The sequence below is a fragment of the Actinokineospora alba genome, assembly GCF_004362515.1.
In the GTDB taxonomy this organism is placed as follows: domain Bacteria; phylum Actinomycetota; class Actinomycetes; order Mycobacteriales; family Pseudonocardiaceae; genus Actinokineospora; species Actinokineospora alba.
In genome coordinates, this window is sequence record NZ_SNXU01000001.1 from 2,736,342 (window position 1) to 2,851,684 (window position 115,343).

Genomic DNA, 115,343 nt, shown 5'->3' on the forward strand with positions numbered 1-115,343 from the left:
CGGGACCGGGCGCGCGATACGGTTCCCTCTCCAGGGGGAATCTTTGCGAGGAGGGCCCGTGTCGTCGGCGCGCGCTATCGGACTGCTGTTAGGCGTCGCCGCCGACGTCGTCCTGGGGGACCCGCGACGCTGGCACCCGGTCGCCGGATTCGGCACCGTCGCCCAGCGCGTCGAGCGGACGCTCTACCGCGACCACCACGTTCCCGGCGTCGCCTACACGGCCGCGCTGGCGGGGTCAGCCGTCGCTTTGGGTGTGGCTGTCGAGCGGGCGGGCATGCGCCGCCCCTGGGTCCGGGTCCTCGGCACGGCGACAGCCACCTGGGTCGTCCTGGGTGGGCGCTCCCTGGCCGCGGAGGGGGCGATGATCGGCCGCCACCTCGACGCCGGTGCGGTCGAAGCGGCCCGGGAACGCATCCCCCACCTGTGCGGCCGCGACCCCAGCACCCTCGACTCGCCCGCGATGGCCCGCGCCACGGTCGAGTCCGTCGCCGAAAACACCTCCGACGCCGTCGTGGCCCCTCTGTTCTGGGGTGCGGTCGCGGGCGTGCCCGGCCTCCTCGGCTACCGCGCGATCAACACGATGGACGCGATGGTCGGCCACAGGTCCCCCCGCTACCGCCGCTTCGGCTGGGCCTCGGCCCGCCTCGACGACTTGGCGAACCTCCTGCCCGCCCGATTGGCGGCGGCGTTGACGGTGGTCGGCGCCCCCGTGGTCGGCGGCGACCGCAAGGGCGCCTGGACTGCCTGGCAACGAGACGCCGCGGCCCACCCGAGTCCGAACGCGGGCCGGGTGGAGGCCGCCTTCGCGGGGGCTTTGGAGGTCCGGCTCGGCGGCCGCACGGTGTACCCGTACGGGGTCGAAGACCGGCCAGTCCTCGGAACCGGTCGCATGCCGGACGCGGGACACGTGACCAGGGCAGTCGAACTCTCCCGCGTCGTGGGCGCCCTGACCGCCGTCGTCGCCGCGACTGTCGCCCTCTTCACCGGTAGGAACAAGCGCTGAAACCCGCGTGAGGGTTGAACTCACTCGCCGGAAGGGGCGACTCGCGGGTGGGTGGCTTGGGCGTCGTCGTCGGCGAGGATTTCGGCCACTGAACGGCGTTTGGGGGCGTCGGTGCGCAGCATGCCGCCGGGTTTGATCTCTCGCCAGGTGAAGTAGACCAACCCGAGCAGGGCCATCGCGCCGAAGGCGATCCACTGCAGGGCATAGGACAGGTACGGGCCCGCGTCCAGCTGCGGCAGAGGTAGGGCGCCCAGGACGCCGGGTGAACCTTCCTCCAACTGCGCGTACCCAGGCCGCATCGACAGCCCAGCCGCCTCGCCGACCGTGCGGGAGTCCACCGCGTAGACGTGCTTGCGCCCTTCCTCGGTGAAGGCCTGCCTGCCCTGTGGATCGCGTTCATCCGCCCGGACGCGCGCGACCAAGTCGACAGGGCCGGTGGGGGCCGGGGCGAAGTCGGGGACGCGGACACCCTCGACCGGGCGGACGAAGCCACGGTCGACCAGGACCACCTCGCCCGTCGCCAGCCGGAACGGGGTCAGGACCTCGAACGCCGCCGCGCCCTGCACCGTCCTGAGGCGGGCCACCGCCTCCGCTTCCGGCAGGTACGCGCCGGACAACGTCACCCGGCGCCACTGGGTGGCGGGGTCGGCGGACTGGATGGGGATGGGCGCGGCCTCGAAGGACGACGTGATGGCGTCGTTGGTGGACGCGCGCTCCTCGTGGCGGGTGAACTGCCAGGGGGCGAGCAGGGTGAAGCACGCCGTGGCGAAGACGACCACGACGAAAGCCAGCATCAGCCACCCAGGGCGCAGCAGCGACCGCACCCCACAACGGTAGGCCGGCGGCCGCTGTGACCTGGCTCCCGGTCCCCGAGGAGCCCTATCGGCGCCCGATGAATGGCAAATGGGAATGGCAACTGGCAATTACTCCGGGGAACTCCCTCCAGTCGTCGGTTCTCCTGAAACCACGCCTTGGCTAATGTTCGATTTTGGGATCAATGTCCTTAACGATGATTCCGCACGGAGTCCACCCTGCGCCCGGACTCGGAACCTCATCGGTCACGAGTCTGGGTAACTCCAGAAGGAGCACTACCTTGAGGTTTCGACGAATTAGCGGCTTGCTGCTGCTGATGGCAGGCGTGCTGGCGGTGTCGACCGCTCCCGCCGGAGCGCACGACCCGGAGACGCCCGAGGGCCAGGCCGCCGCGCGCGCGTTCATGGCCGACTATGAGCCCGCCGACCGGCGCGCCGCGATCACCGGGACCGCCGCGGGCGTGCCGTGTGTGAACGGCAAGGCCGACATCTACCCCTGCAAGAACGTCGACCTGGTCAGCGTCCTGCCGCTGTCCAGCATCGGTGGCGGCAACGGCAACGACATCTGGGGGTGGACCGACCCGACCAACCAGAAGGAATACGCGATCGTCGGCCGGACCAACGGCACCGCGTTCGTCGACATCAGCACGCCGACCTCGCCGAAGTACCTGGGCAACCTGCCCTCCAACGGTGGCAGCAGCACCTGGCGTGACATGAAGGTCTACAAGGACCACGCGTTCATCGTCGCCGACATGATCAACGGCCACGGCATGCAGGTCTTCGACCTGACCCGCCTGCGCACCGTGACCTCCGCGCAGACGTTCACCGCCGACAAGCTCTACACCGGCTTCGGACCCGCGCACAACATCGCGATCAACGAAGAGACCGGCTACGCCTACGCGATCGGCTCGAACACCTGCAGCGGCGGCCCGCACATGGTCGACATCCGCACGCCGAAGAACCCGGTCAACGCGGGCTGTGTGTCCCAGGACGGCTACACGCACGACAACCAGTGCGTGGTCTACCGCGGCCCGGACACCCGCTACACCGGCCGCGAGATCTGCTTCAACTCCAACGAGGACACGCTGACCATCGTCGACGTGACCACGAAGAGCAACCCGGTGCAGCTCTCCCGCACCGGCTACTCGGGCGCCCAGTACTCCCACCAGGGCTGGCTCACCGAGAACCAGCGGTACTTCCTGATGGACGACGAGCTCGACGAGCAGCGTTCGTCCACGGACAAGAAGACCAAGACCTACATCTGGGACCTGAACAGCCTGACCGCGCCGCGGCACACCGGCACCTACAGCTCCCCGGTCGACTCCATCGACCACAACATGTACGTCAAGGGTGACTACGTCTACCAGGCGAACTACCGCGCCGGTCTGCGCATCCTGGACATCAAGAACGTGGCGTCGGCTTCGCTGACCGAGGCGGGCTACTTCGACATCTACCCGTCGGCCGACGGCGCGCAGTTCAACGGCGCGTGGAGCACGTACCCGTACTTCCCGTCCGGCAACGTGGTCGTCAACGGCATCGAGCAGGGCCTCGTCGTCGTCAAGCCCAACCTGGGTGGCGTCGTCGACCCGCCGACCGGCGGCAAGTTCGAGAACACCAACAACGTCAACATCCCGGACGCGGGCGCGGCCGTCACCAGTGACATCGCCGTCACCGGCGTCTCCGGCAACGCCCCGGCCACCCTGCAGGTCGCGGTGGACATCAAGCACACCTGGCGCGGCGACCTGGTCATCGACCTGGTGGCGCCAGACGGCACCGCGTACCGCCTGAAGAACTCCTCGGGCAACGACTCGGCCGACAACGTGATCACCACGTACACGGTGAACGCGTCGACGGAGGTCGCCAACGGCACGTGGAAGCTCAAGGTCCAGGACGTGGCCCGGTACGACACCGGCTACATCGACGCCTGGAGCGTTCAGTTCTAGGCCGCTGAGGGATCCCGCCCGAACGGCGGGATCCCTTAGTCCATTCGCAATCCCAGAAGTTGTCCGGCGACTATTGGGAAGAATTGCCGGGTTCCCGGCCGAATAGGCGATGACTACCGTTTTTCATACGGAGTCATCGCCTATTCGGTGTTTCCGGAATCTGGACCCCCTGCATCCAGAAGGAGCCCTACCGTGCGGTATCGAAGAAATGCCATCGCGGCCCTGGCCATCGCCGGGTCCGTATTAGCCATGACGAATGCGACAGCGGGTGCCCACGACCCGAACACCCCGGAAGGCCAGGCCGCGATCCAGGAGTTCATGGCCGACTACCAGCAGCCCGACCGCAGCGCCCCGATCACGGGCACCGCGGCGGGGGTGCCGTGTGTCAACGGCAAGGCCGACCAGTACCCCTGCAAGAACGTCGACCTGATGAGCTACCTGCCGATGTCGACCATCGGCGGCGGCAACGGCAACGACATCTGGGGCTGGACCGACCCGACCAACAACAAGGAGTACGCGCTGGTCGGGCGCAGCAACGGCACGTCGTTCGTGGACGTGACCAACCCGACCGCGCCGGTCTACCTCGGCAACCTGCCCACCAACGGCGGCACGAGCAGCTGGCGGGACATCGACGTCTACGCCAACCACGCGTTCATCGTCGCCGACTTCGTCACCGGCCACGGCATGCAGGTCTTCGACCTGACCCGCCTGCGCACGGTGACCTCGCCGCAGACGTTCACCGCCGACAAGGTCTACACCGGCTTCGGCCCCGCGCACACGATCACGGTCAACCCGGCGACCGGCTTCGTCTACGCGAACGGCTCCAACACCTGCAGCGGCGGCTCGCACATGGTCGACGTCCGCACGCCGAAGAACCCGGTCAACGCGGGCTGCGTGTCCCAGGACGGCTACGTCCACGACAACCACTGCGTGACCTACGACGGCCCGGACGCGGCGTACCGCGGCCGCGAGATCTGCGTGAACTCCAACGAGGACACGATCACCACCGTCGACGTGACCGACAAGGCCAACCCGAGGCAGCTCTCGCGCATCGCCTACACCGGCGCGAAGTACGTGCACCAGGGCTGGTTCACCGAGGGCAAGCGGTACTTCCTCCTCGACGACGAACTCGACCACGAGGGCGCGGCCGACAAGCGGGCCAAGACCTACGTCTTCGACATGCTCAGCCTCGCCGCGCCGAAGCACATCGGGACCTACACCTCGTCGGTCGAGGCGACCGACCACCAGATGTTCGTCGTCGGCAAGTACGCCTACCAGTCGAACTACCGTTCCGGCCTGCGCATCCTCGACGTCACCAACGTGGCGAGCGGGTCGCTCAGCGAGTCGGGCTTCTTCGACATCTACCCGAGCAGCGACGGCGTCGGCTTCAACGGCACGTGGGCGAACTACCCGTTCTTCAAGAGCGGGAACATCATCGTCAACGGCATCGAGCAGGGCCTGTTCGTGGTGAAGCCGAACCTCGGGGGCGACCTGCCGCCGCGGGTGTACGAGAACCCGAACAACGTCAACGTGCCGGACGCGGGCGCCGCGGTCACCAGCGACATCTCGGTGACGGGTCTCGACGGCACCGCGCCCGCGACGACGAAGGTCGACGTGGACATCAAGCACACCTGGCGCGGTGACCTGGTCATCGACCTGGTGGCGCCGGACGGCACGGCGTACCGCTTGAAGAACTCCTCGGGCAACGACTCGGCGGACAACGTGATCGCGACTTACACGGTCGATGTGTCCTCCGAGTTGCTCAAGGGCACCTGGAAGCTCAAGGTCCAGGACGTCGCCCGCTACGACACCGGGTACATCGACAACTTCAAGATCACGTTCTGACCGCTGATGGGCCCCGACCGGGGCCCATCAGTGCGCCCGGACCCACTCCAGCAGACCCGGGCAGGCGGCCTCGACCATGGCCATGACCTCGGCGAATCCCTTGTCGTCGCCGTAATACGGGTCTGGCACGTCGAGGTCGCCGCCCGCGTCGGGGTCGAACTCGCGCAGCAACCGGACCGTCGTCGGGTCGGGAACCCGGGCCCGCAGCGCGCGGGCGTGTCCGGCGTCCAGCGCGATGAGGAGGTCGGCGTCAAGATGGTCGTCGTCGACCTGCGCGGCACTGTGGTCGGTCGGGTACCCGTTGTCGGACAGGACCCGCACGGTCCGGGGGTCGGCGGGGTCACCGACATGCCAGCCGCCGGTGCCCGCGCTGGTCACCCGGACCTGCTCGGCCAGCCCGGCGCGGCGCAGGTGCTCGCCGAACACCAGGGCGGCCATGGGGGAGCGGCAGATGTTGCCGGTACAGACGAAACAGATGTGCACAGGGAGAGAGTAGGGATGGACGAAGAGCCGTGGTGGTCACCGGAGCGGATCCGGCGGCTGCCCGCCCCGGAGCGGGCCAAGGCCATGAGCAGGCTCACCGAGGCCGTCGACCACCACCTGACGGTGCGGACCACCACCGACGACCTCGCCCGCCTGCGCTCGAAGCGCTGGCTACGCGCCCACGGCCTCACGGCCCTGGTGGAGTAGTGCTTCTTCGACCCTGTCGAGCCATTCGTGGACCAGGGCGTCGAACAGGGCGGGCTGTTCGAAGTGCGCGTTGTGCCCCGCGCGATCCAGGACCGCGAACGTCGCGCGCGGGTACGACTCCAGGATCCGGTACGGGTCGCGGTAGCCGGTCACGTTGTCCTGCCTGCCGGTGATCAGCACCGACGGGCAGGCGTACGGCCGGGGTTCCAGCGCCATCGTGCCCGCGTAGTCCGATCGGATCCGGTCCAGCGCCGCCGGGTCGGCCAGCGCCATGCCGGGATCGATCTCCTCGGCCTGCCGCCGCCGGGTCTCCTCGGTCAGCACGACCGCGATCTCGCTGAAGTCCTCGACCTCGCTCACCAGCACCACCCGCTCGTCGACGTCGCGCTCCATCCCGATCACCGGGCAGACCAGGGCCATGCCCGTGACTCGGTCGGGCTCGGCCGCCACCAGGCCGCGCGCCAGGTAACCCCCGTAGGACTCACCCGCGACGGCGTACCGGCCGGGCACGAGGGCGTCGATCGTGGCGCGCACGACGGCGAAGACGGCGTCCGTGCCGACCAGGTCCGCGGGCGCCTTGGTCAGGCCCATGCCGGGAAGATCAAGGTAGACCCGCCGCCAGCCGTCGCGCTTGGCGAAGACCGGCTCGAAGCAGCCGGTCATCAACCGGTGGTCCGGGGAGAAGCCGTGGAGCAGGACGGCGGTGTGGTCACCGTGGCCATGCTCGACGTAGTGGACATCGACACCGGCGGCATGGACGAAGGGCATGGTCGCGCAACCTAGCGGCGGCCGCGAGGCGGTCCAACCGAATTCACTAGAATCCTGGCGATGACCAGCACCGGATCCGACGAGCACGCCCTGTTGCGGCACCACGGCGATGTCGACGCCGCGCCGGGCCTGCTCGACTTCGCGGTGAACGTGCGCGGCGAGCGTCCCCCGGCCTGGCTGCGCGACCGGCTCGTCGCCGCGGTCGACCGGCTGGGCACCTACCCGTCCGCCGCCGACGACCTCGCCGCCCGCACCGCCGTGGCCGACCGGCACGGCCGCGACGCCGACCAGGTGCTCATCCTCAACGGCTCCGCCGAGGGTTTCGCGCTCCTGCCCCGGCTGCGGCCCGCGCTGGCCGCGCTGGTGCACCCGTCGTTCACCGAGCCCGAGGTCGCGCTGCGGCAGGCGGGCGTGCCCGTGCACCACGTGCTGCTCAGCGCGGACGACGGCTACGCCCTGCGCCCCGAACTCGTTCCCGCCGAGGCCGACCTGGTGGTCGTGGGCAACCCGACCAACCCGACCTCGACCCTGCACCCCGCCGACCTGATTCGCGCGCTCGCGCGACCCGGGCGGGTCGTGCTCGTCGACGAGGCGTTCATGGACGCGGTGCCCGGCGAGATCGAATCCCTGGCCCACGACCAGGAAACCCCCGGCCTGCTCGTCTTCCGCAGCCTCACCAAGACCTGGGCGGTGCCCGGCCTGCGCGCCGGATACGCGCTCGGCTCCCCGGACCTGCTCGCCCGACTCGCCGCCGACCGTCCACAGTGGCCAGTCGGAACCCTGGTGCTCGAAGCCGTCATCGCGTGCAGTGAGCCGCCCGCCGTGGCCGAGACCGAGGTGGCGGCCGTCGAAGCCCTGTCCCACCGCGAAGACCTTGTCGAAGCGCTGGAAGAACTTGGCGTCACCGTGACCGGACCGGCGTCGGCGCCCTTCCTCCTGCTGCGCGTCCCCGATGGCGAGCGCGTGCGGCAAGGCCTGCGGGCAAGGGGGATCGCGGTCCGCCGCGCCGACACGTTCCCCGGCCTGGGCCCGGACCACCTGCGGGTCGCCGTCCGCTCGCCCGAACAGTGCGCGCCGCTCGTGGCCGCGCTGAAAGCCGAACTCGCCGTGGAGGTCACCCTGTGACGACCGTCGCCGACGCGGTGGCCGCGCTCGACGCCGCCTACCCGCCCGCGCTCGCCGAGAGCTGGGACGCGGTCGGCCTGGTGTGCGGCGACCCCGCCGAGGAGGTCACGGGGATCCTCGTCTGCGTCGACCCGACCGAGTCCACAGTGGACGAGGCGATCGAACTCGGCGCGCAGCTGATCGTCGCGCACCACCCGCTGCTGCTGCGCGGGGTGCACGGCGTCCCCGCCGACACCCCCAAGGGCTCGCTCGTGCACCGCATGGTCCGCGCGGGTGTCGCCCTGTTCTGCGCGCACACCAATGCCGACGCCGCCGACCCGGGCGTGTCCGACGCGCTCGCCGAGGCGATCGGCCTGACCGTCACGGGCCCGCTCAACCCGAACGTCGACGGGACGACTGGCATCGGCCGGATCGGCACCCTCGACAAGCCCGAGCCGTTCGCCGTCTTCGTCGAGCGGGTGGCCCGCGCGCTGCCCGCCACCGAGGGCGGTGTGCGCGCCGCGGGCGACACCAACCGGCGCGTCCAGACCGTCGCGGTGTCCGGCGGCGCGGGTGACTCCTACCTCAGTGCGGCGGCCGCCGCCGGTGTCGACGCCTATGTCACCGCCGACCTGCGGCACCACCCGGCCAGCGAACATCTCGCAGCGGGCGGGCCCGCCTTGGTCGACGTCGCGCACTGGGCCAGTGAGTGGCCGTGGTGCGAGCAGGCGGCGGGCATCCTGCGCGCGGGCCTCGGCGGTACCGTCAGCGTCACCGTCTCCACCATCCGCACCGATCCTTGGACCGCCCAGTCCGCCGGGGCGCCAACCCGAACCGGGAGGTTCACCGGGTGAAAGCCGATCCCGCTGTCCAACGTCGTCTCCTCGACCTCGCAGGCGTCGACGCCGAACTGGCGCGCGTGCAGCACCAGCGGCGCACCATGCCGGAGCTGGCCGAGGTCGCCGACGGCGAGAAGGCCGCGCAGGCCAAGCGGGACGCGCAGGTCGCCGTGCAGATGCAGCTCGACGACCTCGACCGCGAGGTGGCACGGCAGGAGAAGGAGATCGACGCCGTGCGGGCCCGCGAGGACCGCGACCGCAAACTGCTCGCCGGTGGCACCGTCGGCGCCAAGCAGCTGACCGACCTCGAACACGAACTGGCCACCCTGGAGCGCAGGCAGGCCATCCTCGAGGACGACCTGCTCGAGCTGATGGAGCGCCGCGAAGCCGTCGAGATGGACGGCAAGCACGCCTCTGTCGAGCTGGCCAAGGCCGAGGACGCCCTGGCCGAGGCCAACCGCAGGCGCGACGAGAACCTCGCCGACCTCGACACCAACGAGTCCCGCCGCGACGCCGAGCGGGCCAAGATCCTGCCCGACATCCCGGCGGACCTGCTGGCCCTCTACGAGCGCAAGCGCAAGCAGAAGGGCATCGGCGCGGCCCTGCTGCGCGCCCGCCGCTGCGGCGCCTGCCGCATCGAACTCGACCGGCGCGAGATCTCCCGCATCAAGGACACCGCGGGCGACGAGGTCCTCGAATGCGAGGAATGCGGGGCGATTCTGATTCGGACCCCGGAGTCCGGCCTGTGAAGGTGATCGTCGAAGCCGACGGCGGTTCCCGGGGCAACCCGGGCCCCGCGGGCTACGGCGCCGTCGTCTTCGACGCCGCCACCGGCGCGGTCCTCGCCGAACGCGGCGAGGGCATCGGCCGCGCGACCAACAACGTCGCCGAGTACCGGGGCCTGATCGCGGGCCTGGAAGCCGCCGCGGAACTCGGCGCGGACACCGTCTCGGTCCGGATGGACTCGAAGCTGGTCGTCGAGCAGATGTGCGGCCGCTGGCAGGTCAAGCACCCGTCGATGCAGCCCCTGGCCGCGCGCGCCCGCGAACTGGTCCGCGCCTTCCAGCGGGTCGAGTTCGACTGGATCGCCCGCGCGAAGAACACCCACGCCGACCGTCTCGCCAATGAGGCGATGGACCGCCAGGCGGGCATCGAGCCGAAGGTATCCAGCGCTGCCACACCGGCCAAGGCCCCGTCGTGGACCGGCGTCCAGGGCGAGCCGACCCGGTTGCTGCTGCTGCGCCACGGCCAGACCGCGATGTCGGCGGAGCGCCGCTACTCCGGCCGGGTCGACGTCGCCCTGACCGACCTCGGCGAAGCCCAGGCCGAGGCCGCCGCCAAGCGGATCGCGAAACTCGACCACGTCGACGCCGGAACTCCCATCGTCGCCTCCCCGCTCTCCCGCACCATGTCCACCGCCCGCGCCGTCGCGGCGGCGACGGGCGGCGAGGTCACCATCCACGAGGGCCTGGTCGAAACCGACTTCGGCGACTGGGACGGTCTGACCTTCGCCGAGGCATCCGCCCGCGACCCGCAGCTGCACACCCAGTGGCTCTCGGACACGTCGGTGGCGGCCCCCAACGGCGAAAGCATGGACACCGTCCACCGCCGAGTCCGCAAAACCCGCGACGACTTGATCACCAAGTACGGCGGCAAGACATTGGTCGTGGTCAGCCACGTAACCCCGATCAAGTCACTGCTCCGCATGGGCCTGGATGTCGGACCATCGCTGCTCTTCAGACTGCATCTGGACCTTGCGTCGCTGTCGATCGTCGAGTTCTACCCCGATGGCAACGCCTCGGTCCGCTTGGTCAACGACACCTCTCACCTGGCCTGAAGAGGCACCTGAAGCCCGAGCTCAGCCCGTGAGAGCGACGGGCGCGCGAACGGTCGCCATGAGCCGAGCGAACTCGGACAGCGTCTCGTTCAGAGCCGCGGCGGCGAGCGGCCGAACGAAGCCACCCTCCTCAGGCGCCGCGATCATCCGGTCGAGCACGAAATGCCCGGGCAGCACATCGGTGGCTCCCAGCGCCCGCAGCAGCGGCAACAAGGCGAAGTCGATCGCCACCACATGCCCCTGCGTCCCCCCATTGGCCAGCGGCAACACCGCGATATCGGCCAAAACGCCTGAAGGCAGCAGGTCCAGCAGCGACTTCACCAGCCCGCTGTACGCGGCGCGGTAGACCGGGCTGGCCACGACCAGGCCATCGGCGGAAGACATGAGGTCGAGCGCCGCCCGGATCTCCGGATCGTCGACGTCCTCGGACAGAAGGGCGACGGTCGGTAAGTCGCGGACCGCGATCGTGTGCACCCGATGTCCGGCTCGGCGCAGCTCGACCTCGGCGTGGGCCACCAAGATGCCCGCCCGAGTGCTCGCCGACGGACTCCCGGAGATGATCACCACCGATGCCATCGCACACCTCCTCATCCCTCTCACCTGAGTAGAGCAGCCGCCCGCGACCTGCTCAAAGGGCGTCCACACCATGGGAGTGCCAAGGGAGGAGACGCGCTCCGTATCCTTGGTGTGCGGGCGAGTCGGCAGGGCGACCGCGGCGGTGTGACCCACCGACGAGGAAAGTCCGGACTCCGCAGGGCAGGGTGGTTGTTAACGGCAACCCGGGGTGACCCGCGGGACAGTGCCACAGAAAACAGACCGCCTGGTGAGAGCCAGGTAAGGGTGAAACGGTGGTGTAAGAGACCACCAGCACCTCGGGTGACCGAGGTGGCTAGGTAAACCCCACCCGGAGCAAGGCCAAGAGGGAGCCTCCGGGCTCCTGCGCAGACGTTCGAGGGCTGCCCGCCCGAGTCTGCGGGTAGGCCGCACGAGCCTGCCGGCGACGGCAGGTCTAGATGGATGGTCGCCGATCGGGATTTCGGTCCCGTGGACAGGATCCGGCTTACGGTCGGCTCGCCCGCCCTGTCCGCTCGAAATTTGAACGCTCGACATACACCGATCGGAGTAACTTCGCGCGAGACGCGCCAGAAGTTCACCTGTGAAATGTCACACCCCGCGTGCACGATGTGGTGCAGGTGGGTGAACTCCGCCGGTGACTGGGAAATTCGGGTGGTCATCGGCTCTGACCAGCCCCGTTCGACCGATGATGGGTGTAACAAAACTCATCCGACGGGAGGACACGGGCCTGGTGGATCTACGGAGCGCATCACATCAGCTACCGATCGTAATGACAATCATGTGCTCCTCATGAGACCCTCCTTGGGGCACAGCACAGACCTGCCGCGCCGGGTGGCACCGTCCGGCGCACTTGGGAGATCGAAATGACCACCCCGACCCTGATGACACTCGTGGACCTCGCCCAGCAGCAGCCGACCAACGTCGGCACCACTGGCGTCCGCGACTGGATCCTCAACAACATCATCCCCCTGCTTCTCCTCGTGGTCGCGCTGCTCGTGCTCTGGCTCGGTGGAGGTAAGGGCGACAACGCCGGCGTGATGCGCAGGCTCGGCGGGGTGATCGTCGCCCTGGGCATCGTCGGCCTCGCGGTGACCACCGACGCCGGCCAAGGCATCGGTCGCTGGATCGCCGGCCTGTTCACCGGAGGATGACCTGACGTGCGGATCCGCACCGACGACGAGGTGTACCGGGTCGACGCCGTGTGGCTCGGCCCGCCCAAGGCGACCTTCCCCTGGCGGGCCCGCTACGTGGCCTGGGGCATCGGCTCGGTCGTCTTCCTCTTCATTCTCACGATCCTGCGCAACGTGGGGATCGGTCTGTTCTGGTCGTTCTCCTGGGGGATGGTCGCGACCGTAGCCATCACCATGTTCATCTGCTCGCGGATCAGCCACGAACGACCCCTTGGTGCGGTTCTTGCCATGTGGGTGCGCGAAGTGACAGCCCCTCGCGAGATCATCGAGGGAACCGGCGGCGCGGCCAGCGCCGCCCAGGTCCGTGTGCGTTCCGAACTGCCCCGGCGACGCCCGCGGGGACGGAAGCGGAACAACGGTTACAGGGAGGTCAGCGGTGTTCGGACGAGGTAAGCGCGAGCCGGATGTGCTCGCGACGTACCCGGCGGGACATTCGCAAGGCCGATCCCAGGGGCAGGGCAAGCACGCGCGCTACGAGCAGGCCCGCTACGACAAAGAGGCGCGCAAGCGCGGCAAGCGGCTGCCCGGCGAGCAGAGCCTGCCCAGCTACACCCCGGAGATCTCCGCGCGCACGATCGACGGCCACCTGCTGCGCACCGGCACCGACGTCTACGCGTGGTACCGGCTCGCCCCGCAGCGCTGGTCGTTCCGGTCGGACTCGCAGCGCCAGGACCTGATCGCGGCGATCGCGGGCCAGTACGCCGAGCTCTCGGGCCGCTGGATGCACCTGCGGGTCACCACCCGGCCGTACCCGATCCGCATGTGGGCCGAGGCGCACGTGCACAACGCGGTCAACCGCCTGCCCGACGTGCCCGGCGCGCTGTCCTTCGACGACTACCTCGTCGGCGAGCAGCAGCAGCTCATGGGCCGCTCGATGGCCGAGAAAGAGGTCTACCTGGGCGTCCAGGTGCAGACCCGCAACGTCATGGACCGCGCCGTCGAGCGGGCCGCGCCGCTGCTGCGCAAGGTCTTCCCCGAGGCCGTCGACGCCGAGCTGCTGGCGATCGAGAGCGAGGTCGAGCACCTCGACCAGGTCATCGGCTCGGCCGGGCTCGAAGGCCGACCGGTCACCGCCGAGGAGATCTCCTGGCTGATGCACCGGTCGTGCTCACTGGGCCTTCCCGCTCCCCGCAACATGCCCGCCGTCCCCGGCGCGGCCTGGGAGCCCGAGGACCTGGCCAGCTTCACCGACGCCGCCGACTTCCACCAGGACCCGTACTCGCCCACGGTCACCGTGCGCGGCCGCACCGGCTCCAACGCCGGGGTCAAGCGGCACGTCGCGGTGCTGACCGTCGGCATGATGCACGGCCTGCAGATCCCCGAGATCGACGACCCGTGGGTCCAGCGCGCCGACCGGCTGCCCGCCGCCGTGGAGTGGTCCGCGCGCATCTACGTGCGCAGGCCCGAAGAGGTCCAGGGCGAGCTGGCGCGGCAGATGAACAAGGTCCGCTCCCAGGTCAAGCACTACACCGACGAGCACGAGCTGGAGCCGCCGCAGTCGCTGGCCCGGCAGGCCAGCCGGGTGCTGGAGATCGACGACGAGATGACCTCGGGCTTCACCGCCCTGGCCACCCGCGTCCGCTCCTGGTGGCGCCTGGCCGTGTCCGGCCCGACCGACCGCGACGCGCTGCGGCTGGCCCAGGAACTGCTCGACCTCTACAAGCCGAAGATCGCCATCGAGCACCCGGAGGCGCAGTACGCGCTGGCCAGGGAATTCATCCCAGGCGAGCCGCTCGCCTCCGCCGCCTACCTGCGCCGCGGCTCGGTCGTGTGGGCCGCGTCCTCGGTGCCGACGGCCACGGCCGAGGTCGGCGACCGGCGCGGCATCCTGCTCGGCGAGACCTGCACCGCGACCCGGCGCCCGGTGGCGTGGGACCCGTGGATGGCCCAGGAGATCCGCGACTCGTCCGGCCTGACCGCGATGGTCGCCGGGCTCGGTGGCGGCAAGTCCTTCCTCGGCGGCGGCATCGTCTACAAGACGCTGCGCGCCGGGGCGCACTGGACGATCCTCGACCCGTCCGGCCCGCTGGCGAAGCTGTGCGACCTGCCCGAGCTGCGGCCCTACGCGCGGCCGATCAACCTGCTCAACGCCCAGGCGGGCATCCTCAACCCGTACCGGGTGGTGGCCGAGCCTCGACTGGAACACTTCCTCGACGAGGAGGATCCGGAGCGCGCCTGGCGCCGGGAGAAGGCGCTGGCCGCCGCCACCCGCCGACGTCTCGTGCTCGACGTGCTCTCCGGTCTGCTGCCCTATGAGGTCTCGCGGCTGCCGCAGAGCCGCATCGTGCTGCTGCGCGCGGTCCGCACGGTCGGCGGTCGCGCCGACGCCGACCCCAGCCTGGTCTTCGACGCGCTGCGCCGCGACGCCAGCGAGCACCACGAGCACGCCGTCGTCGTCGCCGACTTCCTCGACGAGATGAAGGAGCGCATGTCGCTGCTCATCCCCGAGCGCGGCGCCGACCCGTACGACGAGCAGCGCGACGACCGGCTGACGGTCCTGACCATGGCCGGGCTGACCCTGCCGAAGGACGGTGTCGGCCGCGAGCACTGGACCGACGCGGAGGCCCTCGGCGTCGAGATGCTCAACCTCGCCGCCTGGCTCACCCAGCGGTCGATCTACGAGAAGCCCAAGGACATGCGCAAGGGCGTCTGGATCGACGAGGCGTTTTTCCTCTCCGAGGTCCCGACCGGCCGTGTCCTGATGAACCGCTTCGCGCGTGACTCGCGAAAGTGGAACGTCCGTGTGCTGCTGTCCTCGCAGATCCCGGCCGACTTCCTCAAGATCCAGGGCTTCGTCGCCCTCCTCGACTCGGTCTTCATCGGCCGCCTCGACGACGACCAGGCCCAGTCCGACGCGCTGCGCCTGCTCAAGGTCCCGGTCAACGCGGGCTACGAGCAGGTCATCGCCAGCCTGGGCAGGCGTCCGGCCCAGCGCGGCGTCGAACGCGACACCGCCCCCCGCCAGTTCATCTTCGGCGACGGCGCCGGTGGCGTGGAGCGCATCCGGATCGACCTGTCCGGCTCCCACCTCGAGCACCTGCGCGGGGTCATGGACACCACCCCCGACGCCATGCGCGAGCGCAACGCCCGCGCCGCCCTGCCCGCGGCCCCCGCGGGCCCGACGGCGCCCGCACTACCCGAACCGGAGCCGCTCGACGGCTCCACCATGCCCAGTGACGAGGAGTTCGAACGCGCGGCGGAATTCGAGCTCGGCCTGAGCGAGGACGAGTTCCTCCTCGAGCCGGACCCGGAGCCGTCCGACAAGAAAGACGGCGAGAAGAAACGCGGTCGTGAGGACGCGGCATGAGCGATGATGTGCCGTTGCGGAAGTTGATCAAGCTAGTGCCCGGTAGCCCGAGCTCGAGGTTGGTGGACGTCACATGATCACGTTCCTGATGGTGGTGGTCGCCGCCACGCTGCTGTACGCGGCGCGGCGGAGGAAGAGATCACCCCATTCGCGCAAGCGGCTCACGATGCTCGCCGTCATCGGCATCATCGGGCTGCAAGCGGTGATCGGCAGTCCCGCGATGGCGCAGGACAACAGCTGTGTCCCCAACCCGGAGCGCCCCGGCGCCGGCATGGTCGGCGCGCTCGACCCGCCCCAGGGCAACGGCGAGGCAGACAGCCCATACCTGGTCTACGGGTACGCGGGCATGGTCTGGCACGTCTACGACGAGTCGTGCGGCGGCTTGGTGCCCAACGGCGTCAGCGACCCTGGTTCCACGATCGACACGTGGGCGGGCAACGAGCTGTTCAACATCGCCAAGAACATCATCGGCGCCACCAACTCGCTGCACTACACGCTGCTCAACGGCGGCGTTCTCGGCGGATTGAACGAGCAGATCGGCAAGGCGGCCGACTCCGTCTTCAACAACCTCTACACCCAGCTCTTCAGTGTGTTCATGCTCGTGCTCGCCGTCCTGATGTTCCGCCAGATCTGGAAGGGCGACCTGGCCGCGGTCAGCAAGCGCGCCCTGTTCGCGTTCGCGGGCATGTGGCTGGCGGCCTCGTCGATGGTCCTGGTCACCAACTACGACCGGATCGACGACCTGATCGTGCGCACCACCTCCGGCATCCAAGCGGGCTTCGTCGACCCCGAGGAAGACCGGGTCGTGCGCCACATCCTGCCGACCGAGCTGCACAACAAGGTGGTCTACGACAACTGGCTGCGCGGCGAGTTCGGCAGCCCGGACGACCCGAAGGCGACCGAGTTCGGCAGGCGCCTGCTCGCCGCCCAGGCCTGGACGCGCGACGACATCGTCACCGGGCGCGACGCCGACAACAACGCCGAGCAGCAGAAGAAGAACGAGTACAAGCAGATCGCGACCCAGCTCGGCTCGGCGACCGGCTACTTCAAGGGCACCGACGGCAGCCGCACCGGCGCGGGCATCCTGGCGATGTTCCAGTCGATCGTGTACTCGCTGTTCCAGCTCTTCGCGAAGCTCGCGGTGCTGCTGGCGCAGCTGCTCCTGCGGATCCTCGCGCTGACGGCTCCGGTGATCGGCCTGGTGGCCTTGGTCCACCACGACATCCTGCGCAAGGTCGGTCGCGCCGTCGGCGCGGTCGTGCTGAACGTGCTGGTCCTGGCCATCCTCGCGGGCATCCACTTCAAGTTCCTCGAGATGATCTTCTCGCCGGACGCCAAGCTGTCGCTGCTCACGCAGATGCTGCTGGCCGCGATCGTCACCTTCGTGTTCTTCCTGGTGGGCCGCCCGATGCGGCGCATGTGGCAGATGCTGGAGATGTCGGTCGGCGCGGCAGGCGCGTCGATGCCCGCGGCCGGGTCGGGGATCTTCTCCCGGTTCCGCCGTAACAAGCACGAGGGCACGACGCCGCAGGACGAGTTCTGGGAGACCGTCCGCGACGGCGAGGAGGGCGAGTCCACCGGCCTGGCCAAACACAGCCAGGGCAACCGCAGGCCCCGGCCGGAAGCGAGCAACCCGGTCACCGCGACCGCCCAGCGGATGGACACCGCGCGGCCCGCCATCGGCGCACCGCGCCAGGCCCTCGAGTCGTCCATCACCAGGCTGGGCCCTGGCGACCACGACGTCGTCCTGCCCGGAGCCCCGAGGCCCGGCCGTGGCGGTCCGGCGACGATCGTGCGGGCGAGCAGCCGCGTGGTCGACACCGTGCCCGTCGCCGACCGCAACTGGGACCGCGGCGAGGACGCCGTCGTCATCCCGTCGCGGGTGCCGAACGCCGAATACGCCACACCCGAGGCGATCAGCAGTCCGCGGCCCGCGGACGTGGAGATGGTCGCCGGCAGGCCGGTGCACGTCGTCTACCGGCCCTCCCGGGGCCTTGAGGTCGCCGAGTCCCCCCGCCGGATGCCGCTGCACGACGGTCCGCGCGAGACCGACTCGGTGGTGAGGTAACCCGATGCCGATCCGCACCAACCGCGGCCGGGCCGCGGTGTACCGAAAGCTCTGGGGCTGGCCGATGCGCTCGCCCAAGCACCTGGCGATCACGGCGGTGATCGCGGCGGTGCTGATCACCGGGCTGGGCATCGTCATCCCGAAGCTCGCGGGCAAGAACGGGCTGCCCGCGTCCGCGTCCACGTCGGGTCGCCCGGGTTCGGCCACCACCTACCTCGGCCAGCCCCCGCAGCCCGGTGTCACCACGGCGCCGACGTCGCTGCCGACCCGACTGCCGCCACCGACCCAGCAGCCGTCCTCGGCGCCCGCCTCACCCGAGGCGTTGGACACCGCCATCGCGTGGTCGGAGGCGTGGGTGTTCCACCCCGCGGGCACCACGGCCGAGGCCTGGCTCGACCGGCTTCGCCCACACACCACCGAGGAATACCTCCTCGGGAAGCTGTCCACGGTGGAGCCCGCGAACGTGCCCGCGAACGCGGTCACCGGGCGGGCTGAGGTCAAGAACTCGTCCGTGGGCGCCGTCGAGGTCGAGGTGCCCACCGACAACGGAACTTTGCACATCACGGTCATCAAGACCGACAAGGGCTGGCGGGTCTCGGAACACAAGCGGGTGGGCTGATGCGGGCGACAGTGATGATCGGCGCGCTCGCGGCGGGCGGACTTGTCGTCGCCATCACCGCGGGCGTCGTCACCGTCGTACAGAAAGACCAGATGGCCGACGCCATGCGGGTGGCCACGATGTCGTGCAACGCCACCCTGGGCCCGGCGACGACCGGCCCCGCGGGCTCGGGCGCGGGCGACGCGGCGCGGCTCACCGATGAGCAGCGCGGCACGGTCGCGCACATCATCGCGATCGGCAAGCAGCGCAACCTCGCGCCCCGCGCCTGGCAGGTCGCGATCCAGGCCGGGATGACCGAGTCCGGCCTGCGCAGTCTCAACTACGGCGACCGCGACTCCCTGGGCATCTTCCAGATGCGTCCCTCGATGGGCTGGGGGTCGCCCGCCCAGGTCACCGACCCGGTTTACGCGGTCAACAAGTTCTACGACGTCCTGCTCAAGGTCCCGAACTGGGAGAACCAGCGCCCGGGGGAGTCCGCGCAGGACGTCGAGCGGTCCGCGTTCCCCGACCGGTACCACCGGTGGGAGGCGATGGCCGCGCACCTGATCGGCACGCTGGGCGAGGTCGTCAACGCCACCGGCTGCGGTCAGGGCGTCGGCAACCTGCTGCCCGCGCCGACCGCGGCCGCGGGGGCGGCGATCAACTGGGCGCTCGGCCAGCAGGGCAAGCCCTACCAGTGGGGCGCCCTGACCACGCACCAGAACTCGTTCGACTGCTCGAGCCTGATGTTGCAGGCCTACCGGTCCTCCGGGATCACGCTGCCGCGCACCTCCCGCGAGCAGTACCGGGCGGGAGCGATGCTCCCGGTCGAGCAGGCACAGCCCGGCGACCTGCTGTTCTGGGCCTACGACGAGAACGATCCACGCACCATCCACCACGTCGCGATGTACCTCGGCGATGGCAAGATCGTCGAGGCACAGCAAGACGGTGTGCCGGTCCACATCAGGCCGGTGTCGTGGACCGAGGGCGAACTGGTGAACCAGGCCGTTCGGCCGGGCGTCTGAGGGAGAAGTCGACATGAGCGAGCTTGCGAGCGAATCATCGACACAGTGTCTTCGCGAGTGGAGCCACCGAACTTGTGAGGTGGCCGCGTGAGTATGTATGCGCCTGATCCGCTTCCCCGCCACGCGGGCCCACCCGCGTCCAGCACCCCGATCCGCGACTTTCTCGACTCCGCGCCCCGGCCGGGGATCAGCGAGGGTTACGCGGTGCTGCCGCGCGGGCTCGCCGAGGGCATGCCGCTGCCGTGGCAGCAGGCCATGTCGCACCTGCTGCACGAGTTCCACCAGGTGTACGCGCACCTGAACTGGCCGGAGTACCGGGTGGTGCCGTCGCGCCGGGAGCGGCTGGTCGACCTCGACGAGGAGCAGCTGGCCGAGGTCGGCTGCCTGGTGGAGATCGACGTCGACGGCGAACTGGTCTACCGCGAGCGCAACGGCAAGCGGATCGAGGACCCGGAGCGGCACGAGGTCCTGGTTTCCTGCCTGGACCCGATTCCCGGCCAGCACCTCAACGCGAACCAGGACACCCCGCCGCGAGGTTTCCCGGTGCAACCGGCGCCGCACTGGGGTTAGCTGGTCCCATGAGCAACGACCCGAACCCGGACCCAGGCTGGTACTACAACACCCGCACCGGACAGGTCGAGCACGGCGAGGTCGGCCGCGCCATCGACCGTCTCGGCCCTTACCCCGACCGCGCGACCGCCGAGCGCGCCCTCCAGATCGCCCGCGAACGCACCGAGGCAGCCGACAAGGCCGACCGTGCGTGGAACAGCGACGACGACTGACGCACCTTCGTATCGGAGGCAGGCGAGACGCGCCGGGTGGGTAGGGTGCGGGGTGTGAACTCGCGGGTGGTCGGTATGGACGGGGCCGAGGTCGACTTCGGGCGGGTGCGCGCGGATTTCAGTCTGCCGACGCAGTTCCCGGCCGCGGCGCTGGCCGAGGCGGAGCAAGCGGTGTCCGACGGGCCGAAAGGCGACCGGGACGACGCGACCGACCTGCCGTTCGTGACCATCGATCCGCCTGGCGCCAAGGATCTGGACCAGGCGATGTTCGTCGAGCGGGTCGGCGACGGCTTCCGGCTGCACTACGCCATCGCCGACCTTGGCGCGTTCGTCGTGCCCGGCGGCGCCCTCGACACCGAGGTGCGCAGGCGCGGCCAGACCATGTACCTGCCCGACGGCAACGTCCCGCTCCACCCGACCGTGCTGTCGGAGGGCATGGCGAGCCTGCTGCCCGACCAGGTCAGCCCGGCCGCCCTGTGGACGATCGACCTCGGCGCCGACGGCGAGCCGACCGCGGCCACCATCCGGCGCGCTTGGATCAAGTCCGTCGCCCAGTTCGACTACGAGACCGTGCAGGCCGCGATCGACGCGGGCGACCCGTACCCGTCCATCGCGGCGCTCCCTGAGCTGGGCAAGCTGCGCCGCGAGCACGCTGTGAAGCGCGGCGCGGTCGAGCTGCAACTGCCCGAGCAGGAAGTCGAGCCGGACGGCGCGGGCGGGTGGCGCCTCGTGCTGCGCCCGCGCACCCAGGTCGACGCCTGGAACGCGGAGATCTCGCTGCTCACCGGCATGTCGGCGGCGAAGATCATGCTCGACGCGGGCGTGGGTGTCCTGCGCACGCTGCCCGATCCCGACGACAACGCGATCACCTGGCTGCGCCGCTCCGCGAAGAACCTGGGCATCGAGTGGCCGCAGGAGCGTTCCGCCGCCGAACTGCTCGCCGACCTCGACCCGTCGCGGCCGGACGCGCTGGCGCTGTTCATGGACGCCACCCGGTTGCTGCGCGGCGCGGGCTACACCGTCTTCGACGGCCAGACTCCCGAGCTGAGCACCCACGCGGGAATCGCCGCGTCCTACGCCCACGTCACCGCGCCGCTGCGCAGGCTGGTCGACCGCTTCGGCACCGAGATCTGCCTGGCCGTCTGCGCGGGCGAGGAGGTGCCCGCCTGGGTGCGCGAGGCGCTGCCCGCGCTGCCCGCGCTCATGGAGGGTTCCGACAGCCTCGCGAGCAAGGTCGACCGCGCCTGCCTCGACCAGGTCGAGGCGTGGGTGCTCAGCGACCGGGTCGGCCACGAGTTCGACGCCGTGGTGCTGCGCAGCGACGCCAACTCCGCGGAGATCTTCATTCCCGAGCCGCCCGTGCTGGGCCGGTGCCCGGGGGAGGGACTGCCTGAGGGCGAGACCATCCGGGTGCGGCTGACGGAGGCTGTGGTGGCAGAGCGCAGGGTCGAGTTCGAACGGGTGGAGGTCGCGTGACCGAGGTCAGTCAGCTCAAGGTCGGGGTGCTGGGCGGGACCGGGCCGCAGGGCCGGGGTCTGGCGCTGCGCTGGGCCCGCGCGGGCATCAGCGTCGTGCTCGGTTCGCGGTCCGCCGAGCGGGCCGAGGCCGCTGCCGCCGAACTGCGTGAACTCGCGGGCGTCGACACGATCACCGGGCTGGACAACGCCGCGTGCGCCGCGACGGCCGACGTCGTCCTGGTCGCCGTGCCGTGGGACGGGCACCGCGACCTGTTGGAGTCGCTGCGCGTCGAACTCGCCCAGAAGATCGTCATCGACTGCGTCAACCCGCTCGGCTTCGACAAGCAGGGTCCGTTCGCCCTGCCGGTCGAGGAGGGCAGCGCCGCGCAGCAGGCCGCCCTGGTGCTTCCCGAGTCCCGGGTCACGGCGGCGTTCCACCACGTCTCCGCGGTCCTGCTGGCCGACCTGGGCGTGGCCGAGATGGACATCGACGTACTGGTCCTCGGCGACGACCGCGAAGCGACCGACACGGTGCGCGCCCTGGCCGACGCCATCCCCGGCATGCGCGGCATCTACGGCGGCAGGCTGCGCAACGCGCACCAGGTGGAAGCCCTCACCGCCAACCTGATCGCCATCAACAAGCGCTACAAGGCGCACGCGGGAATCCGCGTCACGGACGTCTGAGGTGTTCTTCGACGACCTCGGCGAGCCGGTCCCGCTGACCGGAACCCCCTCGCGGGTGGTCAGCCTCGTCCCGTCGCTGACCGAGGCGGTGGAGACGTCCGCGCCGGGTCTGATCGTGGGCGCGACCGAGTACTGCACTCACCCGCTCACGCTGGACGTGCCCAGGGTGGGCGGTTCGAAGTACCCGACCGTCGACGCGGTGCTCGACCTGCGGCCGGGCCTGGTGATCGCCAACTCGGAGGAGAACCGCCCCGAGGACGTCGAGCGGCTGCGGGCTGACGGCGTCGCGGTGTGGGTGACTCGGGCGGCGGAGACCGTGCCGGTGGGCCTGGCGTCGATCCGCAGGCTGCTCACCCAGGGCCTCGGGTTGTCCGAGCCGGATTGGCTGCCCGCCGCCGAGGACGCCTGGCACGACGTGGTGCCGGTGCGCGCCACCGCGGTGATCCCGGTGTGGCGCAAGCCGTGGATCGTCGTCGGCCGCGACACCTTCGCCGGTGACGTCCTGCTCCGGCTCGGCGTCGCCAACGCGTACGCGAACCATGCCGACCGCTACCCACGGCCGACGTTGGCTGAGCTGAACGCGATGCCCGCGGAGCTGGCCGTGCTGCCGGACGAGCCGTACGAGTTCACCCCGACCGACGGTCCCGAGGCTTTCCCGGACAAGCGATCCGTGCTGGTCAACGGCCGATATCTGACCTGGTGCGGCCCGTCCCTGGTGGCCGCTCGCGAGTCATTGGGCGCGGCAATATCTGAGGTCTGCTGAAAAAGTTGTGTAGACTCAAGAAATTGCGTAGCCTCGGTTCATGACAAACGTGCTGCTAGTGCTGACCTCTGCCGCCTCCCTCGGCGGACGCCCGACCGGTGTCTGGCTGGAGGAGTTCACCGTCCCGCTCCACGCCTTCCACGCCGCGGGCTTCACCGTCGACGTGGCCTCCGTCCTCGGCGGCACTCCGCCGATCGATCCGGCAAGCGGGTCGGGCGGGCCGACGGACACCCTCGCGCTCGCCGAGGTGGACCCCAAGGCTTACGACGCCGTCTTCCTTGTGGGCGGGCATGGCGCGATGGCCGACTTCCCGGACAACCCCGACCTCACCCAGGTGCTGCGCAACACCCCGGTGGTCGCCGCGGTCTGCCATGGATCCGCAGGTCTGCTTAATGTCCCCGAACTGGTCAGCGGCAAGGTGGTGACCGTGTTCAGCGACAGCGAGGAGACGGCGGCGGGCGCCGACGCGATCATCCCGTTCTCCTTGGCGCGCAAGATGGTCGAGCTGGGCGCCAACGTCGAGGCGGGCGACCCGTTCACCAGCTCGGTGCGTCAGGACGGCAAGCTTTTCACCGGCCAGAACCCGCAGTCGTCCGGCGCTCTCGCCGATCTGGTGGTGCGGGAACTGCGATGAGCGACCTGTTATCCGCCCTCCCGTTGCGCGAACGCAAGCGTGCCCGAGTGCGGGTCGGCCTGTGGTCACACCTGGTGGAGCGGATCGAGAAGACGCCGTTCGCCGAGGTGTCGGTCAAGGAATTGGCCGCGGCGGTCGAGGTCTCGGAGCCGACGTTCTTCAGCCACTTCCCGACCAAGGCCGACCTGCTCGGGTATCACATCTGCTTGTGGCGCATCAGGATGGTGCTCGCCTCGGCCGCGGCGGGGGAGGGGCGCGCATTCCTGCTGCGGTTCTTCGACGAGACCGCGAAGTCCATTGTGGACGGACCGAGGATGTGGTTCGAGATCACGGCGGAGATCGCGCGCGGCGGCGGTCTCTGCGCGCCCCAGGAGATCTCGGCCGCCGAGCGGCTGCTGGTCTTCGGCGATCCAGCGGCCTTGGACATCCCGGTGACGCCGCAGGCCGACCTGTTCGCGCACCATCTGCGGGCGGCGGGCGTGGCCGATGTCCCGGCGGCGGTCACCGCGCTGCTGACGGGCTTCTACGGGGTCCCGTTGGCCTTGGGCGAAGGCGGGCTCGACCAGCTCGCCGACGCCTACCGCGATCACGTCACCCGCGTGGTGTGAGCGGTCAGCCGGTCCGGAACTCGTCGGTGGCTTCGCGAAGTGCTTGCAGGACACCGGGATCGCTGACGGCGTGGCCCGCGGTGGGCAACGTCAGCCGCGAGTCCGGCCATGCCTGGCGCAGGTCCCACGCGGTCACCGGCGGGCACACGATGTCGTAGCGGCCCTGGACGATCCGACCCGGGATGCCCGCCAGCTTGCCCGCGTCGCGGATCAGCTGGTCGTCATCGAGCCAGCCGCCGTGGGTGAAGTAGTGCAAGGCGATCCGGGCGAAGGGGACCGCGAACGACGGCGCCGCGTACTGAGCCATCAGGGCCGGGCTCTGGTCCAGGGAGACTGTCGCGCCCTCCCAGTTGCTCCACGCCAGAGCCGCGCGGGTGCGCAGTTCCTCGTCTTCGCCGAATACCAGGTCGCGGTACGCGGTCAGCGGGTCCGCGCCGTCGGGGACCAATGCGGCGAACTCGGCCCACGCCTCGGGGAACAGCGCGCTCGCGCCGCCACCCCGGTAGAGCCAGTCCAACTCGCTGGGCCGCAACAGGAAGACGCCGCGCAGGATGATCTCGCTGACCCGCCCGGGGTGGGTCTCGGCGTACGCCACGGCGAGCGTCGCACCCCAGGAACCGCCGAACAGCTGCCAGCGCTCGATGCCGAGGTGCTCGCGCAGCCGCTCCATGTCGGCGACCAGGTGCCACGTCGTGTTGGCCGACAGGTCGGCGTCCGGCTCACTCACATGCGGCGTGCTGCGCCCGGACCCGCGCTGGTCGAACAGGACGATCCGGTAGGCGCTGGGGTCGAAGTGCCTGCGCTGGACCGGGTTCGTGCCCGCGCCCGGTCCACCGTGGAGGACCACCACCGGCTTGCCGTCGGGGTTGCCGCTGACCTCCCAGTACACGCGGTGCCCGTCGCCGACGTCGAGCATTCCGTGCTCGTGCGGCTCGATACCGGGATACAGGACGTCCATGCGCCCATGCTGCACTACGCCTAGGGTCGTCGATATGGCGATCGCACAATTCGGCAAGGAGACTTCGTCCCGCGGGGAGTTCGTGCGCCAACCCAACCGGTTCACCGACCGGATCACCGCGGACGGGTCGTCGGGCAGGCGGCCGGAGGCCGGTCGGTACCGGCTGATTGTGAGCCTGGCCTGCCCTTGGGCGCATCGGGCGCTCATTGTGCGGGGGTTGTTGGGGTTGACGGAGGTCATCTCGCTGGGGGTCGTGGACCCGATTCGGGATGAGCGGGGATGGCGGTTCACCCTCGATCCGGAGAACCGTGACCCGGTGCTGGGAATCGAGTTTCTGTCCGAGGCTTATCTCGCTTCGGATCCGGAGTACGCGGGTCGGGTGACTGTGCCCGCTCTGATCGACACCGTTTCCGGGACGGTCGTGTCCAACGACTATCCGCAGATCACTCTGGATCTGAGTACTGAGTGGCGCGAGTTCCATGCTCCTGGTTCCCCTGACCTCTATCCCGTGCCGCTGCGCGCCGAGATCGACGCTTTGATCGAGTCGATCTTCCATAACGTCAACAACGGTGTGTACAAGGCGGGGTTCGCTACGGGGCAGGCGGCGTATGAGAAGGCGTACTTGGCGTTGTTCGCCGAACTCGACCGGCTCTCCGCCCGGCTGGAGCGGTCACGGTTTCTGGTGGGGGATCAGATCACTGAGGTGGACATCCGGTTGTTCACCACGTTGGTGCGCTTTGACGCTGTTTACCACGGGCACTTCAAGTGCAACCGGGAGAAGTTGTCTGAGATGCCGGTGTTGTGGGCGTATGCGCGGGATCTCTTTCAAACGCCTGGGTTTGGTTCGACCGTCGATTTTGATCACATCAAGCGGCACTACTACGTGACTCACCCGAAGATCAATCCGACGGGGGTTGTTCCTGTGGGGCCGGATCCGGCTGGTTGGTCGGTGCCGCACGGGCGTTCCTGACGGGGGGCCTGTTGGGGTGGTTTGCCGGCCGGCTTCTGGCTGGGGGCCTGTTTGGGTGGTTCGCCTTGATTTGGGGACCCCGGAAATGGGCCTGCGCGGGTAAAGCGGGCAGGGGTGAAGAAACTGCCCCGCGCCGCGAAAGTTTAGGCCCATTTCACCCCAAATCAAGGCGAACCACCCAAACAGGCCGTTGGGATTGGCCCGTCGCCTTTGGGATGGGAAGGAGGCAAGGGGGATGGGTGGTCCGGAGTGGTGGTCCGGGAGTGGTGGTCTGGGGTGCGGTTGGACCAAGCCCGGCCGCATGGCTTGAGCCACACGGCCGGGCTTGAAATCTATTAGTGGAAGGCGTGTTCCGGTGCGGGGAACTCTCGGCCCCGCACGTCCGCCGCGAACTGTTCGGCCGCGTTCAACAGCACTCCCGCCACATCGGCGTAGCGCTTGACGAACCTCGGGGCCTTCGCCCGTCGCATGCCCGCCATGTCCTGCCAGACCAACACCTGCGCGTCGCAGTCCGGGCCGGCGCCGATGCCGACGGTGGGGATGTGGAGTTCGTGGGTGACCTTCTTGGCCACCTCAGCGGGCACCATCTCCATGACCACGGCGAACGCCCCGGCCTCCTGCAGCGCCAACGCGTCGGCGAGGACTGTTTCGCCCGCGTCGCCGCGGCCCTGGACTCGGTAGCCGCCCAGGTTGTGCTCGCTCTGCGGGGTGAAGCCGATGTGGCCCATGACCGGGATGCCCGCGTTGGTGATGGCCCGCACGTGCGGCGCGAACGCCTTGCCGCCCTCAAGCTTCACCGCGTGGGCGCGGCCTTCCTTCATGAACCGGACGGCCGTGGCCAGTGCCTGCTCAGGGGAGAGCTGGTAGGAGCCGAACGGCAGGTCGGCGACGACGAGCGCCTTCTTCGCCGACCGTGTCACGGCCGACACCAGCGGAATCAGTTCGTCGACCGTCACCGGCAGCGACGTCTCATACCCGTAGACGTTGTTCGCGGCCGAGTCGCCGACGAGGAGCACGGGGATTCCGGCCTCGTCGAACAGTTCGGCGGTGTACATGTCGTAGGCGGTGAGCATCGGCCACGGTTCGCCGCGCTCCTTGAGCTCCTGCAGGTGGTGGATCCGGACCCGCTTGGCAGGCTTCGCGCCTTGCGCTGCGGCGGCACCAGTCCCATAGGGAGCGGCTACTTCGGCGGAGTTCTTCTCAGCGGACATCGCTGTCGACCGTCCTTCCCTCGAAGCCCGCGTCGTCGCAGGTCCCCGGGTAATTGCGGATGGCTTACAGGTAAAGCCTGACACTCGGACGATCGACAAGCGACTCGGTGGGACGAGGGTCACAGGAGACGGAAACGACACCGACCCGGTGCGCCGGTAAACGGCTTGTCGCGTCCGCCGGGCGACTGGATAGTGACCGCGTGCCCGCGTCGACCGACGACCGCGATCCGCCTGCTTCGGGTCGCCTCGTGGTGCCCGACCCCCGGTACCGCGAGTCGTTCCTCGACGCGTTGGCCGAACACCACGGCGAGGGTGTGCACTCCGACCTGTGAGTGCGTGAACTCGCGGATCCCAACCTGCGGCTTAACGACGAACTGACCGACTTCGGCGGCCACATCGGCTACGACATCAGGCCCTCGGCGCGAGGGCGCGGCCACGCGACCGCGCTCCTGGCCGCCGCCTTGGGCGTGGCCCACACCTACGGCATCGACCGCGCCCTGCTGACCTGCGCGCCCGACAATCTCGCGTCCCGTCGGGTGATCGAGCGCAACGGCGGGGAGCTCGACGACATCAGCCCGGCGGGCAGGTTGCGCTACTGGTGCCGGACGTCCTGATCAGGAGCCCTCTCGCCACGCGCTGGTGATGGGGAGGCGGCGGTCGCGGCCGAACGCCTTGAAGCTGATCTTCGTGCCCGGCGGGTACTGGCGCCGCTTGTACTCGGCCCGGTCGACCATCCGCAGGACCCGGTCGATGAGTTCCGGGTCGAAACCGGCCTTGATCAGGTCGTCGTAGCCGCGGTCGCCCTCGATGTAGTCGTCCAGGACGGCGTCGAGGAGTTCGTAGTCCGGGAGGGAGTCGCTGTCCATCTGGCCGGGGCGCAGTTCCGCCGACGGGGGCTTGACGATGGAGTTCTCGGGGATCGGTGGGACTTCGCCGCGCTTCTCGGCTTCGGCGTTGCGCCACTTCGCCAGTTCCCACACCAGCGTCTTCGGCACGTCCTTGATCGGGGCGAATCCGCCCACCGCGTCGCCGTAGATCGTGGAGTAGCCGACCGCCAGCTCCGTCTTGTTGCCGGTCGCCAGGACCAGGTGGCCGTGCTGGTTCGACAGGCCCATCAGCGTGACGCCGCGGCAGCGGGCCTGGACGTTCTCCTCGGCCAGACCCGTCAGGCCCAGCTGCCCGACAAACTGCTCGACCATCCCGGCGATCGGCTGCTCCGAGTAGTGCACGCCGGTGCGCTCCGCCAGATCCGCCGCGTCCGAGCGGGAGTGATCCGAGGAGTACACCGACGGCATCGAGACCCCGTAGACGGCGTCCGCGCCCAAGGCGTCCACCGACAGCGCCGCGCACACCGCCGAGTCGATGCCGCCCGACAGGCCCATGACGACCGACCGGAAGCCGTTCTTCTGCGCGTAGTCCCGCAGGCCCGTGACCAGCGCCGACCACACTTCGGCCTCGTCGGGCAGCGGTTCGGCGACGCCGGGGGAGTGCTGGGGCTCGTAGCCCGGCACTGGGTCCTCCGACACTGTCACGCGGCGGACGGTGAAGGTGTCGACCACCTCGGCGTCGGTCCGGGTCGCGCCGCCGGGGATGTCCATGTCGATGACCATCAGGTGCTCGACGAACTGCGGCGCGCGCGCCAGCAGCGTCCCGTCGACGCCGACGACCATCGAGTCGCCGTCGAAGACGAGGTCGTCTTGTCCGCCGACCTGGTTCACGTAGACGAGCGGCGCCCCGGCTTCGCGGGCCCGTCGGGCCACCAGCGGCAGTCGAATGTCGTCCTTGTCGCGCTCGTACGGGGAGGCGTTCGGGGACACCACGAGGTCCACTCCGGCGCGGCCGAGCCCGGCGATGGGGCCGCCCTCCTGCCAGATGTCCTCGCAGATCGCCATGCCGATCTCCAGCCCACGGACCTTCACGATGTCCAGGTTCTGGCCGGGCACGAAGTAGCGGCGCTCGTCGAACACGCCGAAGTTGGGGAGGTGGTGCTTGTACTGCCGCGCCACCACCGTGCCGCCGTGCAGCACGGCCGCGGCGTTGCGTGGGCCGACGTCGTCGAGGTCGAGGTAGCCCGCCCACACCGGGATGTCCCCGCAGCCCGCCTCGGCCAGCGCCACCGCCAGCGAGTCGAGCGCCGCCCGCGACGCGTGCCCGAACGACGCGCGCATGGCGAGGTCCTCGACCGGATACCCGGTCAGCACCATCTCGGGGAACACCACCAGGTGCGCCCCGGCCTCCACCGCCTTGCGCGTCCATTCGACGACCGTGGCGGCGTTGCCAGCCAGATCGCCCACGGTGGGGTTGACCTGGGCCAATGCGATTCGTAGCTGCGGCATACCGTCATCCTCCACCATGTTTTCGCCCCTGAGGCGAAAATGTGACCCAGTATAAGTCGAGAAGGGATCCAATCCATGCTGGGCCCAGCATCTCCGATCCTGTCGGGCCTTCGTGCTGTAGTGATCTGTGCACGCCAGGTATCGGTATCGGATCGAGCCCACTGCGGCTCAACGCTCTCTGCTGGCGCGCACGTTCGGGTGTGCGCGGGTGGTGTTCAACGATGCCGTCCGCTACAGGGACGCCTGCTACCAGGCTGGTATGCGCGTCAATCCAACCGACGTGCAGCGCAAGGTCATCACTCTGGCCAAGGGGACAGAGGAACGAGCCTGGCTCGCTGACGTGGCCTCTGTTGCTCTGGTGCAGTCGTTGCGCGATGCGCATCGCGCCTACACGAATTTCTTCGACTCGCTCAATGGTCGACGTAACGGCCAACGGATGGGGCGTCCTCGATTGAAGTCGCGCAAAGACAACAGGCAGTCGTTTCGGCTCACTCGCAATGGGTTCACGTTGCGCCCCAACCGCCGGTTATACCTTGCGAAGATCGGCGAGGTGAAAGTCCGCTGGTCCAGGGACCTACCGTCGGAACCGTCCTCGGTGACGATCATCCGGGAGCCGGACGGGCACTACTACGCTTCTTTCGCGGTCGCGCTCGCGCCGACTCCGTTGCCTCCGGTCGAGCGGGAAGCAGGTATCGATCTCGGGATCCGCAGGCTGGCGACAGTCGCCGACACCGCCGGTGGACGCGGAGAGATCGCCAACCCGAAGCATCTCGCGCGAAAGCAGCGGAAGCTTGCCCGCCTTGAACGTGAGAAGGCCCGAAGGGCGAAAGGTGGGCGTAACCGGGCAAAGTCGACACGCAGTGTCGCGATTGTGCACGGCAAGGTCTCCCGTGCGCGGCGCGATTACCACCACAAGCAGGCCCTGGCATTGATTCGCGACAACCAAGCGGTCCATGTCGAGGACTTGAACGTCGCTGGGATGGTTCGCAATCGTCGATTGGCGAAGGCAATCCATGACGCGGGATGGGCGCAGTTCGTCCGCCTGTTGCAGGAGAAGGCCGAACGCCACGGGCGCGCCGTGGTCAAGGTGTCGCGATGGCTGCCCAGTTCGAAGACGTGCTCCGCGTGTGGGCACGTCAGGGATGACCTGCCGTTGAAAATCCGCGAGTGGACGTGTCATGAGTGCGCGGCCGTGCACGACCGTGATCACAACGCCGCACGCAACATTCTCGCCGCCGGGCTGGCGGAGAGGTTAAACGCCTGTGGAGCCCACGTAAGTCCTCCCAGCGAGGAGGCTGTGGGCGCGGAAGCAGGAAGCACCTACGCGGCGCGGCCGCGTGGAGCATGTCAAGGGAGTCAGACTAGCCCTTCCCGGCCTTCACGTTCCTGATGGCCGCCCGGACTCGCTGCAGTGCCTGCTCCGCGTCGGAGTCGAACGGATTGTCGTGCACCAGGTAGGTCCACGTCGACGTCGGCCTGCGCAGTCCGGCGGCGGCCAGGTCGACGCCATCGGCGGTGATCTCGGCCTCCTCGAACGTCTCGACCGCCGACTCGCGGATCTCCTTGAGGATTCCCTTGAACTCGCCGATCGCCGCGCGGTGGAACTCGTCGATCGGGGTCTCCCTGGCCAGCGCGCGCAGGTGGATGGTCTCCCGCACGTCGGACAGGAACGCCAGATGCCGAGACCAGCGCTGGTCGAGGTGGAACAGCAGGATCTGCCGGGCCGCGGTCGTCAGGACCTCCTCCGGGACGTCCTCGGCCAGCTTCTCCCACCGGTCCGGGCACTGTTCTTTGAGCTGCTCGGCGGCGAGGTCGGTGCGCAGGACGTCGTCGCGATAGGCCAGGACCAGGCCGCGCTGGTGCTCGATGAGCCGGGTGTAGCGCCAGGTGTTGCGGTGGATGTCGAGGTGCACGCCCTCGGCGACCCGCTGCGCGTGCTCGAGGTACCGCTTCGAGGTCTGGTCCTCGAGTCTGCCGTCCTCGGCCGGGTCGGCGCCCGCGGTGGCGTCCGGCGCGTACTGGGCGATCAGGTCGTCGCCGAGGCTGGCGAACACCACCGAGCGCCCCGGGTCGCCCTGGCGGCCGGACCGGCCGCGCAGCTGGTTGTCGAGCCTGCTGCTGGAGTAGTGCCCGGAGGCGATGACGAAGAGCCCGCCCAGGTCGGCGACCTTGTCGTGGTCGTCCTCGTCGCCGTCCGCGCCGCCGAGCTTGATGTCGGTGCCGCGCCCGGCCATCTGGGTGGACACCGTGACCGCCGCGTGCGCACCCGCGTCGGCGACGATCGCGGCTTCCTCCGCGTCGTTCTTCGCGTTGAGGACGACCGTGGTCACCCCGGCCTCGGTCAGCTTCTCCGAGATCCGCTCCGACTCGGCCACGTCGAGCGTGCCGACCAGGATCGGACGGCCGCTCTCGTGCTGCTCGACGATCTCGGCGACCAGCGCGGTCTCCTTGGCCTCGACCGTGTCGTAGATCCGGTCGGGCTCGTCGACCCGCACGCACGGCTTGTTCGGCGGGATCACCGACACCTTGAGGTCATAGAACTCGCGCAGCTGCTCGCTGACCGCGGTCGCGGTGCCGGTCATGCCGCAGACCCGCTGGTAGCGGCCCACAAGACCCTGCACGGAGATCGAGTCGAGCACCTCGCCGCTCTCGGTCGGGTCGAGCCGCTCCTTGGCCTCGACCGCGGCCTGCAGCCCGTCGGGCCAGCGCTGCAGCAGCGCGATCCGGCCGCGGGAGGTGTTGATCAGGTGCACCTTGCCGTCGCGCACGATGTAGTCGACGTCGCGCTGCAGCAGCGCGTGCGCGTGCAGGGCGGCGTTGACCGCGGCGAGCCGGTCGCTGTGGTCGCCGGAGTACAGGTCGATGTCGCCGAGGGCCTTCTCCACCACCTTCGCGCCGCGGCTGGTCAGCCAGGCGTTGCGGTTGTCCTCGTCGCGCTCGTAGTCGCGGCCCGGGCGCAGCGTGCGCACGATCGCGGCGACCTCCGGGTCGCCCTGGGAGTCCTCGGTGGACCCGGCCATCACCAGCGGCACCCTGGCCTCGTCGACCAGCACCGAGTCGGCCTCGTCGATCAGCGCCACGTCGGGTTCGCGGTGGACCAGGTCCTCGACGTCGGTGCACAGCCGGTCGCGCAGCACGTCGAAGCCGATCTCGCTGACCGCGCCGTAGGTGACGTCCTTGCCGTAGGCGATGCGCCGCTCGCCGGGGGTCGACTCCTGGTCGACCCAGCCCACGGACACGCCCAGCAGCTCGTACACCGGCGCCATCCACTCGGCGTCGCGGCGGGCCAGGTAGTCGTTGACCGACATGACGTGCACCGCGCGGCCCTGCAGCGCGTACCCGGCGGCGGCCAGCGCGCCCGCGAGCGTCTTGCCCTCACCGGTGCCCATCTCGACCACCCGGCCGTGCAGCAGCTCCATGGCGCCGACCAGCTGCATGTCGTAGGGCCGCTGGTCCAGGCCGCGGCGCGCGGCTTCGCGGCCGAGCGCGCACAGCTCGACCATGCCGTGCGCGTCGAGCCCGCCCAGCGCCTTTTCCCGAAGCTCGCCCGCGGCCTCGGTCAGCTCGGCGTCGGTGAGCTTCGCGACCCGCTCTTCCCGCCACTCGATGGAGGTAAGGACCTCGGTGTACTTCTTGAGGTCGACCGTCGAGGGCCGTTCCATCAAGTGCTGGAACAGGCTCTTGACCCGTGTCAGAAACGCAGCCACGTCTCCGGCCACCTCTCGTTCGTCTCGCAAGTGACGCCATTGTCGACCCTGTCACCTAACGGCGAAGTGTGGCGGATGAGTTCCCGGCTGACACACTGGTCAGGTGCTCCGACGCAGGTTGATGCTCCTGATGGTGGTGGCCGCGCTGAGCTCGTGCAGCGCGCAGGTGTCCGGAAACCCCGTGTCGGGTGATTCCGAGACCCTCGGTCCGAAGGGCCCCGTGCCCGCCGGGCTGGACCGGTTCTACGGGCAGACCCTGACGTGGCGCGCGTGCAGACCGCTGGCGCACGACGACGAGAGCAAGCGCACCTTCAACGACCAGGGCGTCAAGTGTGCCCTGCTCAGCGTGCCTCTGGACTACACGAAACCCGACGCGAAGACGATCACCATCGGCCTGCTGCGCAAGCAGGCGACCGGCGCGAAGGTCGGCTCCCTGGTGATCAACCCGGGCGGCCCCGGCGTGTCCGGGATGACCGCGGCGGCGTCGATCGCGGGCAAGATCGAGGGCACCGAGCTGGCGGAGAAGTTCGACCTCGTCGGCTTCGACCCGCGCGGCATCGGCGTCAGCGAGCCGCGCATCCGGTGCCTGACCGACCCGGAGATGGACTCTGACCGGGTCGAGCCGGACAACACCACGGTCGCCGAAGAGGAGACCGAGAACAAGGACTTCGCCGCCAAGTGCGCCGAGCGCAGCGGCGGCGCGGACGTCCTGGCCAACGTCGGCACCCGCGACGTCGCCCGCGACATGGACGTCCTCCGCTCGGTCCTGGGCGACGAGAAGCTCAACTACGTGGGCTACTCCTATGGAACCCGCATCGGCACCGCCTACGCCGAGGCCTTCCCGGGCAACGTCCGCGCCCTGGTCCTCGACGGTGCCGTCGACCCGTTGGAGGACCCGGTCAGCCAGGCCATCGGCCAGATCACGGGCTTCGACAAGGCCCTCGACGCCTACCTCGCGTGGTGCGCCCCCGAAGAGTCGTGCGCCGTCAAGGACGAGACCCGGCTGCGGCAGTTGCTCGAAGGTCTCAAGAAGCAGCCGCTGGAGGTGGGTGCCCGAAAGCTGTCCGCGAGCGACGCCACCACCGGCGTCGCCGCCGCCCTCTACAGCGACGAGACCTGGTCCTTCCTGTCAGGCGCTTTGACGGCCCTGGCCAAGGGCGACGGCAGTCAACTGCTGTTGCTCGCGGACCTGTACCTGGGCCGAGACACCGACGGCAGCTACACGTCGACCATGGCCGCTTTGGTGGCCGTCCGGTGCGTCGACGAACCCCGGATCACCGATCGGGCAAAGGTCGAGGACGCGACCCGGCGGATCATCGAGGGCACCAAGGACTCGTTCATGTCCGCCACTGACCCGCCGCTGCCCGCCCTCGACTCGTGCGCTTTCTGGGCGGTGCCGAACACGAGCGAACCGCATCAGCCGAAGGTCGACGGTCTGCCCCCGACCCTGGTCATCTCCACCACCGGCGACCCGGCCACGCCGTACACAGCGGGCGTGAACCTGGCCAAAGCCCTAGGCGGGCGGTTGCTGACCTACGAGGCCACCCAACACACCGTCTTCATGCAGGGCGACAAATGCGTGGATGACGCGGGAACCCGCTACCTGGTCGACCTCACCCTCCCGGCCGACGGCTTGCGCTGCAAGGGCTGACACAAGCCACGCCAGCACTACGAATGGCGAACTCACTTGCCTGACCGGGCGACTCACTTGCCTGGAGGGGCGACTCGCGGTGGTGCGGAGGAAAGTTTGGCAACGGCCATTCCCAACGCCTCCGGTCGCGAGAGGCTAATCCCAACCACCCTGGGTCGTGAGAGGCCAATCCCAACGGCCTGTTTGGGTGGTTCGCCTTGATTTGGGGTGAAATGGGCCTAAACTTTCGCGGCGCGGGGCAGTTTCCCTATCCTGCCCGCTTTACCCGCGCAGGCCCATTTCCGGGGTCCCCAAATCAAGGCGAACCACCCAAACAGGCACCCACAGCCCGAGGCCGCAACTCACCGCACAGGCGGCCGGGCCAGGCAAGTCCGAAGATCAGCGAACACACACCAAGCCGGCCGCCGCACCGGCACATAGTCAGCAGGCACCCCACCAGCAGCGATCGTCTCCCGATACGCCGCCACCGCATCCGTAGGGCGCCGAGTCAAAGAAGGATCGGTAAGAACGTCCACCGTGTACAACCCAAACCGAGCCCGATAATCGCCCCACTCGTAGTTGTCAGTGAGACTCCAGTAGTTGTACCCGATCACCCGAACACCTTCAGCCATCGCCCGCTGAACCCAATACAAGTGATCACGCAGATGCGAAGACCGGCTGTACCCATCCGCCCGCGCCCCGTTATCAGTCGGCATCCCGTTCTCCACCACATACAACGGAAGGTGCGGGTACTGCCGCTGATACTCCTTGAGCGCGTAATAGATCCCATCCGGCTGCGGCGCGATCTTCCAGAACTCACCCGACGCCCCATGGATCGCCGTGAGGTTGTCCAGGCTCAGTCCGTAGTAGTAGTCGATTCCCACGAAGTCGAGCTTGTCCCCGACCCGGTTCAGGAAGTCCGCGTCCGCGAACCCCTGCAGCGGCGGCGGCAGGTACGCGATGTTGCTGCTGACCCGGCTCCCCGGGTCGACCTCATGGATCACGTCGAACCCGGCCCGGTGCGCGGCCACGAGGTTGGTCATCATCGTGCCCGCCTCGAACACGCCCACCCCGCCGTTCTGCCGCTCATGGTGCCGGTACTGGGTCGGCTCGTTGAACGTGATCCACAAAGCGCCCAGTCCGCGGTAGCGGGTCGCGATCGCGCGCGCGTAGACCAGCCAGTCGACAACGGTCCGGGGGTTCACCCAGCCGCCTTGGTCGACGACCCAGCCTGGGTGCACGAAGTGCGTCAACGTGATCATCGGCGTCATGTCCGCCGCGCGGACCTTCGCCACGACGTCGTCGTAGTACGCCAGTTCCGTCTCGTCCCACGCGCCCGGCCGGGGTTGCACGCGCGCCCACTCGACGCTGAACCGGAATGTGTTGACCCCGAGCTGTCGCGCCAGCTCGATGTCGGAGGCGTACCGGTGCCGGAAGTCGACGGCGTCCCGATACGGGTGCTTGATCGCGGACGTGCCCTGTTCGACGTAGCGCCGCCAGTTGCTGTCCGGTGCGAAGCCCTCCGATTGGAAGCCCGCCAGCGAGACGCCCCAGTGGAAGCCGGGTGGCATGGGAGTGGCTTGGGCGGGCACGGCGCTCAACCCGAGCAGCAGAACGACGACCGCGAGCAGGGGAACCAAGCGCAACATGGGCGATCCTCCGGCTAGGGGATCACCCATTCAGCCAGAGGTGAAGCAGTTTCGCATCCGCCGGTCAGGGAGTTCGCTGGAAGTGATGAACCTCGACCGCGTCCCGATACCCTATTCGCCGGTACCAGGCGCGCGGCCAGTTCGTGGCCTCCGCGGTGAGGAAGGACAGGTCGCAACCCGCGTCCCGCGCCCGGTGCAGGGCCTCGATCACCATGCCCTTCGCGTAGCCCTTACCGCGGTGCTCCGGCCGGGTGATGATGTTCTCGAACTGCGCCAACCCGTCTGACACGTACAGCTCCCCGTGGGCAACCACCTCCCCGGACGCGTCGCGGACGCCGAGGAAGGTGACGTCCGCGCCCAGGGAGTAGAGCCGCACCCGGTCAGCCAGTTGCGCGTTGGACTCGTCGCTGTCGTCGGGATAGTCCGCTTTCCAGTCCTCCAGCAGCGACGACCGCAACTCGTCGAACGAGAGCGCCTCGACCGGCCCGCGGACCCGTGCGGGCAGGTCGCCGGAGTGGATCATCGTGACGATCCGCTCCGCCTCGTACCCCGCGGCCTCGAACGCCGCTGCCGCCGCCGCGCCTTGGGGGCCGTCGGTGAAGTTGACCAACCGGTGCCTGTGTCCGTTGTCGCCCAACACCTTGTCGGCCGTCGCGATCACCGTCGCGGGTTCGACCGCTCCGGTGACGATCACCCGGTTGTGGTGCCACGACGCCGGATAGTCGTGCTGCAGCAACACATGTCCCCACCCCAGTTCGACGATCTCGGTCGCCTGCACTCGGGCGAACCGGTCCTCGAACGCCGCGATTCGGCGCAGCGCCGCAGTTGTCTCCACGCACCAATCATGGCGCAGGCATCAGCCTCAGGGATGCGAATAAAACATCCTCAGGTCTGATCAAGACCAGACGAAAGTCAGGGGTTCCCGCCCCTTCAGCCGCGACACAGTTGACACGGGATCACAAAACAGAGGGGAACCCGAATGTCGCGTCAGAAGAGAGTGATGGCCGTGGGGGTGGCGGTCGTCTTGGCGTCCGCGGTGGCGCCTCCGCTCGCCGCGGCCGACGCCGCGCACACAGCGGTGCCGAAGATCCAGTGGCAGCAGTGCCCGGACGACAAGCACCTGCGGTGCGCGATGGTGCCGGTGCCGTTGGACTACGCCGACCCGAGGGGCAAGAAGATCAGCCTGCGGCTGGTCAAGCGGCCCGCGGACCAGCCGAACCGCAAGATCGGCACGTTGTTCATCAACAACGGCGGCCCCGGTGGCTCCGCCGCGGACTTCGCCGTCGGTGCGGGCGACCTGCTCGGCGCGAGCACCCGGCAGCGGTTCGACATCGTGGGCATCGACCCGCGCGGCATCGCCGGTCAGCGCAACTGCCTGACGGAGGGCTGCGGCAGCGAGCCCGTCGTCTGCGCCGCGGCACCGGAGGACCCGCCGGGGCCACCGGTCCCGACGATCGCCTTCCCGCGCAGCGAAAGCGAAGTGAACGCCCAACTGGCGTTCGACGACTTCTACCGCGGGCTGTGCGACAAGCGCGGCAACGAGATCCTCGACCACATGTCGACCGCCGACACCGCGCGCGACATGGACCTGATGCGCCAGGCAGTCGGGGACCGGCAGCTGACCTTCTACGGCATCTCCTACGGCAGCGTCCTCGGCGCCACCTACGCCGCGATGTACCCGAACAAGGTCCGCGCGCTCATCGTCGACGGTGTCCTCGACCCGGTCGCCTGGTCCACGGGTCGCGGCGACGACGCCAAATACGTCGCGTCCGCCCGGTTCGGCAGCGAGTACGGCGCGTGGGAGTCGCTGCACAGCTCGTTCGCCGAATGCGACCGCGTCGGCGCCGCCCGGTGCCCGGCCGCGGGCCAGGCGAGCGGCAAGTTCCACAAGGTCGTCGAGCGGCTCAAGCAGGGTGACGTCGACACCCCGAACGGCAAGCTCAACTACCAGGAAGTCATGGGAACCCTGCTCGGCGCGATGTACGGGCCGGGCAACTACCCGCTGATCATGGACTTCATCGAGGCCATGCACCAGCAGATCTTCGGTGCCGCCCGCGTGCCGAGCCGAGCGGGCGACGCCTGGGCGAAACTCCGCGCCGCCGAGCGCCCCGCCGTCCCGACCTTCGGTGAGGAGACCATCGCCCCGACGTTCCACGGCGTCCTGTGCGCCGACAGCGTCAACCCGACCGACCGCGAAGCCCCGATCCGCTCCGCCGCGCACGCCGAGGCCAACGGCCCCGGCTTCGGTGAACTGTGGTCGTGGATCTCCTCGCCGTGCGTCAACTGGCCGGGCTCGTCGAAGTCGGCGTTCCGCGGCCCGTACACCGTCAAGACGTCGACGCCGCTGCTGATCGTCGGCAACACGCACGACCCGGCCACCCCGATCAGCGGCGCCCGCGCCCTCAACGGCCTGATGAAGGGTTCGCGGATGCTGACCCTCGACGGCTGGGGCCACGGCACGCTGCGGATGAGCGAGTGCGTCACCGGGAAGTTCGAGTCCTACCTGATCCACCGGAAGCTCCCGGTCCCCGGCACGGTGTGCCAGACCGACGCTCCACTGTTCCCGGCCGCTAGCTAGCCACTTCGACACGGTCGCGTCCGCCGATGCGGGCGCGACCGTGTCCGCTGGTGATCAGCAGCGCCAGCACCGCTCCCGCGGCGCACACGATCGACGTGATCAGGAAGATGTCGGTGTACTGCGTGACCAGCGCTTCCTTCAGCCGGGTCGTGTACGCCGCCATCTGCCGCGCGAACTCCGCCTCGTCCATCCCGAACGGCAGTGGCGGGTTCAGGTTCGCCGTCAGGCTGTGGAACCGGTGCAGCCCCCACGCCGACAGCGCCGCGACACCCACGAGCATCCCGGTCATCCGCGCGACCACCACGCCCGCCGACGCGACCCCGTGCCGCTCGGCCGGAACCACGCGCAACACCGCCGCCGACAGCGGCGCGATCACCAGGCCCAGCCCGAACCCGGCCACCACGAGATCGGTGTCCAAAGTGGGCAGTCCCAACACCCGCGTCGTCGACTCCACGTCGACGGTCCACCCGGACATGAGCAGGTAGCCGATCCCCGCGATAAGCATCCCGATGACCGTCACGATCCGGTCCCCAAACCGTGCCGCCGCGAAACCGCCCACGAGGGCGCCGATCGGCAGCGCGATCAGGAAGCGCAGCAGGACGAACACCGCGCCGCTGTCGTCGTCGCCGAGCAGCGACTGGGCGAACAGATCGACGTTCACCAGCGTCACCATCAGCGCCGCACCGGCCGCCGCGGACACGCCGAGCGAGGCCAGGAACGGCCGCATGGCCACCCCCGCCGGGTCGATCAGCTTGGTCCGCGCGCGCCGCTCCCACAGCAGGAACGCCACCAGCGCGACCACCGCGCCGACAAGCATCCCCGGACCCCAGGACGGCAGCACCGCATCGCGCGGGGTCGGGTTGTAGAGACCGATCACGGCCAACCCGAGCGTCACCGCGAGCAGCAGCCCGCCGACGACGTCGACCCGCACCGGGTTCTCGGCGCGCTGGTGTGCGGGCACCGTCAGCTGGACCGCCACCATCGCGATCACCGCCAGCGGCACGTTCACCCAGAACACCGCTCGCCACCCGGAGATGTCGGCCCACAGCGGAAGGCTCGCGATCGCCACCCCGTACAGCGGCCCCAGCACGCTCCCGAGTTCCTGCGCCGCGCCGACCGCGCCGAGCACGGTCGAGCGCCGGTTCTCCGCCCACAGGTCGGCGGCCAGCGCCATCGTCACCGGCAGCAGCGCACCGCTCGCGACGCCCTGGATCACCCGCCCGGTGACCAGCACCGTGAGATCACCGGAGAGCGCGGTGACCACGGAGCCCACCAGAAACCCGAGCAGACACAGCTGCAGCAGCAGTTTGCGGCCGAACCGGTCCGACGCCTGACCCAGCAGCGGCATCGCCGCGATGTAGCCCAGCAGGTACCCCGTGACGATCGGGGTGACCTTCTCCAGCCGGTTGATCGGGATCTGCAGGTCCTCGATGATCTGCCGGATCACGCTGACCACGACGTAGGTGTCGAGCGCGCCGAGCAGCACCGCGAGCCCGCCCGCGCCGATCGCGATGGACCGGCCGCGCCCGGTGGTTCCCGTCATCGACAGGGGCCTAGGCCGGCGCGGTGATGGTGACCGGCTTGCCCACATCGGACAGCGTCAAGTCGACCGTGGCCTCGCCGCCGTCGGCCGTCGGCAGCTTCACCTGGGCCTTGACCGGCAGCTTGGTGTCCTCGCGCAGCCAGAAGGTGACGTCCACATCGGAGGTCACCCCGGGCACGATCGCCGAGACCACGTCCTGGGCGCCGCGTCCCTTGACCCGGTAGGTCGACACACCGTCGACGTCTTCCTTGGCCTCGGTCTTCGGGTCCTTGACCTGCGCCAGCACGTTCGCGATCCCCTTGTCGGGGTTCAGGATCGCCGACGGGTCGTACAGGTTCGACGTCAGCGCCGCCGGGTACTTCTGGAAGCCGCCGGTGGGGCCCTTGATGTAGAGGGAGTCGTCGACGAGGACGAACTCGCCCTCGATGAGCTGGCCCATCAGGGTCAGCTTGACCGTGCCCTTCGCCGCGCCCGACGGTCCGCCTTCGCGGGTCAGGTCGCCCTCGGCGTTCTGCACGGGAATGGCCGCGACCGTCCCGTTGACCTTCAGGCTGAAGTGGGCGCTGCGGACGTCGCGCGTCGCCGCGGCCGCGTCCTTCATCAGCGCCGCCCCGTCCGGCAGGCTCGCGCCGCCCGGTGCGTCAGTGTCCGATGTGCACCCAGCGGCGAGGGCCGCGGTGAGCGCGAGGGCCCCAAGGAAGATCCGGCGCGTGACCATGGTGGGCATCGTAGGGCCCGGTGGCTGAGACCGTGTCTCAGCCGGTCCGGAACGTCTTTCGGTACGCGAGTGGTGACACACCGACGGCGGTCCGCATGTGCTGGCGCAACGATGTCGCGCTGCGCAGGCCCGACCGTTCGGCCACTTGGTCTATGGGCAGGTCGGTGGTCTCCAGGAGATGGAGCGCGTGCCGGACGCGCTGCTGGATCAGCCAGGTCCCGGGCGACTCACCGGTCTCCGCGCGGAAGTGCCGGGAGAAGGTCCGCACGCTCATCTTCGCGTGGGCGGCGAGCGCGCTCAGCTCCAGCGGTTCGTGCAGCCGGTCGAGCGCCCACGCCCGGGTCGCCGAGACGCCGCCCGCGCCGACCGGCAGCGGGCGGTCGATGAACTGCGACTGCCCGCCCTCGCGCCACGGCGGCACCACGCAGTACCGCGCCGCCCGGTTCGCCACCTCGCTGCCGTGGTCGGACCGCACGACGTGCAGACACAGATCGATGCCCGCGCTCAGTCCCGCGGAGGTCAGCACGTCGCCGTCGTCGACGAAGAGCACATCCGGGTCAAGGTGGACCGCCGGATATAGAGCACGGAACTGGTCCACGAAGCGCCAGTGGGTCGTCGCGGGACGGCCGTCGAGGATGCCCGCGGCGCCCAGGACGAACGCGCCGGTGCAGATCGACATGACCCGGGTGCCGGGCCGGATCAGGGCGAGCGCGTCGGCCAGCGGGCCGGACAGCGTCCCGTCATGGCGAGGTCCCGGCGACCGTGTGCCGGGTACGATCACGGTGTCCGCCCAGGCCAGGGCTTCGGGGCCGTGGTCGAGCACGGCGGTGAACCCGGCGGTCACCGACACGGGCTTCGCGTCGACACCGCACACCACCACCTCATAGAGCGGTGACCCGGCCGCGTCGACCGAGGCGTTGAAGATCTGCGGCGGGATGCACAGGTCGTAGCCGACCGCCTCTTCGACGGCCAGGACGGCCACGCGATGCGTCATGGCCGGATTCTTTCACATAGTGGCAATCAGGCCACTTGTTCGACGGTCGACGAACCAACAGGCTGAAGCGCGTGACCCAACTGGATCTCCGCCCCCGCCTGCACCGGGCCTGGATCGTCGCGGCCGTCGCGTTCGTGGCCCTGGTCGGAGCCGCGGGTTTCCGGGCCGCGCCGAGCGTGCTCATCGACCCGTTGCACCGCGAGTTCGGCTGGTCGACGGCCACCATCTCGGGCGCGGTCTCGATCAACCTCATCCTGTTCGGGCTCATCTCACCCTTCGCCGCCGCGCTCATGGAGCGCCTCGGCATGCGCAAGGTCGTCGCGGCCGCGCTCCTGCTGGTCTCCGCGGGCAGCGGCCTGACGGTGTTCATGACCGAGACCTGGCAGCTCCTGCTGCTCTGGGGTGTCTGCGTCGGCACCGGCACCGGCGCGATGGCCCTCGCCTTCGTCGCCACCGTCACCTCCCGCTGGTTCGTGGCCAAGCAAGGCCTGGTCAGCGGGGTCCTCACCGCCGGGGGCGCGGCCGGGCAGCTCATTTTCCTGCCGCTGGTCGCCCACCTCGCCGAGGACAGCGGCTGGCGCACCGCGAGCCTGACCGTCTCCATCGCCGCGCTCGCCGTCGTCCCGCTGGTGCTGCTGGCCCTGCGCGACAACCCCGCCGACGTCGGCACCACCGCCTACGGCGCGGGCCCACTCGACCCGCCGCCGGTCTCCGCCACCGCGGACCGGACCGCGATGCGCGCGATCACCGTGTTGCGAGCCGCCGCGCGCACCCGGACGTTCTGGCTCCTCGCGGGCGGCTTCGCGATCTGCGGCGCGTCCACGAACGGGCTGATCGGCACCCACTTCGTCCCCGCCGCCCACGACCACGGCATGCCGCCCACCACCGCCGCGGGCCTGCTCGCCCTGGTCGGCATCTTCGACGTCGCCGGCACGATCCTGTCCGGCTGGCTCACCGACAAGGTCAACCCGCGCGTCCTGCTCGCCGTCTACTACAGCCTGCGCGGCGCGTCCCTGCTCGTGCTCCCGCACCTGTTCGCCGCCACGACCGAGCCGCCGATGTGGGCGTTCATCGTCTTCTACGGCCTGGACTGGGTCGCCACCGTGCCGCCCACGGTCGCCCTGTGCCGCCGGGCCTTCGGCGCCGACGGCCCGATCGTGTTCGGCTGGGTATTCGCCTCCCACCAGGTCGGCGCCGCCGTCGCCGCGCTCGGCGCCGGACTCACCCGCGACCACCACGGCAGCTATGACCTGGCCTGGTACGTCGCGGGCGGCCTCTGCGCGATCGCGGCTGTGATGTCCATGCTCGTCCCGCCACCCCGGAATTCCTAAGTCGGGTCACCTGCGGTTGTTCAGCGGCGGTCAGTGGGTCACCGTGGTCGATCGCCGTCACGGTCCCCTTAGGTCACAGGGCGCGCGACCCTGTCTTGGCCCTCGGCGGAGGCCGGCCCGTCTAGGCTGCGCCTATGGATCGCCAGCAAGAATTCGTGCTGCGCTCGCTTGAGGAGCGCGACATCCGGTTCGTCCGGCTGTGGTTCACCGACGTTCTCGGTTTCCTGAAGTCGGTGGCCGTCGCGCCCGCCGAGCTGGAAGGCGCGTTCGCCGAGGGCATCGGCTTCGACGGCTCGGCGATCGAGGGGTTCTCCCGGGTCTACGAGTCCGACATGATCGCGCGCCCCGACCCGGCCACCTTCCAGGTCCTCCCGTGGGAGACCCCGGAGGGCGAGCCGTACTCGGCGCGCATGTTCTGCGACATCGCCATGCCCGACGGCTCGCCGTCCTGGGCCGACCCGCGCCACGTCCTGCGCCGGACCCTGTCCAAGGCCAGCGAGGCCGGGTTCACCTGCTACGTGCACCCGGAGATCGAGTTCTTCCTGCTCAAGGACATCCCGGTGGACGGCAAGGAGCCGACCCCCGCGGACAACGGCGGCTACTTCGACCAGGCCAGCCACGCCACCGCGACGCACTTCCGCAGGCACGCCATCGAGACCCTCGAGGCGATGGGCATCTCGGTCGAGTTCAGCCACCACGAGGGCGCGCCCGGCCAGCAGGAGATCGACCTGCGCTACGCCGACGCCCTGACCATGGCCGACAACGTGATGACCTTCCGCTACGTGGTCAAGGAGGTCGCGCTCACCCAGGGCGTGTTCGCCTCCTTCATGCCCAAGCCGTTCTCCGACCAGCCCGGCTCCGGCATGCACACCCACGTCAGCCTGTTCGAAGGCGACCGCAACGCCTTCTACGACAGCGAGGACCCGTACCAGCTCTCCGCCACCGGCAAGGCGTTCGTCGCGGGCCTGCTCAAGCACGCCCGGGAGATCTCCGCGATCACCAATCAGTGGGTGAACTCCTACAAGCGGCTCATCGTCGGCGGCGAGGCCCCGACCGCGGTCTGCTGGGGCCACGCCAACCGGTCCGCGCTGGTCCGGGTGCCGATGTACTCGCCGAGCAAGGCGTCGTCGCGCCGGGTGGAGATCCGCTCGCTGGACTCCGCGTGCAATCCGTACCTGGCCTACTCGGTGATCCTCGCCGCCGGCCTCAAGGGTGTCGCCGAGGGCTACGAACTGCCGCCCGCCGCCGAGGACGACGTCTGGTCGCTGTCCGACGCCGAGCGCCGCGCCGCGGGCTACGCCAACCTCCCGCAGAACCTGGGTGAGGCGCTGGCCGAGATGGAGAACTCCGAACTGCTCGCCGAGACCCTGGGCGAACACGTCTTCGACTTCTTCCTCCGCAACAAGCGCACCGAGTGGGACGCCTACCGCCGCAGCGTCACCCCCTACGAACTCCGCTCCCTCCTCCCAGTCTTGTAAACCCGCGAGTCTCCACCTCCCGACGATGAGTTCTCATTTCCCGTGCACAGCGAAATGAGAACTCGCTGTCGGGAAGTGGGGACTCGCGGATCTGACCGTGTTTCCCTCGACCGGGTGGTCCAAGATCGACGCTGAAGCGGTTAGGTTGGCCGGGTGCTTCCCCCCGACGTGTCCCCGGTGATCGGCTCGACAGTGGCCGGGTGCGCGGACCTTCCCGCCGCCCGAATCGCCGCGGAGACCTTCCGCCGCCACCACCCTGGCGCCACCTTCGTCACGCTCCTCGTCGACGGCCCCCGCGCCGACGGCGTGATCGTGCCCGCCGACATCGGCATCGGCGCCGACGAGCTCGCTGTCCTCGCCACCGGCCACACCGCCCGCGAAGCGTGTGTCGCGCTTCGGCCGCGGCTGATGGAGTGGCTGCTCGGCAAGCACGACAGCCCGGTGCTCTACCTCGACCCGTGGGTCCGCGTGTACGCGCCGCTGGTGCCGCACCTCGGCGACGCCGCGCTCGCGCTGGTCCCCAAGGTGCTGCGCCCGCTTCCCGCCGACGGTCTGCGACCCGACGCCGATGCCCTGCGCGCGGCCGGGGTCTACGACGAGGGATTCGTCGTGGTCGCCCACGGCGCCGAACACTTCCTGCACGCCTGGGCCGAGGCCTCCACCGCCGATCCGGACTCGGCGGGCGCGTTCCTCGACGGCGCCCCAGCCCTTGTCGATCACCGTGTCCTGCGCGACCCCGGCCTCGGCCTCTCCCGCTGGAACGCCGCCCAACGCCCGCTTGCACTGGCCGCCGACGGCTCGGTCACCTCGGGCGGGGCGCCGCTGCGGTCGGTCAACTTCGCCGGCTTCGACCCGACCCGTCCCTGGCTGCTCAGCGCCGACATCGCCGACCACCAGCGGGTCCTGCTCTCCGAACACCCGCTGCTCAACCGCGTCTGCGCCGAGTACGCGAGCGAGTTGGGCGAAGCGCCCGAGCCCACCGTCCGCTTCGGCACACTCGCCGACGGCACCGCGTTCCCGCCGTCGCTGCGGTCCGCGTACCGGCGAGCCAGGGCCGGCCGGGACAAACCGCCCGCCGCGGGCACCGACCCGGCGGGCTTCCTGCGCTGGGCCTGCGCGCCCGACCCCGAACTGCCGCGCTGGGCGGTCGCCCTGTGGCGCGACGACGAAGAACCGCGCGAACGCTTCGCCGACCCGTTCGGCGCCGACGCCGTGGCCTTCCGCGACTGGTGCGCCACCGACGCCGTTCTCACCGGCAGGCTCCACCCCCGCGCCGTCCCCGGCCAGTCCGAGGTGGCGCTCGTCGACCAGATCGGCGTCTCCGTGCTCGGCGACGGACCACTGGCCGACCGGGTCCGGCTGGCCGCCGGAGCCTCCGGGCTGCCCACGTCCGACCAACCCGTGTACCCGGTGGTGCTCGCCTGCGAAGGCACCTCCGGCATACCCCGGCAGCGGCACGTCATCGTGGTGCGCGACGAGTTCGGCCCGGTCCCGCCGCGGGCCGACGAGCGCTGGCTGGCCTGGCCCGCCGCCGCCTCGGCCCCGGACGGCGTCGCCACCCACACCGTGCCGCTCCCGGCCGTCGACCCGGGTGCCCGCGACGACGGCGCCAGGGAAGAAGCCCGGGCCAAGCTCGGCCTCGACGCGGCGCCGGTCTTCGTCGCCCTCGCCGACCACGCCGACGACCTCATCGCGGCGTTCGCGGCGGCGTTCCGCGACCGGGACGATGTCCGGCTGCTGCTGTTGGTCCCCGAATCGCGCGCGCGAACCGAGACCATTGAGCGGCTGCGGTCCTCAGCGGCGGGCAACGGCCGCGTCCGGCTGGTCACCGAGGCGTTCGACCGCGCGGTCGACGCCGCGGACTGGGCGATCTCGCTGCACGAACCGGGCTGCGCGGACACCGCGAAGGTCAACGCCTGGCTCACCGAGACCTCGCTGCGGGGTGTCCCGCTCATCACGATCGCCGGGGGAGTGGGGGCCGACCTGCTCGGTGCCGACGGCTGCGTCGCGCTGCCCACCGACGAGTTCGCCGCCGACACGATGATCGCCGGCGCCATCCGCGATCTCGCCGACGACCACGCCACCGCGGACAAGGTCGGCTCGGCCGCCCGGACGTCCGTGCTCGACAACCTCGCGCTCGCCGTCACCGGCGCCGCCGTGCGCAGGCGCATCGAACTGGCCTACCGCAGCTGGCGGGCGGGCCGGGCGGTCGCCGGGGCAGCCGACGACGACCCGCTGCGCGCGCTCCGGGCCGCTCGGCACGCCCTGTTGCGCAGGCCCGACGCCGACGTCGGGCACCGGATCCCGATGGCGCCGCAGCTGCGCCGGGCCGTGCTGCGCGTGCTCAACCACTACGACCAGCACCTGACCTCGGTCCTCAACTCGCTCATCGACGGGGTCGAGCGGACCGCGGCCGAGCTGGTCGAGCGCCAGGAGAAGCTGGCCACCGCGGGCGCGGGCCACGACATCGACCTGCTGCGCGCCGACCTCGACCTGATGGTCGAACGCGGGGCACACCTGTCCAAACAGGTCTCCGCGAACGGCGAGGAGGTCGTGCGGCTGCGCGGTGAGGTCAGCCGGGGGACCAGGGCGGTCAAGGAGCTGTCAACCCAGGTGCGGGAGACCCCACCGCCCACGGCGGACCCCGAGCACCTGCGTGCGCTCACCGAGATGCTGGCGGCCGGGCAGGCCCGGATCGACGCCCTGGAGACCAAGCTCAACGAGCGCCTCGGGGAGCGCGACAGCAAGGTCGCGATGAGCACCTGGTCGTCGGACCAGGCCCTCCGGGCGACCGACGCGCTGCGCAGAGTCGTTGTGCGGCAACACGAACGGGTGATTCCGGCGGAGTTGGCCGACGTGCCGACGTCGCTCGTCCTGTGCGACGCGGGCTTGCTCCGGCTGCCCGCGCACGACGCGGTGATGTCCCCGGTGCTGTCGAGCAACGGGGTCTGGGAACCGGACATCGCGGAGCTCATCGACTCGCTCATCGAGCCGGACAGCGTCTTCCTCGATATCGGCGCGTACGTCGGCTACCACGCGATCCGGGTGCTCGGCAGGCTCGGCACCAGCGGCACCGTCGCTGTCGTCGAACCGGCCGGGGAAGCCGTGAAACTGTTGCGGCACAACGTTTCCGAGAACGTCAGCGGCGCCGTGGCCGAACGCCTCGTGGTGCTGGAGGGAGCGGCATGGGACAGCCAGTCTCCGCTGGTGGGGACCCCTGCGGCGGGTGGTGGGCTGGCCATCGGGCCACAAGATCCACAAAAGGTGATCACCACCACATCGGGTGAATATCCGATCGCGGGCGTTCGGCTGGACCGCGAGCTCGACGGTCTGGAAGCCACTCGCGAGCAGCGTCTGTCGGTCGTGAAAGTGGACGTTCCGGGCCGTGGACACCGCGCTTTGGGGGGTCTCGTGCGCCGCCTGCGCAAGGACCGACCGCATGTCGTCGTAGCCATGGATGGGGCTCTGACCAGGGAATACGGGGACGACCCCGGAGTGGTCCTACGCGAGTTCCGCACGTGGGGCTACGAACTGGTGCGGCTGGGTGAGGAACGGGCGGTGAAGGTCGAGGATGTGGTCGACGAGGTGCTCACCGGGCAGGTGCGCACACTGTGGCTGCGACCCTCCACAAGCCGCTGACCAGCCGATTTGACTTTGCGATCAGCTACCGCGTAACTTTCTCCATGTCGCACGGAGCGCCGAACGGAACAGGACGCAAGAGCCTGGCGGAGTCGGAGTGGAAGAAAGCTTCTGGTAGTGTTCAGGAGCCGGACACCACCGGGTCGAGCGGGTTGACACCGCGAATCGAACCGGGTAAAGTTCTGCGGCGTTGCCTGAACCGGAATCCCTGCAAGGATCACTAGATCCCGCATGGGTCCGATGCAGACATAAAACTTAGTTAGCAATACCAGCCTCTGATGCTGTCGCTCCTTACCGGGGTGGTTAATTCGGATGTGCGTGTGTTGTTTGAGAACTCAACAGTGTGCCGATTTAAGCCAGTAGAGCTTAAATATAGAACCCCTTAGTGGGTTCCTTTGAGATGAATTGATGCCAGTTTTGGTGTCTGTTTGTCAGGTTTATCAAACATTCATTATTGGAGAGTTTGATCCTGGCTCAGGACGAACGCTGGCGGCGTGCTTAACACATGCAAGTCGAGCGGTAAGGCCCTTCGGGGTACACGAGCGGCGAACGGGTGAGTAACACGTGGGTAATCTGCCCTGCACTCTGGGATAAGCCCGGGAAACTGGGTCTAATACCGGATATGACCACTTCACGCATGTGTTGTGGTGGAAAGTTCCGGCGGTGCAGGATGAACCCGCGGCCTATCAGCTTGTTGGTGGGGTAATGGCCTACCAAGGCGACGACGGGTAGCCGGCCTGAGAGGGCGACCGGCCACACTGGGACTGAGACACGGCCCAGACTCCTACGGGAGGCAGCAGTGGGGAATATTGCACAATGGGCGAAAGCCTGATGCAGCGACGCCGCGTGAGGGATGACGGCCTTCGGGTTGTAAACCTCTTTCAGCAGGGACGAAGCGCAAGTGACGGTACCTGCAGAAGAAGCACCGGCTAACTACGTGCCAGCAGCCGCGGTAATACGTAGGGTGCGAGCGTTGTCCGGAATTATTGGGCGTAAAGAGCTCGTAGGCGGTTTGTTGCGTCGGCCGTGAAAACCTGGGGCTTAACCCTGGGCCTGCGGTCGATACGGGCAGACTTGAGTTCGGTAGGGGAGACTGGAATTCCTGGTGTAGCGGTGAAATGCGCAGATATCAGGAGGAACACCGGTGGCGAAGGCGGGTCTCTGGGCCGATACTGACGCTGAGGAGCGAAAGCGTGGGGAGCGAACAGGATTAGATACCCTGGTAGTCCACGCCGTAAACGGTGGGTGCTAGGTGTGGGGAACATTCCACGTTCTCCGTGCCGTAGCTAACGCATTAAGCACCCCGCCTGGGGAGTACGGCCGCAAGGCTAAAACTCAAAGGAATTGACGGGGGCCCGCACAAGCGGCGGAGCATGTGGATTAATTCGATGCAACGCGAAGAACCTTACCTAGGCTTGACATGGACCGGAAACCTGCAGAGATGTAGGCCCCCTTGTGGTCGGTTCACAGGTGGTGCATGGCTGTCGTCAGCTCGTGTCGTGAGATGTTGGGTTAAGTCCCGCAACGAGCGCAACCCTCGTTCTATGTTGCCAGCGCGTAATGGCGGGGACTCATAGGAGACTGCCGGGGTCAACTCGGAGGAAGGTGGGGATGACGTCAAGTCATCATGCCCCTTATGTCTAGGGCTTCACACATGCTACAATGGCCGGTACAGAGGGCTGCGAGACCGTGAGGTGGAGCGAATCCCTTAAAGCCGGTCTCAGTTCGGATCGGGGTCTGCAACTCGACCCCGTGAAGTCGGAGTCGCTAGTAATCGCAGATCAGCAACGCTGCGGTGAATACGTTCCCGGGCCTTGTACACACCGCCCGTCACGTCACGAAAGTCGGTAACACCCGAAGCCCATGGCCCAACTGCTTGCAGAGGGAGTGGTCGAAGGTGGGACTGGCGATTGGGACGAAGTCGTAACAAGGTAGCCGTACCGGAAGGTGCGGCTGGATCACCTCCTTTCTAAGGAGCATCTGACCCGCGGACCACTTCGGTGGTGCGTGTGGGAGGGCCACGCTGCAGCCGAACGCGCTGTGGGTGGTTGCTCATTCGCTGTGGAACTACTGGACGAGCTGAGACTCGCGGCGCCGGTCATCCGGTTAGTACTGCACACCTGCAAGGGTGCGCGTGGAACGCTGAGGACTGGGGTTGTGGAGTGGATGTGTGTCGGCACACTGTTGGGTCCTGAGACAACACCCGTTGTGGGGTTGTCCTCTGGTCAGGACCACCACAAGGAACCAAACCGGTCGGCGGGAACGTCGAGAAGGTGGTGCCAAGGACGTGGTGGGTTTCTGGTTGGTGTTTGAGAACTGCACAGTGGATGCGAGCATCTTTGTAGCAAGATATTAAGGGCATACGGTGGATGTCTAGGCATCAGGAGCCGATGAAGGACGTAGGAGGCTGCGATAAGCCTCGGGGAGCTGTCAACCGAGCTGAGATCCGAGGATGTCCGAATGGGGAAACCCGGCATCAGTCATGTGGTGTCACCCGCACCTGAATCTATAGGGTGTGTGGAGGGAACGCGGGGAAGTGAAACATCTCAGTACCCGTAGGAAGAGAAAACAACCGTGATTCCGTGAGTAGTGGCGAGCGAAAGCGGATGAGGCTAAACCGGATACGTGTGATACCCGGCAGGGGTTGCGTGTTCGGGGTCGTGGGACCTTTCTGATCGTTCTGCCGGACGGTCGAGGAGTTAGAAAACACTTGGGTTAGTGGAACGTTGCTGGAAAGCGCGACCGTAGAGGGTGAGAGTCCCGTACGTGAAAACCCGGTGTCTCCTGAGAGTGTTCCCAAGTAGCAGCGAGCTCGTGAAATTTGCTGTGAATCTGGCGGGACCACCCGCTAAGCCTAAATACTTCCTGATGACCGATAGCGGACTAGTACCGTGAGGGAAAGATGAAAAGTACCCCGGGAGGGGAGTGAAAGAGTACCTGAAACCGTGTGCCTACAAGCCGTCAGAGCCTTTCGGGGTGATGGCGTGCCTTTTGAAGAATGAGCCTGCGAGTTAGTGCTGCGTGGCGAGGTTAACCCGTGTGGGGTAGCCGTAGCGAAAGCGAGTCTGAATAGGGCGCTTGAGTCGCGTGGTCTAGACCCGAAGCGGAGTGATCTACCCATGGCCAGGGTGAAGCGACGGTAAGACGTCGTGGAGGCCCGAACCCACTTAGGTTGAAAACTGAGGGGATGAGCTGTGGGTAGGGGTGAAAGGCCAATCAAACTCCGTGATAGCTGGTTCTCCCCGAAATGCATTTAGGTGCAGCGTCGCATGTTTCACGCCGGGGGTAGAGCACTGGATGGTCTAGGGGGCCTACAAGCTTACCGAAATCAACCAAACTCCGAATACCGGTGTGTTAGAGTGCGGCAGTGAGACTGCGGGCGATAAGGTTCGTAGTCGAGAGGGAAACAGCCCAGAACACCAGCTAAGGCCCCTAAGTGTGTGCTAAGTGGGAAAGGATGTGGGGTCGCCCAGACAACCAGGAGGTTGGCTTAGAAGCAGCCACCCTTGAAAGAGTGCGTAATAGCTCACTGGTCAAGTGGTCCTGCGCCGACAATGTAGCGGGGCTTAAGCACACCGCCGAAGCTGTGTCATTCACACAATACATCCACTCGTTCCTTCGGGTTCGGGTGCAGTGGTGTGGATGGGTAGGGGAGCGTCGTGCAGCCATGGAAGCGGCGGAGTGATCCAGTCGTGGAGGCTGTGCGAGTGAGAATGCAGGCATGAGTAGCGAAAGAAGAGTGAGAAACTCTTCCGCCGGATGACCAAGGGTTCCTGGGCCAGGCTAATCCGCCCAGGGTAAGTCGGGACCTAAGGCGAGGCCGACAGGCGTAGTCGATGGACAACGGGTTGATATTCCCGTACCCGTGTGGACGCGTCCCTGGTGAGCTCGGTGATACTAACCGCCCAAAGCAATCCGGACCTTCGGGTCTGGTGCGTGGAGCGCGGGACCTGATCCGGTAGTAGCCAAACGATGGGGTGACGCAGGAGGGTAGCTCCGCCAGCAGTTGGTGACTGGTGTAAGCGTGTAGGCCGTGACATAGGCAAATCCGTGTCACACATAGGCTGAGACGTGATGCATAGCCGAATGAGGCGAAGTAGAGTGATCCCATGCTGCCGAGAAAAGCCTCTAGTGAGTTTCCACGCGGCCCGTACCCCAAACCGACACAGGTGGTCAGGTAGAGAATACCAAGGCGATCGGGTGAACTATGGTTAAGGAACTCGGCAAAATGCCCCCGTAACTTCGGGAGAAGGGGGGCCACAGCGCTTGAAGCCTCTTGCAGGCTAGGGCGAGGTGGCCGCAGAGACCAGCGAGAAGCGACTGTTTACTAAAAACACAGGTCCGTGCGAAGTCGCAAGACGATGTATACGGACTGACGCCTGCCCGGTGCTGGAACGTTAAGAGGACCGGTTAGCTCTTCGGGGCGAAGCTGAGAATTTAAGCGCCAGTAAACGGCGGTGGTAACTATAACCATCCTAAGGTAGCGAAATTCCTTGTCGGGTAAGTTCCGACCTGCACGAATGGCGTAACGACTTCTCGACTGTCTCAACCATAGGCCCGGCGAAATTGCACTACGAGTAAAGATGCTCGTTACGCGCGGCAGGACGGAAAGACCCCGGGACCTTTACTATAGCTTGGTATTGGTGCTTGGTTCGGTTTGTGTAGGATAGGTGGGAGACTGTGAAGCGGCCACGCCAGTGGTTGTGGAGTCAATCTTGAAATACCACTCTGATCGTACTGAGTGTCTAACTTCGGACCGTGATCCGGTTCAGGGACAGTGCCTGGTGGGTAGTTTAACTGGGGCGGTTGCCTCCCAAAGGGTAACGGAGGCGCCCAAAGGTTCCCTCAGCCTGGTTGGCAATCAGGTGTCGAGTGCAAGTGCACAAGGGAGCTTGACTGTGAGACTGACAGGTCGAGCAGGGACGAAAGTCGGGACTAGTGATCCGGCGCTGGCTGGTGGAAGCGGCGTCGCTCAACGGATAAAAGGTACCCCGGGGATAACAGGCTGATCTTGCCCAAGAGTCCATATCGACGGCATGGTTTGGCACCTCGATGTCGGCTCGTCGCATCCTGGGGCTGGAGTAGGTCCCAAGGGTTGGGCTGTTCGCCCATTAAAGCGGTACGCGAGCTGGGTTTAGAACGTCGTGAGACAGTTCGGTCCCTATCCGCCGCGCGCGCAGGAGACTTGAGGAAGGCTGTCCCTAGTACGAGAGGACCGGGACGGACGAACCTCTGGTGTGCCAGTTGTCCCGCCAGGGGCATGGCTGGTTGGCTACGTTCGGAAGGGATAACCGCTGAAGGCATCTAAGCGGGAAGCCTGTTCCAAGATGAGGTCTCCCACCCCCTTTGAGGGGTTAAGGCCCCCAGCAGACCACTGGGTTGATAGGCCGGAAATGGAAGCCCAGTAATGGGTGGAGTTGACCGGTACTAATAGGCCGAGGGCTTGCTACAAACATGCTACGCATCCACTGTGCGGTGTCTGAGACACCAACCACCCCACACCCCCGACACCACAGGTGTCCTGGGTGTGGGTCGAATGGTTGATAGTTTCATAGAGTTACGGCGGTCATAGCGGCAGGGAAACGCCCGGTCCCATCCCGAACCCGGAAGCTAAGCCTGCCAGCGCCGATGGTACTGCACTCGTGAGGGTGTGGGAGAGTAGGACGCCGCCGGACAAAAGTTGCGAATGCCCCGGTATTCATGAGAAATCATGAATACCGGGGCATTCTGCTATTTCCGGACTCAATATTCGGTCGCACGACCGGCGTCTGGGAGGCACGATGGCGCCATGACGATCCAGCGCCACGAGGATGCCGAGCTGTTCTGGAACACCACCAAGGCCCTGTTCTTGCAGGACCCCGTGCGGCACACCGTGGCCATCACCGTCATCAGCCAGCTCATCGAGGTGCCCGACAGCTACCGCGGTTCCATGATGCTCACCGTGCACGACAACGACGGCGGCCTGCTCGGGGCGTTGTTCCGGACCGCGCCTTGGCCGCTGTCGGTGTCCGCGCTTCCGGTGGAGACACACGCCGAGGTCGTGGACTACCTGCTGGCCGAAGGCATCGAGACCACCGGTGTCGGCGGGCCTCGCGATGTGGCGGATCCGTTTACCGAAGCGTGGATCGCGGCCTCCGGCCAAACCATTGAGCAGACAATCCCGATGCGCTTGTATCACCTGGGCCAACTCGAAATGCCTGCCAACGTCGCCGGGGAGTTTCGGCTGACGGGCGAAGCGGACGTGGCGATGGTCGGGGGTTGGTGGGAGGACTTCTTCGCGGAAGCCACGCACGGCGGTAACCCCGAATCGGGTGAACATGACGTCCGCAAGGCTCTCGAATTCGGTCGGGCGATCGGCTTGTGGGTCGACGAGGGTGAGCCGGGATCGTTCGCCGTTGCGTCTCCGCCGCGGGCTGGGATGAGCCGGATCGGACCGGTCTACACGCCGGCGGACAAGCGTGGCCGCGGATATGGGGCGGCGGTCACCGCGCAGGTCGCGCAGTGGGCAGTGGACCAGGGCGCGGAGCATGTTCTGCTGTTCACGGACCTGGACAACCCGACGTCGAATTCCATCTATCAGCGCATCGGGTTCCGGCCGGTCTTCGATGCCGTGGAGTACGTCTTCGCGGACCGGCATACTCTCGAAGCGTGACGCCCGTAACCATCCTCGTCCTGCAGCTCGCCGACAACGACCCGCCGGGACAGCTCGCCGAATGGCTGACCGACGCCGGTGCCGATGTCCGGATCGCGCACCCGTACCGCGAGAAGTTCGACGGCGACCTCGACGACTACCAAGCCGTGGTCTGCCTCGGCGGCCAGATGGGCGCCAACGACGTCATCGACCACCCGTGGCTCACCGACGTGCGGTCCCTGCTCGCCACCTGCGTGACCAAGCAGACCCCGCTCCTCGCGATCTGCCTGGGCGCGCAGCTGCTCGCCGTGGCCATGGGCGGCCAAGTGGCGACCGGTGACAACGGCCCGGAGATCGGTCCCGGCCTCATCGCCAAGCGCGACCTCGCGTGGACGGACCCGCTGTTCGCCGACCTGCCCCTGATGCCGGATGTCGTGCAGTTCCACCACGACACGGTCACCCGGCTCCCGAACTCCGCGGTGCTGCTCGCCTCGTCGACTCGGTACCCGCACCAGGCGTTCCGCATCGGCCAGGCCTATGGCATCCAGTTCCACATCGAGACCACGCCCGAGATCGTCCAGGCGTGGGCCAAAGCCGACCCGGAGGGCGCCGAGCTGGCCCGCCCGGGTGACCTGGAGCCGGAGCGGCTGATCGAACTGCACGACGACGTCGAGGAGGCCTGGCGACCGTTCGCCGAGCGGTTCGTGAAGCTCGCGCGCGGAGAGCTGACACCGGTCGAGCCCGCCCGCCCGCAGCTCCCCATGATCTGACGACATGGCCGACCGCGCCCGCTCCATCTCGTCCGCCGCCCGCTTCGGTCTGACCGAGAGCCGGGCGGAGGAAGAACTGCGCGCCGCCGGGCTCTGGGGTGACACGGGCCCGATCAGCGAGCACGAAGTGACCCTGACGGCCCTGTCGCGCACCCCCGACCCGGACCTGGCCCTGCGCGGTATCGACCGCGTGCGCACGCATGATCCTGAATCCTGGCCGGAGCTGCGCGCGGCCCTGACCGTCGACCGCAGGCTGCGCGGCAGGCTGCTGTCCGTGCTCGGCTCGTCCACCGCGCTGTCGGACTTCGTCGCAGTGCGGGCGGGGGAATGGCGCAGGCTGCGGGAATCCGGAACGGCTGCCACCGGCTACACCGAGACCCTGCTCGGCGCCGTCGATGCGCCCACGACCGGTGGACCGCAGGGGTCGGTGGCCGCGTTGCGCGGTGCGGAAGCCGTGCGGGCGCTCAAGTTCGCCTATCGCGGACTCATCCTGGAACTCGCCGCGGACGACCTCGGCCATCTCGTCGAGCCTGCACTGGAGGAACCGTCGTACGAGCAGGTCGCGGGCAGGCTCAGCGACCTGGCGGAGGCCGCGCTGCGGGCGGCGCTGGCCGTCGCGTGGGCGGAGAACGGTGGCGCCGAGGCACAGGAACGCGCTCAGCTCGCGGTGATCGCCATGGGCAAGTGCGGCGGCCACGAGCTGAACTACGTCAGCGACGTCGACGTGGTCTTCGTCGGTGAGGGCGACACCACGCTGGCGACCCGGGTGGCCAGCGCGATGATGCGGGTGGCGACGGAGGCGTGCTTCGAGGTCGACGCCGCGCTGCGCCCGGAAGGCAAGGCGGGCGCGCTGGTCCGCACCCTCGACGGCCATGAGGCGTACTACAAGCGCTGGGCGCGGACCTGGGAGTTTCAGGCGCTGCTCAAGGCACGCCCGATCGCGGGCGACGCCGATCTCGGCCGCGCGTATGTCGACGCGGTCAGCCCGATGGTGTGGATCGCCGCCGACCGGGACAACTTCGTCGCCGACGTCCAAGCCATGCGCCGCCGGGTTGAGGACCACGTGCCGTCACAGCTGGTGGAGCGGGAGCTCAAGCTCGGCCGGGGCGGGCTGCGCGACGTCGAGTTCGCGGTGCAGCTGCTGCAGCTCGTGCACGGTCGCACCGACGAGTCACTCCGCCTTGGCTCCACTGTGGACGCCTTGGCCGCGCTCGGCGCGGGCGGGTACGTCGGCCGGTCGGATGCGGTGGAACTCGCTGACTCATACCGGTTCCTCCGCACCTTGGAACACCGGCTACAGCTGCAGCGGCTGCGTCGCACCCACCTGTTCCCGGCCGAAGCCGACACCGCCGACCTGCGCTGGCTGGCCCGCGCGGCGGGCGTCGGCCCGGATCGAGGTCGCTCGGCCGCCCAGGTCCTCGTCGCCGAGTTCCGGGCGCACGGCAACAAGATCCGCAGGCTGCACGAGAAGCTGTTCTATCGTCCGCTGCTCGCCGCGGTGTCGCGCGTGCCGACGGATGCGTTGCGGCTCAACGAGAAGCAGGCGGCCGCGCGGCTCGCGGCCCTCGGCTACACCTCGCCCGACGGAGCGTTGCAGCACATCAAGGCCCTCACCGCCGGGGTGTCGCGCCGGGCGGCCATCCAGACCGCGCTGCTGCCGGTCCTGCTCGACCTGCTCGGCGGGACAGCCGATCCGGACGGCGGATTGTTGGCTTACCGCAAGGTTTCCGAGGCGTTGGCGGCCACCCCGTGGTACCTGCGCGTGCTGCGCGACGAGGGTGCGGTGGTGCAGCGGTTGGCCACGCTGCTGGGCACGTCCAAGCTTGTGCCCGACCTGATCGTGCGCGCCCCCGAGGTGCTTCGGCTGCTGAGCGACCCGAAGGCGCTGACCGACCGCGACCCCGCCGAGGTCGCCACGTCATTGCGCAACGCGGTCAACCGGCACAGCTACCTGGGCAACGCGGTCACCGCCGCGCGATCCCTGCGCAGGCACGAGGTGCTGCGCGTGGCGTGCGCGGACCTGTTGGGGTTCATGGACGTCATGTCGGTCTGTGAGGCCCTGTCGAGTGTGTGGAGCGCGGTCCTGCAGGCCACCCTGGCCGCGGTCGACCGGTCGGAGGCGGCGGCCGCGGGCAGTCACCCGGCGACCATCGCCGTCATCGGTATGGGCAGGCTCGGTGGCGCGGAACTGGGCTACGGCTCGGACGCGGACGTCATGTTCGTCTGTGAGCCCGCCCCCGGAGTGTCCGATTCGGACGCTCTGCGGTACGCGGGCCGGGTCGCACAGAGCGTCCGCAAGCTGCTGGGTTCGCCGAGCCAGGACCCGCCGCTGCAGGTCGACGTCGACCTGCGGCCGGAGGGCAGGCAGGGGGCGATCGTGCGGACACTGGAGTCGTATCGGACGTACTACAAGCAGTGGAGCGAGGTCTGGGAGGCGCAGGCACTGCTCCGGGCCCGCCCGGTCGCGGGGGACGCGGACCTCGGGGCGCGGTTCATCGAGATGATCGACCCGGTGCGCTACCCGCAGGGCGGCCTGGATGCCGCGCAGGTAAGGGAGATCCGGCGCATCAAGGCCAGAGTGGACACTGAACGCCTGCCCCGCGGCGCCGACCCGACGACCCACACCAAACTGGGTCGCGGCGGTCTCGCGGACGTCGAGTGGACCCTGCAGCTGATCCAGCTGCGCCACGCGCACGCCCACCCGGCGCTGCGCACACCGTCCACAATGGAGGGACTCACCGCCGCCGAGGCGGCAGGCCTGATCACCCCGGCGGACACGGCCGCGCTGCGCGAGGCGTGGCTCCTCGCGACCCAGGTCCGCAACGCGGCCACGCTGGTCCGCGGCAAGCAGACCGACCAGGTCCCCACCATGGGCCGCGAACTGGCCGCCGTCGCCGCCGCCCTGGGCCACCCCTCGGACACCGACGCCGGAGCCTTCCTCGACTCCTACCGCCGCACCACCCGCCGCGCCCGCGCAGTGATCGAACACGTCTTCTACGACGACTGACCACCAGCCTGGACGGGGTCACCCCACGGCCACACACCTCGAGACCGCCAGACATGACCACTTCACCGTGAAGCAAACCCCAAAGCAAAACCTCAAGGCGAAAGCGAAACCCCGGCGCCGGCGGCAAAACCCCCGCCCACCTCGGGGGGACGTCCCTTGGCCAGTCTATCGGGGAGGGGTGACGGAAACGGGGTTCGTGGGGTCGGTTGTGGACAACCCGAGTTCCTGTGGATAACCGCTGAGGCGCTGGTCACGACCATGGGCGCGCTGTCCGGGGTGGACTTTAGAGTCGGGGGTATGAGCTGGAAAATCCGCATCCCGGTGCGTTCCTACGAGCTCGACACCCTCGGCCACCTCAACCACGCCGTGTACCACCAGTACGGCGAGGTCGCCCGAGTCGAGGGGTTCGCGGCGGCGGGCTGCCAGTGGGGTGACTTCGTGACGCGCTCCGTGGCACCGGTGTTGCTGTCCTCGACGATCAACTTCCGGCGTGAGGTGCGCGGGGGCGAGCAGGTCGACGTGACCTGTGTGGTCAAGTTCGGCGCGGGCAAGACGTTCAACACCGACTCGGTGATCCTCAAGCTCGACGGCACGGTCGCCGCGGAGATCACCTGTTTGCTCGGCATGATGGACCTCAAGGAACGCAAGCTGGTCCAAGACCCGCTGGGAACACTCAAGGAATTCGGCTTCGACCCGACCGCCCTGGCGGCCTAGGCCACGACCAGTCAGCGACCAGTCGCACCGACCGACCGGCGCCTAAGGGGACCGTGACGGCACTTGACCACGGTCCCCGGCAAACCGGAGCGTGGCGCCTCTCGGAACCAACACTCAAAATTCCGGGGTGGCGGACAAGTGCCGCACGTCCGTCATGCCATGACTTCGCCGACCTCGACCTCCACGACGGCCTCCGCGGCCGCGCGCCGCAGGAGTTCGGTGGCGAGGGCGGGGGACTGCAGGTCGTCGGGGCCGTAGACGGGGACGTCGAGACCGGCCTGCGCCTCGCGCACCGCCAGGGGCGACGCGGTCAGCAGACCGCTCACTGCCAGGACCGGGTGGTTCGCCGCCCGCAGGCGCTGCACCCCGTACAGGGCACCGGAAGAGTCGGCCGCGGCGAACAGCACGCCGTCGGTGATCCGGCGGATCTCCGGCCGGTCGAGCAGTTGCGCGGTCTCCGGCTGCAGCAGCCCGTCGGCGATCTCCAGCACGATCGCGTCGACGCCGCGGGCCATGAGGTGGCCGTGGAGCAGCAGCGAACTCGACACCAGCCGCTCCAGCGGGATGCGGAACGTGGTCGACATCCCGGCGTCGGTGAAGTCGAGGGCCGCGATCGCGCCGGAGTCGCGGAACAGCCACGGGTCGCCGCCCGCCGCGGTGCCGGTGACCTTCGCCGCGCCCACCCGCAGACCCGAGCGGGACAGGCCGTGGACCAGGGACGCGACGGTCGTCGTCTTGCCTGAGTTCATCGAGGTGCCGACGACGATGAACGTCGGCGGCTTGCGCAGGGCCAGCAGCGGCGGCGCGCCGAGGCTCAGGTCGGACACGTTGAGCACGCGGCCGGACTGGTCGCCGACCAGGCCCAGCGGGCGCACGGTCGTCGGCGCGCTGACCGCGGCGTTGCGGCTGCGGACCTTGCCCAGCACCCCGCCCGCCGCGACCAGGTCGCAGGCGCCCAGGTCGTCGGGAAGTTCGGCTTCGAAGTGATCGGGGGCGTACCGCGCGCCGTAGGCGACGAGGATTTCATCGCCCACGTAGAGCTTGGCCTTGCGGCCGTCGGTCAGCTCCAGCAGCGTGTGGTAGCCGAGCTTGGTGACCTCGGCGAGTACGAGATCACCGTGTTTTGGCTGATCATCGCCTTGATGGACGAGGGTCAGCGGCGCGTCGCGATCGAGATTTCGCACCGAGTAGGCCGCCTTGAGGCGATCGACGCGTGCGGGATCAAGGGATGCGAACATGGCGGTTCCTCGTCGATAGCGTGGAGGCGCCCGATCGAGAGCCGATCGGACGTTATTGCGCGGCAGCGTAAGGCCTGCTTGCCGCGCAAGGGAATCCCACACGAGATCTCGATTCGGGAAACACTCCTGTAACCGGGACTACCTCCCAGGTCGCCATCAAACTTCCACCCTTTCGGGTGGTGCCCCCAGACGTGAAACGGGGCGGCGGTCGGGGTTTCCCCACGACCGCCGCCCCGAGTCAGGACGGGATCAGCCGATCACACGTCGTAGTTGTGTTCAGGCTGCGCGATGACCTGCGTCTTTGCGACCGCACCACGCTAGACCTGGTGGTTTGTGGTTGTTGCCGGTCCTTGTCGGTGGTCGTTCTTCGACGTCTGACGGCCTGTAGACGGCCTGGATTGGTGCCGGGTGCTGGATACTGACCGTGACACCCCTGCCATCCCGACCGAACGCGGCCCGCTGGTGCCCGCGCTGTTCGACGTGCCTCGCGTCGAACATGTCCTATTGGCTGCTCGCCATCGGCCGCAGCAGGTGGTCCTGCGCACGACCAAGCCAGCGCTGCCCTCAAGGCCCGCGAAGCCTCCGACCTGCTCACCACCGCCGGGGAGACCGAACACGCGGCGTTCTGGCGCTACGTCCAGGCGCACGCCCTGTTCAACCGGGGCCGCACCGAGGACCTTGCGGCGGCCCGCGCCGCGCTGGAAGACGTGATCAACAACGGGCCCCGCACGGCATGGTTTCGACGCCTGAGCCGCACCGTCGAAGACCTCCAAGGCCACGAGCCGAAAGCCGACGACACCGACCGCTTCTTCCTGGCCTGGGACGAATGGTGCCGCGAAGTCGGCGGCAAACTCGACCGTGCCCTCTCCATTGGCCGCACCATGCTCACCGGCAGCCACGACGAGCAGTGCGAGGGCCTGCGGGTACTCGCCCGGCTGGTCGGCGCCTCCGGCGAACGACCCATTCGGGCCGAGCAGAGCGCGACCGATTGCCGCTGGACGTGGTCCACGGTCAAGAGAGGCGAGCGCCGGGTCTGGGAAGTCAAGACCGGCGAGCCCAACCCCGTTGACCGCGATGACGTCGACCAATTGCTAGGGCAGATCGAGGTCGAGACCAAGCGCGCGCTGAAGACACGGACCTACGCCGACCGGTCCCTCTACCTCGGGCTGGACCCCAACTTCGCCTCGATCCTGGCCGACCCCGCCGTTCGTGCGTCGATCCCCGAGGGCACCGGACCAACTGTCCGCGCGGCGTTGGAACTGTACGACCAGGGATGGTCCGCCACCATCGACGCCTGCCGCACCTTCTGGCAAACACCGGCGCCAAGCTCCGGTGCCGCCGAGTCCGCGAGTCTGGCGGCACCTGGCCGTAAGTCGCGCCCCGGACGCAGCGCGGGCGGTAGCGGCGACGTGGCCAGCGCCGACGCCGAGGTGTCCGCAGCCACCGACCTGTGGATGGGCGTCGGTGCGGTTGGCGCGGCCCAGCGCCTGGGTCATCCGCTGGCCAACGCGATGACGCATGAGGCCGGCGTCGCCGAGGTAGGCGACCACGAACCGCTCGAACTCACTGCTGGCCTGTGGGACCGTGGTGATGATGACGAGCTTGCAGATCTCGCCCGCGAGGTCCAGGCCGTCGTAACGGCCAGCGGTGGCGCGGACAACCACCGGTTTATGTCTACCCAGCGAACGACCGGATCAGGTTTGGCTGAGAGTCGGCGCCGTTGAACAGTTTCGACCACTGCTCGACGTACTCGATGTCGCCGCCGAGCCAGTTGGCGATGGAATCCGCCTGCCCGCCGACGACCAGGATCTCTAGCTGGCGCTAATGACCTCTTAGGTGTGAACTATGCCTGAAACTGCGCCTGACCTGCGGAAACAGGACTTCCGCAGGTCAGGCGATTCCGTCCAGGGACGTTCAAGACCTTTCAGCGCAGTTGAACGCACCGCTTTGCTCCCCGTTTGCTCCCCACGCTGCTCCCCGGCCAGCGGATCTTCCTGTTCAACGGGTGGGTGCCTAGGGCAGCGATCCGGGGGAGTGGTTGGCTCAGTGAGTGCGACGATCTTGGCGCAGAGTGCCCGTGATGGTGCGGCTGGCCACGACAACGGGTCGGGGGCGCCCTGGTGCCGTGACCAGCCGCAGGTCACCGACAGACCGAGGGGGACCTTTCGGTGCCTGTTCATGGTGACCTGTTCATTCTCACGGTGCGGCACGTGGCGGTCTAGCGACGGCGCCACGATGTGCACTTTGATGCCATTCGACTTGCACAAAGGCCCACACGCAAATCTGGATCCACTGATCTCCCTGAGCTATTGGATGGCGGTGCCCCTCTCTAGAAGCGCAAGCGTGCGCACGCGTTCCCTGTATCGCACGTCTGCCCCGATGACCACGGCCTAGATCCGCTGTCAGCACGAGGCGTCTCCGTACTCGAGCGGAGTCACGACGTTGAGGTGTTGTGCTGGTACGGGTCGGGCAGGGATTCCGAGCGTGAGTGAGTCGCGGTGGCAGTGTCTCCAGTCGTCGACTGGGCACTTGCTTCGCTGAACGCCCTGTGAGACGCAGCTCGCGCTGGATCTCACACACACAAGTGGAACCACGTCTGCCGGGCTGGCTATGAGCTGGGCGCATAACCATGTGCGGGAGTGACCTACAAGACGGGAACGGTCCCGTTACCACTACGTGCGTCACTGAGCTGGCGACGACAGTCCAACAGGATCGTTTCGCGGTGTTGAAAGCGTCGATCATGTGGCTCTGCACTGATTCTTCGTCTCGGTTCGATGCTGTTGGCGGCCGCCAACAGCATCGAACCTTCACCTGCGACGTGGGTAGTCTCAGGGTGAGCGACCCTAGTCCTCGCCGAGGTAGGCCGCACGCACACGGGTGTCGGCCAGCAGGTCGTGACCCGGGCCTTCCAGCGTCGTACGACCCAGGTCGACCACGTAACCGCGGTCGGACAAGGCGAGAGCAGCCAGGGCGTTCTGCTCGACCAGCAGGATCGTCGTGCCCTGCGACTGCAGCTCGGAGATGGTGTCGAAGATGCGCTGGGTCATGATCGGCGACAACCCCATCGAGGGCTCGTCGAGCATGAGCAGGCGCGGCTTGGACATCATCGCCCGGCCGATGGCGAGCATCTGCTGCTCACCACCGGAGAACAGGCCCGCCTTCTGGTTGCGGCGCTGTCCGAGCACCGGGAACAGTTCGTAGACCCGCTCCATGTCCTTCGCGACGCCGTTGTCCTTGCGGACGTAGGCGCCCAGGTGCAGGTTCTCCTCGACCGTCATTCGGCCGAAGAGCCGCCGTCCCTCGGGGCAGTGCGACACACCCTTTTCCAGGATCTCGTGCGCGGCGGCGTCGGCGATCGACTTCCCCTCGAACAGGATGTCGCCCGCCTTGGGCCGCAGGAGCCCGGAGATGGTGCGCAGCGTCGTGGTCTTGCCCGCGCCGTTGCTGCCGATGAGGCTGACGATCTGGCCCTCTTCGACGGAGAACGAGACGTCCCGGACGGCTTCGATCGCGCCGTAGGCGACGCTGAGGTTGCGTACCTCTAGCAGTGCGGTCACTGCTGTCCTCCCTCGTTGGGGCGTGGATCGCGGATCGGCTCCATGATCGCGGTGCGCTCAGCCGCGCTGTCCCGATGATGGGTTTCCGACGCGTAGCCGAGCACCTCCGCCTGGACCTCCTCCGGGGGCTTGCCGAGGTAGGCCTCGATGACCCGGGGGTCAGCGCGGACGACCTCGGGGGTGCCCTCCACGAGCAGTTCGCCCTGCACGAGAACCGACACGTGGTCACACAGCGAGAAGATGAACTTCGTGTCGTGCTCGATGACCACCACGGCGATGCCCAGCCCGCGGATCGCGAAGATCAGCTGTCGGGCGGCCTCGGTCTCCTGCGGGTTCATGCCCGCCGTCGGCTCGTCGAGCAGCAGGACGGCCGGGTCGGTGGCCAGTGCTCGGGCGATCTCCAGGCGGCGCTGGTCGCCGTAGGGCAGGTTCCGCGCGAGTTCGTCGTCCAGACCGGACAGACCGACGAAGTCGAGCAGCTCCAGGCCGCGCTTCCGCGCGTCGGCCTCGCCCTTCTTGAACGCGGGGCCGTGGAACAGCGACGCGAGGGGGCCCTGCTTCATCCGCGAGTGCCGTCCCACCAGGACGTTCTCCAGCGCGGTCATGCTGGGGAACAGCCGGATGTTCTGGAACGTGCGCGCCACACCCGCGACGGTGACCGCGGCCGGGTCGCTGGGCAGCGTGCGCCCCTTGAGCCGGACCGAGCCGCGGCTCGGGGTGTAGAGGCCGGTGAGGCAGTTGAAGAACGTGGTCTTGCCCGCGCCGTTGGGACCGATCAGCCCGAGGATCTGGCCCTCGTGCAGCTCGATGTTGACGTTCTTGAGCGCGGTCAGACCACCGAAGATCATCGTGACGTCGGTCGCCGAGAGCACCGGCGTGTTGCTCGTCGTGGTCATCGGGCCACCTCCGCCTTGGCGCCGCCGGGGGTGTCGTCGGGCACGTTGAGCTCCTCGATCGGCCGCCCTTCGGCGCCCTCGTTGGCCAACTCGGCACGTCGGTGCCGGTCGGGCACCAGGCCTTGCGGGCGGAACCGCATGATCAGCACGAGCGCGAAGCCGAACAGGATCAGGCGGTAGTCGGAGAACTCACGCAGCTTCTCCGGCAGCACCAGCAGCAGCGCCGCACCCAGGACGGCGCCGGGGATGGACCCCATGCCGCCGAGGATGACCGCCGCGAGCAGCGTGACCGACTCGATGAACTGGAAGCTGTCGTAGGCCACCGTCGAGGTCTTGTGCGCGAACACCGCACCGGCCACACCGGCCAGGGTCGCGCCGATCAGGAAGGCGAGGATCTTCGCCTGCCCGGTCTTGATACCCATGGCGCGCGCGGCGTCCTCGTCCTCGCGGATCGCGATCCAGGCACGGCCGATCCGCGAGTTCTTCAGGTTCGCGAACACGACCATGACCAGCGCGACGAGCACGACGATCAGCACGTAGTACAGGACACCCGAGGGCAGCTTGACCGCGCCGATGGTCAGCGAGTCGTCGAAGCCCTTGCCGAACGCGCTCAGCGGCGGCACACCGGGGATCGCGTTCGCGCCACCGGTCAGGCCGCCGATGTCGTTCTGCGCCGACTTCTTGAAGATCTCACCGAAGGCCAGCGTCACGATCGCCAGGTAGTCACCTCGCACGCGCAGCGTCGGCGAGCCGACCACCGCGCCGAAGATGCCCGCGACGACCGCGGCGATGATCGCGGCCACGATGAACGGCAGCTCACCCTCGATGCCCAGCTTGGACGTCACCGCACCGGAGAAGTTCGCCGCGACGAACGCGCCGATGCCCAGGAACGCCACATAACCGAGGTCGAGCAGACCGGCGAGGCCGACGACGATGTTCAGACCGATCGCGGTCGCGGCGTAGACGCCGATGTTGGCCGCGGTGGTCATCCAGTAGTCGGTGCCCGCCTCGGTGAACGGCAGCGCCAGCGCGCAGGCCAGCAGCACGATGATGCTGAACCACTTGTGCTCGTCCGACAGCCGCGAGATCCAGCCGGTCAGGCCGATCCCGTGCAGCGCGCCGAGCGCGCCTGCCAGGAAGCCCAGCAGCGACAGGAAGATCGGGCCCGCGTACGGGTTGCCGACACCGCCCTGTCCACCGGCGTTGAGCATCATCGCCACGATCAGCAGCAGACCGACGAACGCGACCACCAACACCGCGTAGGCGACCAAGAAATGAACCTTGGTGTCCCAGTGCGGGATGGGCTCGATCTCCCCGGCGTTGGCCGAGACGACGATCAGCACGCCGGCGACGATGGCGACGATGCCGCCGAAGGCGTACTTGCCGTCGATCGCGGTGATCGCGCCGAGGCCGCCGCCGCCGAACAGGATGAACAGGGTGTTGATGATCGCCACCCCGAGCAGGCCCCAGCCGAGCGCGCGCTGCACCCGGTTGCGGACCTTGAGCGGGGTGAACACGACCACCAGCACCGCGATGCCCAGCAGCAGCGTGTGCAGGCGGAACCCGCTCACCGCGAACGGCGCGTCGAAGAACTGCAGGGTGGCCTTGTCGGGGTAGGCGCCGTCATTGAGGGTGAACGTCACCCACGGCAGCAGCGCCGCGATGATCGCGAGCACGCCACCGACGATGGTGAGCGTCCGCGCGAGCGCCGGGCTCAATGTCTCCTTGAGGCTCATGCGCGCACCCTTTCCGGCTCACCGAACAGACCCTGCGGCCGGAACACCAACACCGCGATCAGGATGACGAAGATCCACACCAGGTCGTACTGCGTCCCGCCGGGCATGTACTGGCCCGACAGCGTCTTGACGATCCCGATGGCGAACCCGCCGATGACCGCGCCCTTGATGCTGCCGACGCCGCCCAGCACCGCCGCGGTGAACGCGAAGATGCCGTAGAGGAAGCCGACTTCGGTGTCGACGTTGGTGATCTGGATGCCGTAGAGCACGCCCGCGATGCCCGCAAGGGCGGCACCGATGACGAAGGTCAACACGATCGTGCGGTTCGGGTTGACGCCCATCAGCCGGGCGGTGTCCGGGTCCTGCGCGGTGGCGCGCATGGCTCGGCCCATCCGGGACTTGGTGATGTAGGTCTGCAGGACCACCGCACCGACGATCGAGACCGCGATCATCAGCAACGCGGTCGACCCGATGGTGATCGTGCCGCCGAAGACCTCAAGGGTGTACTGCTTGTCGATGAAGACCCGCGGGAACGGGACCGGAGCGGTCGCGCCCGGGTACCACAGGCGGACCGCTTCCTTCAGAACGACCGAGACCCCGAGCGCGGTGATCAACGGAGCCAGCCGGGGCGCGTTGCGCAGCGGACGGTAGGCGAACCGTTCCATGATCACCGCAAGGATCACGGCGACGAGCGCACCACCAAGAGCCATCAAAGGAAGAGCGACCCACCAGTCGCTCTTCCAGCTATCGGGCAGGACATAGGAGTAAGTCGCGAGCGAGGCGAACCCGCCCACCATGAAGACCTCGCCATGGGCGAAGTTGATCAACTGGATGATGCCGTACACCATCGTGTAGCCCAGCGCGATGAGCGCGATCAAGCCGCCCAGCACGAGGCCGTTAATAAGCTGCTGTAGCAGCGTGGCCACGCCTACCTCCACAATTGCGTGGGGCGAGCAGGTTGGCTCGCCCCACGGTGTTGGTCTCTTGCTCGCCTAGATAGCGAGCGCGATCAAATTGAAGCGGAACTTTCACCAAGTCATGACGATTGAGGTGTGCGGATTCCTTTTCCTGTCAATGACAACCGAATCGGTTCGTATCCCCGTGCTGCGGGACCTATGGTTTGGCCATATCGATCGGATGATGTCGCCTAGTCGCACCGGTCAGTGCCTCTCGTTTAGCGGGCGAAGGACCTCACCGTTTGCACTATCGCTTCTGCGACTGGAAGCCATCGTCGTGTCGGGTCGACCGGACAGGTCCAACTCGCCGGTTCGTTACTGATAACGCTCGGAGGGAGCGGTACGGTGCCCGGGCTGTGGAGAATTGAAACAGCAGGCGGCAAGCCAACCTGCGACCACACCTCACCGTTTCCGTCCGCGATAAACATCGACCTGTTGACACCGCCAAGACTGATCAGGGGTGCGTGAATCCCGTAGCTAATCAATCGTGTGAGAGTTCGCTCCGCGAGAACAGTTGGCATCACGAGCGCCAATTGCCCTCCGTTCAGTCTTAGCTCAACTTTCTCGCCGACGCGAATGGTCGGCCAGGCCATCATTGCTCGATACCAGTCTGTGGCATCGGACAGCTCGTGGAATCCATGTGGGAAGGGAGCCACCTCGCCGAGGGCTCCGTTTCCGTCGACTCGCGTCCCGCCGTTCACGGTTCAACCATCTCTCGGTCGAGTCAGGGGCAATCGTGCTGTGCAGTGTGGGCGTCAATGGCACGGACTGGGCGGAGGTTCGATGTCGCATCGCTGGCTGACTCAAGGGGTCGACAAAGGCATTTATGAAAGGGTGGTGACACCCTGGTGCCGCGGTGTTCGCCATCAGACGCCGGTCGGCCGGGGGTGCATCTCGATAGTCCGGCTGGTAAGTCTCTCAACGACCGGGGATGGTCACTCGTCCGTGGCCAACTCGTCACATCCTCCTGCTTCTCGTCGACGTATCCGCCGTATGTCGTGAAATAGCCAACCTATGGATTCACCCCAGCCTGAACACTCGGTGGACGCAGAGTGTCTAACTTATCCTGTAGTGACGGGCCGTGTTGTTCAATCCGATCGACTGGTCTTGCCTGTTCTTACATAAAGTTGTGTCCGATTGGGCGAACCAACTTTGGACAACCGAGCCGCGGACTGTGCGGTGTGCTCGCTGAACTCGAGTTGGCCGCCCAAGTCCGGGGCGCGGATCTGGTCAGTTCGATCGCCTTGCGCCCACACGGAAGACACGCGGACCGCGTGGCCGTCAAGGCTCCGCTGACTCATCGCCGAAGGCGTCCTGGCTTGTCCGCCAGAAGACGGATGGCCTTGAGTGCTTGCAATGCTTGACAACCGCAGGGATTCTGAGTGCTGTGTGTGGGCTGCTGGCGCCATTCGGGCGAGCAGCGCTCCCCTAGATCAGGGAGGGAGGCATCTCGTGCTGCCGTTCCTGACCAAGCAGTGCATAACCGGCGTGCCTGTCCCGGACGTGCGCGTGTGCGCCGCCCTGTGCAGGCAGGGACCGGTCACCGTGGCTCCGCGCAAGGAAATCCTGGAGCGGCACCGCGACGACGTCCGCGAGCGCATCCGCCAGTTGCTCGGGTGCCTCGACATCCTCGACTACAAGATCGACAATTACGACCGCCTCGCGCGGTCCCAGGAGGCTTCTGCATGAACACCCGTTTGTTGCGTGATTTGCGAGTCGGCGCCCAGGGGCTCGGCTGCCTGGGGATGAGCGGGTTCTACGGCAAGACCGACGACACCGAGTCGATCGCCACCATCCACGCCGCGCTCGACAACGGCGTCACCCTGCTCGACACCGCGGACATGTACGGCCCGCACACCAACGAGGTTCTGGTCGGCAAGGCCATCGCCGACCGTCGCGACCAGGTCGTCCTGGCCACGAAGTTCGGCGTCGTCCACGACCCGGCCAACGCCAAAGCTCGGAACTTGCGCGGCGACGCGGCGTACGTCCGGACCGCATGCGAGGCCTCATTGAAGCGGCTCGGGGTGGACCACATCGACCTGTACTACCAGCATCGGGTCGACCCGAACACGCCGATCGAGGAGACCGTCGGGGCGATGGCGGAGCTGGTGCGGGAGGGCAAGGTCCGCCACCTCGGCCTGTCGGAGGCGGGCGCGCAGACCATCCGCCGGGCGAACGCCGTCCACCCGATCACGGCACTGCAGAGCGAGTGGTCGCTGTGGACCCGGGACCTGGAGGACGAGGTCCTGCCGGTCGCGCGCGAGTTGGGTATCGGCATCGTGGCGTACTCCCCGCTGGGCCGCGGCTTCCTGACCGGGCGGTTCACCTCGCGGGCCGATCTGCCCGAGGGCGACCAGCGCGACCAGTTCCAGCCGCGCTTCACCGAGGGCAACTTCGAGCAGAACCTGGGCATCGCCGAACGGCTGCGCGCCATGGCCGCCGAGCGTGGGGTCACCGCGGGCCAACTTGCCTTGGCGTGGGTGCACAGCCGCGGCGTTGACGTCGTCCCGATCCCGGGCACGAAGCGTCGCACGTATCTGTTGGAGAATCTCGCCGCCGTCGATCTGATTCTCACCCCAGAGGACATCAAAGCCCTGGAAGCGGCCGTGCCGACACCGGCGGGTGCCCGCTACCTCCCGGAATACCTCAGCACCACCAACCGCTAGAGGAGGTGGGCGGCGACGGTGGCGTGCCGCCTGCCCCGCGAGGTGATGGCGATGCCGCAGTCACGGTAGCGCGCCGTGCGGAGGTTGTGGTTGCCCAGTTTGGGCCGCCCGAATTCCTCCACGCGGCCAGGCATTCATGTTCGGCGGCTACCGAAGCATCTTGAGCGGTCAGCTCCGCTTCGCCGTCGTCGTAGTCGGCGCCATCCAACACGCCGAGATCCGACAGGATCCACGGGGTGAACTCGTCGGTGCTCTCGGTCTTCGAGTCCTTGTGCATCACACTGTCCTCCGGAAACTCGACTGCCCGACAACTCCCTGCCCGGCAATCGAATGGGGCCGGGTCACCACGATTCCAGTCGGCGGTCGTGCTGGGGAGAGCTTCGCGGTGTCACGGAATGGACGCACCTGAAATGTGGCCCGAACGGACGTCCATCGCCTCGCCGCCGAGAGTCTGCAGCGACGCGTGCAGCGGAAGGAATCCTGGCCGACTCGACGCAGGGTGCAGGAGAGCCTATGAGCCAGAACGGTTCTTCCAGCGTTTCGACCAGGGATGCCTTGACGTCGTGTCGGGGCAACGAACGATGGTGCTTTGGGCAGACTCCGGCATCTCGTGTGGCGAGATGCCGCCCCAGTCACGCAACCTGGGTGCAGTCGAGGACGAACGGTGGGGGTTATGAACGAGCTTGAAAACGTACTGAGCGCGATGGGATGTGAATTGACGAGGTCTGGCCAACTAGAGGCGGCGCAGAATCTGCTCGAATTCAGGACGGCCACCGCAGCAGCTGGTGAATTGTTGGAAGCCATCGAACGAGGCGACCGCGCGTCCGTCGAGTTCCACACCGAACTACTCGGGCGTCAGGTGCGCGAAGGGCGACCGCTGAACTTCCAGGTCGACGGGTAGCCGGCGGTGTCTCGGTTTCCGGGCGGCGAAAGCGGCCATCGTGAAGATCGGTCGGACAGTCCTTTGTGGTCTGTATGCGAGGCCGCGTCGGGCGTCCACCTCGCAACTCTTCACAGGGATGTCGCTGCGGCCTGTCACGCGCTGTTGAGGTGTGGAAGGGAAGCATTGAGCGCCGACGCGCCGAGGGTGGTCAGGATGGCGGTTACGCGCTCACCTACCGCTGCCAGATTGGCAGCTCTGATGAGTCCCAGGTGTACAAGCCTGTGCACCGCGTTCTGGTCGCATGCCGCTAATCCGTCGATGAACATGTCGGGTTCGCAGCTGATGGTGAGCTGGGTGCGGCCGCTCGCCACCGCGCGCAGCAGGGCGAAGTCCCTGTGGGACAACATCGTCTCGTCTGTCATCTCGTCACCTCGAATGGTCGGCGTCAGATAAGGCCCTGACGGAGCGCGTAGCCCACGGCGTGGGCGCGATTGCGCAGGTTGAGCCTGCTCAACATGTTGTGCAGAACGTTCTTGACCGTGCGTTCGGAGTAGATCAACCGCTCAGCGATCTCAGCCGTGTCCAGTCCGTCCGCGAGCAGCCGGATGACTTCCGTCTCTCGCTGGGACAGGCCGCTCAGTGTGAGGTCGCGCGGCGTGAGCGTGTTCTCCTGAAGGTTCTTGAGGCCCTGTAACACCGCGCCGAGCTGCTCAGCGGGAAGGTCGCCCCGGCCCTTGCGGGCGTCGGTGATGGCGCGCAGCAGCCGTGACCTGTTCGTCGCCTCCGATCGCGGCACCAGGACGACCAGGCCGTGCTCGATGGCGGACCACAACTCGGCCTGGCGCAGGTCATCTGCGATCAGCACCAGTCGGGCCTTGGTCTCGGTGAGCAGCGTGTGCAGGCCGGCCTCTGGCACGGCGATGATCACATCGGCCTGGCTCGTGTCGTCGACGATCTCGAGCCCTGAGACGTGGCTGAGCATCGCGATCAACCCCGAGGCGACGAGTGGGTCGCTCGCCTGAACAGACAGGCGAACTGCCGCGCGGCGGGCTTGGGAGGTCGTAGCTGAGCGGCGCGAGTCACTCGGCCAGGCGGTGTGGGGAGTCATGCGATTAGAGAACCCCGTGGTGGGCTAAATCACCAAGGCTTCTGGGGCGGCAGCCTTTGGTAGGCGGAAAGCTGCCGGTGCCATTGGGCCTGGTTTCGACCACCTCCGCGGGGCGCTCGGCCCGCTTGTCACGACGGTGTCCGAGCGGGTCCGTTGGTCACGGCGGTGGCTTCGCCGCTTGGGGGAGTGTTTTCCCAGGAAGGAGTGGGTACGGGGCGGTACGTCGGCCAGGTCGTCCAGATCCGATCGAGGGGTGTCCGGAGCCTGCGGCGCACTCAGTCGGACACATCGTAGGGGAGCGATTAGGAAGACCTAGGATTCTTTTAATTATGACTTAATGCCTTTTTGTCTAATTCTGCGCTCTGTTATTGCGGCGGCGCATGTTCGGGTGAGGGAATGGGCACGTGATAGCCGGGAGGATGGTCGAAAAGTGTGCGCGTTCGCCCTCGAATGCGAGTTCGTTCGGGCAACGTCGACCTCCGGTTGGCGGCTTGCTGATCGCCCGAAAGGGTTAGCAGTCCGAGAGTCTGCCCAGATCAGGGCGTTGTGAGCGGTGGATGAGTGCGATTTGCGGCCATCTGGGGCGGTTGTGAGGATGTTTTTCCTCATTGGATTCCACCGGTTCAATACCCGCCGTGACCGATTTGTCAGACTCCACTTCCAATCCGTCGTTCGGCCAAGCCCTGTTGCGCTACCGGACCACACTGGGGCTGTCGCAGGCGGAGTTGGCCCGGTTGTCGGGATTGAGTGTGCGCGCGTTGCGTGAGCTCGAGCGCGGCCGGGCGGCCGCGGCGCAGGAGCGTTCGGCCGCACTGCTGGCGTCGGCTCTGGGGCTCGAGGGCGATGAGCGGGAGTCGTTCGTGTTGCTGGCGAAGGAGGGGAGGCGCCGGTCGGCGCGTTCTGGCAACCGGACGATGTTGTACGCGTTGCCCACCGTGCCGGGTCTGGTCGGACGAGAACCTGAGCTTGAGCGGCTCTCCAGGGAAGCCAAGACCGGTGGCGTTGTCGTGGTGGCCGGGCCGCCTGGAGTCGGTAAGACCGTGCTTGCGGTGGCGGCCGCGGACCGGCTGGCGGCGCAGTTCCCGGACGGCTGCCTCGCACTCGACTTGCGGGGCGTCGACGACCGGCCGATGAAGCCGGGCGTCGCTTTGGAACGGATGTTGACCGCGCTCGGCGTGCCGCCGAGCCGGATCCCGGCGGGGGATGGCGAGCGTGGCTCGTTGTACCGGACGCTGCTCCGCGACCGGCGGGTGTTGGTCGTGCTCGACAACGCCGCCGACGAGGCTCAGGTCCGGCCGCTGCTGGCCAGCGGCGAGCGCGGTCTGACGATCGTGACCTGCCGCCGCGTGCTGGCGGGCCTGGAGGCGGCGCGATGGCTGATGCTGCACGTGTTGCCTGCGGAGAGCGCGATCGACCTGCTCACGTCCATCGTGGGTGAGGATCTTGTGCGGAACGAGCCGGAGGCGGCCAACGAGGTTGTCGCGTTGTGCGGCAGCCTGCCGCTCGCGGTGCGGATCGTGGGCAATCGGCTGGCGGCACGCAGGGGGTGGTCGCTGGCGCATCTGGTGCGGCAGCTGCGGGACGAGCGGATGCGGCTTGATTCGCTGTCGGCGGGTGATTTGCAGCTGCGTTCCGCGTTCGAGGTGTCGTTGCGGCGGCTGTCGCCTATGGCGCAGGTCGTATTCCGCCGCCTCGCGCTCATCCCCGGTGCGCACTTCGACCACGACATGGCCGCGGTGTCCGTCGGGGTGGCCGTGGACAAGATCGATCTGTACCTGGACGAGCTGGTGGAGGCGTCCTTGCTCAATGTCACGTCGGCGTCGAGGCACTTGCAGTTCCACGACCTGCTCCGCCTGTTCGCGCGCGAGTGTCTCGCCAAGGACGAGCCTGAGCAGACCCGGAACCGCCTGCGCGACGCCCTCTACACGCATGTGCTCTGGAAGGCGTCCGCGGCAGGCCGGTTGGTCTACCCGGATGTGTCGTCGGTGCACCCGGACGGTCCATTCCTGTCACAGGCCGAGGCCAAGGAGTGGCTCGACAGCGAGGCGACGAACTGGCTGGCCGCGCAACGTGAGGTCGCCGCGCTCGGCAGGTACCGCGAGGCACTCGACTTCGCCTTGGCGATGCACCGCCATGTGCACGGCCGCGAACTGGAGTATCGCTGGGACGAGGTCTTCGAGATCGGTGTGCGAGCCGCGCGAGAGCTGGGCGACCAGGTCGCGGAGGTCGAGATGCTGACACAGCTCGCCTGGGCGCAGCTCCAGTGCCTCGACGACGGCCACTCCGCGCTCGCGTCGACCCGCGGGGCGCTGTCGCTCGCCCACCAGATCGGCTATCAACGGGGGATCATGGTCGCGCACGCGTGCGCCGGGACGGTGCTGCTCAGTCTTGGCTGTCCGGAAGAAGGCATGAAGCACAACGTACGAGCCTACGAGATGTCGATGGAATACGACTTCTTCGACGTCAGGTTCTCGATGGCGACCGCGTTGGCGACCGCGCTGCAGGTGGGCCGTCGGTTCGAGGAGGCCCTGGACGTGTACCGCACATTGCTGTCGGAGGCCGAGAGCCTGCTCGCCGACACGAACCGGGAAATGATCGTCAAGGTCATCCTCATGCTGCATACGAACATGGGTGACTGCTTCGTGGGACTGGAGCGCTGGGCGCAGGCCGCACACCACTACCACGAGGCGGCGTCGCTGGTCATCGGGAGTGAGCCGGGCGACCGTAGCGAGGCCGAACTCGCACTCTGTGAGGGCATCGCATGGCGCAAGGCCGGCGAGCACCAGCGCGCGAGAACTCGGCTGTCGCTCGCGCTCGACTTGCTCGTCGGACCCGCACACCACGATGACAGGGCACGAGCGGAGGCGGAGCTCGCGTTGCTGCCCGACTGAACTTCAGGAGAACCACGGCTGAAGCGATGATGCACGTTCGGACCAGCAACGATGCCCGAGTGTGCCTTCCGATCGCCCGTTGGAACACGCGCTCGTGGCCGATCGGGTCAGGATCGCTTGGCGTCATCGCCTGCTTCTCATCTGACCGTAGCTTGGGTTCACCAGCCCTGGCACGCCGTGGGGAGTACGCCGTGATGTCAATGTCTCCGGACGACTGGCAGCGTCCAATCGGCAGGCCATCCGCCCGGCTCATGGACGTGCGTTCGTGGTACGGCGTGGTCGCGACGGCTGAAGAACGCCACGTCGTGAACTCCGACCGGCGGGGCGCTGTCGTCACCCGGATCGACGGCGCCCAATCACTTGTGACCGCGTTCGACGCCGCGTCGACCGCGGTCACAAGTGATCTGCTGGGCCACGTCCCAAGCAACGGGCACGGCTGTGAGCAACGTCTGGGCGTGTACGTCCAACCATGCGGCACCCCCACGCTCACGCTGGGGCACGACGGCGTTCGGCTCGGTGACTCCATCCTGGTGGGCCTCGTCGGAGACCGGGCGCAGGTGAAGACCGCGCGTCTCCACACGATGCGTGATAAGGCTGCGCTTCGCATCGGGCTCAGCGACGCTGAACCTCGAGTGGTTTACGGCTTCGGCACGGGCGAGATGCGAGCGCGGACTGGTGACCGTGAGACGGTCGCGCGCGTCGACTCCGATGCCGCTCAGGTCGGATTCACTGACGACGTCGAGCTGCGGGTGACCAGGTCCGACCACGCCGAGGTCCGACGGCAGGGCACCACGTTCGTGCTGGACCCGGACACAGGGCGGACGAAATTCACCTGTGCCGACGGCCTCGCCGAGATCGCCTCTCCGGCGGGATTCGACGTGCGCTGCGCCCGGACGGGATGGCGGGTCACCGCCTCCAGATCCCTGGTCATGATCGAATCCTTTAACGGTCAGATGGCGCGCATCGTATGGAACCAACGCACCGGCGAGCTTGAGGCGCTCGTGTGCGCACACCGCACGCTGTCCACCAAGGAATGGCCGGCGGAAGTGCACGCATGCGATGACTGCGGCGAGGTGCCTGATGCGCTCTGGCGTGGGTCCGTGCTCGAGTTCGAGCTCGCGGGGCTACGTGTGCGTTGGTCAGACGGAACGCTGGAGGCCTCAGCGGGCGACGGACTCACCGTCTCCGGGGCATCGGCTGTGCGGGTGCGGTGGGGCGGCAAGAACCTCGCGATGGACGGTGAGCGCGTGTTGGTGAGCGACGTCGACGAGGACTGGTACGTGACCGCGGACGGTCGCCTCGCCACAGGGGCGAGCACAGTGTCCGCCGGTCGCGCGATCGACGGAACGTTGGAGCTGGCAGTCCGGTCGGCGGGCGACGATGAGACCACGTTGGTGTGGGCGCGCGGCGTGTGCCTCGATGACGGCCGCGGCTTGCGCATGGTGCTCGACGCGTCCGGTCGTGTCGTGTGCACTCCGACATCGCGGGCGGACCACAGCGTGATCGCATCACCGAGTGGCATCGTGAAGATCACCGCGGAGACGGCGACCGTGGACCTCGCAGGCACTGGAGCGGTCCGGTTGCGCGACTCCGGCGTGGAGTCCGGGTTGGCTCAGGTGATCGCGCACTCGCACAGGTCTGGCCGGGGGCAGCATGCGACGATCACGTGCTACGAACTGTTCTCGCTTGCCCCTGTCTGCTCCGCATCCACACTCCCGTTCGAAGAAGGTTTGCCATGAACAGATACCAAGACAAGTCCGTGATCATCACAGGCGCCGCAGGCGCTATCGGCGTGGCTGTCGCAAAACGGCTCGGGCAGGAAGGGGCCAGGCTCCTGCTGGTCGGCAGCGGTCGCACGCCGCTCACGGAGGCGGTGTTCGCCGTCGAGAGTACGGGTGGGAAGTGCGCGACAGTAGAGGTCGACGTTACGACATCGGATGGCGTACAAGCCTATCTGGCCGCCGCCGGCTCTACGTTCGGCCGCGTCGACGTCCTCATCAATCTGGCCGGGATCGAGGGGCACATCGCTCCGCTGACCGAGCAGGACGATGACTCCTTCGACCGGGTGCTGCTCACCAACACGCGATCGGTCTACCTGGGGATCAAGCACGCGGCACCCATCATGATCGAGCAGGGCGGCGGAGTGATCATCAATATGTCGTCGGCCGCAGGGGTGATGGGCATGCCGCTGTTCGGCCCTTACGTGGCAAGCAAACACGCAGTGCTCGGTCTCACCAAGAGCGCCGCATCCGAACTCGGCCCGTACAATGTGCGTGTGGCCGCGGTAATGCCGGGTCCTATCGATTCGCCGATGATCGAACGGCTCGAGCAGGGGGCGGCCAAGGTGCTCGGGTCAGTCGAGGCGGTGCGGGCCGCCTACACCGGGCTGGCCGCGGACAGGCGTTACGGGACCGTGGACGAAGTCGCGGCGGCGGTGGCCTTCATTGGCAGCGACGAGGCCTCCCACATGCACGGAACCTACCTGCGCGTCGACGGCGGTATGTCAGCGCTGTCAGCCTGATCCCGCCCAGAAGCCCAAGGTCAGTAACCGAAGTTCTGGGTCCACCAGTGTCCGTCGGCGTTGTGCAGCAGGCCAACGCCGATTACCCGGAACTCGGGGTTGAGGATGTTGGCCCGGTGGGGACGACTACGCAGCCAAGCCTCCATCACCCGGTGCGGTGTCTCCTGCCCGAACGCGACGTTTTCCCCGGCCGGGTCTGGAAACCCTTCAGCCATCATGCGTTCGAACGGGTCCGGACAACGCGTCAGTTGGTGAGCCAGTACGCGTTGTGCGGCCATATCCGCGCAGTGCCGGCGGGACGAGCGGCGCAGCCGCTCGTCCCGCGTCAGCGCACCTAGCCCATTTCGGGACCTGATGGTGTTGACGAGGCGCGCGACGCGGTCCTCGAACCTTCTGCGTTCGGGTTCTCTCATCCGTATGCGCCCTGCGCCGTCCCTGGTCCCACTCAGCTCCACATAACGAGAGCATCGGCGGCCGACTCCCCTGCGAGCCGGCCGCCGACGGGCACACCGAGTCCCCGCACTCCTGTTGGCGGAAGGAGGGCGAACCGAATCCGGATCGGGTGCCGCTGGACCAGCGTGTTCGACTGCGTGGCAGAGCACAATCCCGGTGGATCACCATTGCCCGTCTTCTTCGCGGAATTGCCCGGAACACACCGCCCACGGCGGCGTGAAGGGCACGGTTTCCCCCACGAGGTCGATTCTGCGTAAGGCTTGCTTAAGCATGGGACACAGTTCGTTTCACCTCCTCGATCACCAGCGGATTCGAGGGATCATGCAGAGATACCGCAAGAACGACGGTGGAGGTTGCCGAAACCTCCACTGTGGAGGGAGCCGCTGTGACCGCTGCAACGACCATTCCCGACGTCGCCTCCGGTGGCGGTCGGCGCCTTCCGGTCGAGCTGAGACGGGCGCTCACGACGCTCGCCCGCACACCGCACCTGTTGGTGGCGTGTGATTACGACGGGACGCTGGCACCGATCGTGGACGACCCGGAGCAGGCGCTACCGCGACCGGAGTCGGTTGCGGCCCTGCGTTCCCTGGCAGGCCTGCACGAGACGACCTCGGCTGTGATCTCCGGTCGTTCACTGCGTGATCTCGCGACGCTCTCCCGCCTGCCCGCCGAGGTCCACCTGGTCGGATCGCACGGCTCGGAGTTCGACATCGGTTTCGTCCACGAGCTACCCGAGGAGGCTCGAGATGTTCTCGGCCGGGTCCGGGTGGCGTTGGAGGCGCTGTTCCGCGCGACTCCCGGACTGCTGGTCGAGGTGAAACCAGCCAGTGTGGCACTGCACTACCGGCGCTGCGACCCCGCGGTCGCGCAGCGGGTGCTGGCCGTCCTGCGGTCTGGTCTGTGCGCCTGGGAAGACGTGCACGTGTCCGAGGGCAAGGCCGTGATCGAGTTCACCGTGGTGGAGACCGACAAGGGCCGTGCGCTGGACATCCTGCGCCACCGCGTCGGGGCCACCGCGGCGATCTTTCTGGGTGACGACGTGACGGACGAGAAAGCGTTCGCGCGCCTTACCGGTCCGGACATCGGCATCCGCGTGGGCGCGGGCGAGTCGCTCGCGACGTACTTCGTGGAAGACACGACAGACGCGGCGACAATTCTGGCGTTCCTGCTGGAGGAACGCCAAGCGTGGCTGAACGGCGACCAGGCCGTGCCGATCGAGCGGCTGACCATGCTCGCGAACGAGCGGTCGGTCGCGCTGGTGACGCCGGACGCCAAGGTGAACTGGCTGTGCCACCCCGAGCCGGACTCCGCCGCGATCTTCGCCGATCTGTTGGGCGGTCCGGCCGCGGGCCACTTCTCGATCAAGCCGGAGCACGGTTCGCTGCCGTTGGGCCAGCGCTACCTGCCGGGCACGATGATCGTGGAAACCCGCTGGTCGCGGTTGCTCGTGACGGACTACCTGGAGCACGACCTCGCCGCGCACCGGACGGACCTCGTGCGGCGAATCTCCGGGTCGACGAACGCGGTGATCACGTTCGCGCCGCGACCGGAGTTCGGCCAGGTACCCGTCAAGTTGCGGCACGTTCAAGAAGGTCTGCGAGTGCTCGGCACTTCGGAGCCGATGGTGCTGCGCTCTCCTGGCGTGGAGTGGAAGATCACCTCCGACGGCGTGCACGAGACGGCACACGCCGTTGTCCGTCCACGGGAAGGTGTGCCGGTGCTGCTGGAGTTGCGCTGCGGTACCGATGACCTGTCCGAGTCCGTTGTGGACGAGCCAACGCGGCACATGCGCGCGATCGCATACTGGTCGGACTGGGCGGCCGGACTGACGCTGCCGACCGTGCAGCGCGATCTGGTGCTGCGGTCGGCGCTGACGCTACGCGGGCTGGTGCACAAGGACTCCGGCTCGATCATGGCGGCGGCCACCACGTCACTGCCGGAGGAACTCGGCGGTGTCCGCAACTGGGACTACCGCTACTGCTGGCTGCGTGACGGCGCGATGACCGCCGCGGCACTGGTGTCGGTGGGCTCGCTGGCCGAGGCGGACGGCTTCCTGGCGTGGCTGCAGGGCGTGCTGGAAACCATTCCGAGCCCGGAGCGTCTGCATCCGCTGTACACGCTGCACGGCACCCAGCTCGGCGTCGAGGCCGTGATCGACACACTGCCTGGCTACGCGGGCTCCCGCCCGGTGCGCGTCGGCAACCTCGCCAACCAACAGGTACAGCTAGACGTGTTCGGACCGGTCGTCGACCTCGTGGTGTCCTTGGCCACCGCCCGCGGATCTCTTTTGGACGCGGACTGGCGCATGGTCCGGGCGATGGCCGAGGCGGTGTCACGCCGCTGGCACGAGCCGGACCACGGCATCTGGGAGGAACGGCACGCGCCGCGCCACCACGTCTACTCGAAGGTCATGTGCTGGCTTACCATCGACCGCGCGATCAAGCTCGGCGCACAGTTCGGCCGTGACATCGACCCGTTGTGGGCGCCGCTTCGCGACACGATCGCCACCGATGTGCTGAAGAACGGCTGGAACGACAAGGCCCAGTCGTTCACCACCGCGTATGACGGCGACGACCTGGACGCGGCCTCGCTGTTCGTGGGTCTGTCCGGGCTGATCGACCCGACCGACAAGCGGTTCCAGTCGACGGTCACCGCGATCGAGGCGTCGTTGCGGTCGGGGAGCACGGTATACCGCTACCGGCGGGACGACGGTCTGCCAGGCGATGAGGGCGGCTTCCACCTGTGCGCGGCCTGGATGATCGAGGCCTATCTGCTCACCGGCCGCCGTACCGAGGCCGAGGAGCTGTTCGGTCAGATCGTCGCCGCCGCGGGCCCCACGGGTCTGCTGCCCGAGGAGTACGACCCTGTGGCCGAGCGCTCGCTGGGCAACCACCCACAGGCATACTCGCACCTGGGCCTCATCCGCTGCGCCCAACTGCTTTCCCAGTGATCTGACCGGCGAGGCCTGAAGTCGAAATGGGCGGTGCCGCGAGCCGGCACCGCCCATGTTCGCTTATCCGATAGGAAATTAGATTCTCACCGGAGGCCTGCGTCGGGTGTCCATATGGGATCGCTGCTGAGGCGGCGTCTCGGCGTTGATCGCCGCCAACACCGCTGCTGCGGAGTGGAGCCAGCGCCTCGCGGGATCCGGCTCGCTGAACCACCAATGGTGCTGCGACATCGGTGATCTGAGTATTGGCAAGGGCAACACCGCGGGCGCGCAGAGGTAGCGGACATGTTCCGGCATTTGATACTGCCCCAACACCGCGTGGTCGGCTTCGGCCAAGAACATCACATGGCATCTCTGGGCGCTCATCAGCAGCACTGCCGGCGTGCAGAAACCGTCTTGCTCAAGCCTTTTGCGGACGGGCGCGGCGCGGTTGCCCGGAACGTCGAAGGCGACAGTTCCCTGTCCGAGGGGCAAGATCACGAGGCCGTCCGTCACTTCCACGGGCCACGCCATGGCGTCGCGGTACCAGGTCGCCGTCTGGTTCAGGACGCAGGGCTCTGTTCGCACGATCGCCACCTCCGAGTGAGGTTTCCAGTGCAGCACGCGTCACGGCGCGGAGGTAGTCAGTCGTCCCGTGCGTGAGCTTTTGTCGAGCTAAACGGGCAACACTGGCCTCACCGCGATGAAGTCCTCAATAGACTGCTTGGGCGGCTCAAACATATTCGGCTCGATGTCAGTCACGGTCTACTCGGAAGCTGCGAATGAGTTTCTTCATCGGTCGTTTTCCTTGTCATGGTGAGGAAAGAGCCTGCGTCAGCGTGAGCCGAGAGGCACGGATCGAGGGGTAGGCCAGCGATCGAGCTCCCTCGACAGCCGCACCGGGAACTCGTGCTGCAGCGGTGGTGGCGATTGCCGTGTCGTCGTTGTGCTGGTATGCGGTGCCGGCGCCGGCACTTTCGCTGGTCCGGTCCGGCGAGTCTACGACCGGATGAAACATGCACTCGACGTGTTGTCCAGCGGAGTCTTCATCACGCTGGGACCAGCATCGTCGTCTGGTGACTCGTGAGTGCCGACCAGGGTGACCCGGCACCCGGGCTGCTGGGCACCTGCGGATCGCTGTTATGCGCGGCCTACACAACAGCCCCGAGCGACAACCGCCGCCAGGGCCCCGGAGCTGATCGGCGAAGCCGACACCGCCGCCGTGCGCCTGGCCGGACGGAGAACCCCGGGCGGGTTCTTGTCCGGCACCAACGTGGTGATCTACCGCATCGGCGTGCACACCGCGGCGACGCCGGAACTGCCCTGGACTACGCGGCGATAATCCAGTTGCACGAGATCCCCACCCCGGAACGGCGCGTTCGCTACTGCCTGGACACCGCACGGGCTGGGCGCCGATTCGATGATCACCACCGCAGCGCACTGCTGGTCGCTGACCCGCTGCGCCCCGAAGAGCGGCGACGATCGTCGGTCCCCTCGCTCGCTGGTGTCCTCGCCCCTCACCGGCCCCGGCCCCACCCCCGTCCGGTTTGCGGGGAACTCGCCGACCTGTGCGGTGCGACTGTCTGACCGCCACCGCCATAGGCCGTCTCACCTCGAAGAAGGGCTGGTGTATTAGGGCACCTATGGATTCACTTTCACCCTGTTGGCGGTCGATCGTGTTGATCGGAACGGATGGCGTAGTTGTACTCATCCCTGTCAGGTCAAGCCGGTAGTCGCAGACTGGAGGGGTGCGCATGTCGAGTCACGCAGAACAAATGGAGCAACTCGCCGCGCAGTACCACAATCAGATGGCCGAACTCCAGGAGCTTCAGCGGAGCATGCGGGAGATCTCCTGCACGGCCATCGCCCCTCGCAAGGTTGTCTCAGTTACCGTGGCCTACGGCGGCGTCGTCAAGGACGTCACGTTTCCGAGCTCCGCCTACAAGCGGATGGCTCCCGCCGAACTGTCCGCAGCCGTCATGAACACGATCGCCGATGCACAGCAGCAGGTGATCCGCGAGTCGGCGGCTCTGATGGCGCCGACTCTCCCGCCTGGCGTCGACGCCGTGAAGTTGTTCTCCGGCGAGTTGGACGTGCACTCGATCGTGCCGTCGGAACCGATGACGCGAGACAGCTGGGGCGGCTCGACGAGGATGGGTGGTTGATTCCGATGAGTACCGAGACCAGTTCCGGTGGTGGCGAGCTCCATGTGGACACCGACGCCATCAACGTGGCCGCTGCGCACTTGGGCGCAATCGGCGGGTACATCCTCTCTCATGCGAACGCCGTCCGTTATCTCGGGGAGTACGCGCCGATCCACGGTGACGGGTCGGGGGAGGGGTACGACAGTTGGAACCTCTTCAAGGGCGGCCACTTCAAAGCCACCGACACTATCTTGGACTGCTTGAACGCAGTCGCCAAAATTGTACCGGCGCTCGAGAACAGCGTGCGGAGCTTCAGCGATCTGGGGGTCGACATCGAGGCCAACAACGTGCAGTTGGCCAGGTACGCGTTGGTCCGCGACCCCAAGCAGGGCGACGAGCCCGAGACGGAGCGGAACGCTCCGGTGCAACCGAGCGTGGCGGCGACCAAGGTGGACCGGAATGCTCCGGTGGGGCAGCCGGATGCTCTGGTGGTGGAGCGGAAGGCTCCGGTGCTACTGGGTGTGGCGGCGAGCAAGGTGGACCGGAATGCTCCGGTGGGGCAGCCGGATGCTCTGGTGGTGGAGCGGAAGGGGCCGGTGCTACTGGGTGTGGCGGCGAGCAAGGTGGACCGGAATGCTCCGGTGGGGCAGCCGGATGCTCTGGTGGTGGAGCGGAAGGGGCCGGTGCTACTGGGTGTGGCGGCGAGCAAGGTGGACCGGAATGCTCCGGTGGGGCAGCCGGATGCTCTGGTGGTGGAGCGGAATGCTCCGGTGCAACTGGGTGTGGGGCGTCGGAGTTTTCTGGTGGTGGACCGGAGAGCTCCGGTGGGGCGGCCGGATGACGTGATCGTGCCTTGTGGTAAGCCGGATCAGGATTTCACGGTGCCGTCGGTGCTGGCGACGCGCGAGGACGCTGGTGAGCCAAGGCAGCCGGCGTCTCCGATGTTGGTGAGGACGCGCGAGGACGTTCCTGGGCCGACGCAGCTGGCGTCTCCGATGTTGGTGAGGACCCGCGAGGACGTTCCTGGGCCGACGCAGCTGGCGTCTCCGACTGTGGTGGGGTCGGTGACTGCCGTTCCCCTGCCTGATGTCGAGGTGTATCCGGTGTCGACCAGCGATCCCGAACCGGAGGCCCCCCTGCTCTTGTAGGCGGGTATCGCTCAGCACTTCGCACGGACTGATCGATCGCTTGCGGCGATCTCCTGATTCATCATCTGGGACATGCCATCGGAGGCCACCATGTCGGCGAACGACGTTCGGGGCTGATCGATCGTGGCGGCGGATGTCTATTTCCCGGAGTGGCTTGACTGGTTGACGGTGTCGATCGTTGGTACCAGGGGGGATCAGGTCGATGTTGTGGCGACTCGGGCGACGGCGGATCGGTATCGCGAGTTGGCTGTGTTTCTTGATGGGCTTGGGTATCTGATTGGTGGTGCGGCGGCGGGGGTTGATGACGCTATCGGGGGTGATGCTGGTCGGGCGTTTCGGGGGAACGCGGACGAGGTGGTGGTGCCGCTGCCGCAGGTTGCCGGCTTGGCGGGGACGCAGGGGGATGCCCTGGACAATTTCGCGTTGAATGTCGAGTCGAGTAATTACTCGACGATGTATGAGCTGACGTTTTTCGCGTCGTCGATTGTGTGGGCGCTGACGAGTCCGTTCACCGCGTGGATGGTGCCCGAGTTCATTGCCGGCGCCCGTTTGGCGGTCGCTCAGATCTTCGCGCTCAGGGACGCTGCGACGTTGGCTGCGAAGCAGGTCGTGGAGGAGGCCGCTGAGGAGGTGGCTCAGGACGCGTTGGTCCAGTTGCACCAGAAGGTCGAAGGTAATCGACACTCCGTGGACTGGGACTCGATCACGCTCAGTGCGGTCGCGGGTGCGGCGGCGGGTGGCCTCATGTCCGGTTTGCGCAAGCTTGGCGAGAAGTTCACCCCGGATTTCTCGAAGACAGTGCTGTTCTCCGGTCTGACCGAGGGCGTCACGGAAGGCATCGTGGGCGTTGGTGTCACCGGTGTGACGGGTGGGAACCTGTCGGATGCCTGGATGGGTGTGGTCGGCGGGTTCAACTCCGGTTCCCTGGAGCACGGCGCCAACGATGCCGGTGACAAGATCGACGATCTGGTCAACGGGCCGAAGATGCCCAACATGGATGCGCTCGAGCGCCCGACTTCGGTCATGCCGAGCGGGCCACTGGGCGCGACCTATGGTGGCGACGGGCCCCCCACGCCGATCACGCAGGACGTGGAGTCCGAGTTGCCCCCGGGCGTCGACAAGCCCGGCACGGACACGCCTGGTGTCCATGGACCCGGCACGGACACGCCAGGTGTTCACGGACCTGAGACTGATGTGCCGGGTGTTCACGGACCTGAGACTGATGCGCCCGACCTTGATGGCCTTGGTACGGACGTGCCGCTGGTCGTCGGCGCGCCGTCGAACATCCCTGCGGGGGCGCCGCAGAACAAGCCGCCAGGGCACGATCCGCAAGGGCAGGACCTGCCAGGCCGGGATCGGCCCGCCGAGACCGGGCCACACTTGGAGCAGCTCGGCGTTGATCAGCCGGCACCGCACTCCATCCTGCCGCACACTCCGCCACCGATCAACGGCCCGGTGGTTGACGGGCCGCGGATCGAACACCCGGTGATCGACGTCCCCGTGGTGGACACCCCGGTGATCGCTGGTCCACGGCTGGACGACCAGCCGCTTGACGGTCCGCGGATCGAGCACCCGGTGATCGACGTTCCAGTGGTGGACACCCCGGTGATCGCTGGTCCACGGCTGGATGGCCAGCCGCTTGACGGTCCGCGGATCGAACACCCGGTGGTTGAGGGGTCGCGGGTCGACGTTCCGGACGGACCGATTGTCGAGGGACAGAACTCCGTTGATCCGGGCCAGGTCGTCGGCGACCCGACCGTCACTCCAGCTCCGGTCCCGTTGACGGACACGGTGACCGCGCCGCCGGTGACTGTCGACTCGCCACTGTTCAATGGTGTGGATCCCCACGCGCCGAGTGGGCTGCCGGGCGACGCGGCGGACCCGACCTCCCTTGCGCCCCAGCCGATCCCGACCCAGACGACGGATCACACGCCGACGAACCAGCCTCCGACACAGGCCGGCCCGCAGTCGGTGACGAGTACGCCGAGTGGTCCGTTCGCGCAGGTGACCCCGCCGACGATCCAGCCTCCGGGTCAGGTTGGTCCGCAGTCGGTGACGAGTACGCCGAGTGGTCCGTTCGCGCAGGTGACCCCGCCGACGATCCAGCCTCCGGCTCAGGTTGGTCCGCAGTCGGTGACGAGTACGCCGAGTGGTCCGTTCGCGCAGACGACTCCGCAGTCGATTCCGCACGTGGACTCGGCTTTGGGTGGCACCGAACCGACACGATCGGGCGATCAGGCCGGGCAGCACGTCCCCAGTGGACAGTCCGACCACGGCCGGTTGCCGTTGGTACGGGAGTCCGGTACGCCGCAGGGTTCCGCGTTGGGTGATCTCGGGATTCAGAGCCCGGTGGGACACAACGTCGACGGTCCGCGGGTTGGCCACCCGGGCGGCCCGGCAGGCCCGGTCACCGTCGCGCCGCAGACAACTTCGACCCCGGTGAATGCCCAATCGGGCCTGCCGAACCCGGCTCGGGGTGGCACGGAGTCCGTGCCGTCCGGGGATCAGGCCGGGGCCGTTTCCAGTGGACGGTCGGATCTTGGCAGGTTGCCGCTGGAGCGGGAGTTTGAGGTGCCGCGCAGCCCCGCGTTGGGCGATGTGATCCCTGCGCCGAGCGTGAGTGACGTCCCTTCGCCGGAGAGTGTCGTCCCGGTCGAGCAGGCGCCTGCCGTCGTCGGCCGGACGGACACGCCTATCGCCGACGTGGGCCCCGTCGCCGACGCCCAAGTTGCGGGCGGACCGGCGGCGGATCACTTCGAGGACGAGGCGTCCGAGGTCGAGTCGGTCTTCGATGGTGACCGCTCGGATGTCACGGATGCGAGTGATCTCGGTGACGTCCCGGTTGTGCCTGTTCAGGTTCCGCCGGTCTATGGCACGCCGCACGGCTATCCGCGGGGTGAGTCGCTCGCTGCAGCTCCCGCGCAGCAGGGTGGCCGGATCCACATGGCGCCGGGTTGGCCTAAGCCGGTGCGGTCGGCGTTCGAGGTCCGGCGGGGGCGGCGGGGCGTGGACACCGTCGTGGAGGTCACGGTGTTCGTCGACCTCCAGCCGAAGGGCCGTCAGGATGTCCTTGTCCGGCAGCAGGTGCTGCGGGAGGCTCAGCTTGCCGTCGACTGGTACTACAACCAGCCGAATCTGCGCCTGCGCAATGGTGACCTGCTGCGTTTCCGTATCCAGCCCAAGTCGGCGGACGATCCGCTGCACCATGCGGTGACCATCGATGCCGACCACGAGATCGACCATCTGCACTGGCGGCCGGGCATGCCCAGCGTGACCTATGCGCACGAGTTCGGCCACATGATCGGCCAACCGGAGGAGTACGCCGAGAACCAGCCGAAGCCGGACAACAATGCCAAGGACAACAATGCCAAGGACAAGAATGTCGAGGACAAGCCGAAGAGGCTCGATATCAGTGGCACCGTCATGGGCCGCCACACGGAGATCGGCCCGGACGGAAAGCCGCGCCTGATCACCGACATCAAGGTGCCGCAGCGATTCGTCGACGTCCTGGCTCGCAACCTCGGTATCGACGACCTCACCCCGACCGGCCACGACACACCGTTGCGCCAGGACAACATCGTCACCCCCGAACTACCCGAAGGCACCCCACTCCCCAAAGCACCACCGTTACCCCCAGAGCACAGCGGAACGACCACGTCGGGCGGTCTGCCGTCCGCCGCCGAAATCGTGGCCAAGCTGCCCGGATACATGCGCAAGAGCCGTGGTCTCGGTCTCGCCGAGCAGAAGGGCGATGTCCGTGGTCCGGCGAGGGACCTTGAGGCCCAGTTGCGCAAGCTCGCGCCCCGCGTGAAGACGTGGCACGGCGCGGATTTGATGGCCCAGTTCCCGACCAAGTGGATCCGCGGCACGCAGATGGACGGTGGCCTGCCGTTGCGGATCAGGGGCGACGACAAGTACTACGAGGTTCGGGTCAAGTCCACGTTCGACTGGGACGCCCTCACGGTGCAGGCCAAGGGCGACTACACGCTGCGTGGGCGGTCCAAGGACAAGAGAGCCTTCGAGAACAGATCCGGTCACGAGCGGACCGGCAACATCCCGGTGATCTTGCAGGGCCCGGCGGTGCCGGGTGTGAACGCCGCGGTGAGCATGAGCATCCCGGTCTCGCCGACGGAGCGGGCGAGCGGTGGCCATCGGCAGGAGCTGGGCAACTCCAGCACGGTGGAGCTCTGCGACCCGTACGAGGTCGACGTTCCCCTCACCATGGAGTTCACGCTCATCGGCCCGGACGGTCAGTTCGTTCCGGGCCGCACCACCGCCGACGGCCATGTCCTGCTCTCGGTGCCGACCACGTTGCCCACGCAAGACATCGCCGGTGAAGGCGTGTTGAGTGTCGAGCATGCTCGTGCCAAAGGCCTGCGGCATGGAGCCCTGCCGGAGAACCTCGAGCCGGTCACCACGCGGCCGAAGCGGTTCGTCACCGAGGAAGTCATCGTCAATCGCGGCACCGCCCCCACCTTCCTCGACCAGGTCGTCGCGATGTTGGGGCCCAAATACCGCAGGGTGACCGCGATCGGTACGAATGGCCGTGAGTCGATCTTCGACTTCGTGTGCGAACTCGGGATCAAGGCGAACCTGCCCAAGATGACCGTCCTGGCGGACGCGGATCCGGAGGAGGGCTGGGTCCGTTCCCAACCGCTCTTCAAGGGCAAGAACCGCGACGGCTTCGAGTTGTTCCCCAAGAGTACCCAGCTGGAGATGCGCGCCGTCGCCCGCTGGGTCCGGGTGGTCGACACCTTGAACAAGGTGCCGACGACCGACCGTTCGCACGACCACTACGAGAGCGTCCACCGGTCTGAGGTCTCGCGGAACGTGGAGGCCGAGGGCTTCGTGCTCGGCGGCGGCCCTGGTATCGCCCAGGCTGGTGTCGGGCAGGGCGGCCCCACCTTCCAGGCAGGCCGGCTGCAGAACGCGTCCACCGCTGTGGGGCAGTCCACCGCGGTCAAACACGCGGTCGAGGTCACTGGCGATGTCGTGCGCTACGAAATGGTGTACGACATTCAGGTTCGCCAACTCGGCGGGAAACCGCGGACCCTGCTGGGCAACGTCAGCGCGTACCAGTTGACCGAGATGCGGCACGCGCGCCGGGCAGGCCTGCCGGGTGTGCCCGCGGATGACACGTTCGTCTCGGGACCGGACCGCACGAAGCAGGGACCGTTCGAGTTCGAGAGCGGTCAGGCGCTGCTCGGCATGGTGGACGAGTTCGACAGCGGCGACCTCGTCCACCGCACTATCCAGCCACACCTGACCAGGCTGGCAAAGGAGAAGGGCTGGCTGCTCGACCGAACGAAGTTCTCGCGGCAGCTGACGAACAGGAAGCTGCCGCTGAGCTACTTCGGTGAGGAGGCGTTCGACGGCGGCAACCTGACCGCGAAGGTCGCCGAGGCGCTCGAGCTCGGACAAAATCTCGCCGACGTGCTGTCCGACCAGCAGCTGTCCCACCTGGTCAAGGCCATGGTCGGTGCGGAGCTGCACATCCCGCTCAAGAAGGCAGGCTGGTTCCACGAGCGCGATTTCACGCTGGTGTTGACGGCGGATACCGGCAGCTGGGAGCAAGGGGAGCTGCTGAGCGCCGAAGAGATCACCGGTCTGTTCAAGAGCAAAGACGCCACCACGGCGGCAGATGGCCGGAACAGGGAGATCACCGGCGGATTCGGGATCCAGGGGCGCGGTCTGGGTGCGCTTCCCGCGGCGGGGCCGTCCACCGCCCTGTTCGGCCTGGGGCTGGCGGAGATCCGGACGGTGTGGACGAGGCTGGCCGAGAGCGCGCGGACACACACCAGCAGACGCAATCTCGAGGTCAGCAGTGGCGACACCGTCGCGCAGGGCGGCGAACTCGGCAAACACAATGTGCGCCAGTTCCGGACCCAGGTGACGGTCACCAGCGAGATCCGGGCGCAGGAGCGGCACAACAGAGCGTTCCGCAAGATCACCATCGGTCGAAGCGGCCGCCAAGCGCCGCCGACCGTGACGCTGGGGCCGCCCGCTCCGGTGACCGCCGAGCTGAGAATGCTCGTGCCGGAGGTGTTGCTCACCGACGGCGGCCCCGATCCCGCGGCAGCGAAGCCGGTACCGAAACCCAACCGGCCGCTCGGGCCCGCGACCCTCAAGCTGCCTCACTCGATGAAGCCCGCGACGTCTCCCACCTTCGACAACGTCGAGGTGGAGGCGTTCACCGGTGCCGCGGCCGTGCAGGAATCCGCGCTGTCGATGCTGAACCTCGCCTCCGGCCGAGACCCGGTCGTGCGGGACAAGAACGGGACCATTTCTCAGACGATCAACAACCAGCTCTCGGCCACGAAGTTCGCCAGCGACCCGAGCGTGTTCAACCGCACCACGATCCTGGACTCCTCCACGCTCAAACACGAACGTCGGGCGGCGGACCTGGTCGCGACCATCGGCGTCACGTACCAGCCCGTCAGGCTGTCGGCGCGGCAGGTCACCGCCAAGGAGTTCCAGGAGCGGGCCAAGTCGCTGGAAGGCTCGATCGAATCGTCCGGAGGCGGTGGCACCAGCAACAGACTGCTCGGGTTCGCGGCCGCGGTGCCGGTACTCACCCAGCAGGACTATACGAGTGCGCCGGGGGGCACGAACGAGACCGGGGCCCGCGCCGTCAACGTGATCATCGCCAACCTCTTCGACCGGACCGAGAGCAACACGGTGGTCGACCGGGTCAAGAGCGGTGAGAAGCTCAAGGTCGGCACCCTGCCGCAGAAGATGATCCTCGCCCGGATCGACATCGAGGCCACCGTCGTCGCCGAGGCGCAGCACAAGGGAAACCTCAGCTTCGGCCTGGCGGAGCCGGACCCCGCCCAGGTCTTTGGCGAGGTGGTGGACCTGCCTGAGTCAGCACTTGTCTGGCTGACGGAGGATCAGTTCCATGAGCTGAACACCGGCATCGCGCCGACGCATGCGCCGCCCACCGTGACCGAGGACCGCGGCATCGAGGTACCGCCCTCGCTGCGGCAGGGTGCGTCGAGCAAGCCGTCGATGGGGCTCGGCGGCATCATCGACCCGATCGACCTGCGGGACGTGGTCGACAATTTGCGGGTCAGGCTGGCCGCCGAGCTCGGCCTGGCACTGGCGGACCGGCTCCTGCCGGACAGCACGCTGGATCCGAAGAATCCCAACATCGCCAGGATCAAGGCGCTGCTGTCCGATCCGAACAACACGGTGAACATGCTCATCAACGGCGGCGTCGTGCACGCGGTGCGGCTCGAGGACCGGATGAGCGGCCGAACCTACGAGCTGACGATGGAGGCGAGGTTCACCGAGTCGCCCGAGCGTGGCGTCGTCAAGCTGCTCAACAAGCTCAAGGCTACGGTGTACGCGGAGTTGGGCACTACGACGATCAAGAAGCGGTCGAGGTCGCTGTTCGGCCTGCGCGCGATCATAAGGCCGATGCTCGTAGGCCAAGAGCAGCCCGGCCCGGCCACCAGCGACGGACAAGCCAAGGGCAGCGTCGGCGGCGGTTTCTTCCTCGCGAAGACCTGGGGCATCCGCGACCGAACGAAAACCTTTATGGAGTCGTCGAAGTACCTGCACTCCGCGTGGGTCCAGGGACCGGTCGCGGCGCACCGCGGCAAACTCGCCGTGACGGTGGGGATTCGGCGACACGGGACGACGTACGCCGAGATCACCAAGACCCAGCCGGTCGAGATCTCCAGGATCGCCGACGAGGCGTTCCCGAAACCCAAGGCCGACGACAAGTTCGGCGCCACCACGTTCCCCGCACCGGATCGGTTCGCGAAGTTCACGAGAAACGACCTGAAGGAGTGGCGCAAGGGTTCGGACGACGGCACTACACCGACATTGACGCTGCCGGAACTCGGCAACTACTGGACAGAGCACTTCTTCGGCGACGTCGAGGAATTCCGCTCACGTGCCGAGTTCGTGCTGCGAGACTCTGGGGTCAAGATCACCCCCGCGATCCGGCGGCAGCTGGCGGACGAGATCACGGTGGCCAAGCTGCGTGCCGCGGTGTCCGCCGCCGTCGACGGCAAGTTCAAGCTACCGCTGCCGAAGAGCGTCGGTCGCGAGCTGGAGATCCACCTCCGTTTGCCCGGCACGGCGCGCTTCGCCAGCGCCAGCGCCAGCCCCCGGATCAGGTCGTACCGCGATTACGTCTTGTCTGAGCGGGTGGTGACCAAAGAAGGCGGCGAGTCGCACATCATCCCGGCACTGCCGGTGGGCCTGGGGGGTGAGTCGCCGACACCAGGTAAACCGGACGCCTCCGGAGAGCTGCGTCGCGAGTTCAACATCTTCGACGGGCCCGCCTCGGAGAAGAAGGTGAGCACGAGGTTCGCCGGTCCGCCGCGCTTGTTCGAGCCGCAGATGCCGTGGGCGCAGATTCCGGATGACAAGCTGACCCGCGTCCTACTGGCCGACGCCGACTTCCGCATCGTCGCCAAGCGCACGAAGAGCTTCCTGCACAGCGAGAAACTCAGCTATCAGGACATCAAGGTCAGTGACGCGTTCGCTTTCCGGATGCGCGACGCCGACGCCGTCGCCATGACCGGGAAGAGCCTGCCCACGGCACTGGTCGAGGCGACCAAGGCGCTGGCGGACGCGGGCGCCAGGTGGTTCGCCGCGGAACGGCATAGGCTCGGCGCTCAGGTGCACCGTGAGTCGGTGGAACGCCCGGTCGACGCCGCGACCCGTACGCAGGAGAAGTGGCTGGCCGAGTACGACTCACTGCCCGCGCGGATCGAGGAGCAGACCGCCAGGGTGACGAAGTACCGCGCGGCGTTCGAGGCCGCGCTGTCCCGTGCGGCCACCGTCCAGAAACTCGGCGTCGGCGCGCAGCGCAAGCAGGCCCGCGCGGCGTTGCAGCGCAAGCGTGATGTCTTCGCCCAGGCCAAGCGCAGGCAGTCCGGCCTGGTGGACCGGCTGGACAACCTCGAGAGACTGCTCACCGACAACCGCGACTCGGTCCAGCAGTTGCGTGACTACGCCGCCGCACTGCAGCAGGAGAAGCAGGCCGAGAACGATCTGCGGGCCGCGCAGGACACCTGGTGGCAGGCCAAACGTACCCACGACCGGGAAGTCGCGGCACTGCACGCGCAGGAGGAACTGGAACGCACGGCGACCGAGTCCACACCGTCACCAGTCACCGCCGAGCCCAGTGTCGACTTGTCGCGAACGCTGGTGAACCGCGGCGGTGAACCGATCGGGTTCGCTCCGGCCGCCCAAGACCCGGGTGCGCCGCGACAGCACCAGCCGAAGCGGGTTCCACGCAAGGGCGTCCGGGTGCGCTCGCTGGCATCCCGTGGCGGTCGGCAGGCGGGCGCGGTGTTCCAGCCGGCGCCGCGCCCGTCACGCAAGGGTAAGGAGCGCGCCGCCGAGTACACGATGCCCGAGGAGCAGAACGCCGTCCCGGGTCCGAGCGGTGCATCGTCCACCCTGGACTCCCCGCCGCCTGGACCGCAGGCTCACGCCGAGTCGTCGGCTGGGGGCGCGTTGCGAGAACTCGCCGAGCGGCTTCTCACTGAAGTCCGGACATCGCCCGCAGGCGACTCCGGTCAGGACGTCGAAGACCGGACCGACCTCGAATCGGTGTCGTCCACGTCCACGGCGGCTGAGAGCACGGCGCCGGAGGACTTGTCGCCTGCTGAGTCGCGTACGAGGTTGGCGGAGGATGCCGAAGGTGTCCTCTTCCCCGATGAGTTGGTTGAGTTTGGTGGGCGGCCGGACGCCGAGCCGGTGCGTCCGCGGCCGCGGCGACGGACTGAGGAGCGGCCGGTCGGCGGGCTGCCGGGCTCGGTGGCGGAGGGTGGGCCGGGTAGTCGGCTGGATGTTGAGTCGGGGGGTGTTGCCGGATCGCCGGAGGATCCGTGGGCGTTTGTGGACACCGGCGTGGACGAGCGGCTCGTGGGTGCGTTGCGTCCGCGTCCGCGGCGGACGGGCCGGGATCGTGTGGACGAGGGCGTTGTTGTGGACTCGAGCTCTTCCGGTGTTGTTTTCGAGCACACCGGCGACGCGGCGTTCGGTGGCGATGGGCTCGACCAGGAGCTCGTGGATTGGCACGGGTCTCTCAGCCCTGTTGGGCGGGAGCGGTTCAACCACCTGTACTGGTCGATGAGTCGTATGGAGCGGAGGCTGTTTTTTGACGGTTTCAGTTCGTTTGACGCGGTCGGGCGGGCGAAGCTGGCGGGTGAGCTCGACGCCGACGGTCTGAGGACGTTGGTGCCGGCGTGGAACGAGGTTGTCGCGCTGGCGGACAAGTACCTGGCCGATATCCCCGATCGCCGTGACAGTGTTCTGGCCGCGGGGAAAGACCTGGTGGGCAATGCGCTTCGGGGTGGCCAGGAGGTGCTGACCGAAGAACTTCCCGGTATGTCCTATGGCGATGTGGTCAAGCTCGCGGCGCTGTGGCATGACACCACGCAGGATTCGGTGATCGCCCAGGAGTTGATGGAAGAGTTCGTGGCTGAGGGGCACATGCTCCGGGTGAACGGTTCGACGTTGCTCGGGACGCCGGGTGCGGATTTCTCAGCGGCGATTGCTCCGGCGCCGTACCTGGTCGACCTGCTGCTTGCCGCGGTGCCGCCGGGCACTCGGTTCGCGGATCCCAAGAGTTTCGTGAACCTGGTCAGGAACGGGCAGCAGGGCGATCCGCTGGACCTGGTGATCGCTTTCCATCAGACCTTTCAGGGAACGCCTCGGATGGCGGTCGCGATGCCGGAAGGTTCGTCGCTCGGCCGTGCGTACTGGGAGTCGGAGATCGGCCACGAGCCGGAGTTCATGGGTCGCGGGCCGAGTGGGCTGGCGGAGGTGGCCAGGCGGGTCAGGGCCGGTGGTCACGGGTCGAGTGCTCTGGTGTTCGGCCAGCCGCCTTACGCGTTGCCCGAAGAGGCGTGGAATGTGGTCAACCACGACGGCGAGGTGTTCGTCGTGAATCCCCGGACCGGTGTGGTCGCTCCGGCGGAGGGTGAGGTGCGGTGGGCTTCGTACGCCGTGCACGCCGTCGTGTTCGGATCGGGCGGTCAGGTGATCGAGGGCAGCCGCCACCCGGACATCGAGGACGATGCTTCCACCCAACGGGACGTTTCGACGTCGTCGACGTTTGGTTCCGAGTTCGGCGAACCGCCGGGCCCAGCGTTGCCACCGCACCCGTTGACCACACGTGACGGCGAGCAGGCCGGTGCCGCCTTCCCGATCGATCCGTGGCAGGAGCCCGGTCCTCCGCGGCCGCGTCCGTTCCGCAACAGCAAGGAGCGTGTTGTCGAACCCTCGGCGACCTGGCCGGAGCAGACGGACCTTCCGGGATCGAGAGGAACACCGTCGGACCTGAATTCCGATGTGCTGGATGAGACGACCGAGCGGGTCGACGCGGTGCAGGGCGACCTGGCTCTGGATGAGGTTGCGGCGCTGCGGGACGCGTCCGCGCAGGTTGTCGGGGATGCGCCTGTGGGCGGGTCGGTTTCGGCCGGTCAGGGTTCGTCATCACCTGACGGCGAGCAGGCCGGTGCCGCGTTCCCGTTCGATCCGCAGCAGCAGGCCGCTCCTCCGCAGCCACGTCCACGGCCGCGGCGGTTGGTGCCGGAGCGGCCCATTGAGGAGCGGCTCGGTTCGGTTGTCGAGAGCGAACCGAGTAGCCGGTTGGATGTCGAATCGCACCTGGCGCCCAACCGGGGCACCGTGCCGGTGGACAGAGTGGAGCGGTGGCGGCACGACGTGCCCGATGGCGCTCCGGTGAATGAGCCGGTGGCGTTTGATCCGAGGTTTGAGGATGGCTGGTCGGAAGCGGGGTGGGTGGCGGCTGTTCAGTCGGCTGAGCGGTTGCGTCGGGAGATCGACGCGGCGCTTGAGGTCGAGGGGTCGGCTGAGGAGGAGATGGGTCCGGAGCGTCTGACTGTTGCGCAGGCGGAGTTGTTGCGGTTGCGCGGAGAGGTGAGGCGGCTTGTGCAGCAGCCGGGGGGCTTGGTGTTCATCGGGGAGCCGAGTGATGAGCAGCGGTTGCGGTTGGGGTTGCTTGAGGACGTGCGTGCGGTTGTGGCGGATGTGTATTTGCGGGATGGCCTGGCGGTGGCGGAGGAGTGGGCGCGGGCTCTGACGCGGCGTTTCGGTTTGGTCGCGACCGGAGGTCTGCGGGGTGGGGCCCGGTTCGAGGATGCCTCGGGTGAGAGTGGGAGTGAGGGCGGGTCTGAGTCGTCGGCGACTGGGGCGCGGTGGGGCGCGGCGTCTGAATCGGGGGATTCCCCTTTCGAGGGTATGTCGCCCGACCCGGGGTTCGGCGACTTCATGGAGGGGGACTTCGCCCCCTTAGAGGTGGCCGCGTTGGGGGTGCCGGTGCCCGGCTACGTCGCCGTCCCCGTAGACGACGACGTGTTCATGTCGTCGGCGTCTGGGGCGCGGTGGGGCGCGGCGTCTGAATCGGGGGATTCCCCTTTCGGGGGTATGTCGCCCGACCCGGGGTTCGGCGACTTCGTGGAGGGGGACTTCGCCCCCTTAGAGGTGGCCGCGTTGGGGGTGCCGGTGCCCGGCTACGTCGCCGTCCCCGTAGACGACGACGTGTTCATGTCGTCGGACGATCTGGATTCCGCCGAGCTGGATGAGGCGATCGTGCCGGTCGATGCGGTGCCGGGCGACCCGGCTCGGGTCGGTGGCGCCGGTGGGAAGCGGGCATTGGCTGATGAGCTGGGTGGACCCGCTGGTAAGCGTCGGCGGCAGGACGGTGGGGCGTCGCCTGCCACGATTCCTGGGCTGTCGGAGTTCTCTCCGGAGCCCGCGGATGTAGCAGTGTTTGAGGCTCTGGTGCATGAGCAGGTGGCGCAGAACAAGGCCGCGGCGCGGTGGGCTTCCGGACAGAAACGCCTGAGTCGACTCGAGACGTCCGATCCGGCGCTGGCCCGGATGTTGGTTGACGAGCAGGAGCGTGTGCACGCGCTTCTGAACGACTGGGTGTTGGGGATGCAGACGTCGCAGTCGGAGGCGTTGTCTCAGGATCTTGCGGCCTTGGCCGGTCAGAATGTGGATCCGGGTGTGGTGGGAGTTCTGAATGAGCGGACGGGGCCGGCTGCGGAGGCTTTTGCTCGGGTGGTGAAAGAGCAGTTGGACGCGGCGGGGGCGGTGTATTGGGTGGAGCGGCTGAAGCAGGCCGTTTCCCATCCGGTGAGGGCACGCGAGTTCAACGCGCCAGAGGTGCTGATCGGGCAGTTGATGGCCAGGCTGGGGCCGGGGAGTGTGGCGGCGTTCGGTCGGGTGCGGTCCAGGCAGGCCGACTTGGCTCGGGCGGCGGTTGACCGGCTGCGCGCGCAGGCGTGGCTGGATTCGCTCGATGAGGTTGATCCGGATTCGGCGCGTGGGTTGCGGGCGGCTGTGGCGCAGGCCGAGCAGGAGGTCGGGGCCCGGTTGGAGGGGCTGGCGGCCCAGGTTCTGGAGTCGTTGCTGGGCGGCCAGGATCTGACGCCGTCAATCGACGAGGCCAGGTCCGCCCGGATCGCGAGCACCGAAGCGGCGATCGAGCGCGTGCTGCAGGAGCAGCAGCTCGTGCACTCGGCCGCGATCAGGCAGCGCCTGTGGTCGCCGGCGGGATTGGTGGTGGCCGAGCCCAAGACGGTCCCGGTGTCGGATGACCCGGATGCTCCTGGGGAGCCGGTGGCCGAGCACGAGTCGATCCCGGAGATTAGCCGGCCGCTCGGTTTTGGTCCGACGGCGCTGTCGGATGCTCATGCGGGGCCGGTGGGCTCAGGTGACCAATCGATCCCGGACGATAAGTCCCACGGTGACAGGGTGGCGGCCGAGCACGGGTTACCCGCCAAGCTCCGGGTGACCGAGCTACTTTCGGGTATGTCCAAGCGGTTGGAGCGCAAGGCCGCACACCCCATCGAGGGAGCCAACTGGGGCGCGGACGTAGTGGGGACCCGCAGTTCGGGCTATTCGTTCGTCGAGCCTGACCCCTTGTCCGGCTCGCGGTTCACGGAGGCGGCGTCCAAGCTGGCGGAGCGGGTGCGGCGGTGTGAGGAGCAGGACGTTCAGCTGCCGGATGTCCGGTTGTCCTTGATGACGACGAACAACAATGCCCTCATGAGTCCCAGAGAACTGCGCAAGCGTCTGCGGAAGTTGCGTGGCAGGTTGCGGGAGTTGGTGCCCACGAAAGGCAAGAAGCTCAGGTTCACCTATGTGCACCGCAGGGACAAAGAATCCCAGGTTCATCGTGTGGGGTTCGAGGCGTTCCATAGTCCGGCGCTCGGGTCGGGCGACTACAAGAAGGCGACGAGCCTGACCGAGTTCCTCGTAGGCAAAAAGGACTACCTGCCCGAGGCTGGCGTAGAACGGCTCGAATGGTTCGCCGAAGGCATCTTCGAGTACCGCCTCTCGGATCCGAACGCGGGGAACGAGAAGCTGAGGATCCTCGTCGTGGGCAGTTCACTCATTGTCGTCCAAAAAAACCTGGCAGCCATGACAATCACGCTTCGGGCTGTCTTCGGACAGGCGCTGGGTAAGCATCCGGATGCCTACAGCGGGTCGGTCGACGATTTCATCAAGGACAAGCTTGTTGTCATTCCGGTGAAAAGGGATGGGTCCTCACCCGCTCTGCTCGTCGATGTCGTTTCCGCGGACGAGATGGGCGTCGACGGGCCAGTTGCGTCCGACGGGCTCGGCGCACCCGGCGGTTCGAATCAGGTCGAGTCGCAGGGTGGGATAGTGGCGGCCGAGTGGGAGCTATCCGCCGAGAAGCGCCCGCCGGTCAAGCTACCTCCGGATGCGACCAAGCGGTTGCACCGGAAGCCCGACCGGATCGAGGGAGCCAGCTGGGGCGCGGACGTAGGGTGGAACCGCGCTTCGGGCTATTCGTTCGTCGAGCCTGACCCCTTGTCCGGCTCGCGGTTCACGGAGGCGGCGGACAAGCTGGCGGAGCGGGTGCGTGAGCGTGAGGACCAGGGTTTCCAGCTGCCGGATGTCCGGTTGTCCTTTACGACGAACTACACTGCCATCCTGGGGCCCGAAGAACTGCGCAAGCGTCTGCAGAAGTTGCGTGACAGGTTGCGGGAGTTGGTGCCCACGAAAGGCAATAAGCTCAGGTTCACCTATGTGCACCGCATAGATAATCGCACCGGCTCCAAGGTTCATCGTATGGGGTTCGAGGCGTTCCATAGTCCGGCGCTTGGGTCGCGCGACTATGAGAAGGCGACGAGCCTGACCGAGTTCCTCATAGGCCAAAAGGACTACCTGCCCGAGGCTGGCGTAGAACGGCTCGAATGGTTCGCCGAAGGCATCTTCGACCGCCTCTCGGATCTGAACGCGGCGAACAAGAAGCTGAGGATCCTCGTCGTGGGCAGTTCACACCGTGTCGTCCAAAAAAACCTGGCAGCCATGACAATCACGCTTCGGGCTGTCTTCGAACAGGCGCTGGGTAAGCATCCGGATGCCTACAGCGGGTCGGTCGACGATTTCATCAAGGACAAGCTTGTTGTCATTCCGGTGAAAAAGACTGGGTACTCGCCCGCTCTGCTCGTCGATGTCGTTTCCGCGGACGAGATGGGCGTCGACGGGCCAGATGCGTCCGGCGGGCTCGGCGCACCCGGCGGTTCGAATCAGGCACCGGTGACCAAGGTCCAGCCGCACGAAGTGGTGCTTCCTACGCTCAGTGGTGCTGACGGCCGGGAGTTCGCCCTGCTCTCCGACGCGGCCTCGTACGACCATCACCGCGCGCAGCTCCGCTTCGCGAGTGATGAGAGCCTGCGCGTGATGTTCAGGCAGGACAGTGAGCAGTTGGTGGAGTCCGCTACTCCATGGGCTCACACGACCACCGATGGCCGCACGCGTCCGATTGTGCTGGTCCTGAATAGCCGCAATGGCCGGTTCCCGGTGCGGACAGTCGACGGCGCCGAGCGGGACCTCTCGCCGGAGGACATGGCGGAGGTGATCGCCGGGTCCGAGGCGTTCCAGCGGCTCACCGCCGGTCCGGTGCGCAGGCCGCTGGTGCTGATCAACGAGAACGACGACGCCGATCCCAGCGTGGCGAGCGCGGTCAACGCCCGGTTACTCGCGAAACTGAGCGAGCTGACGGGCCCACGCGAAAGTTACGACTACGAAGGTGTCGTACTCCACGTGCCTACATTGGTCGTGCCAGCGTACGCGGGGTTCACCGTGCACACGTCCCTGGCCTCGGGCGAGGTGGCCAGGTTCGGCACGGGCTCGGTGTTCGGGTTCGGCACGAACGATCCGGTCGGTGCGGAGCCGCCGACGACGGCGGACCTCGATCGTGCGGTCGCGGAGCGCGGCCTGCCGCCAGACCGGCCACGGGTGTACGTGGTGGTCGACTCGCCTGATGGCACGTTCGCTCGTGTCACCCTCTCGGACGGCTCGGTGCGTGAGGTGACCGGAAGCCAGCTGGGGGAGACGCTGTGGAGTGATGAGGCCTTCCAGACGGCGATGCGGGCCGTGCCGCAGCCGCTGGTGGTGGTGGTCGCGCGGGACGGGGGCAAACGGGCCAACACCGGCGGACTGGGCTTCGATCTCGCGGGCTTCTTGCACACCAAGAACATCTTCCCAGATGTGGCCGCGGCGACGGGAGGGGTGGAGATCGGCGCCGGTGGTGTCACGCTGGCCGAGGACACCGAGTTCGTGCTGGTCTCCGACTTGCGTGACGGGGATCTGGATGTGGATGTTCTGACCAACGAAACCGAAGAGCAGGTCGGTCTGTTCGTTCGTTACGACGGTGACGAACAGGAGCACCAGAAGGCACGCGAGTGGGCGGCGGACGTCACGCTGGACAGCTTCCACATCGGTGCCGATGGCAAGGCGGACAAGCTCAAGTCGTTGCCGGCGGTCGAGGCACCCATGATGGTGTTCGTCAGCACCGACGAGAGGGGCTATCGAGCCCGGCGGCGGGACGGGCAGCCCCAGCGGCCTTCCGCGACGCAGCTGTTTCGGGTGCTGCGGTCCCATCCCGAGGTGAAGTACACGATGCTCGCCAGGAACAACGATCGGGAGATCCTGGTCACCGCGGTGGAAGGGAAGGTGCGGGACGCGGCGAAGATCGCCGAGACCTTCGTTCCGGGCGGGCGCTCGCGGCGGGTGCACGTGCCGCTGGATCCCATCGTGCTGAAGCCAGGCGGCATCGAGATCACCAAGGCGGGACTGGTCACGTATGCGCCGCCACAGCCGGGGAAAGACGGTGTGGTCACCCGGTCCTTCGTTGACGACAAGCACGGCATCTACGCCGTGCACTTCCCGCAGACGAGCGAGGATGCCGACGACCACACGACGTTCCTACGTCGGCAGAACGCATGGACGCGGCGGTACTACCTCCGGTATGTGCCGACAGAGACGCTGGATGAGTCGGGTAGCGCGATCCACCGCCAAGTCGCGTACCTGGCACCGCCTGCGTCGGCCAAACACGTGGTTCAGCTGATGGGGCACGGCGGTACGACGGGGTTCAAAGCTGGGCTGTCGACGGACGATCCGCTGGAGGTCGGAGACTCGGTCACGCTCGCCCCAGAGGAATACCTCAAGATCGTGCTCGCGAGCGATCTGTGGCAGCAGGTCCACCTCGATGACTTCGAGGTCTGGTCGTTCTCCTGCGATGTGAACGTGGCCGGTCTGGTCGACGAGTCCGGAAAGCCCGTGCTGAACCCCGCCGAGAGGTTGAAGTCGGCGTGGAAGGACCTGAACAGCACGCCGAAGAAGGTGCGCGCGGGTAGCGGGCGAGTCGGCACGCACCTCGATTTGGGGTTGTTCGAAGTACTCGACAATGGGGTGTACGGCGAGGTCGATCCTGATGATCAGACGGACGAGGCCACCCTGGTGCCGTTGCGGGACCTGGCGGCGAACAACATCGACCCGATCTCGCTGAAATTCCCACCGGCGAGCACGACGCTGTCAGACGAACAGATCAAGCAGTTGGAGGCGTTCACCCGCAGCGTGGCGCGATCGGCGGCCTGGCGCGCGCGCAACGGTGTTGCCCTGCCGAAGGTCACCCTCAAGGCAGGTGGTCAATCCGGAGTGGTCGATGCCGAGGATCGACAGGATGCGCTCCACGACGTCGTCCTTACGACGCTGCGCACGGAGGCGCGACTGCTGGCGACGCACGGCCTCGGGTTCCAGGTGGACGAGGTGACCGTCGAGTTCGAGGACGGCGCCGACGAGGACGTGGACATCGCCCGAGTCGAAGTGGACCTGCAGGCGCACGACCTCGGACTGACGGCCCTGGACGCCTTGGAGAAGGAGGTCGACGAGGCCAGCTACTACGCGGTCAACAAGGCGTTCGCGAAGCTGCTTCCCGACGGGCAGGAAGCTCTGGTCGCTCCGCCTGACTCCGAACTCGGCACGGCACCCGCGGCCAGACAGGTCGAGGCCAGTTCCCGGGACGCCAAGGCGCGGCTTCGGCTACAGAAGTCCGTGCCGGTTCAGACCGCTGGGCGCTATCACCTGTCCTCGTCGAACTCCTCCGGCGGCGTCAGCTACCTGCCGCGGGGCAAGGTCTCGCAGACCGCTCTGCCTGCCGCCGATGGCAAGCCATTCAACGTGTTCGTGACCGGACGCGACGGCTGGTTCATGGTCGACGGTGTGCCGGTGAACGGAGCACAGCTGGCCGAACATGTGCGCCGGTCGCCCATGTTGCGGGCGGCTCCCGGCGTCACCGTCCGGTTGGTGGTGGACATCGATGACGAGCATCGGGCCGAGTTGTTGGGGCAGGCGAGAGAGTTCGCGGCGACGCTGGCCGAGGACGACGAGGACCTCGCGGTCGAGGCGATGTTCGACGAACTGGTGACCAACGCCGAGGGCATCGCCGTGCCGAAGCACGGTCGTCCGTTCGAACGGGTCGACTTGCGGCCGGAAGACGTCGCGTGGCTGTCACTGACAAGCCTGGACGGACCGTTCGGCATGGCGCTCGCTTCGCAGGCACGAGTCAAATTCGATGTCGAGGCCAACCTGAATGCCTCGACCGCCAACAGTCGGCGCGTGGTGACGCTGGAATACGTTGACGAACAGGGTGGAGTGACCCACAGGCCGATCAGGGCGAAATGGGAGTCGTCTGTGGGCGGCCGGCGGGTCCAGCCAGTTGAGCTGCTGCTCGACGCCGCCGGTGACAAGTTCCTCGTGCCGATGCCTGATGGCACCACTGTGGCGGTGCCCGCAGCGGTGATGGCGAGGCTGATCACGGGGTCGGCGATGTTCCAGGAGCTTACCGGCGGACCGGTGCAGCCGGAGCTGATCGTGATCACCAGAGATCTGTCCGCTGATCCGAGTGCGAAGAGCCTGCTCAACGCCGCGCTTCTGACAGCGATGAACAAGCGGCCCACTCGCTGGCTGACCTACGACTACGCGGGCCCGGTCGTGCATGGCGAGGATGAGGGGGCGGGTTTCCTTGCCCTTCCCCAAGACGCATTGATCACCGAGAGCGATCCCCTGTCGGTGTCCGAGGTCATGCACGTCCGTCAGGGCTCGGTCTTCGTCTTCCCGACCCCCGATGGTGCGGTGACATCGGTCAACACCCTCGCCCAGGCCAAGGACATGTCCGTGATCGTTCCGGACCGGCTGTTGGGAAAGTACGCGAAACCGGGGAAGGAGCCGTTGGTCGCCGTGGTGGACTCGCCGGACGGCACGGTCGCGCGGCTCGGGTCGGCTGCGGGTGCTCAGCACGAGCAGGACGGCGCGCGCCTCGCCAGGAGGATGCTCGACGATCCGGCTTTCCTGGCGGAGGTGAAGGCCGACCCCGATCGGACGGTGGTGCTGCTCGCGTCGCACGGTGGGCAACTGGTCAACTTCGGCGGGCTGGGTTTCGACTACGCCGGTGAACTGCACGCCAAGGGGATCTTCAACGACGTTGTCGCGCCGCCTGGTACCTGGGATGTCGTGGACGGCAAGGTCGTGTTGCCGGACGACGCCGAACTCGCACTGGTCTCGGAGCTGCGGGCCGGTGATCTGGAGACCGAGGTGCTGCGGAACAGCCTGGGGCAGGCAGTAGGGTTGTTCGTGCGGGCGCCCGGTGACGACGCGGAGTACGCGGCGGCGAAGGCCTGGGCGTGGAACGCCGTGGCCGAGACCCTGGCCACGGTGAACACCCCAGGGGGCACCGGGAAGCACGGGCAGAAGTCGCCGTGGACCGGGCAACCTCTGCCGTTCTTCATCTTCGCGAGCTCGCACCGCTACGGCTATCGGGCCAGCCGACGGGCCACCGGCAAGCGCAAGCGGCCGACGGAAGTGGTGTTCACGCCGGAGCAGTTGGCCCGCGTGCTGCGGGCGATGCCCGAGGTGACGGCCGCGCTGGGTAAGGGGAAGTGGCCGGGGTCCGTCCGGTCAATCGTCTTTGGGTCACTGGACGGACCTGCCACCGGTGGCGCGGAAATCAGCCGCTCGATGGTGAAGGGCGGTTACTCGCGACCGCTGTACGTGTCGCCGGGTCAGCTGAAGCTCGGCGCCGACGGCCAGATCAACCTGGGCGGCGATGATTTCCTGGAGTTCCTGCCGGACATCGGCCCTGATGACGTCGTCGTCCATCCCATGTACACCAAGCAACTGGGACACTATGGGCAGTACTTCCCCCGGGACCACGTCGACGCGACTTGGCTGGACGTCTCTGCTCGCACTCAGAGCAAGGTAGGGCTGCAGTACTACTTCCAGAATGTGTCCGGAGAGTATGTCGCCGTGCTCACCCCCTGGGCGGGCGGCGGTGACCTGTGGATCACCGACGGGCACGGTTCGCCCCGGGGACTCGACGTCGGCCTCAAGACCGACCGGCCTGCCGACATCGGCGACACTGTTGTGCTGGACGGACGCGCGGCGGCAAAGCTGGCCGTCGCCACGGACGTCTTCGCGAAGGTTCCCGAGGGCGAACGCGGGAAACCACACCTGCTCAGCTGCTGCTCGTTCGAGGCTCAGGGGCCGGAGTTCAAGTCGCAGTGGAGCACTGCCAACAAGCGCGATGTCAGGCACTTCGTCGCCACCAGCGACTGGACCATGTACTCCCCGCGCGCTACCCGGTTCTTCAGGGATTCCGGACGTTTCGTCGAGGTCGACCCGAAGTTGGCGCACAGAGTGCCTGCCGTGCGGCTCGCGGAGCTGGCGGCGAGTGCGATCGACAGCGAGACGATCCGCTTCGGCCCCAAGGAAAAAACGGTCCAGATCGGCGAGGTCGTCAAGGTCGAGGATGTGGCCCGCAAGACCGCCAGGGCGGCGGCCTGGCGGGCGCGCAACGGTGTCGAGCTGCCCGTGGTCACCATCACCGGTCACGGCAACGGCAGTCTGTCCGTGCCCGGCACCGGCCGCGTAACGGGCAAACGTAGAGCCAACGCGGTGAAGGCGAGATTCCTCGAGGCGTTGGCCAGGGAGTCTGATCGGTTGAGCAGACTGGGACTGGGCTTCGACCCGGAGCAGGTCGTCATCCGCACGGTCGGGGCGGAGGTGCCGCCCGGCGGCGACCGGACCGCGACGATCGACATCGCGCTGTCGCCGCACGACCTCGGTGAGAATGCGCTCAACGACGCGAAGAAGGAGATCTCCGTCAGGACGATCGCCGCGGTGGACAAGGCGTTCGCGAAGCTGCTTCCCGACGGGCAGGAAGCTCTGGTCGCTCCGCCTGACTCCGGGCGGGTTCCACGCAAGGACGTCCGCGTGCGCACGTTGACATCCCGTGGCGGTCGGCAGGCGGGCGCGGTGTTCCAGCCGGCGCCGCGGGTTCACGCCGAGTCGTCGGCTGGGGGCGCGTTGCGAGAACTCGCCGAGCGGCTTCTCACTGAAGTCCGGCCATCGCCCGCAGGCGATTCCGGTCAGGACGTCGAAGACCGGACCGACCTCGAATCGGTGTCGTCCACGTCCACGGCGGCAGAGAGCACGGCCCCGGAGGGCGTGGAGGAATCGCCTTCGGGCGTGCGGATCTACAGCCGTCCGTTCGTGAGCGAGGTCGATGACGACGAACTCGTCGACTCGGATGCGTCAACGATCGCCGAGGCCGTTGACGGTGGCGTGGTGACGACGGAGGGCGGAATTCATGTCTTCCAACGGCCGTTGCCCTTCGCCGGAGCCGCTTCCGATCTGGAATCAGAGGCGTTCGACGAGGAGCAGTCCAGCGATGCGCCGGGTGTTGAGGACTTGTCGCCTGCTGAGTCGCGTACGAGGTTGGCGGGGGATGCCGAAGGTGTCCTCTTCCCCGATGAGTTGGTTGAGTTTGGTGGGCGGCCGGACGCCGAGCCGGTGCGTCCGCGGCCGCGGCGACGGACTGAGGAGCGGCCGGTCGGCGGGCTGCCGGGCTCGGTGGCGGAGGGTGGGCCGGGTAGTCGGCTGGATGTTGAGTCGGGGGGTGTTGCCGGATCGCCGGAGGATCCGTGGGCGTTTGTGGACACCGGCGTGGACGAGCGGCTCGTGGGTGCGTTGCGTCCGCGTCCGCGGCGGACGGGCCGGGATCGTGTGGACGAGGGCGTTGTTGTGGACTCGAGCTCTTCCGGTGTTGTTTTCGAGCACACCGGCGACGCGGCGTTCGGTGGCGATGGGCTCGACCAGGAGCTCGTGGATTGGCACGGGTCTCTCAGCCCTGTTGGGCGGGAGCGGTTCAACCACCTGTACTGGTCGATGAGTCGTATGGAGCGGAGGCTGTTTTTTGACGGTTTCAGTTCGTTTGACGCGGTCGGGCGGGCGAAGCTGGCGGGTGAGCTCGACGCCGACGGTCTGAGGACGTTGGTGCCGGCGTGGAACGAGGTTGTCGCGCTGGCGGACAAGTACCTGGCCGATATCCCCGATCGCCGTGACAGTGTTCTGGCCGCGGGGAAAGACCTGGTGGGCAATGCGCTTCGGGGTGGCCAGGAGGTGCTGACCGAAGAACTTCCCGGTATGTCCTATGGCGATGTGGTCAAGCTCGCGGCGCTGTGGCATGACACCACGCAGGATTCGGTGATCGCCCAGGAGTTGATGGAAGAGTTCGTGGCTGAGGGGCACATGCTCCGGGTGAACGGTTCGACGTTGCTCGGGACGCCGGGTGCGGATTTCTCAGCGGCGATTGCTCCGGCGCCGTACCTGGTCGACCTGCTGCTTGCCGCGGTGCCGCCGGGCACTCGGTTCGCGGATCCCAAGAGTTTCGTGAACCTGGTCAGGAACGGGCAGCAGGGCGATCCGCTGGACCTGGTGATCGCTTTCCATCAGACCTTTCAGGGAACGCCTCGGATGGCGGTCGCGATGCCGGAAGGTTCGTCGCTCGGCCGTGCGTACTGGGAGTCGGAGATCGGCCACGAGCCGGAGTTCATGGGTCGCGGGCCGAGTGGGCTGGCGGAGGTGGCCAGGCGGGTCAGGGCCGGTGGTCACGGGTCGAGTGCTCTGGTGTTCGGCCAGCCGCCTTACGCGTTGCCCGAAGAGGCGTGGAATGTGGTCAACCACGACGGCGAGGTGTTCGTCGTGAATCCCCGGACCGGTGTGGTCGCTCCGGCGGAGGGTGAGGTGCGGTGGGCTTCGTACGCCGTGCACGCCGTCGTGTTCGGATCGGGCGGTCAGGTGATCGAGGGCAGCCGCCACCCGGACATCGAGGACGATGCTTCCACCCAACGGGACGTTTCGACGTCGTCGACGTTTGGTTCCGAGCACGGCGAACCCGTCGAGGAGAACGTCCGGCTGGCCGCCGAGCGGCTGACCGTGCACTCAGAGGGTGGTGAGCCGTCCTCAGTGGATTCTCGGGTCGTCGGTGATGGCGGCGTGGAGTTGGTGTCTGATGTCGCGGGGTTTGATCCGACGGTTGAGGGTGGTTGGTCGCAGGCGGGGTGGGATGCGGCTGTTCGGTCGGCTGGGTTGTTGTGGGGGGAGATTGATGCGGCGTTGGCTGAGGCGAGGCGGTTGGTTGATGCGGGGTTGGGTGTTGAGCAGCTTGGTGGTGGGTATGCGGAGCGGTTCTGGTTGTTCGAAGAGGTGAAGAGGCTTGTTCCGCAGCCGGGGGGTTTGTTGTATATCGGGGCGCCGAGTGATGTGCAGCGGGAGCGGTTGCGGCGGCTTGATGAGGTGCGTGCGGTTGTGGCGGATGTGTATGTGCGTGATGGCCAGGCGGTGGCGGAGGAGTGGGCGGAGGCTCTGACGGGGCGGTTCGGCTTGGTTCGGACTGGTGGTTTGCCGGGTGGGTTCCCGGCTGGTGATGCTCCAGTTCAGCTGGGTGAGTCGTCGGCTGCCGGGGCGGAGGCGGGTGCCGCGTCCGAGTTGGGGCAGAACACATCTGCGGGCGCTGTGGAGCTGCCGAGCGAGTGGCGTCAGTGGTTACGGGCTCCGCATAACGCCGAGATGAAGGGCAAGAGCTGGAGGGTCTTCATCGATGCGCCGGTGGATTCGCTGGTGGTGCACGACGGTGAGCTGGTCGGTATTGCTGACGGTGAGCTGGTCGGTATTGCTGCCGAGGAGAGGGCGGCGTTGGGGGAGAAGATCGACGAGCTTGTGAAGATGGTGGTCGATCGTCACGATCTGGGGCAGCAGTTGCCGGATGTGCGGTTGCGTTTCTGGTCAAAGTCTCAGAATGAGAAGACTCGGGATTCAGCCGGTCAGATCGCGATGAACTGGTTGGAAGAGTTGGTGATGGCCAAGGTTCGGGACCAGCGGTCTTCGGTGAAGCTGCGTTTCACGCGAGCTTCCCTCCGCCACAAGAACACCCAACTGGGTTTGGCGCTATCGGTGCACGAAACACCTGAGTTGACGCAGCTTGATTATATGGGGAAGCGCGATCTCCGCGAGGTCTTTTTGGCGAAACTCGACCGTTTGCCGGTGGCGGCCGAGCAGCGGCTGGAGTGGGTGGTGGAGGGCTTCTTCGCCGGTGATCCGTCGTCGTCGGGGGACAGGATGCGGATCGTCGTCCTTGAGAATCCGGGCAAGCTGGCGGACAGCGAGCTGGTGCGGCATGTGCGGGATGTGGTCGGTCGGGTGGTCGAACGGCTGCTGGCGGAGGGCGGTATCGATCGTGAGCAGGTGGCGCAGAAGACAAAGGGTTTCCTTGCCGAGTTTGTGGATGTGCGTCCGTTCCCCCTAGAGAACAACCGTTCGCGCGCGATGTTCGTCTCGGTGGCGCCGTCTGGGGAAGGCCTGGAATCTGGTGGTGCCGGGCGGAAGCGCTCGGCGGTCGGCGCCGTGGGCGAGCGTCCTGGCAAGCGGCGGCGGCAGGATGATGTGGCGGCGGATGCCACTGTGCCTGGGGAGTTCGAGTTCGCGCAGGAGCTGGACGTCGATGGGCTGGGTTTGGGCCTGGATCTGGATGAGTTCGATGAGGTGTTGGCCGGGTTCGAGTCGTTCCTCGCCGATTCTGCCGCGTCCGAACTCCCGGCCGGTGATGCTCCAGTTCAGCTGGGTGAGTCGGGGGCGGAGGCGGGTGCCGCGTCCGAGTTGGGGAAGAACACATTCCCGGCCGCTGTGGAGCCGGCGCAGGGGTGGGGTCAGTGGTTACAGAAACCGCATAACGTCGAGATGAAGGACAAGAGCCGGAGGGTCTTCATCGATGCGCCGGTGGATTCGCTGGCGGTGCACGACGGTGAGCTGGTCGGTATTGCTGCCGAGGAGAGGGCGGTGTTGGGGGAGAAGATCGACGAGCTTGTGAAGATGGTGGTCGATCGTCACGATCTGGGGCAGCAGTTGCCGGATGTGCGGTTGCGTTTCTGGTCAAATTCTCGGAATGAGAAGTCTCGTGATTCAGCCGGTCAGGTCGCGATGAACTGGTTGGAAGAGTTGGTGATGGCCAAGGTTCGGGACCAGCGGTCTTCGGTGGAGCTGCGTTTCACGCGAGCTTCCCTCCGCCACTTGCACACCGAACAGGGTTTGGCGCTGTCGGTGCACGAAACACCTGCGTTGACGCGGCTCGAGTATTTGGGGAAGCGCGATCTCCGCGAGGTTTTTTGGTCGAAACTCGACCATTTGCCGGTGGCGGCTGTGCAGCGGCTGGAGTGGGTGGTGGAGGGCTTCTTCGCCGGTGATCCGTCGTCGTCGGGGGACAGGATGCGGATCGTCGTCCTTGAGGATCCGGGCAAGCTGGCGGACAGCGAGCTGGTGCGGTATGTGCGGGGTGAGGTCGGTCGGGTGGTCGAACGGCTGCTGGCGGAGGGCGGTATCGATCCTGAGCAGGTGGCGACGAAGGCCGAGGCTTTCCTTGCCGGGTTTGTGGATGTGCGTCCCTTCCCCAAACCGAAGGGGCGAGTGCGCGCGATGTTCGTCACCGTGGCGCCGTCTGGGGAAGGCCTGGAATCTGGTGGTGCCGGGCGGAAGCGCTCGGCGGTCGGCGCCGTGGGCGAGGGTGCTCGGAAGCGGCGGCGGCGGGATGAGGTGGCGGCGGATGTCACTGTGCCTGGGGAGTTCGAGTTCTCGCAGGAGCGCTCGCTGCGCTTGGCGGGCGTGGTTGATGGTGTGCTCGTGTCGGATGGGGCCGTGTTCGAGGAGTTGTTGAGTGAGCGGGTCGCGCAGACTGAGACCGCGATCGAGTGGGCTCGCGGGGATGAACGGATCAGGGTGCTGGGGGAGCAGGATCCGGTGCTGGGTCTGACATTGGCCGATGAGCAGGAGGCTGTTCACGCGCGGTTCGAGGAGTGGTTGCGCGAGCAGCATGCACTGCAGATGGCGGTGTTTGAGCAAGACGTTGCCGCGTTGGTGCCGGACTGGAATGTGGTTCCAGGTTTGTTCGATGTTCTCACCGAGCAGGTGATGGCGAACGCGGACGCTTTCGATCGGGTGCTGCGGGAGCAGTCGGATGCGGCGGCGGCGTTGTTCCGGCGGTCGCGGTTGGTTCAGGTTGATGTCGATCTCGAGGGTGCGTTGGATGCCGCCGCACCGGAAGCGCTGATCGAGCGGGTGAAGATCGGGCGGGCCCAGGAGAGCGGGGAGGCGTTTGAGCGAGTGCGGGGGAGGCAGACCGAGCTGACTCGTGCCGTTGTGGAGTTGCAGAGCGCGCGGGTGTGGTTGGACGCGGTTGAGCGTACTGATCCGGATCGGGCGGGTCGGTTGCGTAGTGCCGCGGCGCGTGCCGAGCAGGAGTTCGAGGTCGCTTTGTCGGCGCTGGCGGCGCCGTATGAGGAGGCGTTGGGCAGCAGAGTGTCGGAGTTGGCGGAGGCGGAGGATCTGTCGTCGTTCGCTGATGCGCTGGTCGCCCAGCTCGAGGTCAACAGGGCGACGGCCGAGCGTGTGATGAGCGAGCGGCAGACGTTGCGCATGGCTGAGTTCTGGCGGCACCAGCGGTCTCTGGGCGACGGCGCTGTAGACGACCTGATCCCAGACATCGATGGACCGGGGCTGGGCCTGGATGAGTTCGATGAGCTGTTGGCCGGGTTCGAGTCGTTCCTCGCCGATTATGCCGCGTCCGAACTCCCGGCCGGTGATGTTCCAGTTCAGTTGGGTGAGTCGTCGGCTGCCGGGGCGGAGGCGGGTGCCGCGTCCGAGTTGGGGCAGAACACATCTGCGGGCGTTGTGGAGCTGCCGCGCGGGTGGGGTCGGTGGTTACGGGCTCCGCATAACGCCGAGATGAAGGGCAAGAGCTGGAGGGTCTTCATCGATGCGCCGGTGGATTCGCTGGTGGTGCACGACGGTGAGCTGGTCGGTATTGCTGCCGAGGAGAGGACGGTGTTGGGGGAGAAGATCGACGAGCTTGTGAAGATGGTGGTCGATCGTCACGATCGGGATCAGCAGTTGCCGGATGTGCGGTTGCGTTTCTGGTCAAAGTCTCAGAATGAGAAGTCTCGTGATTCAGCCGGTCAGATCGCGATGAACTGGTTGGAAGAGTTGGTGATGGCCAAGGTTCGGAGCCGGCGGTCTTCGGTGGAGCTGCGTTTCACGCGAGCTTCCCTCCGCCACTTGCACACCGAACAGGGTTTGGCGCTGTCGGTGCACGAAACACCTGCGTTGACGCGGCTTGATTATCTGGGGAAGCGCGATCTCCGCGAGGTTTTCTTGGCGAAACTCGACCGTTTGTCGGTGGCGGCCGAGCAGCGGCTGGAGTGGGTGGTGGAGGGCTTCTTCGCCGGTGATCCGTCGTCGTCGGGGGACAGGATGCGGATCGTCGTCCTTGAGAATCCGGGCAAGCTGGCGGACAGCGAGCTGGTGCGGCATGTGTGGGATGTGGTCGGTCGGGTGGTTCAACGGCTGATGCGGGAGGGGGGTATCGCCCCTGCGCAGGTGGCGACGAAGGCCGAGGGTTTCCTTGCCGAGTTTGTGGATGTGCGTCCCATCCCCAAACCGCAGGGGCTAGCGCGCGCGATGTTCGTCTCGGTGGTGCCGTCTGAGGTCTTCGTCAAGTCCGGTGGGCCAAGACCGGCCCATAAGCCGCCGACTGCCGACGAGGGGTTTGAGCTGGTCGACCTACCTCCCGGCGCGGTCAGCCGGCTGGTAAAGCGGGAGAGTGACAGGCGGATCAAGGGAGCCAGCTGGCAGCGTGGCTTGACCTGGAGCAACGCCACGAAGAGATACTCATTTGGACCTGGGTACGAACTGTCCGCCGATTCGGACTTCATGGCAGCGGCGGACGCTCTGGCGAACCTGGTGCGTGAGCGTGAGGACCAGGGTTTCCAGCTGCCGGATGTCCGGCTGTACCTGTTCACGAACTCCCACACCCCTGTTCCGATCCATACACTGCGAAACCGCCTCCAGCCGTTGCGCAACGCGGTGGATGCGCGGATGCCTCCGGTGAGTGATGCGCTCAAGTTCACGTATGTGCACCTTAGGGCCACCGAAAACGGCGCTCGTATGGCATTCGAGGCGTTCGACATGGGGCCGTACAAGTCGGACTTCTACAAGATGGCGACAAGCCTGACCGTGTTCTTCGTTCACGCTAAGACCTTCCTGTCCGCGGCAAGCGAACAACAGCTCACCTGGTTCGCGGACGGCGTGGTCGAGCGGCATGCAGACTCGGGAACGGATGAGACGAAGGAGAAACTGAGGTTCCTCGTCGGCGGTAACTCAGCGACGGCTGCCAAGAGGAACCTGGAGGCCATGGAACCTGTGCTCCGTGCTGCCTTCCAAAAGGCACTGCGGAACCATCCGGAGGCCTTTGCCGGCTCGGTTGACGACTTCATCAAGGAGAAGTTCCTGCTCATCCGGGCGTTCAAAGCCGAAGCCTCGCCCGCTGTGCTCATCGACGTCGTCTCGGCGTCTATGGTCGACGCTGACGGGGAGAACGGCGTTGCGGAGCCGGAGACGGTTGCGGAGCCGGAGACGGAGCCGGAGACGGTTGCGGAGCCGGAGACGGTCGCGGAGTCCGAGACGGTTGATTTGACCGGCTCGGACGACGAGTCCGCAGTCCGCGCGTTGGGCGGGCAGGTCTTCGCTGAGTTCAAGGACCTCGATCAGGACTGGGTGAATTTAGTTGGCGGGCAAGCGGACGTGGTCAGGACGTTCGGGAAGAATCTGGGCGCTGCGATCGCAGCGCAGGATTCGGATGTCGAGTTGCCCGACGTGCGCATTTCCCTGGGGTTGTCGGAGGCGAACGCGGCCAAGATGATGCTGACGCGCAACGAACGAGGGAAGCCGGTTCCCGGCAAGGAAACAGTCCTGAAACGGGCGCAGGATCGAGTGCTGGAGCTGCTGCGCGAGGGGATGAGGGAAGCGGGTGTCGACGACCGCGTTGCCGACCTCCCGATCACCTGGCAGTTGAACACCAGGTTGGTGAAGGATCCGAACGGGATCGCGCTGTTGTCCTGCGGTACTCCGGGCAAGACTGCGGACTACTACCGGGACACGAGGGAACTGGCCGTTGACTTCGTCCAATGGAACTCGCGAGTGCTGCCCGAAGCGGCGCGGCGGAGGATCGGCTGGGCGGTGGACGGGTTCGTTCGTAGTTTCGCGACGCCGACGAGGTCGCGGATCGGTTCGGCGGATTCTGGTAGTTCAGCTGCGCGCCCCAGACTGCGAGTGCTCGTCGCGGCG

General features: G+C 67.4%; 68 protein-coding genes, 3 rRNA genes and 1 other RNA gene (1 of these 72 only partly in view). 49 read left to right on the plus strand and 23 right to left on the minus strand.

The features are described 5' to 3' along the window. The first annotated feature begins 58 nt into the window (after positions 1 to 58). Entirely contained in the window at positions 59 to 1,003 is a 945-nt protein-coding gene (locus C8E96_RS13055; protein ID WP_091383369.1) for a cobalamin biosynthesis protein, read from the plus strand. A 20-nt stretch (positions 1,004 to 1,023) separates the two neighbouring features. Here C8E96_RS13055 and C8E96_RS13060 read toward each other — a convergent pair whose 3' ends face one another. Continuing rightward, positions 1,024 to 1,827: an SURF1 family cytochrome oxidase biogenesis protein gene (locus tag C8E96_RS13060; RefSeq protein WP_407642620.1), complete on the minus strand. Its 804-nt coding sequence runs from the start codon at positions 1,825 to 1,827 to the stop codon at positions 1,024 to 1,026. A gap of 269 nt (positions 1,828 to 2,096) precedes the next feature. On the opposite strand from C8E96_RS13060, the gene C8E96_RS13065 reads away from it, so the two are divergent. Together C8E96_RS13065 and C8E96_RS13070 are read left to right on the plus strand one after the other, a co-directional pair. Then, positions 2,097 to 3,758: a choice-of-anchor B family protein gene (locus C8E96_RS13065; RefSeq protein WP_091383368.1), complete on the plus strand. Its 1,662-nt coding sequence runs from the start codon at positions 2,097 to 2,099 to the stop codon at positions 3,756 to 3,758. Positions 3,759 to 3,950: 192 nt separating this feature from the next. Beyond that, positions 3,951 to 5,603 (plus strand): choice-of-anchor B family protein, encoded by a 1,653-nt coding sequence (locus C8E96_RS13070; protein ID WP_228770274.1) that lies wholly within the window; start codon positions 3,951 to 3,953, stop codon positions 5,601 to 5,603. A 27-nt stretch (positions 5,604 to 5,630) separates the two neighbouring features. Here C8E96_RS13070 and C8E96_RS13075 read toward each other — a convergent pair whose 3' ends face one another. Then, the gene (locus C8E96_RS13075; protein ID WP_091383366.1) at positions 5,631 to 6,086 is read right to left on the minus strand and encodes a low molecular weight protein-tyrosine-phosphatase; all 456 of its coding nucleotides are present in this window, start codon (positions 6,084 to 6,086) and stop codon (positions 5,631 to 5,633) included. A 15-nt stretch (positions 6,087 to 6,101) separates the two neighbouring features. Here C8E96_RS13075 and C8E96_RS13080 point away from each other — a divergent pair, with 15 nt between their 5' ends. Beyond that, complete coding sequence (locus tag C8E96_RS13080; RefSeq protein ID WP_091383365.1) at positions 6,102 to 6,293, plus strand: hypothetical protein; 192 nt, start codon at positions 6,102 to 6,104, stop codon at positions 6,291 to 6,293. On the opposite strand, the gene C8E96_RS13085 is transcribed toward C8E96_RS13080, so the two are convergent. After that, positions 6,258 to 7,061: an alpha/beta fold hydrolase gene (locus C8E96_RS13085; protein WP_091383364.1), complete on the minus strand. Its 804-nt coding sequence runs from the start codon at positions 7,059 to 7,061 to the stop codon at positions 6,258 to 6,260. The two genes, C8E96_RS13080 and C8E96_RS13085, sit on opposite strands and share 36 nt — an antisense overlap. Positions 7,062 to 7,121: 60 nt before the next feature. On the opposite strand from C8E96_RS13085, the gene cobC reads away from it, so the two are divergent. From cobC to C8E96_RS13105, 4 genes are read left to right on the plus strand one after another with little or no spacing between them, the layout of a single operon-like run. Beyond that, on the plus strand, positions 7,122 to 8,186 hold the full coding sequence (cobC, locus tag C8E96_RS13090; RefSeq protein ID WP_091383363.1) for an Rv2231c family pyridoxal phosphate-dependent protein CobC: 1,065 nt from the start codon (positions 7,122 to 7,124) through the stop codon (positions 8,184 to 8,186). After that, positions 8,183 to 9,019, plus strand: a complete 837-nt coding sequence (locus C8E96_RS13095; protein WP_091383362.1) for a Nif3-like dinuclear metal center hexameric protein — start codon at positions 8,183 to 8,185, stop codon at positions 9,017 to 9,019. The genes cobC and C8E96_RS13095 overlap by 4 nt, the downstream gene beginning before the upstream one ends. Next, positions 9,016 to 9,753: a zinc ribbon domain-containing protein gene (locus tag C8E96_RS13100; RefSeq protein WP_091383361.1), complete on the plus strand. Its 738-nt coding sequence runs from the start codon at positions 9,016 to 9,018 to the stop codon at positions 9,751 to 9,753. Before C8E96_RS13095 ends, C8E96_RS13100 begins: the two co-directional genes overlap by 4 nt. Before the next feature lie 2 nt (positions 9,754 to 9,755). Beyond that, on the plus strand, positions 9,756 to 10,841 hold the full coding sequence (locus C8E96_RS13105) for a bifunctional RNase H/acid phosphatase (RefSeq protein WP_091383360.1): 1,086 nt from the start codon (positions 9,756 to 9,758) through the stop codon (positions 10,839 to 10,841). Positions 10,842 to 10,862: 21 nt separating this feature from the next. Here C8E96_RS13105 and ssuE read toward each other — a convergent pair whose 3' ends face one another. Next, positions 10,863 to 11,417 (minus strand): NADPH-dependent FMN reductase, encoded by a 555-nt coding sequence (ssuE, locus tag C8E96_RS13110; RefSeq protein WP_091383359.1) that lies wholly within the window; start codon positions 11,415 to 11,417, stop codon positions 10,863 to 10,865. A gap of 118 nt (positions 11,418 to 11,535) precedes the next feature. Here ssuE and rnpB point away from each other — a divergent pair. From rnpB to C8E96_RS13180, 14 genes are all read left to right on the plus strand, one after another. Continuing rightward, an RNA gene (gene rnpB, locus C8E96_RS13115) (RNase P RNA component class A) lies at positions 11,536 to 11,919 on the plus strand. Positions 11,920 to 12,280: 361 nt separating this feature from the next. Continuing rightward, positions 12,281 to 12,568 (plus strand): hypothetical protein, encoded by a 288-nt coding sequence (locus tag C8E96_RS13120; RefSeq protein ID WP_091383358.1) that lies wholly within the window; start codon positions 12,281 to 12,283, stop codon positions 12,566 to 12,568. A gap of 6 nt (positions 12,569 to 12,574) precedes the next feature. Continuing rightward, positions 12,575 to 13,000: a hypothetical protein gene (locus C8E96_RS13125; protein WP_091383357.1), complete on the plus strand. Its 426-nt coding sequence runs from the start codon at positions 12,575 to 12,577 to the stop codon at positions 12,998 to 13,000. Then, positions 12,984 to 15,914, plus strand: coding sequence for an ATP-binding protein (locus tag C8E96_RS13130; RefSeq protein ID WP_091383356.1), 2,931 nt, complete (start codon positions 12,984 to 12,986; stop codon positions 15,912 to 15,914). Before C8E96_RS13125 ends, C8E96_RS13130 begins: the two co-directional genes overlap by 17 nt. 73 nt (positions 15,915 to 15,987) lie before the next feature. Then, positions 15,988 to 17,982: a hypothetical protein gene (locus C8E96_RS13135; RefSeq protein ID WP_091383355.1), complete on the plus strand. Its 1,995-nt coding sequence runs from the start codon at positions 15,988 to 15,990 to the stop codon at positions 17,980 to 17,982. 4 nt (positions 17,983 to 17,986) lie between these two features. Continuing rightward, the gene (locus C8E96_RS13140) at positions 17,987 to 18,601 is read left to right on the plus strand and encodes a hypothetical protein (protein ID WP_091383354.1); all 615 of its coding nucleotides are present in this window, start codon (positions 17,987 to 17,989) and stop codon (positions 18,599 to 18,601) included. Continuing rightward, entirely contained in the window at positions 18,601 to 19,605 is a 1,005-nt protein-coding gene (locus C8E96_RS13145) for a C40 family peptidase (protein WP_091383353.1), read from the plus strand. Before C8E96_RS13140 ends, C8E96_RS13145 begins: the two co-directional genes overlap by 1 nt. A 93-nt stretch (positions 19,606 to 19,698) precedes the next feature. Further along, a complete protein-coding gene (locus C8E96_RS13150; RefSeq protein WP_091383352.1) occupies positions 19,699 to 20,175 on the plus strand; it encodes a hypothetical protein in 477 nt (158 codons plus the stop codon). Positions 20,176 to 20,183: 8 nt separating this feature from the next. Continuing rightward, positions 20,184 to 20,387: a hypothetical protein gene (locus C8E96_RS13155; RefSeq protein ID WP_091383351.1), complete on the plus strand. Its 204-nt coding sequence runs from the start codon at positions 20,184 to 20,186 to the stop codon at positions 20,385 to 20,387. A 66-nt stretch (positions 20,388 to 20,453) separates the two neighbouring features. Continuing rightward, positions 20,454 to 21,863 carry an RNB domain-containing ribonuclease gene (locus C8E96_RS13160; protein WP_407642675.1) on the plus strand — a complete coding sequence of 470 codons (1,410 nt, stop codon included), beginning with the start codon at positions 20,454 to 20,456 and terminating at the stop codon, positions 21,861 to 21,863. After that, complete coding sequence (gene npdG / locus C8E96_RS13165; protein ID WP_091383349.1) at positions 21,860 to 22,528, plus strand: NADPH-dependent F420 reductase; 669 nt, start codon at positions 21,860 to 21,862, stop codon at positions 22,526 to 22,528. Before C8E96_RS13160 ends, npdG begins: the two co-directional genes overlap by 4 nt. A 1-nt stretch (position 22,529) precedes the next feature. Next, entirely contained in the window at positions 22,530 to 23,291 is a 762-nt protein-coding gene (locus C8E96_RS13170) for a helical backbone metal receptor (RefSeq protein WP_091383348.1), read from the plus strand. 40 nt (positions 23,292 to 23,331) lie between these two features. Next, positions 23,332 to 23,925, plus strand: coding sequence for a type 1 glutamine amidotransferase domain-containing protein (locus C8E96_RS13175; protein ID WP_091383347.1), 594 nt, complete (start codon positions 23,332 to 23,334; stop codon positions 23,923 to 23,925). After that, a complete protein-coding gene (locus C8E96_RS13180) occupies positions 23,922 to 24,533 on the plus strand; it encodes a TetR/AcrR family transcriptional regulator (protein WP_091383346.1) in 612 nt (203 codons plus the stop codon). Before C8E96_RS13175 ends, C8E96_RS13180 begins: the two co-directional genes overlap by 4 nt. A gap of 4 nt (positions 24,534 to 24,537) precedes the next feature. Here the strand turns inward: C8E96_RS13180 and pip are convergent, their stop codons facing one another. Further along, positions 24,538 to 25,491, minus strand: coding sequence for a prolyl aminopeptidase (pip, locus tag C8E96_RS13185; protein ID WP_091383345.1), 954 nt, complete (start codon positions 25,489 to 25,491; stop codon positions 24,538 to 24,540). Between the two features lie 34 nt (positions 25,492 to 25,525). Between pip and C8E96_RS13190 the strand changes: the two genes are divergently transcribed. Further along, a complete protein-coding gene (locus C8E96_RS13190) occupies positions 25,526 to 26,461 on the plus strand; it encodes a glutathione S-transferase family protein (protein ID WP_091383344.1) in 936 nt (311 codons plus the stop codon). Between the two features lie 335 nt (positions 26,462 to 26,796). Here C8E96_RS13190 and panB read toward each other — a convergent pair whose 3' ends face one another. After that, positions 26,797 to 27,672, minus strand: a complete 876-nt coding sequence (panB, locus tag C8E96_RS13195) for a 3-methyl-2-oxobutanoate hydroxymethyltransferase (protein WP_091383343.1) — start codon at positions 27,670 to 27,672, stop codon at positions 26,797 to 26,799. A 200-nt stretch (positions 27,673 to 27,872) separates the two neighbouring features. Here panB and C8E96_RS34390 point away from each other — a divergent pair, with 200 nt between their 5' ends. Both C8E96_RS34390 and C8E96_RS13200 read left to right on the plus strand, forming a co-directional pair. Then, on the plus strand, positions 27,873 to 28,004 hold the full coding sequence (locus tag C8E96_RS34390; RefSeq protein ID WP_267463851.1) for a hypothetical protein: 132 nt from the start codon (positions 27,873 to 27,875) through the stop codon (positions 28,002 to 28,004). Continuing rightward, on the plus strand, positions 28,005 to 28,286 hold the full coding sequence (locus C8E96_RS13200) for a GNAT family N-acetyltransferase (RefSeq protein ID WP_091383342.1): 282 nt from the start codon (positions 28,005 to 28,007) through the stop codon (positions 28,284 to 28,286). It begins immediately after the preceding gene. On the opposite strand, the gene C8E96_RS13205 is transcribed toward C8E96_RS13200, so the two are convergent. After that, complete coding sequence (locus C8E96_RS13205) at positions 28,287 to 30,008, minus strand: NAD+ synthase (protein WP_091383341.1); 1,722 nt, start codon at positions 30,006 to 30,008, stop codon at positions 28,287 to 28,289. A 127-nt stretch (positions 30,009 to 30,135) separates the two neighbouring features. On the opposite strand from C8E96_RS13205, the gene C8E96_RS13210 reads away from it, so the two are divergent. Beyond that, on the plus strand, positions 30,136 to 31,398 hold the full coding sequence (locus C8E96_RS13210; protein WP_091383340.1) for an RNA-guided endonuclease InsQ/TnpB family protein: 1,263 nt from the start codon (positions 30,136 to 30,138) through the stop codon (positions 31,396 to 31,398). On the opposite strand, the gene secA2 is transcribed toward C8E96_RS13210, so the two are convergent. After that, positions 31,370 to 33,715, minus strand: a complete 2,346-nt coding sequence (gene secA2 / locus C8E96_RS13215; RefSeq protein ID WP_091383432.1) for an accessory Sec system translocase SecA2 — start codon at positions 33,713 to 33,715, stop codon at positions 31,370 to 31,372. The genes C8E96_RS13210 and secA2 overlap by 29 nt on opposite strands. Positions 33,716 to 33,818: 103 nt before the next feature. Between secA2 and C8E96_RS13220 the strand changes: the two genes are divergently transcribed. Further along, positions 33,819 to 35,366: an alpha/beta hydrolase gene (locus C8E96_RS13220; protein WP_228770273.1), complete on the plus strand. Its 1,548-nt coding sequence runs from the start codon at positions 33,819 to 33,821 to the stop codon at positions 35,364 to 35,366. Between the two features lie 341 nt (positions 35,367 to 35,707). On the opposite strand, the gene C8E96_RS13225 is transcribed toward C8E96_RS13220, so the two are convergent. Both C8E96_RS13225 and C8E96_RS13230 read right to left on the minus strand, forming a co-directional pair. Then, a complete protein-coding gene (locus tag C8E96_RS13225) occupies positions 35,708 to 36,994 on the minus strand; it encodes a glycoside hydrolase family 1 protein (RefSeq protein ID WP_091383339.1) in 1,287 nt (428 codons plus the stop codon). 64 nt (positions 36,995 to 37,058) lie between these two features. Further along, entirely contained in the window at positions 37,059 to 37,829 is a 771-nt protein-coding gene (locus tag C8E96_RS13230; protein ID WP_091383338.1) for a GNAT family N-acetyltransferase, read from the minus strand. A gap of 165 nt (positions 37,830 to 37,994) precedes the next feature. On the opposite strand from C8E96_RS13230, the gene C8E96_RS13235 reads away from it, so the two are divergent. Then, on the plus strand, positions 37,995 to 39,572 hold the full coding sequence (locus tag C8E96_RS13235; protein WP_176935832.1) for an alpha/beta hydrolase: 1,578 nt from the start codon (positions 37,995 to 37,997) through the stop codon (positions 39,570 to 39,572). Here the strand turns inward: C8E96_RS13235 and C8E96_RS13240 are convergent. The 3 genes from C8E96_RS13240 to C8E96_RS13250 are packed head-to-tail and all read right to left on the minus strand — an operon-like array spanning position 39,565 to position 42,827. Next, complete coding sequence (locus tag C8E96_RS13240) at positions 39,565 to 41,115, minus strand: MFS transporter (protein WP_091383336.1); 1,551 nt, start codon at positions 41,113 to 41,115, stop codon at positions 39,565 to 39,567. The genes C8E96_RS13235 and C8E96_RS13240 overlap by 8 nt on opposite strands. A gap of 10 nt (positions 41,116 to 41,125) precedes the next feature. Then, positions 41,126 to 41,833: an LppX_LprAFG lipoprotein gene (locus C8E96_RS13245; protein ID WP_091383430.1), complete on the minus strand. Its 708-nt coding sequence runs from the start codon at positions 41,831 to 41,833 to the stop codon at positions 41,126 to 41,128. A 37-nt stretch (positions 41,834 to 41,870) separates the two neighbouring features. Further along, positions 41,871 to 42,827 (minus strand): GlxA family transcriptional regulator, encoded by a 957-nt coding sequence (locus C8E96_RS13250; RefSeq protein ID WP_091383335.1) that lies wholly within the window; start codon positions 42,825 to 42,827, stop codon positions 41,871 to 41,873. An 80-nt stretch (positions 42,828 to 42,907) separates the two neighbouring features. Here C8E96_RS13250 and C8E96_RS13255 point away from each other — a divergent pair, with 80 nt between their 5' ends. The 10 genes from C8E96_RS13255 (at position 42,908) to C8E96_RS13300 (ending at position 60,397) form a co-directional block, all read left to right on the plus strand. Then, the gene (locus C8E96_RS13255) at positions 42,908 to 44,158 is read left to right on the plus strand and encodes an MFS transporter (RefSeq protein WP_407642676.1); all 1,251 of its coding nucleotides are present in this window, start codon (positions 42,908 to 42,910) and stop codon (positions 44,156 to 44,158) included. Positions 44,159 to 44,292: 134 nt separating this feature from the next. After that, positions 44,293 to 45,636 (plus strand): type I glutamate--ammonia ligase, encoded by a 1,344-nt coding sequence (glnA, locus tag C8E96_RS13260; protein WP_091383333.1) that lies wholly within the window; start codon positions 44,293 to 44,295, stop codon positions 45,634 to 45,636. A 153-nt stretch (positions 45,637 to 45,789) separates the two neighbouring features. Beyond that, positions 45,790 to 49,275, plus strand: a complete 3,486-nt coding sequence (locus C8E96_RS13265) for an FkbM family methyltransferase (RefSeq protein WP_091383332.1) — start codon at positions 45,790 to 45,792, stop codon at positions 49,273 to 49,275. Between the two features lie 451 nt (positions 49,276 to 49,726). After that, positions 49,727 to 51,244 (plus strand): 16S ribosomal RNA (locus C8E96_RS13270). A gap of 373 nt (positions 51,245 to 51,617) precedes the next feature. After that, positions 51,618 to 54,726, plus strand: a 23S ribosomal RNA gene (locus C8E96_RS13275). Between the two features lie 107 nt (positions 54,727 to 54,833). Beyond that, positions 54,834 to 54,950, plus strand: a 5S ribosomal RNA gene (gene rrf / locus C8E96_RS13280). The 16S, 23S and 5S rRNA genes sit together here, the layout of an rRNA operon. A 35-nt stretch (positions 54,951 to 54,985) precedes the next feature. Continuing rightward, positions 54,986 to 55,927 carry a GNAT family N-acetyltransferase gene (locus C8E96_RS13285; RefSeq protein ID WP_091384347.1) on the plus strand — a complete coding sequence of 314 codons (942 nt, stop codon included), beginning with the start codon at positions 54,986 to 54,988 and terminating at the stop codon, positions 55,925 to 55,927. Continuing rightward, complete coding sequence (locus C8E96_RS13290) at positions 55,924 to 56,676, plus strand: type 1 glutamine amidotransferase (protein ID WP_091384350.1); 753 nt, start codon at positions 55,924 to 55,926, stop codon at positions 56,674 to 56,676. The genes C8E96_RS13285 and C8E96_RS13290 overlap by 4 nt, the downstream gene beginning before the upstream one ends. A gap of 4 nt (positions 56,677 to 56,680) precedes the next feature. Beyond that, the gene (locus tag C8E96_RS13295) at positions 56,681 to 59,683 is read left to right on the plus strand and encodes a bifunctional [glutamine synthetase] adenylyltransferase/[glutamine synthetase]-adenylyl-L-tyrosine phosphorylase (protein WP_091384351.1); all 3,003 of its coding nucleotides are present in this window, start codon (positions 56,681 to 56,683) and stop codon (positions 59,681 to 59,683) included. A 297-nt stretch (positions 59,684 to 59,980) separates the two neighbouring features. Then, positions 59,981 to 60,397, plus strand: a complete 417-nt coding sequence (locus tag C8E96_RS13300) for an acyl-CoA thioesterase (protein ID WP_091384354.1) — start codon at positions 59,981 to 59,983, stop codon at positions 60,395 to 60,397. 152 nt (positions 60,398 to 60,549) lie between these two features. Here C8E96_RS13300 and C8E96_RS13305 read toward each other — a convergent pair whose 3' ends face one another. Continuing rightward, positions 60,550 to 61,635 carry a P-loop NTPase family protein gene (locus C8E96_RS13305; RefSeq protein ID WP_091384357.1) on the minus strand — a complete coding sequence of 362 codons (1,086 nt, stop codon included), beginning with the start codon at positions 61,633 to 61,635 and terminating at the stop codon, positions 60,550 to 60,552. Between the two features lie 707 nt (positions 61,636 to 62,342). Here C8E96_RS13305 and C8E96_RS13310 point away from each other — a divergent pair. After that, on the plus strand, positions 62,343 to 63,359 hold the full coding sequence (locus C8E96_RS13310) for a hypothetical protein (RefSeq protein WP_091384361.1): 1,017 nt from the start codon (positions 62,343 to 62,345) through the stop codon (positions 63,357 to 63,359). Positions 63,360 to 64,478: 1,119 nt separating this feature from the next. Here the strand turns inward: C8E96_RS13310 and C8E96_RS13315 are convergent. The 4 genes from C8E96_RS13315 to C8E96_RS13330 are packed head-to-tail and all read right to left on the minus strand — an operon-like array spanning position 64,479 to position 68,750. Next, positions 64,479 to 65,192 (minus strand): ABC transporter ATP-binding protein, encoded by a 714-nt coding sequence (locus C8E96_RS13315; RefSeq protein WP_091384364.1) that lies wholly within the window; start codon positions 65,190 to 65,192, stop codon positions 64,479 to 64,481. After that, positions 65,189 to 66,088 carry an ABC transporter ATP-binding protein gene (locus tag C8E96_RS13320; RefSeq protein ID WP_091384367.1) on the minus strand — a complete coding sequence of 300 codons (900 nt, stop codon included), beginning with the start codon at positions 66,086 to 66,088 and terminating at the stop codon, positions 65,189 to 65,191. Before C8E96_RS13320 ends, C8E96_RS13315 begins: the two co-directional genes overlap by 4 nt. Further along, positions 66,085 to 67,824 (minus strand): branched-chain amino acid ABC transporter permease, encoded by a 1,740-nt coding sequence (locus C8E96_RS13325; protein ID WP_091384370.1) that lies wholly within the window; start codon positions 67,822 to 67,824, stop codon positions 66,085 to 66,087. Before C8E96_RS13325 ends, C8E96_RS13320 begins: the two co-directional genes overlap by 4 nt. Further along, positions 67,821 to 68,750, minus strand: coding sequence for a branched-chain amino acid ABC transporter permease (locus tag C8E96_RS13330; RefSeq protein ID WP_091384375.1), 930 nt, complete (start codon positions 68,748 to 68,750; stop codon positions 67,821 to 67,823). The genes C8E96_RS13325 and C8E96_RS13330 overlap by 4 nt, the downstream gene beginning before the upstream one ends. A gap of 1,482 nt (positions 68,751 to 70,232) precedes the next feature. On the opposite strand from C8E96_RS13330, the gene C8E96_RS13335 reads away from it, so the two are divergent. Beyond that, complete coding sequence (locus tag C8E96_RS13335; protein ID WP_091384380.1) at positions 70,233 to 70,469, plus strand: MerR family transcriptional regulator; 237 nt, start codon at positions 70,233 to 70,235, stop codon at positions 70,467 to 70,469. Beyond that, a complete protein-coding gene (locus C8E96_RS13340) occupies positions 70,466 to 71,446 on the plus strand; it encodes an aldo/keto reductase (RefSeq protein ID WP_091384384.1) in 981 nt (326 codons plus the stop codon). The genes C8E96_RS13335 and C8E96_RS13340 overlap by 4 nt, the downstream gene beginning before the upstream one ends. On the opposite strand, the gene C8E96_RS33230 is transcribed toward C8E96_RS13340, so the two are convergent. Further along, positions 71,443 to 71,580, minus strand: coding sequence for a hypothetical protein (locus tag C8E96_RS33230; protein WP_166657973.1), 138 nt, complete (start codon positions 71,578 to 71,580; stop codon positions 71,443 to 71,445). The two genes, C8E96_RS13340 and C8E96_RS33230, sit on opposite strands and share 4 nt — an antisense overlap. A gap of 539 nt (positions 71,581 to 72,119) precedes the next feature. Here C8E96_RS33230 and C8E96_RS13345 point away from each other — a divergent pair. Beyond that, positions 72,120 to 72,347: a hypothetical protein gene (locus C8E96_RS13345; RefSeq protein ID WP_133794396.1), complete on the plus strand. Its 228-nt coding sequence runs from the start codon at positions 72,120 to 72,122 to the stop codon at positions 72,345 to 72,347. Positions 72,348 to 72,481: 134 nt separating this feature from the next. Here the strand turns inward: C8E96_RS13345 and C8E96_RS13350 are convergent, their stop codons facing one another. Next, positions 72,482 to 72,751 (minus strand): hypothetical protein, encoded by a 270-nt coding sequence (locus C8E96_RS13350; RefSeq protein WP_091384388.1) that lies wholly within the window; start codon positions 72,749 to 72,751, stop codon positions 72,482 to 72,484. 23 nt (positions 72,752 to 72,774) lie between these two features. Beyond that, positions 72,775 to 73,311, minus strand: coding sequence for a helix-turn-helix transcriptional regulator (locus tag C8E96_RS13355; protein WP_228770375.1), 537 nt, complete (start codon positions 73,309 to 73,311; stop codon positions 72,775 to 72,777). A 761-nt stretch (positions 73,312 to 74,072) separates the two neighbouring features. Between C8E96_RS13355 and C8E96_RS13360 the strand changes: the two genes are divergently transcribed. The 3 genes from C8E96_RS13360 (at position 74,073) to C8E96_RS13370 (ending at position 78,849) form a co-directional block, all read left to right on the plus strand. Next, entirely contained in the window at positions 74,073 to 76,328 is a 2,256-nt protein-coding gene (locus C8E96_RS13360; protein WP_166657974.1) for a helix-turn-helix domain-containing protein, read from the plus strand. A 275-nt stretch (positions 76,329 to 76,603) separates the two neighbouring features. Next, positions 76,604 to 78,067, plus strand: a complete 1,464-nt coding sequence (locus C8E96_RS13365; protein WP_143116547.1) for a hypothetical protein — start codon at positions 76,604 to 76,606, stop codon at positions 78,065 to 78,067. Continuing rightward, positions 78,064 to 78,849 (plus strand): SDR family NAD(P)-dependent oxidoreductase, encoded by a 786-nt coding sequence (locus tag C8E96_RS13370; protein WP_091384400.1) that lies wholly within the window; start codon positions 78,064 to 78,066, stop codon positions 78,847 to 78,849. Before C8E96_RS13365 ends, C8E96_RS13370 begins: the two co-directional genes overlap by 4 nt. Positions 78,850 to 78,869: 20 nt before the next feature. On the opposite strand, the gene C8E96_RS13375 is transcribed toward C8E96_RS13370, so the two are convergent. Then, complete coding sequence (locus C8E96_RS13375) at positions 78,870 to 79,262, minus strand: CAP domain-containing protein (protein ID WP_091384408.1); 393 nt, start codon at positions 79,260 to 79,262, stop codon at positions 78,870 to 78,872. A gap of 425 nt (positions 79,263 to 79,687) precedes the next feature. Between C8E96_RS13375 and otsB the strand changes: the two genes are divergently transcribed. After that, positions 79,688 to 82,252 (plus strand): trehalose-phosphatase, encoded by a 2,565-nt coding sequence (gene otsB / locus C8E96_RS13380; protein ID WP_228770376.1) that lies wholly within the window; start codon positions 79,688 to 79,690, stop codon positions 82,250 to 82,252. A 78-nt stretch (positions 82,253 to 82,330) separates the two neighbouring features. Here the strand turns inward: otsB and C8E96_RS13385 are convergent, their stop codons facing one another. Beyond that, entirely contained in the window at positions 82,331 to 82,819 is a 489-nt protein-coding gene (locus C8E96_RS13385) for a hypothetical protein (protein ID WP_133794400.1), read from the minus strand. Between the two features lie 1,187 nt (positions 82,820 to 84,006). Here C8E96_RS13385 and C8E96_RS13390 point away from each other — a divergent pair. The 3 genes from C8E96_RS13390 to C8E96_RS13400 form a co-directional block, all read left to right on the plus strand. Next, positions 84,007 to 84,396 (plus strand): YbaB/EbfC family nucleoid-associated protein, encoded by a 390-nt coding sequence (locus C8E96_RS13390; protein ID WP_166657975.1) that lies wholly within the window; start codon positions 84,007 to 84,009, stop codon positions 84,394 to 84,396. Between the two features lie 5 nt (positions 84,397 to 84,401). Then, complete coding sequence (locus C8E96_RS34015) at positions 84,402 to 85,523, plus strand: hypothetical protein (RefSeq protein ID WP_228772120.1); 1,122 nt, start codon at positions 84,402 to 84,404, stop codon at positions 85,521 to 85,523. Between the two features lie 123 nt (positions 85,524 to 85,646). Next, positions 85,647 to 115,343, plus strand: the 5' portion of a protein-coding gene (locus C8E96_RS13400; RefSeq protein ID WP_133794404.1) for a protein-glutamine glutaminase family protein. It continues 24,363 nt past the right edge of the window; only the first 29,697 of its 54,060 coding nucleotides appear in the window; it begins with the start codon at positions 85,647 to 85,649; its stop codon lies beyond the right edge, outside the window.

What these genes read in the sequence shown, in the direction of transcription:
- C8E96_RS13235 (WP_176935832.1), top strand. Translation starts at nt 37,995, where the DNA reads ATGGCCGTGGGGGTGGCGGTCGTCTTGGCGTCCGCGGTGGCGCCTCCG.
- C8E96_RS13390 (WP_166657975.1), top strand. Translation starts at nt 84,007, where the DNA reads ATGGAGCAACTCGCCGCGCAGTACCACAATCAGATGGCCGAACTCCAG.
- C8E96_RS13150 (WP_091383352.1), top strand. Translation starts at nt 19,699, where the DNA reads ATGTATGCGCCTGATCCGCTTCCCCGCCACGCGGGCCCACCCGCGTCC.
- C8E96_RS13205 (WP_091383341.1), bottom strand. Translation starts at nt 30,008, where the DNA reads ATGCCGCAGCTACGAATCGCATTGGCCCAGGTCAACCCCACCGTGGGC.
- C8E96_RS13080 (WP_091383365.1), top strand. Translation starts at nt 6,102, where the DNA reads ATGGACGAAGAGCCGTGGTGGTCACCGGAGCGGATCCGGCGGCTGCCC.
- C8E96_RS34015 (WP_228772120.1), top strand. Translation starts at nt 84,402, where the DNA reads ATGAGTACCGAGACCAGTTCCGGTGGTGGCGAGCTCCATGTGGACACC.
- C8E96_RS13225 (WP_091383339.1), bottom strand. Translation starts at nt 36,994, where the DNA reads ATGTTGCGCTTGGTTCCCCTGCTCGCGGTCGTCGTTCTGCTGCTCGGG.
- C8E96_RS13285 (WP_091384347.1), top strand. Translation starts at nt 54,986, where the DNA reads ATGAATACCGGGGCATTCTGCTATTTCCGGACTCAATATTCGGTCGCA.
- C8E96_RS13240 (WP_091383336.1), bottom strand. Translation starts at nt 41,115, where the DNA reads ATGACGGGAACCACCGGGCGCGGCCGGTCCATCGCGATCGGCGCGGGC.
- C8E96_RS13295 (WP_091384351.1), top strand. Translation starts at nt 56,681, where the DNA reads ATGGCCGACCGCGCCCGCTCCATCTCGTCCGCCGCCCGCTTCGGTCTG.
- C8E96_RS13340 (WP_091384384.1), top strand. Translation starts at nt 70,466, where the DNA reads ATGAACACCCGTTTGTTGCGTGATTTGCGAGTCGGCGCCCAGGGGCTC.
- C8E96_RS13135 (WP_091383355.1), top strand. Translation starts at nt 15,988, where the DNA reads ATGATCACGTTCCTGATGGTGGTGGTCGCCGCCACGCTGCTGTACGCG.
- C8E96_RS13370 (WP_091384400.1), top strand. Translation starts at nt 78,064, where the DNA reads ATGAACAGATACCAAGACAAGTCCGTGATCATCACAGGCGCCGCAGGC.
- C8E96_RS13120 (WP_091383358.1), top strand. Translation starts at nt 12,281, where the DNA reads ATGACCACCCCGACCCTGATGACACTCGTGGACCTCGCCCAGCAGCAG.
- C8E96_RS13320 (WP_091384367.1), bottom strand. Translation starts at nt 66,088, where the DNA reads ATGACCACGACGAGCAACACGCCGGTGCTCTCGGCGACCGACGTCACG.
- C8E96_RS13175 (WP_091383347.1), top strand. Translation starts at nt 23,332, where the DNA reads ATGACAAACGTGCTGCTAGTGCTGACCTCTGCCGCCTCCCTCGGCGGA.
- C8E96_RS13085 (WP_091383364.1), bottom strand. Translation starts at nt 7,061, where the DNA reads ATGCCCTTCGTCCATGCCGCCGGTGTCGATGTCCACTACGTCGAGCAT.
- C8E96_RS13245 (WP_091383430.1), bottom strand. Translation starts at nt 41,833, where the DNA reads ATGGTCACGCGCCGGATCTTCCTTGGGGCCCTCGCGCTCACCGCGGCC.
- C8E96_RS13305 (WP_091384357.1), bottom strand. Translation starts at nt 61,635, where the DNA reads ATGTTCGCATCCCTTGATCCCGCACGCGTCGATCGCCTCAAGGCGGCC.
- C8E96_RS13140 (WP_091383354.1), top strand. Translation starts at nt 17,987, where the DNA reads ATGCCGATCCGCACCAACCGCGGCCGGGCCGCGGTGTACCGAAAGCTC.
- C8E96_RS33230 (WP_166657973.1), bottom strand. Translation starts at nt 71,580, where the DNA reads ATGCCTGGCCGCGTGGAGGAATTCGGGCGGCCCAAACTGGGCAACCAC.
- cobC (WP_091383363.1), top strand. Translation starts at nt 7,122, where the DNA reads ATGACCAGCACCGGATCCGACGAGCACGCCCTGTTGCGGCACCACGGC.
- glnA (WP_091383333.1), top strand. Translation starts at nt 44,293, where the DNA reads ATGGATCGCCAGCAAGAATTCGTGCTGCGCTCGCTTGAGGAGCGCGAC.
- C8E96_RS13375 (WP_091384408.1), bottom strand. Translation starts at nt 79,262, where the DNA reads ATGAGAGAACCCGAACGCAGAAGGTTCGAGGACCGCGTCGCGCGCCTC.
- C8E96_RS13355 (WP_228770375.1), bottom strand. Translation starts at nt 73,311, where the DNA reads ATGCTCAGCCACGTCTCAGGGCTCGAGATCGTCGACGACACGAGCCAG.
- panB (WP_091383343.1), bottom strand. Translation starts at nt 27,672, where the DNA reads ATGTCCGCTGAGAAGAACTCCGCCGAAGTAGCCGCTCCCTATGGGACT.
- C8E96_RS13325 (WP_091384370.1), bottom strand. Translation starts at nt 67,824, where the DNA reads ATGAGCCTCAAGGAGACATTGAGCCCGGCGCTCGCGCGGACGCTCACC.
- C8E96_RS13155 (WP_091383351.1), top strand. Translation starts at nt 20,184, where the DNA reads ATGAGCAACGACCCGAACCCGGACCCAGGCTGGTACTACAACACCCGC.
- C8E96_RS13145 (WP_091383353.1), top strand. Translation starts at nt 18,601, where the DNA reads ATGCGGGCGACAGTGATGATCGGCGCGCTCGCGGCGGGCGGACTTGTC.
- C8E96_RS13350 (WP_091384388.1), bottom strand. Translation starts at nt 72,751, where the DNA reads ATGACAGACGAGACGATGTTGTCCCACAGGGACTTCGCCCTGCTGCGC.
- ssuE (WP_091383359.1), bottom strand. Translation starts at nt 11,417, where the DNA reads ATGGCATCGGTGGTGATCATCTCCGGGAGTCCGTCGGCGAGCACTCGG.
- C8E96_RS13250 (WP_091383335.1), bottom strand. Translation starts at nt 42,827, where the DNA reads ATGACGCATCGCGTGGCCGTCCTGGCCGTCGAAGAGGCGGTCGGCTAC.
- pip (WP_091383345.1), bottom strand. Translation starts at nt 25,491, where the DNA reads ATGGACGTCCTGTATCCCGGTATCGAGCCGCACGAGCACGGAATGCTC.
- C8E96_RS13180 (WP_091383346.1), top strand. Translation starts at nt 23,922, where the DNA reads ATGAGCGACCTGTTATCCGCCCTCCCGTTGCGCGAACGCAAGCGTGCC.
- C8E96_RS13190 (WP_091383344.1), top strand. Translation starts at nt 25,526, where the DNA reads ATGGCGATCGCACAATTCGGCAAGGAGACTTCGTCCCGCGGGGAGTTC.
- C8E96_RS13300 (WP_091384354.1), top strand. Translation starts at nt 59,981, where the DNA reads ATGAGCTGGAAAATCCGCATCCCGGTGCGTTCCTACGAGCTCGACACC.
- C8E96_RS13345 (WP_133794396.1), top strand. Translation starts at nt 72,120, where the DNA reads ATGAACGAGCTTGAAAACGTACTGAGCGCGATGGGATGTGAATTGACG.